At 53.1% G+C, this 115,343-nt stretch carries 105 protein-coding genes, 1 tRNA gene and 1 other annotated feature (2 of these 107 cut by a window edge); of the genes, 61 read left to right on the top strand and 45 right to left on the bottom strand.

Going from position 1 to position 115,343, the window contains the following annotated elements; genetic code table 11:
- Nucleotides 1-1,553, bottom strand: partial view of an ABC-F family ATP-binding cassette domain-containing protein gene (locus FYJ60_RS00765; RefSeq protein WP_154456683.1) — the 5' portion only. Its footprint begins 448 nt before the window's first position; only the first 1,553 of its 2,001 coding nucleotides appear in the window; its start codon is at nt 1,551-1,553; its stop codon lies beyond the left edge, outside the window.
- A gap of 216 nt (nt 1,554-1,769) precedes the next feature.
- On the opposite strand from FYJ60_RS00765, the gene FYJ60_RS00760 reads away from it, so the two are divergent.
- The 24 genes from FYJ60_RS00760 to FYJ60_RS00645 all read left to right on the top strand — a co-directional run bounded on the left by FYJ60_RS00760 (nt 1,770) and on the right by FYJ60_RS00645 (nt 29,218).
- Nucleotides 1,770-2,417, top strand: coding sequence for a redox-sensing transcriptional repressor Rex (locus FYJ60_RS00760; protein ID WP_154456682.1), 648 nt, complete (start codon nt 1,770-1,772; stop codon nt 2,415-2,417).
- A complete protein-coding gene (locus FYJ60_RS00755; protein ID WP_154456681.1) occupies nt 2,414-3,913 on the top strand; it encodes an NAD(P)H-hydrate dehydratase in 1,500 nt (499 codons plus the stop codon). The genes FYJ60_RS00760 and FYJ60_RS00755 overlap by 4 nt, the downstream gene beginning before the upstream one ends.
- 73 nt (nt 3,914-3,986) lie before the next feature.
- Complete coding sequence (locus FYJ60_RS00750) at nt 3,987-4,742, top strand: YebC/PmpR family DNA-binding transcriptional regulator (RefSeq protein WP_154456680.1); 756 nt, start codon at nt 3,987-3,989, stop codon at nt 4,740-4,742.
- A 36-nt stretch (nt 4,743-4,778) separates the two neighbouring features.
- The gene (locus FYJ60_RS00745) at nt 4,779-5,648 is read left to right on the top strand and encodes an undecaprenyl-diphosphate phosphatase (RefSeq protein ID WP_154456679.1); all 870 of its coding nucleotides are present in this window, start codon (nt 4,779-4,781) and stop codon (nt 5,646-5,648) included.
- A 12-nt stretch (nt 5,649-5,660) separates the two neighbouring features.
- Nucleotides 5,661-8,252, top strand: a complete 2,592-nt coding sequence (locus tag FYJ60_RS00740) for a DNA translocase FtsK (RefSeq protein WP_235903274.1) — start codon at nt 5,661-5,663, stop codon at nt 8,250-8,252.
- A 3-nt stretch (nt 8,253-8,255) separates the two neighbouring features.
- Nucleotides 8,256-9,623, top strand: a complete 1,368-nt coding sequence (locus FYJ60_RS00735) for a chitobiase/beta-hexosaminidase C-terminal domain-containing protein (protein ID WP_154456678.1) — start codon at nt 8,256-8,258, stop codon at nt 9,621-9,623.
- Between the two features lie 68 nt (nt 9,624-9,691).
- Nucleotides 9,692-10,579, top strand: a complete 888-nt coding sequence (locus FYJ60_RS00730; protein WP_154456677.1) for a sulfide/dihydroorotate dehydrogenase-like FAD/NAD-binding protein — start codon at nt 9,692-9,694, stop codon at nt 10,577-10,579.
- A 17-nt stretch (nt 10,580-10,596) separates the two neighbouring features.
- The gene (gene gltA / locus FYJ60_RS00725) at nt 10,597-11,982 is read left to right on the top strand and encodes an NADPH-dependent glutamate synthase (protein ID WP_235903273.1); all 1,386 of its coding nucleotides are present in this window, start codon (nt 10,597-10,599) and stop codon (nt 11,980-11,982) included.
- A 298-nt stretch (nt 11,983-12,280) separates the two neighbouring features.
- Nucleotides 12,281-12,760 carry a 23S rRNA (pseudouridine(1915)-N(3))-methyltransferase RlmH gene (gene rlmH / locus FYJ60_RS00720; RefSeq protein WP_154456675.1) on the top strand — a complete coding sequence of 160 codons (480 nt, stop codon included), beginning with the start codon at nt 12,281-12,283 and terminating at the stop codon, nt 12,758-12,760.
- Nucleotides 12,761-12,879: 119 nt separating this feature from the next.
- Nucleotides 12,880-13,422 (top strand): DUF2284 domain-containing protein, encoded by a 543-nt coding sequence (locus tag FYJ60_RS00715; RefSeq protein ID WP_154456674.1) that lies wholly within the window; start codon nt 12,880-12,882, stop codon nt 13,420-13,422.
- 15 nt (nt 13,423-13,437) lie between these two features.
- Nucleotides 13,438-14,448, top strand: a complete 1,011-nt coding sequence (locus FYJ60_RS00710) for a PhoH family protein (RefSeq protein ID WP_154456673.1) — start codon at nt 13,438-13,440, stop codon at nt 14,446-14,448.
- Between the two features lie 9 nt (nt 14,449-14,457).
- Nucleotides 14,458-14,970, top strand: a complete 513-nt coding sequence (ybeY, locus tag FYJ60_RS00705; RefSeq protein WP_154456672.1) for an rRNA maturation RNase YbeY — start codon at nt 14,458-14,460, stop codon at nt 14,968-14,970.
- A gap of 10 nt (nt 14,971-14,980) precedes the next feature.
- Nucleotides 14,981-15,841, top strand: a complete 861-nt coding sequence (proB, locus tag FYJ60_RS00700; RefSeq protein WP_154456671.1) for a glutamate 5-kinase — start codon at nt 14,981-14,983, stop codon at nt 15,839-15,841.
- Between the two features lie 132 nt (nt 15,842-15,973).
- Nucleotides 15,974-16,555 (top strand): 5-formyltetrahydrofolate cyclo-ligase, encoded by a 582-nt coding sequence (locus tag FYJ60_RS00695; RefSeq protein ID WP_154456670.1) that lies wholly within the window; start codon nt 15,974-15,976, stop codon nt 16,553-16,555.
- A gap of 13 nt (nt 16,556-16,568) precedes the next feature.
- Complete coding sequence (gene miaB / locus FYJ60_RS00690) at nt 16,569-18,014, top strand: tRNA (N6-isopentenyl adenosine(37)-C2)-methylthiotransferase MiaB (protein WP_154456669.1); 1,446 nt, start codon at nt 16,569-16,571, stop codon at nt 18,012-18,014.
- Nucleotides 18,015-18,073: 59 nt separating this feature from the next.
- Nucleotides 18,074-20,713 carry a DNA mismatch repair protein MutS gene (gene mutS, locus FYJ60_RS00685; RefSeq protein WP_154456668.1) on the top strand — a complete coding sequence of 880 codons (2,640 nt, stop codon included), beginning with the start codon at nt 18,074-18,076 and terminating at the stop codon, nt 20,711-20,713.
- Nucleotides 20,710-22,791 carry a DNA mismatch repair endonuclease MutL gene (mutL, locus tag FYJ60_RS00680; protein ID WP_330579062.1) on the top strand — a complete coding sequence of 694 codons (2,082 nt, stop codon included), beginning with the start codon at nt 20,710-20,712 and terminating at the stop codon, nt 22,789-22,791. The genes mutS and mutL overlap by 4 nt, the downstream gene beginning before the upstream one ends.
- 7 nt (nt 22,792-22,798) lie before the next feature.
- Nucleotides 22,799-23,758: a tRNA (adenosine(37)-N6)-dimethylallyltransferase MiaA gene (gene miaA, locus FYJ60_RS00675; RefSeq protein ID WP_154456666.1), complete on the top strand. Its 960-nt coding sequence runs from the start codon at nt 22,799-22,801 to the stop codon at nt 23,756-23,758.
- Between the two features lie 122 nt (nt 23,759-23,880).
- Nucleotides 23,881-25,191 carry a methionine gamma-lyase family protein gene (locus tag FYJ60_RS00670; RefSeq protein WP_154456665.1) on the top strand — a complete coding sequence of 437 codons (1,311 nt, stop codon included), beginning with the start codon at nt 23,881-23,883 and terminating at the stop codon, nt 25,189-25,191.
- Nucleotides 25,188-26,405, top strand: coding sequence for an aminoacetone oxidase family FAD-binding enzyme (locus FYJ60_RS00665; protein WP_154456664.1), 1,218 nt, complete (start codon nt 25,188-25,190; stop codon nt 26,403-26,405). The genes FYJ60_RS00670 and FYJ60_RS00665 overlap by 4 nt, the downstream gene beginning before the upstream one ends.
- 27 nt (nt 26,406-26,432) lie before the next feature.
- Nucleotides 26,433-26,570, top strand: a complete 138-nt coding sequence (locus tag FYJ60_RS00660; protein ID WP_154456663.1) for a hypothetical protein — start codon at nt 26,433-26,435, stop codon at nt 26,568-26,570.
- A 76-nt stretch (nt 26,571-26,646) separates the two neighbouring features.
- A complete protein-coding gene (locus tag FYJ60_RS00655; RefSeq protein ID WP_154456662.1) occupies nt 26,647-27,174 on the top strand; it encodes a phosphatase PAP2 family protein in 528 nt (175 codons plus the stop codon).
- 211 nt (nt 27,175-27,385) lie between these two features.
- The gene (locus FYJ60_RS00650) at nt 27,386-29,038 is read left to right on the top strand and encodes an NAD(P)/FAD-dependent oxidoreductase (RefSeq protein WP_154456661.1); all 1,653 of its coding nucleotides are present in this window, start codon (nt 27,386-27,388) and stop codon (nt 29,036-29,038) included.
- A 105-nt stretch (nt 29,039-29,143) separates the two neighbouring features.
- A tRNA-Pro gene (locus tag FYJ60_RS00645) sits at nt 29,144-29,218 on the top strand.
- A gap of 177 nt (nt 29,219-29,395) precedes the next feature.
- Here FYJ60_RS00645 and FYJ60_RS00640 read toward each other — a convergent pair.
- Complete coding sequence (locus FYJ60_RS00640) at nt 29,396-31,204, bottom strand: ABC transporter ATP-binding protein (RefSeq protein ID WP_154456660.1); 1,809 nt, start codon at nt 31,202-31,204, stop codon at nt 29,396-29,398.
- Nucleotides 31,205-31,206: 2 nt separating this feature from the next.
- Complete coding sequence (locus FYJ60_RS00635) at nt 31,207-32,958, bottom strand: ABC transporter ATP-binding protein (protein ID WP_154456659.1); 1,752 nt, start codon at nt 32,956-32,958, stop codon at nt 31,207-31,209.
- A gap of 254 nt (nt 32,959-33,212) precedes the next feature.
- On the opposite strand from FYJ60_RS00635, the gene FYJ60_RS00630 reads away from it, so the two are divergent.
- Together FYJ60_RS00630 and FYJ60_RS00625 are read left to right on the top strand one after the other, a co-directional pair.
- Entirely contained in the window at nt 33,213-34,745 is a 1,533-nt protein-coding gene (locus FYJ60_RS00630; RefSeq protein ID WP_154456658.1) for a sodium/proline symporter, read from the top strand.
- A 72-nt stretch (nt 34,746-34,817) separates the two neighbouring features.
- Nucleotides 34,818-35,076, top strand: a binding site (T-box leader).
- Nucleotides 35,077-35,143: 67 nt separating this feature from the next.
- A complete protein-coding gene (locus tag FYJ60_RS00625; RefSeq protein WP_205838911.1) occupies nt 35,144-36,805 on the top strand; it encodes a 2-isopropylmalate synthase in 1,662 nt (553 codons plus the stop codon).
- Between the two features lie 9 nt (nt 36,806-36,814).
- On the opposite strand, the gene FYJ60_RS00620 is transcribed toward FYJ60_RS00625, so the two are convergent.
- Complete coding sequence (locus FYJ60_RS00620; RefSeq protein WP_154456657.1) at nt 36,815-37,840, bottom strand: alpha/beta fold hydrolase; 1,026 nt, start codon at nt 37,838-37,840, stop codon at nt 36,815-36,817.
- 286 nt (nt 37,841-38,126) lie between these two features.
- On the opposite strand from FYJ60_RS00620, the gene FYJ60_RS00615 reads away from it, so the two are divergent.
- The 18 genes from FYJ60_RS00615 to FYJ60_RS00530 all read left to right on the top strand — a co-directional run bounded on the left by FYJ60_RS00615 (nt 38,127) and on the right by FYJ60_RS00530 (nt 57,762).
- A complete protein-coding gene (locus FYJ60_RS00615; protein WP_154456656.1) occupies nt 38,127-39,584 on the top strand; it encodes an MFS transporter in 1,458 nt (485 codons plus the stop codon).
- Between the two features lie 97 nt (nt 39,585-39,681).
- Nucleotides 39,682-41,175, top strand: coding sequence for a threonine synthase (thrC, locus tag FYJ60_RS00610; RefSeq protein WP_154456655.1), 1,494 nt, complete (start codon nt 39,682-39,684; stop codon nt 41,173-41,175).
- A gap of 103 nt (nt 41,176-41,278) precedes the next feature.
- Nucleotides 41,279-42,334 carry a nicotinate-nucleotide--dimethylbenzimidazole phosphoribosyltransferase gene (gene cobT / locus FYJ60_RS00605; protein WP_154456654.1) on the top strand — a complete coding sequence of 352 codons (1,056 nt, stop codon included), beginning with the start codon at nt 41,279-41,281 and terminating at the stop codon, nt 42,332-42,334.
- A gap of 24 nt (nt 42,335-42,358) precedes the next feature.
- Nucleotides 42,359-42,937, top strand: a complete 579-nt coding sequence (locus tag FYJ60_RS00600; RefSeq protein WP_154456653.1) for a bifunctional adenosylcobinamide kinase/adenosylcobinamide-phosphate guanylyltransferase — start codon at nt 42,359-42,361, stop codon at nt 42,935-42,937.
- On the top strand, nt 42,934-43,737 hold the full coding sequence (locus FYJ60_RS00595; protein ID WP_154456652.1) for an adenosylcobinamide-GDP ribazoletransferase: 804 nt from the start codon (nt 42,934-42,936) through the stop codon (nt 43,735-43,737). The genes FYJ60_RS00600 and FYJ60_RS00595 overlap by 4 nt, the downstream gene beginning before the upstream one ends.
- A 24-nt stretch (nt 43,738-43,761) precedes the next feature.
- Entirely contained in the window at nt 43,762-44,163 is a 402-nt protein-coding gene (locus FYJ60_RS00590) for a bifunctional adenosylcobinamide kinase/adenosylcobinamide-phosphate guanylyltransferase (RefSeq protein WP_154456651.1), read from the top strand.
- Nucleotides 44,164-44,200: 37 nt separating this feature from the next.
- The gene (locus tag FYJ60_RS00585) at nt 44,201-44,824 is read left to right on the top strand and encodes a histidine phosphatase family protein (protein WP_154456650.1); all 624 of its coding nucleotides are present in this window, start codon (nt 44,201-44,203) and stop codon (nt 44,822-44,824) included.
- A 104-nt stretch (nt 44,825-44,928) separates the two neighbouring features.
- Nucleotides 44,929-45,879 (top strand): amidohydrolase family protein, encoded by a 951-nt coding sequence (locus FYJ60_RS00580; RefSeq protein WP_235903272.1) that lies wholly within the window; start codon nt 44,929-44,931, stop codon nt 45,877-45,879.
- A gap of 169 nt (nt 45,880-46,048) precedes the next feature.
- Nucleotides 46,049-47,218, top strand: a complete 1,170-nt coding sequence (cbiD, locus tag FYJ60_RS00575) for a cobalt-precorrin-5B (C(1))-methyltransferase CbiD (protein WP_154456649.1) — start codon at nt 46,049-46,051, stop codon at nt 47,216-47,218.
- Between the two features lie 121 nt (nt 47,219-47,339).
- Complete coding sequence (cobM, locus tag FYJ60_RS00570) at nt 47,340-48,104, top strand: precorrin-4 C(11)-methyltransferase (RefSeq protein ID WP_154456648.1); 765 nt, start codon at nt 47,340-47,342, stop codon at nt 48,102-48,104.
- The gene (locus FYJ60_RS00565; protein ID WP_154456647.1) at nt 48,101-49,210 is read left to right on the top strand and encodes a cobalt-precorrin 5A hydrolase; all 1,110 of its coding nucleotides are present in this window, start codon (nt 48,101-48,103) and stop codon (nt 49,208-49,210) included. The genes cobM and FYJ60_RS00565 overlap by 4 nt, the downstream gene beginning before the upstream one ends.
- Entirely contained in the window at nt 49,207-49,938 is a 732-nt protein-coding gene (gene cobJ, locus FYJ60_RS00560) for a precorrin-3B C(17)-methyltransferase (RefSeq protein WP_154456646.1), read from the top strand. Before FYJ60_RS00565 ends, cobJ begins: the two co-directional genes overlap by 4 nt.
- Nucleotides 49,931-51,970 carry a precorrin-6A reductase gene (gene cobK, locus FYJ60_RS00555; protein WP_154456645.1) on the top strand — a complete coding sequence of 680 codons (2,040 nt, stop codon included), beginning with the start codon at nt 49,931-49,933 and terminating at the stop codon, nt 51,968-51,970. The genes cobJ and cobK overlap by 8 nt, the downstream gene beginning before the upstream one ends.
- Before the next feature lie 49 nt (nt 51,971-52,019).
- Nucleotides 52,020-53,447: a cobyrinate a,c-diamide synthase gene (locus FYJ60_RS00550; protein WP_330579061.1), complete on the top strand. Its 1,428-nt coding sequence runs from the start codon at nt 52,020-52,022 to the stop codon at nt 53,445-53,447.
- On the top strand, nt 53,444-54,439 hold the full coding sequence (gene cbiB, locus FYJ60_RS00545; RefSeq protein WP_154456644.1) for an adenosylcobinamide-phosphate synthase CbiB: 996 nt from the start codon (nt 53,444-53,446) through the stop codon (nt 54,437-54,439). Before FYJ60_RS00550 ends, cbiB begins: the two co-directional genes overlap by 4 nt.
- Nucleotides 54,440-54,463: 24 nt before the next feature.
- Nucleotides 54,464-55,516: a pyridoxal phosphate-dependent aminotransferase gene (locus FYJ60_RS00540; RefSeq protein WP_154456643.1), complete on the top strand. Its 1,053-nt coding sequence runs from the start codon at nt 54,464-54,466 to the stop codon at nt 55,514-55,516.
- Nucleotides 55,517-55,595: 79 nt separating this feature from the next.
- The gene (locus FYJ60_RS00535) at nt 55,596-57,113 is read left to right on the top strand and encodes a cobyric acid synthase (RefSeq protein ID WP_154456642.1); all 1,518 of its coding nucleotides are present in this window, start codon (nt 55,596-55,598) and stop codon (nt 57,111-57,113) included.
- A gap of 1 nt (nt 57,114) precedes the next feature.
- Complete coding sequence (locus tag FYJ60_RS00530; protein ID WP_154456641.1) at nt 57,115-57,762, top strand: precorrin-8X methylmutase; 648 nt, start codon at nt 57,115-57,117, stop codon at nt 57,760-57,762.
- A gap of 4 nt (nt 57,763-57,766) precedes the next feature.
- Here the strand turns inward: FYJ60_RS00530 and FYJ60_RS00525 are convergent, their stop codons facing one another.
- The gene (locus tag FYJ60_RS00525; RefSeq protein ID WP_154456640.1) at nt 57,767-58,045 is read right to left on the bottom strand and encodes a type II toxin-antitoxin system HicB family antitoxin; all 279 of its coding nucleotides are present in this window, start codon (nt 58,043-58,045) and stop codon (nt 57,767-57,769) included.
- A 142-nt stretch (nt 58,046-58,187) separates the two neighbouring features.
- Here FYJ60_RS00525 and FYJ60_RS00520 point away from each other — a divergent pair, with 142 nt between their 5' ends.
- The 14 genes from FYJ60_RS00520 to rsfS all read left to right on the top strand — a co-directional run bounded on the left by FYJ60_RS00520 (nt 58,188) and on the right by rsfS (nt 69,190).
- Nucleotides 58,188-60,092: a TIGR03960 family B12-binding radical SAM protein gene (locus FYJ60_RS00520; RefSeq protein ID WP_154456639.1), complete on the top strand. Its 1,905-nt coding sequence runs from the start codon at nt 58,188-58,190 to the stop codon at nt 60,090-60,092.
- A gap of 3 nt (nt 60,093-60,095) precedes the next feature.
- Entirely contained in the window at nt 60,096-60,809 is a 714-nt protein-coding gene (locus FYJ60_RS00515) for a TIGR03936 family radical SAM-associated protein (RefSeq protein WP_154456638.1), read from the top strand.
- A complete protein-coding gene (locus FYJ60_RS00510) occupies nt 60,730-62,004 on the top strand; it encodes a ribonuclease E/G (RefSeq protein ID WP_154456637.1) in 1,275 nt (424 codons plus the stop codon). Before FYJ60_RS00515 ends, FYJ60_RS00510 begins: the two co-directional genes overlap by 80 nt.
- The gene (locus FYJ60_RS00505) at nt 61,994-63,001 is read left to right on the top strand and encodes a CPBP family intramembrane glutamic endopeptidase (protein WP_154456636.1); all 1,008 of its coding nucleotides are present in this window, start codon (nt 61,994-61,996) and stop codon (nt 62,999-63,001) included. The genes FYJ60_RS00510 and FYJ60_RS00505 overlap by 11 nt, the downstream gene beginning before the upstream one ends.
- 17 nt (nt 63,002-63,018) lie before the next feature.
- Nucleotides 63,019-63,891, top strand: a complete 873-nt coding sequence (locus tag FYJ60_RS00500) for a DegV family protein (RefSeq protein WP_154456635.1) — start codon at nt 63,019-63,021, stop codon at nt 63,889-63,891.
- Between the two features lie 153 nt (nt 63,892-64,044).
- Nucleotides 64,045-64,353 (top strand): 50S ribosomal protein L21, encoded by a 309-nt coding sequence (gene rplU / locus FYJ60_RS00495; protein WP_154456634.1) that lies wholly within the window; start codon nt 64,045-64,047, stop codon nt 64,351-64,353.
- Nucleotides 64,353-64,685, top strand: a complete 333-nt coding sequence (locus FYJ60_RS00490) for a ribosomal-processing cysteine protease Prp (RefSeq protein ID WP_154456633.1) — start codon at nt 64,353-64,355, stop codon at nt 64,683-64,685. The genes rplU and FYJ60_RS00490 overlap by 1 nt, the downstream gene beginning before the upstream one ends.
- A 4-nt stretch (nt 64,686-64,689) precedes the next feature.
- Nucleotides 64,690-64,980: a 50S ribosomal protein L27 gene (gene rpmA, locus FYJ60_RS00485; protein WP_154456632.1), complete on the top strand. Its 291-nt coding sequence runs from the start codon at nt 64,690-64,692 to the stop codon at nt 64,978-64,980.
- 239 nt (nt 64,981-65,219) lie between these two features.
- The gene (gene obgE, locus FYJ60_RS00480) at nt 65,220-66,521 is read left to right on the top strand and encodes a GTPase ObgE (protein ID WP_154456631.1); all 1,302 of its coding nucleotides are present in this window, start codon (nt 65,220-65,222) and stop codon (nt 66,519-66,521) included.
- A 16-nt stretch (nt 66,522-66,537) separates the two neighbouring features.
- Nucleotides 66,538-67,140, top strand: a complete 603-nt coding sequence (locus tag FYJ60_RS00475; protein ID WP_154456630.1) for a hypothetical protein — start codon at nt 66,538-66,540, stop codon at nt 67,138-67,140.
- 5 nt (nt 67,141-67,145) lie between these two features.
- A complete protein-coding gene (gene yhbY / locus FYJ60_RS00470) occupies nt 67,146-67,460 on the top strand; it encodes a ribosome assembly RNA-binding protein YhbY (RefSeq protein WP_154457051.1) in 315 nt (104 codons plus the stop codon).
- Nucleotides 67,461-68,099 (top strand): nicotinate-nucleotide adenylyltransferase, encoded by a 639-nt coding sequence (nadD, locus tag FYJ60_RS00465; protein ID WP_154456629.1) that lies wholly within the window; start codon nt 67,461-67,463, stop codon nt 68,097-68,099.
- The gene (gene yqeK, locus FYJ60_RS00460) at nt 68,080-68,673 is read left to right on the top strand and encodes a bis(5'-nucleosyl)-tetraphosphatase (symmetrical) YqeK (RefSeq protein WP_235903271.1); all 594 of its coding nucleotides are present in this window, start codon (nt 68,080-68,082) and stop codon (nt 68,671-68,673) included. The genes nadD and yqeK overlap by 20 nt, the downstream gene beginning before the upstream one ends.
- A gap of 136 nt (nt 68,674-68,809) precedes the next feature.
- Nucleotides 68,810-69,190, top strand: coding sequence for a ribosome silencing factor (gene rsfS, locus FYJ60_RS00455; protein WP_154456627.1), 381 nt, complete (start codon nt 68,810-68,812; stop codon nt 69,188-69,190).
- Between the two features lie 145 nt (nt 69,191-69,335).
- Here the strand turns inward: rsfS and lexA are convergent, their stop codons facing one another.
- Complete coding sequence (gene lexA, locus FYJ60_RS00450) at nt 69,336-70,031, bottom strand: transcriptional repressor LexA (protein WP_154456626.1); 696 nt, start codon at nt 70,029-70,031, stop codon at nt 69,336-69,338.
- Between the two features lie 323 nt (nt 70,032-70,354).
- Here lexA and FYJ60_RS00445 point away from each other — a divergent pair, with 323 nt between their 5' ends.
- Together FYJ60_RS00445 and FYJ60_RS00440 are read left to right on the top strand one after the other, a co-directional pair.
- Complete coding sequence (locus FYJ60_RS00445) at nt 70,355-70,726, top strand: LysM peptidoglycan-binding domain-containing protein (RefSeq protein ID WP_205838910.1); 372 nt, start codon at nt 70,355-70,357, stop codon at nt 70,724-70,726.
- Between the two features lie 260 nt (nt 70,727-70,986).
- On the top strand, nt 70,987-71,754 hold the full coding sequence (locus tag FYJ60_RS00440) for a thymidylate synthase (protein ID WP_205838909.1): 768 nt from the start codon (nt 70,987-70,989) through the stop codon (nt 71,752-71,754).
- 7 nt (nt 71,755-71,761) lie between these two features.
- Here FYJ60_RS00440 and FYJ60_RS00435 read toward each other — a convergent pair whose 3' ends face one another.
- Complete coding sequence (locus FYJ60_RS00435) at nt 71,762-72,154, bottom strand: hypothetical protein (RefSeq protein WP_154456623.1); 393 nt, start codon at nt 72,152-72,154, stop codon at nt 71,762-71,764.
- Nucleotides 72,155-72,458: 304 nt separating this feature from the next.
- Between FYJ60_RS00435 and FYJ60_RS00430 the strand changes: the two genes are divergently transcribed.
- Nucleotides 72,459-73,511 carry a tyrosine-type recombinase/integrase gene (locus tag FYJ60_RS00430; RefSeq protein WP_205838908.1) on the top strand — a complete coding sequence of 351 codons (1,053 nt, stop codon included), beginning with the start codon at nt 72,459-72,461 and terminating at the stop codon, nt 73,509-73,511.
- A gap of 12 nt (nt 73,512-73,523) precedes the next feature.
- Here the strand turns inward: FYJ60_RS00430 and FYJ60_RS00425 are convergent, their stop codons facing one another.
- The 38 genes from FYJ60_RS00425 to FYJ60_RS00240 all read right to left on the bottom strand — a co-directional run.
- A complete protein-coding gene (locus tag FYJ60_RS00425) occupies nt 73,524-73,775 on the bottom strand; it encodes a putative signal transducing protein (RefSeq protein WP_154456621.1) in 252 nt (83 codons plus the stop codon).
- Between the two features lie 20 nt (nt 73,776-73,795).
- A complete protein-coding gene (locus tag FYJ60_RS00420; protein ID WP_154456620.1) occupies nt 73,796-73,999 on the bottom strand; it encodes a hypothetical protein in 204 nt (67 codons plus the stop codon).
- 340 nt (nt 74,000-74,339) lie between these two features.
- Nucleotides 74,340-74,999, bottom strand: coding sequence for a cytidylate kinase-like family protein (locus tag FYJ60_RS00415; protein ID WP_154456619.1), 660 nt, complete (start codon nt 74,997-74,999; stop codon nt 74,340-74,342).
- Between the two features lie 91 nt (nt 75,000-75,090).
- Complete coding sequence (locus FYJ60_RS00410; RefSeq protein ID WP_154456618.1) at nt 75,091-76,092, bottom strand: pseudouridine synthase; 1,002 nt, start codon at nt 76,090-76,092, stop codon at nt 75,091-75,093.
- A 4-nt stretch (nt 76,093-76,096) separates the two neighbouring features.
- Nucleotides 76,097-76,624 carry a signal peptidase II gene (gene lspA / locus FYJ60_RS00405; protein ID WP_154456617.1) on the bottom strand — a complete coding sequence of 176 codons (528 nt, stop codon included), beginning with the start codon at nt 76,622-76,624 and terminating at the stop codon, nt 76,097-76,099.
- Between the two features lie 174 nt (nt 76,625-76,798).
- The gene (aroB, locus tag FYJ60_RS00400) at nt 76,799-77,872 is read right to left on the bottom strand and encodes a 3-dehydroquinate synthase (protein ID WP_408609140.1); all 1,074 of its coding nucleotides are present in this window, start codon (nt 77,870-77,872) and stop codon (nt 76,799-76,801) included.
- Between the two features lie 131 nt (nt 77,873-78,003).
- Complete coding sequence (locus tag FYJ60_RS00395; RefSeq protein WP_154456615.1) at nt 78,004-78,594, bottom strand: cell division protein SepF; 591 nt, start codon at nt 78,592-78,594, stop codon at nt 78,004-78,006.
- Nucleotides 78,595-78,597: 3 nt separating this feature from the next.
- Complete coding sequence (locus FYJ60_RS00390; protein ID WP_154456614.1) at nt 78,598-79,296, bottom strand: YggS family pyridoxal phosphate-dependent enzyme; 699 nt, start codon at nt 79,294-79,296, stop codon at nt 78,598-78,600.
- 20 nt (nt 79,297-79,316) lie between these two features.
- Nucleotides 79,317-80,726 carry an HlyD family efflux transporter periplasmic adaptor subunit gene (locus tag FYJ60_RS00385; RefSeq protein WP_154456613.1) on the bottom strand — a complete coding sequence of 470 codons (1,410 nt, stop codon included), beginning with the start codon at nt 80,724-80,726 and terminating at the stop codon, nt 79,317-79,319.
- 172 nt (nt 80,727-80,898) lie between these two features.
- The gene (locus FYJ60_RS00380; protein WP_154456612.1) at nt 80,899-81,324 is read right to left on the bottom strand and encodes a twitching motility protein PilT; all 426 of its coding nucleotides are present in this window, start codon (nt 81,322-81,324) and stop codon (nt 80,899-80,901) included.
- Between the two features lie 138 nt (nt 81,325-81,462).
- Nucleotides 81,463-82,548 carry a D-alanyl-D-alanine carboxypeptidase family protein gene (locus FYJ60_RS00375; protein WP_205838907.1) on the bottom strand — a complete coding sequence of 362 codons (1,086 nt, stop codon included), beginning with the start codon at nt 82,546-82,548 and terminating at the stop codon, nt 81,463-81,465.
- The gene (locus FYJ60_RS00370) at nt 82,532-83,704 is read right to left on the bottom strand and encodes an FtsW/RodA/SpoVE family cell cycle protein (protein ID WP_154456610.1); all 1,173 of its coding nucleotides are present in this window, start codon (nt 83,702-83,704) and stop codon (nt 82,532-82,534) included. Before FYJ60_RS00370 ends, FYJ60_RS00375 begins: the two co-directional genes overlap by 17 nt.
- A gap of 38 nt (nt 83,705-83,742) precedes the next feature.
- A complete protein-coding gene (locus tag FYJ60_RS00365; protein ID WP_154456609.1) occupies nt 83,743-86,670 on the bottom strand; it encodes a penicillin-binding transpeptidase domain-containing protein in 2,928 nt (975 codons plus the stop codon).
- Entirely contained in the window at nt 86,655-87,179 is a 525-nt protein-coding gene (gene mreD / locus FYJ60_RS00360) for a rod shape-determining protein MreD (protein ID WP_154456608.1), read from the bottom strand. The genes FYJ60_RS00365 and mreD overlap by 16 nt, the downstream gene beginning before the upstream one ends.
- Nucleotides 87,176-88,138 (bottom strand): rod shape-determining protein MreC, encoded by a 963-nt coding sequence (gene mreC / locus FYJ60_RS00355; protein ID WP_154456607.1) that lies wholly within the window; start codon nt 88,136-88,138, stop codon nt 87,176-87,178. The genes mreD and mreC overlap by 4 nt, the downstream gene beginning before the upstream one ends.
- A gap of 31 nt (nt 88,139-88,169) precedes the next feature.
- Nucleotides 88,170-89,186 (bottom strand): rod shape-determining protein, encoded by a 1,017-nt coding sequence (locus FYJ60_RS00350; RefSeq protein ID WP_154456606.1) that lies wholly within the window; start codon nt 89,184-89,186, stop codon nt 88,170-88,172.
- Nucleotides 89,187-89,200: 14 nt separating this feature from the next.
- Nucleotides 89,201-89,929: a RadC family protein gene (gene radC / locus FYJ60_RS00345; RefSeq protein WP_154456605.1), complete on the bottom strand. Its 729-nt coding sequence runs from the start codon at nt 89,927-89,929 to the stop codon at nt 89,201-89,203.
- 136 nt (nt 89,930-90,065) lie between these two features.
- On the bottom strand, nt 90,066-91,463 hold the full coding sequence (locus FYJ60_RS00340; RefSeq protein ID WP_235903270.1) for an alpha-amylase family glycosyl hydrolase: 1,398 nt from the start codon (nt 91,461-91,463) through the stop codon (nt 90,066-90,068).
- Nucleotides 91,464-91,521: 58 nt separating this feature from the next.
- On the bottom strand, nt 91,522-92,898 hold the full coding sequence (locus FYJ60_RS00335; protein ID WP_154456604.1) for a monomethylamine:corrinoid methyltransferase: 1,377 nt from the start codon (nt 92,896-92,898) through the stop codon (nt 91,522-91,524).
- A 240-nt stretch (nt 92,899-93,138) separates the two neighbouring features.
- Complete coding sequence (locus FYJ60_RS00330) at nt 93,139-94,422, bottom strand: BMP family ABC transporter substrate-binding protein (RefSeq protein WP_154456603.1); 1,284 nt, start codon at nt 94,420-94,422, stop codon at nt 93,139-93,141.
- 62 nt (nt 94,423-94,484) lie between these two features.
- Nucleotides 94,485-95,417, bottom strand: coding sequence for an ABC transporter permease (locus FYJ60_RS00325; protein WP_154456602.1), 933 nt, complete (start codon nt 95,415-95,417; stop codon nt 94,485-94,487).
- Nucleotides 95,414-96,478, bottom strand: coding sequence for an ABC transporter permease (locus FYJ60_RS00320; protein ID WP_154456601.1), 1,065 nt, complete (start codon nt 96,476-96,478; stop codon nt 95,414-95,416). Before FYJ60_RS00320 ends, FYJ60_RS00325 begins: the two co-directional genes overlap by 4 nt.
- A complete protein-coding gene (locus FYJ60_RS00315) occupies nt 96,471-98,012 on the bottom strand; it encodes an ABC transporter ATP-binding protein (RefSeq protein ID WP_154456600.1) in 1,542 nt (513 codons plus the stop codon). Before FYJ60_RS00315 ends, FYJ60_RS00320 begins: the two co-directional genes overlap by 8 nt.
- Before the next feature lie 216 nt (nt 98,013-98,228).
- Nucleotides 98,229-98,795, bottom strand: coding sequence for a glycerol-3-phosphate responsive antiterminator (locus FYJ60_RS00310; RefSeq protein ID WP_154456599.1), 567 nt, complete (start codon nt 98,793-98,795; stop codon nt 98,229-98,231).
- Nucleotides 98,796-98,883: 88 nt separating this feature from the next.
- On the bottom strand, nt 98,884-100,812 hold the full coding sequence (locus FYJ60_RS00305) for a YgiQ family radical SAM protein (RefSeq protein WP_408609139.1): 1,929 nt from the start codon (nt 100,810-100,812) through the stop codon (nt 98,884-98,886).
- A 21-nt stretch (nt 100,813-100,833) separates the two neighbouring features.
- Nucleotides 100,834-101,322, bottom strand: a complete 489-nt coding sequence (gene leuD, locus FYJ60_RS00300; RefSeq protein WP_154456597.1) for a 3-isopropylmalate dehydratase small subunit — start codon at nt 101,320-101,322, stop codon at nt 100,834-100,836.
- 13 nt (nt 101,323-101,335) lie between these two features.
- A complete protein-coding gene (gene leuC, locus FYJ60_RS00295) occupies nt 101,336-102,601 on the bottom strand; it encodes a 3-isopropylmalate dehydratase large subunit (RefSeq protein WP_154456596.1) in 1,266 nt (421 codons plus the stop codon).
- Between the two features lie 422 nt (nt 102,602-103,023).
- Nucleotides 103,024-104,043, bottom strand: a complete 1,020-nt coding sequence (gene ilvC, locus FYJ60_RS00290) for a ketol-acid reductoisomerase (RefSeq protein ID WP_154456595.1) — start codon at nt 104,041-104,043, stop codon at nt 103,024-103,026.
- Nucleotides 104,044-104,126: 83 nt separating this feature from the next.
- Entirely contained in the window at nt 104,127-104,642 is a 516-nt protein-coding gene (gene ilvN, locus FYJ60_RS00285; protein ID WP_154456594.1) for an acetolactate synthase small subunit, read from the bottom strand.
- A 163-nt stretch (nt 104,643-104,805) separates the two neighbouring features.
- A complete protein-coding gene (locus FYJ60_RS00280) occupies nt 104,806-106,995 on the bottom strand; it encodes an RNA degradosome polyphosphate kinase (protein WP_456298078.1) in 2,190 nt (729 codons plus the stop codon).
- Nucleotides 106,996-107,027: 32 nt separating this feature from the next.
- A complete protein-coding gene (locus FYJ60_RS00275) occupies nt 107,028-108,578 on the bottom strand; it encodes a Ppx/GppA phosphatase family protein (RefSeq protein WP_154456592.1) in 1,551 nt (516 codons plus the stop codon).
- Between the two features lie 69 nt (nt 108,579-108,647).
- Complete coding sequence (gene pheA / locus FYJ60_RS00270) at nt 108,648-109,781, bottom strand: prephenate dehydratase (RefSeq protein ID WP_154456591.1); 1,134 nt, start codon at nt 109,779-109,781, stop codon at nt 108,648-108,650.
- Nucleotides 109,782-109,851: 70 nt separating this feature from the next.
- Complete coding sequence (locus FYJ60_RS00265; RefSeq protein WP_205838906.1) at nt 109,852-111,141, bottom strand: bifunctional folylpolyglutamate synthase/dihydrofolate synthase; 1,290 nt, start codon at nt 111,139-111,141, stop codon at nt 109,852-109,854.
- Between the two features lie 2 nt (nt 111,142-111,143).
- Entirely contained in the window at nt 111,144-112,457 is a 1,314-nt protein-coding gene (locus FYJ60_RS00260; protein WP_154456589.1) for an ATP-binding protein, read from the bottom strand.
- Between the two features lie 98 nt (nt 112,458-112,555).
- A complete protein-coding gene (locus FYJ60_RS00255; RefSeq protein WP_154456588.1) occupies nt 112,556-112,993 on the bottom strand; it encodes an aspartate carbamoyltransferase regulatory subunit in 438 nt (145 codons plus the stop codon).
- Complete coding sequence (pyrB, locus tag FYJ60_RS00250) at nt 112,994-113,917, bottom strand: aspartate carbamoyltransferase (RefSeq protein WP_154457049.1); 924 nt, start codon at nt 113,915-113,917, stop codon at nt 112,994-112,996.
- 134 nt (nt 113,918-114,051) lie between these two features.
- Nucleotides 114,052-114,792 (bottom strand): HdeD family acid-resistance protein, encoded by a 741-nt coding sequence (locus tag FYJ60_RS00245; RefSeq protein ID WP_154456587.1) that lies wholly within the window; start codon nt 114,790-114,792, stop codon nt 114,052-114,054.
- 12 nt (nt 114,793-114,804) lie between these two features.
- Nucleotides 114,805-115,343: the 3' portion of a Maf family protein gene (locus FYJ60_RS00240; RefSeq protein WP_154456586.1), read on the bottom strand. The gene runs 43 nt beyond the window's last position; 539 of the gene's 582 nt are visible here — the last part of the coding sequence; its start codon lies off the right edge, out of view; the stop codon is at nt 114,805-114,807.

Below are 115,343 nucleotides of genomic sequence, written 5' to 3'. Positions count from 1 at the left end.
TGCTGCCCGGTCAGTTCCAGAATCCGTGTAGCCGTCTGGTTGATAAAGTAGCGGTCATGGCTGACAAACAGAACCGTCCCTGTATAGTTGACAAGGGCATCCTCCAGGATCTCTCTGGAATCTATATCCAGATGGTTGGTCGGCTCGTCCAGAATCAGAAAGTTAGCGTTAGATAGCATAAGCTTTGCGAGGGAAACTCTGCCTCTTTCGCCACCGCTTAAGTCACCGATTTTCTTAAAGACATCGTCACCGGTAAAAAGGAAGGCTGCCAGAAGACTGCGGATCTCAGTATTGGTCATTTTCGGCCGGGCATCGGAAATTTCACCAAATACCGTGTTTTCATCATTCAGAAGCTGCTGTTCCTGATCGTAATATCCGATTTTTACTTTTGCGCCCAGCGTAACGGTTCCCTGGTCTGCCGGAATCAGATGGTTGATGATTTTGAGCAGGGTTGTTTTGCCCGTTCCGTTTTTCCCGATGACGGCGACCCGCTCTCCGCGCTTAATCTCAATATCCTGACCGGTAAACAGCGGCTGTCCCGGAAAGGCCTTGGAAAGATTCCGGATCGTCAGCACATCCTTTCCGCTCTCTGTCTGAGGGGTAAACCGGAGATGCATGTCGTTATTCAGTTCTCTGGGTTTCTCCAGCCGCACGGTTTTTTCCAGCGCCTTTTCCCGGCTTTCTGCCCGGCGGATCGATTTTTCCCTGTTAAACTGCTTCAGCCGCGCAATCACATCCTCCTGGTGACGGATTTCCGCCTGCTGTTTTTCCCAGGCATGGTACATGGCGCGCCGGAGCTCTGCCTTTTTCCGGCTGAACTCCACATAATTTCCCGGATAATCCAGCAGCTTTCCGTTTTCAATCTCCATCACCCTGGTGACAAAACGGTTCAGAAAATAGCGGTCGTGGGAGACGACCAGCACCGCACCGCTGTAATTGGTCAGGAAGGTTTCCAGCCAGGATACGGAGTCCATATCCAGATGGTTGGTCGGCTCGTCCAGAATCAGAAGGTCCGGGCGGGTAAGCAGAAGACGGCCGAGGACAATGCGGGTTTTTTGTCCGCCGGAGAGAGAACTCAGCTTTCTGTCGTAATCCTCCTCATGAAACCCCAGGCCGTTCAGGACACCGTGGATCTCGCTCTCGCAGGCATAGCCGTTGTTCAGCTCAAAGGTATGCGTCAGCGTGGTGTATTCGTTCATTTTTTCAGCCTGTTCTTCGCCGGAGGTATTTTTCATTTCGTATTCCAGCTGCCGCAGCCGGGCTTCCATGTCAAAAACCGGCTGCTTTGCCTTGCGGACGGCCTCGTAAATGGTCTCGTCTCCTTCCGCGTCCTGGTACTGTGCCAGGTAGCCGACGGAGACATCGTGTCCGATGGTAACGGTGCCGCCGTCCGGAGCAATTTCTCCGGTAATAATTTTCAGCAGCGTGGATTTTCCCGCTCCGTTTACGCCGATCAGCGCGGCCTTGTCACGGCTCTCCAGATGAAAAGAGAGATCTTGAAACAGGGTCACGGAGGGAAACGAGAGGGATATATTGCTGCAGGATAAAATCATTCGGGATTCCTTCTTTCTGTTCGCTGAAATACGCCGTCCCTCGGACGCGCATGCTTCAGTTTAACGAATCTGGGAGAAAACTGCAAGGGCGGCGGAAGATAAGTATTTGGCTGAATTTATTTTGACAATTTCTTGACAATTTTTTATAATAAAACCAGATTTGTCTGATTATCAGCTTTCCGGGCGGAGGGCATTATATAAAGGAGGCCTGTTACCTTGAGTCAGAGAAAAATTTCCAGGGCGGTCATCAAACGTCTGCCGCGATATTACCGGTATCTGGGAGACTTGCTGGATATGGGAGTGGAGAGAATATCTTCCGGAGAACTCAGCCAGCAGATGCGTGTGACGGCTTCTCAGATCCGGCAGGATCTCAATAATTTCGGCGGTTTCGGACAGCAGGGCTACGGATACAATGTCCGCTATCTCAGGGAGGAAATCGCGAAAATTCTCGGCCTGAATACGGAACATAATATGATTATCATCGGCGCCGGGCATCTGGGTACCGCGCTGGCAAATTACAATTTTGAAAAGAACGGTTTTAAGACCATCAGCCTGTTCGATATCAACCCGGATCTGATCGGCAGGACGGTGCGGGACATTCCGATACGCAGTATTGACGATCTGCCGGAATTTTTACGGGAAAATCCGGTGGATATCGCGACGCTCTGTCTTCCGAAGGCAAAGGCGAAAGATATCGCTCAGCTTCTGATCGACAACGGAATCAAGGCGATCTGGAATTTTGCGCACACGGATCTGAACCTGATCCTGCCCAAAGATGTGGTGGTGGAAAATGTCCATCTTTCCGAGAGCCTGATGCGTCTTTCCTACACGCTGAAAAGCAGACAGCAGGGGGAAGAGGAATGAGAGTGTTTTTAGATGCTGCCGCCTGCAAACAGGCGGACGAAGAGGCTATGCAGAGGGGAATCCCCTCCCCGGTCCTGATGGAGAGGGCGGCCTACTCTGTTGTGGAGGAGATCCGGAAGAGAGAGTTTGACCTTTCCTGCCCGGTTGTTCTCTGCGGGACAGGGAACAACGGAGGAGACGGGGCCGCGGCAGCCAGAATTTTAAGCGAGATGGGGTATCGCCCCAGAGTGCTGCTGTTCGGGGATCCGGAAAAATACAGCGACCAGATGAAGCTGCAGCTGCACATTCTTTCCTCCTGCCCGGCAGAAGTGATCCGCTGCAGCAAAGAGGAGGATCTGAAAGCCTGTGATTCTGCGACGGTCCTGATTGACGCCCTGTTCGGAATCGGCCTGCACCGGGATCTGACAGGCCTTTTTGCGGAAGCGGTACGCTATGTCAACCATCTGGACTGTCCGGTCATTGCGGTGGATATTCCCTCCGGCGTCAACACCGATACGGGCGTTGTCTGCGGCGCGGCCATAAAAGCCAGCCTGACCGTAACGTTTACCTGCGGAAAGCCGGGGCTTTTTCTGTTTCCGGGAACCGTTTACGCGGGAGAGGTGGTGATCCGCGAGATCGGCATACGGATTCCGGAAAATCTGGACAGAAGAAGAAAGCTATATAATGTAGAAGAGTCGGATCTGTGCGTCCTGCCGGAACGGGACGAATCCGGAAACAAGGGAACCTTCCGCAAGGTACTCTGTATCACCGGATCTCCGGACATCTGCGGCGCCGCCTTCCTGTCCGCGAAGGCCGCCCTCCGGACCGGGGTGGGCATGGTGAAAATCTACACCTCGGAGAATAACAGGATACCGCTTAACACATTGGTTCCGGAGGCGCTGCTATCTGTGTACAGTGAAAAACAGTGGGAAGAAGACCAGCTGTTGCGCGATATGGACTGGGCGGATATTATCCTGGTCGGCTGCGGGCTGGGGACAGGAAAAACAGCGCTGAAAATCCTGAAGACTTTCCTGGATCATAATCACAAGCCGGCGGTTATGGACGCGGATGCTCTGAATCTTCTGGCGGAACACAGAGAGCTGATGCGGCAGCCGGATTTCCCCTGCATTATTACTCCTCATATCGGGGAACTCAGCAGACTTCTGGAAGTGTCTGTGCAGGATCTGAAGGAAAACCTTATCAGCATTGTCTCCCGGTCCGCGGATGAAAGCGGGGTTGTGTTCCTGGCAAAAGATGCCAGAAGTGTGGTGGCAGAGCCTAACGGAAGAGTCTATCTTACGACATCCGGAAACAGCGCGCTTGCGACTGCGGGGAGCGGGGATGTCCTGGCGGGAATTACGGCGGGACTTCTTGCCCGCGTACCGGAACATCCGCTGGCGGCCGCGGCTCTGTCGGCGTTCATTCACGGCAGGTGCGGGACTCTTGCGGCAGAGGATCGGTCGGAGGCTTCCGTCAATGCGGCGGATCTTCTGGATTATATTCAGCGGTTTTCTTGACGCTTATTTTCAGGAATGTTATAGTTATACAATATGCGCAGGAAATTAAGCAGGACAGGAAGGTAGCGAAAAGATGTCAGGACATTCTAAATTTGCAAACATCAAACATAAAAAAGAAAGAAACGACGCGAAAAAAGGAAAAATCTTCACGATTATCGGAAGAGAGATTGTGATAGCGGTAAAGGAAGGCGGACCGGACCCGGACAATAACAGCAAACTCCGGGACGTAATCGCCAAGGCAAAGGCCGCCAATATGCCGAATGATACGATCGACAGGGGTATCAAGAAGGCGGCCGGCGATCAGAATGCCGACAATTACGAACACATCACCTACGAGGGCTATGGCCCCGGCGGTGTCGCTATTATTGTGCAGACGCTTACGGACAACAAGAACAGGACGGCGGCGGATGTGCGCAGCGCCTTTACAAAAGGACAGGGAAATGTAGGAACTCCGGGCTGTGTGTCCTTCATGTTCGAGGAAAAAGGCCAGATCCTTGTCGATAAAGAGGAACTGGACGACGAGAAGCCCATGGAGGCGGATGACCTGATGATGCTTGCCCTGGACGCCGGCGCGGATGATTTCCATGATGAGGATGACTGCTACGAGATCATCACCTCTCCGGATGATTTTTCCGCTGTCCGCGAGGCACTGGAAAAAGAAGGGATTCCTATGGCCCAGGCGGATGTGGTCATGCTTCCGGTTACCAAAACAGCGCTTACGGACGAGACGGCAAGAGGAAATCTCAGAAGGATTCTGGATCTTCTGGATGAGAGCGACGATGTGCAGAACGTTTACACCAATCTGGACGGGGATTTGGATGAGGATTAACGGTCTGCCCTTGTCCTTCACGGAAGGGGAACGAACATGTCTGTGATACAGGCTTTATTATCCGGGGTGCTGCAGGGTATCACCTCTTTTCTTCCGGTCAGCAGTTCGGGACACCTGGTTTTGCTCGGACATCTGTTTGGAACCGGTTCTTCCGTATCGCTGAAATATCTTTCCGCGATGCATCTGGGGACTCTGATTGCGGTTGTTTTTGTGTTCTACCGTGACCTGCTCCGGCTCTGCCGGGCGGGGGTGGATATTCTGCGGGATGCTTTTTATAATCTGGGACAGGCGGTCAGACTTGCCCGTCACCCGGACCGGATCCGTTACCGGAGCATCCTGACAACGAATTACAGAAAACTATTTGTCTGGCTGCTGGTTTCTACGATTCCGACAGCCTTTCTGAGTCTCTTGCTCAGAAAACCGGCGGAAAAGGCCGCGGGGAACCTGCTTGTCACCGGAACAGGCTTTTTTCTGACGGCACTGCTGCTTCTGGTCTCCTCCTTCATGACAGCATCCGGGAAGAGCAGAAAGGGAATCCAGATGCGAGGGGCTCTTTTGACAGGTGTCCTTCAGGGGCTCTCTGTGATACCTGGGGTCTCCCGGATGGGCATGGCTTTTGCGGGAGCGTCTTTAAGCGGATGCTCAAAAAAATTTTCCGTCCGGTACGCGTATCTTCTCTGCGTTCCGGAGATAGTCGGGGGTATGATTCTGGAGCAGGCCGGCTCCGGGGTGTCTCTGCGGGGGGACGTGGGAACGGTTCCCTGCCTGATCGGCATCGCCGCGGCGGCGCTGACAGGAGTCCTGTTTCTGCGAAGAGCTGAAGGCCTTGTTGCCACAAGGGACAGCCGGCGCTTCGCGGGATATTGTATTGCCATAGGAATCATCTGTATGGTGCTTTATTTGTAAGGGGATATTTTTTTGGCTCAGTCAAGGGGAAAAAGAAAAACATCCCGGTCGGGGAAAAAGCAGGCCGCGGTGAAGAAAAAGCGTGAGAAAGAGCTGCTTGTCATGAAAAGGGATATGGCAGTTCTCCTTATGCTTGTTTTCTGCATCCTTATTTTTATCGGCAATATCGGGCTTGGGGGCGTTGTGGGAAGAGCGGTCTCACGCCTTTTTTTCGGCCTGTTCGGAATTCCGGCCTATGTCTTTCCTTTTCTCCTGTTTTATCTGTTCCTGTTTCATCTTTCCAACGGTGCGGAGGCACAGGCGGTCAAGCGGACGGCAGGCCTGATCGGGCTGTACTGCTTTGTGAGCGCGTTTTTCCAGCTGCTTCTGTACGGAAACGAGAAAAACACGGGCATATCACAGCTCTTTCTGCAGAGCTCGCTGGATAAGTCCGGGGGCGGACTGGTAGGCGGAATCCTGGTAAAGCTGTTCGGAACTGCGTTCGGCACCATAGGCGCCTACGTCCTGATCCTGTCCGGCATGGTTCTGTTTGCGATACTGCTGACGCAGAAGCCGCTGCTGACAGCCATGCGCGAACACAGTGAAAAGGCCTATGAGAACGCCCTGCAGAGAAAAGAGGAAAAGGCTGTTTCCAGGGGCGAGTGGAAGGAAATCCGCACCAGTGAGAGGGAACAGGGTCAGGTCAGGAAAACAAGAAGGAAAAACAGCAGGGAGAGAATTGCCCGCGCGAACCGGGAGAAACGGGAGTTCGACGAAAATTTCCGCAGAAATCAGGAGGCGTTTCATTCGGATCCCCTGAAGATTGTAACACTGAACAACAGCGACGACCGGGTAACGGCCATGTCTACCGATCTTCCCAGAAAAGAGCCGGAGAGCCCGGCGGTTATTCCGGATGAGATCATCGACAACGGAAGCCGTCCGGAAACCGGTGTTTCAGCCGGAAAAACGGAAGCCCGTCTTCCCCTGGAGGGCGCCGCGGACGCCAAAAAGGGCGGCGCCGGACGGAATCGTGTGACGGAAGAGGATGCCGGAGAGGACAATAAACCCGCCGCCGAAATGAAACGCCGGAAGAAGACGCCGGCGGGAGAAATTCCGGAGTTAGAGATACCGGCGGATGCCATGGAGGAAGCGGAGAATTACGTCTTTCCGCCGATTGACCTGCTGAATCCGGCCGGCAGCGGCCAGGTGGGGGACTCCAACGAACATCTGAAGGCTACCGCCTTGAAACTTCAGGAGACGCTGCGAAGCTTCGGTGTGGAGGTTACCATCAACCATATCAGCTGCGGACCTACGGTCACCAGATATGAGCTGACTCCGCAGCAGGGCGTGAAGGTGAGCCGGATTCTGAGCCTTCAGGATGATATCAAGCTGAACCTGGCCGCCGCGGATATCCGTATTGAGGCGCCGATCCCCGGAAAAGCCGCCATCGGCATTGAGGTGCCGAACAAGACTAATCTTTCGGTTCCCCTGCGGGAGCTGCTGGAGTCCCAGGCATTCAAAAGACAGAAATCGGTTCTTGCCTTCGCGGTCGGCAAGGATATTGCCGGACAGCCGGTGGTGACGGATATCGCGAAGATGCCGCATCTGCTGATTGCGGGCGCGACAGGTTCCGGAAAATCGGTCTGTATCAATACTTTAATCATGAGCATTCTTTACAAGGCTACTCCGGATGAAGTAAAATTTATTATGATTGATCCGAAGGTGGTGGAGCTTTCCGTGTATAACGGAATCCCCCATCTGTTTATCCCGGTGGTAACGGATCCCAAAAAGGCGGCGGGCGCCTTGAACTGGGCCGTGTCGGAGATGACAGAGCGCTATCAGCGGTTCGCGGAAACCGGATCCAGGGATATTAAGAGCTACAACGCCAAAATTGACGCCATGCCGGAACCTGCGGACGGGTCAAAGAAACCCCGGAAGCTTCCGAGGATTGTCATTATTGTTGACGAGCTTGCCGACCTGATGATGGTTGCGCAGAACGAAGTGGAGGACGCCATCTGCCGTCTTGCCCAGCTGGCAAGAGCCGCCGGCATCCACCTGATCATTGCCACACAGCGGCCTTCTGTCAATGTCATCACGGGGCTGATCAAGGCAAATATGCCGTCCAGGATCGCACTTTCCGTTACATCCGGTGTGGATTCCAGAACCATTCTGGATATGGTCGGCGCGGAAAAGCTTCTGGGAAAGGGCGACATGCTCTTTTACCCGCAGGGGTACCAGAAGCCGGCCCGTGTGCAGGGCGCATTTGTTTCGGATGAGGAGATCCAGAAAGTTGTTGAGTTCCTTTCCGAGCGCCACCAGAATCATGAGTATGACAGGGAGATCGAGGAAAAGATCAGCCAGGGCGCCCTCCATACGGAGAGCAGAAACGGGACAGACGCCTCCGATCAGGATGAATATTTTGTCGATGCCGCCCGGCTGCTGATTGACAAGGACAAGGCGTCGATCGGGATGCTTCAGAGGGCATTCCGGATCGGGTTTAACCGGGCTGCCAGAATTATGGATCAGCTTTGTGAGGCAGGGGTAGTCAGTGCGGAAGAGGGAACAAAGCCCAGGAAGGTACTGATGAACCAGGAGCAGTTTGAAAATTATCTGGAGGAAAACTGACGGATGAGAACCTGCACAAATTGCGGCGCACAATTTGCAGATGACGAGCTGTTCTGTCCTGTTTGCGGACAGGAGGTGCAGCTTGTACCGGATTTTGAGACCATAGAGAGCAAAATAGCGCAGTCCGAGAAGGAAAAGGAAGAGGCTGAGCGGAAAAGAGAAGAAGAGCGGCGCTTTCAGGAGCAGCTGGAACAGCAGAAAAAAAAGCGCATGCACAAGCTTGTGCTTATGTTCGTCCTGATTGCCGCGGCAGTCATTATTGTCACGGTTTCCGTGGTGGCGGCCATTCGGAGTCGCACCGTCAATACCTTTGACTACCAGTACGCGCAGGCGCAGGAGTGCTACGAGAACAAGGATTACACCGGCGCGCTGGAGCATCTGAAAAAGGCGCTGGGCTACGAACCGGAGAATGACGACGCCAATCTGCTTCTTGCCAAAACGGAATATCAGCTGGATCAGAACGACGAGGCCGCGGAGGTCCTGGAGGCGCTTCTTGACAGAAACGGTTCTCTGGAAGAAGCCTACGAGCTTCTGTTCCAGATCTACCAGGATGACAGCCGGCCGGAGAAAATACAGGCCAGGCTGAAAAAATGCAGCCTTACGGATATTCTGGAAAAATACAGCCGCTTCAACCCGCAGCCGCCGGTCATCAGTCCGGAAGGCAACACCTACAATGATACGGTGAAGGTTGAAATTACCGCGGACGGCACGGGGGAAATCCGTTACACGACAGACGGTACGGCTCCGGAAAAGGATTCCAACCTTTATACCGGAAAGCTGGAACTCAGCCAGGAGGGCACCATCACCGTGCAGGCAATCCTGGTTACCGCGGACGGGCTGGTGAGCGACCCGGCAGAGGCGGAGTACACCATCTCCTACGATGTTCCAGACGCCCCGGTGATTTCCCCGGTTTCCGGAACCTATAAAAAAATGGAGACGGAAGAAAGCGGCTCCTATCGTTCGGAGAGTGTATCTTCCTCTTCCGGGGAAGATACCGCCCAGATGATTACCGTAAAAGTACCATCCGGTTATACCTGTTACTATTCCTGGGATTCCAAGCCGGACAAGAGCAGCAAAAAATACACGGGCCCGGTGGAGATGAAGCTGGGCGATCATGTGTTTTACGCGGTTCTCTGCAGTAAGCAGGGAAAGCTGGGAAAGGTCGCGTCCTGCACCTATATCTATACCAGGGTGACGCCGACCCCGGCAAATACCCCGACCCCGACGCCGGTCTATACCTATACCGCCCCGCAGAACGCAGAGGCAGTGGAAACCCCGACACCGGAACCGACAGAGACGGCAACACCCACCCCGACAGAGACGCCGACGCCTACCGCGGCGGCATCCGAAAGCCAGTCGGATAAATCATAGATGGTATGTTCTCACTGCGCATCCGGGCAGTGTGGCAAAACTATATACTAAAGGAGAGGAGAAGCAGCATGTACAAGATTTTGTATGCGGACAAATTGTCTGAGAACATCTACCGCATGGTGGTGGATGCTCCGATGGTCGCAAGGCACTGCGAACCGGGCCAGTTCATTATCGCGAAGGCGTATGAGGAGGGGGAAAGAATTCCTCTTACGATCTGCGATTTTGACCGGGAGAAGGGAACCGTCACGATTGTTTTTCAGCCGATCGGCGTTTCCACCATCGAAATGGCGAAACTGAAGACCGGGGATGCCTTTGAAGATTTTGTCGGCCCGCTGGGAAGGCCTTCGGATTTGATCGACACGCCGGTGGAAGAGCTGAAAAAGAAAAAAATTATTTTCATTGCCGGAGGCGTCGGCACAGCCCCTGTTTATCCGCAGGTAAAGTGGCTCCATGAGAGGGGCATCACCGCGGATGTCATTATCGGGGCAAAGACCAAAGACCTGGTCATCATGGAAAAGGAGTTCAAGGAGGTCTGCAATCTTTACATCACGACTGACGACGGCTCCTACCAGAGAAAGGGCATGGTAACGCAGTGCCTGCAGGATCTGATTGAAAAAGAAGGAAAAACCTACGATCACTGTGTGGCCATCGGACCAATGATTATGATGAAGTTTGTCGTAAAGATGACAAAGTCCTACAACATCCCGACTGTTGTCAGCATGAACCCGATTATGGTGGACGGAACCGGAATGTGCGGCGCGTGCCGTCTCCAGGTGGGAGATGAAATTAAATTTGCCTGCGTGGACGGACCGGAATTTGACGGTTTCCTGGTGGATTTCGACCAGGCAATGAAACGCATGACAATGTATAAGACAGAGGAAGGGCGTGCGCTGCTCGCGTTAAAGGAGGGCAAGACGCATCACGGCGGCTGCGGTATGTGCGGAGGTGATCAGTAATGGCGGCAGATCCTAAAATGTTAGTAAAAGTACCTGTTCGTGAGCAGGATCCGAAGGTCCGTGCCACAAATTTTGACGAGGTTTGCTACGGATACAACGCGGAAGAGGCGATGGAGGAATCCGAAAGATGCCTGCACTGCAAAAACGCGAAGTGCATCCAGGGATGTCCCGTTAGCATCAATATTCCTGAATTTATCGCAGCGATCAAGAAAAAAGACTTTAAGGAGGCTTATAACGTCATCAGTGAGTCCAGTGCGCTCCCGGCGGTGTGCGGCCGTGTATGCCCGCAGGAAAGCCAGTGCGAGGGACAGTGTATCCGTGGAATCAAGGGTGAGCCGGTATCCATCGGAAAACTGGAGCGCTTTACGGCGGACTGGGCAAGGGAACAGGGGATCCGTCCGGAACCTGCCAAGGAGAAAAACGGACACAAGGTTGCCGTGATCGGCGCCGGCCCTTCCGGCTTGACCTGTGCGGGTGACCTTGCGAGAATGGGCTATGATGTGACGATTTTTGAAGCCCTGCACAAAGCAGGCGGAGTCCTTTCCTATGGAATTCCCGAATTCCGTCTTCCGAAGTCCGCAGTTGTTGACCAGGAAGTGGAGAACGTGAAAAACCTGGGTGTAAAAATTGAGACCAATGTCATCATCGGAAAATCCATCACCGTGGATGAGCTTCTCACAAAGGAAGGGTTTGAAGCGGTATTCATCGGATCCGGCGCTGGACTTCCCATGTTTATGCATATTCCGGGAGAAAATGCCAACGGCGTATTTTCCGCCAACGAGTTTCTTACCAGGAACAACCTGATGAAGGCGTACCGGGAAGACTATGACACACCGATTCACTGCGGAAAAAAGGTAGCAGTCGTCGGAGGCGGAAATGTTGCCATGGACGCCGCCAGGACCGCCCTGCGTCTTGGCGCGGAGGTGCATATCATCTACCGCAGAAGCGAGGAAGAGCTTCCTGCCAGAAAGGAAGAAGTTCACCACGCGAAGGAAGAAGGAATCCAGTTCGACCTGCTCTGCAATCCTGTGGAAATCCATGTGGACGAGAACGGCTGGGTCAAGGGAATCCGCTGCATCCGGATGGAGCTTGGAGAGCCCGATGCATCCGGAAGAAGGCGTCCGGTACCGATCGAGGGTTCGGAATTTGACATGGATGTGGACACCGTGATTATGTCCCTGGGAACATCACCGAACCCGCTGATTTCCTCCACAACCATCGGGCTGGATGTAAACAAGCGGAAGTGCATTATCGCCAATGAAGAAGACGGACAGACATCCAAGACCGGTGTGTTTGCCGGAGGAGATGCCGTGACCGGGGCAGCTACCGTAATCCTTGCCATGGGAGCAGGAAAAGCAGCTGCGAAGGGGATTGACTCTTTTATTCGCAGCAAAGGTAACTGAGTACAGTGCTGAGAGGCTGCTGCTTTGTGCGTAATATGAATATTCTTCCGGAAACCGCTTGCGCTCTGTCCTCGCGCAGCGGTGCTAATCTCCCTGCGGCGCTCAGGCTTGCAGGGAGAAAGGACCGGCGCTGCGGATGTTTCCTTCAGAATATTCATATTTTACGCGTAGAAAGCGGCAGCCTTCTTTGTGCGTAATATGAAATATTCTTCCGGAAACCGCTTGTAGAACATTCCTATTTTACGCGTAGAAAGCGGCAGCTGTCTTTAGACCGCGGCGGAACGAGGAGAAACGGGTTATGAAAGTCACAATTCTCTGTGTGGGAAAAGTCAAGGAGCGTTATCTGACGGACGGGATCCGTGAATACGCGAAGCGTCTGTCTGCCTGGTGCACACTGGATATTGTGGAGGTTGCGGACGAGAAGACGGTCGAAGGCGCTCCGGAGGCGGAGGAGGATGCGGTCAGGCGGAAGGAGGGGCAGAGGCTTCTTGCCAAAATCCCGGACCGTGCTTTTGTCATTACGCTGGAGATTGAAGGAGAGATGCCGGATTCGGTCGCGCTGTCGAAGAAGCTGCAGAAGCTGATGACAGGCGGAGTCAGCCATTTTGTGTTTGTGATCGGTGGTTCTCTGGGACTTTCTCCGGAGGTGCGGAAGCGGTCGGATTACGCCCTCAGCTTTTCCCGGATGACTTTTCCGCATCAGCTGATGCGCCTGATTCTGCTGGAACAGATCTACAGGAGCTTTAAGATTATGAACCACGAGCCGTATCACAAGTAAATACAAATGTTCTGCGGGCGTGGAGAAACAGAGACGATGAGTTATTTACTTTTTTTCTGTTATTGTGTTATGTCTCCAGAAAATTTTCAAGAACAGCAAAAGGGCGGGAAAGTACAGAAATGGACGAACAGAAAGTAATCGAACAGCTTCTGGCTGCGTATCCGGTTTATCAGTATGGGTTTTTTCAGAGTAAGGATCTGGATATTAACAGCAGGGTGCGTGAGATCTGCCAGACAGAGTGTGAGCGGTACGGGACCTCCTGGTCCTGCCCTCCGGCGGTCGGGACGGTGGAGGAATGCAGGGAGAAAATTGAAAAATTTCCGGAGGGGCTTCTGTTTTCCACGGTTGCGGAAGTCAAAAATATTCTGGACATGCAGGAGACGCTCTCCACGCGTTTTGCCCACGAGGAGATCACGGTTTCTGTGGAGCGTGAAATGCGGAAGAATGGCCTGGATGTCCTGACGCTGTCCAGCGAATCCTGCGCCATCTGTTCTTCCTGTGCCTACCCCGGAGCGCCGTGCCGCCATCCGGACCGGATGCATCCGTGCATCGAGAGCCACGGCATTGTGGTGTCCAGCCTTGTGGAAAAGCTGAAAATGGATTATTATCTTGGAGAACAGACTCTGCTCTGGTTTTCGCTGATTCTGTTCAGAAAACGGTAGGGGAAGAACTTCGCCATGAATTCTGGAATTATTGAAGAACAGATCGAGCTGCCTGGAGAGCACGAACGAAATGTTTTCGGGCAGTTTGACCAGAACGTTAAAAAAATAGAGAGAACCCTTCAGGTTACTTTTGTCTCGCGGGACGGAAGCCTGAAAATTACAGGACCGGAGGGAAATGTCCGTCAGGCAAAGGAGTGCCTGGAACAGCTGGTCGAGCTCTCCCGCAAGGGAAATGAGATCACAGAGCAGAATGTCAACTACATCCTGTCCCTCGCCATGGAGCACAATACACAGGCAGTTGTGGAGCTGGACGGGGATTATATCTGCCATACCGTCAGCGGCCGTCCGGTCAAGCCTAAGACCCTGGGACAGAAGCGGTATGTAGACGCGATCCGACAGCACATGATTACCTTCGGCATCGGTCCCGCCGGCACGGGTAAAACCTATCTGGCCATGGCTATGGCGATTACCGCGTTCCGCAATGACGAGGTAAGCCGGATTATTCTGACCCGTCCGGCGATTGAGGCGGGGGAGAAGCTGGGCTTCCTTCCCGGTGACCTGCAGAGCAAGATAGATCCTTACCTGCGTCCTCTTTACGATGCGCTGCACCAGATTATGGGTGCAGAGGCTTTCCAGAAAAATATGGAAAAAGGACTGATTGAGGTGGCTCCCCTTGCCTATATGCGCGGGCGGACACTGGATAATGCCTACATTATTCTGGACGAGGCGCAGAACACAACGCCGGCGCAGATGAAAATGTTCTTGACTAGAATCGGCTTTGGGTCCAAGGTGATTGTGACCGGCGATATGACGCAGAAGGATCTGGGCGCGGGAACCGTCTCCGGTCTGGATGTCGCGGTCCGGGTGCTGAAGAAGGTGGAGGGCATTGCGTTCTGTGAGCTGACCAGCAGGGATGTCGTCCGTCATCCGCTGGTGCAGAAAATTGTTGAAGCCTACGAGGGGTATGAAAAAAAGGCACAGGCCCAGGCTGACAGGAAAAAGAAGCGCCGGAGAGGACGGCCCTGAGGTGATCAAATGACAGTAGAATTTAGTAACGAGCAGGCGGAAGAATTGGAGTTTGACCCCGAAGCCCTGGCGGAGCAGGTTGCCGCACAGGTCCTGGAGGATGAAAACTGTCCCTATGACGCGGTCCTCTCCCTGACGCTGGTGGACAATGAGGAAATCCGCCGTCTGAACCGCAGCTTCCGCAATCTGGACAGGGCGACCGACGTTCTTTCCTTTCCTATGGTCGGATGGGATTCCCCCTCGGACTTCTCCATGCTGGAGAACAGCCGGGAGGCGGAGGATGATTTTGACCCGGATTCCGGGCAGCTGCTTCTGGGAGACATTGTGATCTCTGTCGAACGGGCAAAGGAGCAGGCGCAGGAGTACGGCCACTCGCTGAAGAGAGAAATTGCATTTTTAATTGCGCACAGTGTCCTGCATCTCCTGGGATATGACCACATGACGGAGAAAGAAGCCTCTGTCATGGAAAAAAAGCAGGAAAATGCGCTGCAGGAACTGAATATTACCAGAGAGATGGAGTGAGGACCGCGGCATGGACGGCAGCAGACAAAGATTAAAAGACAAAAAGAAAATCGTCGTGAAGATCGGTTCCTCTTCCCTGCATCATCCGGAGACGGGCAAGCTGGATCTCCGGAAAATGGAAGTGCTGGTGCGCCAGCTCTGCGATCTGAAAAACCGCGGGAAGGATGTGATCCTTGTCTCTTCCGGAGCGATTATGGTGGGGAAAAACGCCCTGGGAATTAAAAAAAGGCTGGAGGATGTCAATGAAAAGCAGGCGTGCGCGTCTGTCGGCCAGGCCCGTCTGATGAGTATTTACCAGAAGCTTTTTTCGGAATACAATCAGATCTGCAGCCAGGTCCTTCTGACAAAAAACACCATGCTGGACGACCTGAACCGGTATAACGCGGTCAAGACCTTCCGTGAGCTTCTGGAATTCGGCGTGGTGCCGATTGTCAATGAAAATGACACGATTGCCACCTACGAGATTGATTCCATGTCGGTCTTTGGGGATAATGACCGTCTGTCTGCCGTTGTGGCCGCCCTTGTCAATGCGGACCTGCTGATCCTGATGTCGGATATCGACGGCCTTTACACAGACGATCCGCACCAGACCGACGATGCGGTTTTTATCGACTGTGTGGAGCATCTGGACCGGGAGCTGATGCAGATGGGAAAAAGCTCCACAGGCAGCAGCGTGGGAACCGGGGGAATGGCGACCAAGCTTTCCGCCGCGGATATCGCCATATCCAGCGGATGTGATATGGTGATTGCCAATGGGAATGACTTTCATAATATCGGCCGGATCTGTGACGGGGAGAAGGTAGGTACGCTTTTCCTGGCTGACCGGAAGGATGAATTCTATGTGCTGAACAAGCTGGAGCACATGGTGTAGAAAAGACCTTTCCCCGGAAGAAACAGAAAAATCCCATCGGGTGTGGAAACACTTGCTGCAGAGAGAATTTATTTTTTCCGGCATGTCCGGATGAGGTTGACACACGGGAACGCACAAAAAAGGAGAACAGCCATGTCAGAAGAAAAAAAGCAGCTCCGGAAACTGATTTTTGCCAGGCGAAAGGAAGCCTCGGACCAGGAAATTGAGGAGTGGAGCCGCATGTTATTCGGGCAGATTCGGGAGATGGATCTGTACAAAAACGCCAGGAGGGTCTTTGTCTACATGGATTACAACCACGAGGTGATGACCAGGGAATTTATCCGGGGCTGCTGGGAGGACGGAAAGGAAACCGCCGTTCCCAAGGTAAACGGAAAGGTCATCAATTTTTACAAAATTACAGACTTCCGGCAGACGGCTCCGGGCTGTATGGGGATCTATGAGCCGGCGGATAACGACGCCATCGGCTACCGGATGGCGGATCATCTGGCGGATGACTGGGAGGACGCCCTGTTTATTGTGCCGGGCGTTGCCTTTGATGTGAACAGGGACCGCTGCGGCTACGGCGGAGGCTACTATGACAAGTATCAGGAAATCCACAGGGAGCATCACACTATCGCTGTGTGCTTTGAATTCCAGATCGTTGACAGGGTGCCGGTGACAGAGTACGATATCAAGCCGAAGATGCTGGTAACCGAAAAAAGAGTGATCCGTTGACGCGAGAGGTTGTATGTTGAATTCAGAAATCAGGGAAAACAAAAATCCGGGTGCCGTTCCGGAAACAGAACCGGAACGGCAGTATTATTTTATCCGGGAATGCAGAAATATTGTAAAGAGAAAAGAAGAGGAGCTCGGACGTCCGCTGACGGCCTGCTGCGTTACGTTCGGCTGCCAGATGAATGCCAGGGACTCGGAAAAGCTCCGGGGGATTCTGGAGGAAATCGGATACCGGAACACGGACAAGGAGGAGGCCGACCTGGTTCTCTATAATACCTGCACGGTACGGGAGAATGCCAATACAAAGGTGTACGGCCGTCTGGGCTATCTGCATTCGCTGAAGGACAAAAATCCGCATATGATTATCGGCCTGTGCGGCTGCATGATGCAGGAGCAGCAGGTCGTAGACCGCCTCAGGAAGAGCTTTCGTTTTGTTGACCTGATTTTCGGAACCCACAACGTGTATAAGCTGGCGGAGCTGCTGTATCATGTCTTTGAGGATCAGGGCATGGTGGTGGATATTCTGCAGAAAACCGAGCAGGTGGTTGAAGAACTTCCCACGGACCGGAAATACTTTTTCAAATCCGGAGTCAATATCATGTACGGCTGCAATAACTTCTGCTCGTACTGCATCGTCCCCTATGTAAGAGGACGGGAGCACAGCCGGGACCCGGAGGAAATTCTCTGTGAGATCCGCAGTCTGGTCCGGGACGGTGTGCGGGAGGTTATGCTGCTGGGACAGAATGTCAATTCCTACGGGAAGGGACTTCCGGAGGACAAGTCCTGCAGTTTTGCGCGTCTCTTGGAGCAGATCGCGCAGATTGAGGGACTGGATCGTGTGCGCTTTATGACCTCGCACCCCAAGGATCTCTCGGATGATCTGATCGCCGTCATGGCAAAATACCCGAATATCTGCCGCCACCTCCACCTGCCGCTGCAGTCCGGCTCCACGGAGATCCTGAAGAAAATGAACCGCCGGTACACCAAGGACAGCTATCTTGCCCTGGTGGGCAGAATCCGGGAGGCAATGCCGGATATTTCTCTTACCACGGATATCATTGTCGGCTTTCCGGGAGAGACGGAGGAGGATTTTCAGGAAACCATGGATGTCGTGCGCCGCGTGCTGTTCGACAGTGCCTTTACGTTCCTCTATTCCAGGAGGAGCGGGACTCCGGCCGCGGATATGGAGCAGGTTCCGGAGAATGTGATGAAGGACCGGTTTGACCGGCTTCTTGCCCTGGTCCAGAAAACCGGCCGGGAGCAGACGGCGCGTTTTGAGGGAAGAACCATGGACGTGCTGGTGGAACAGGTGAATGAGCACGACACCTCCCTGGTGACCGGACGGCTGGACAACAACACGGTTGTCCATTTTCCGGGCACAGCGGATCTGATCGGGCAGATTGTTCCGGTACACCTGGATGTCTGCCAGGGATTTTATTACATGGGAACGAGAGTATGACAAAGAGTCCGGGCACGCGTGAGAGCTGCCCGGTTTTTATGAAAGAACAGGAGAGTTTTATGCCGGTTTCACCGATGATGCAGCATTACCTTGCGACAAAGGAGGAATATAAGGACTGTATTCTTTTTTACCGCCTGGGCGATTTTTACGAGATGTTTTTTGATGACGCGAAAACGGTCTCGGAGGAACTGGAGCTTACGCTTACCGGAAAAGACTGCGGGATGGAGGAGCGCGCGCCGATGTGCGGGATTCCCTATCATGCCGCGGATACCTATATTACCAGGCTGATTGAAAAGGGACACAAGGTTGCCATCTGTGAGCAGATGGAGGACCCGAAGCTGGCAAAGGGAATTGTCAAACGCGAGGTGATCCGCGTGGTAACCCCCGGAACCATTATCAGCCAGGAAGAGCTGGATGAGACAAGAAACAATTACCTGATGTGTATTGTAGACCTGTCGGACCGGTACGGGCTGTCTGTCGCGGACATTTCTACCGGACAGTGCCTGGTGTCCGAGACGGACGGAGTTCCCCGCCTGATGGATGAGATCCAGAAATTCAGGCCGTCGGAGATCATCTGCAACCAGGCGCTTCTGGTTTCCGGCCTGGATATGGACGACATACGGGGAAGGCAGCATATCGCCGTATCCGCACTGGATGATTATTATTTCGATGATGAGGCGTGCAGCAGGATTCTCACAAAGCATTTCCACACCTCTTCCCTGGCCGGGCTGGGAGTCGCGGATTTTTCCTGCGGCGTGATCGCCGCCGGGGCGCTGTTCCAGTATCTGTACGAGACGCAGAAAAACAATATGGACCAGATGACCGCGCTGACGCCTTATTTTTCCGACCGGTACATGCTGATTGACAGCTCCAGCCGCAGAAACCTGGAGCTGGTGGAAACCCTGCGGGAAAAGCAGAAAAAGGGCTCCCTTCTGGGCGTCCTGGACCGGACAAAAACAGCCATGGGAGCCAGAATGCTGCGCAGCATGATCGAGCAGCCCCTGATCCAGCCGACAGCCATCGAGGACAGGCTGACAGCCGTGGAAGAGCTGACGGAGGCACCGATGAACCGGGATGAAATCCGGGAGTACCTGCAGCCGGTCTATGACCTGGAACGACTGGCCAGCCGGATTACCTACCAGTCCGCCAATCCCAGAGATCTGATGGCGTTTAAGACCTCTCTCCAGATGCTTCCTTTTATCCGGCAGCTGCTCTCGGATTTTCAGGGAACGCTTCTGAAGAACATCAGAGAGGACATGGATCCGCTGGAGGATCTGTTTCAACTGGTGGAAGATTCCATCCAGGAGGATCCGCCTCTGGCGATGAAGGAAGGCGGGATCATCCGGGACGGCTACAACGAGATGGTGGACCAGTACCGCGCCGCTCGGAAGAACGGAAAACAGTGGCTGTCCGATCTGGAGCAGGAGGAACGCGAGAAAACAGGGATCCGCACCCTGCGGGTCAAGTACAACAAGGTTTTCGGTTACTGTATCGAGGTGACCAATTCTTTTAAGGATCAGGTTCCGAACTACTACACAAGAAGACAGACACTGGCCGGCGCGGAGAGATACACCACAGACAGGCTCAAGGAGATTGAACAGTCCATCCTGGGAGCGGAGGAGCATCTTTACGGCCTGGAGTATCAGCTGTTCAGTGAGGTGCGTGATAAAATTGCGGAAAATGTAGCGAGAATCCAGAAAACCGCACAGGCGGTTGCGGCGCTGGATGTTTTCTGCTCCCTGTCCTATGTGGCAGAGCATAACCGGTATGTCCGGCCAAAGCTGAACAGTAAGGGGAGGATCGACATTAAAGAGGGTCGTCACCCGGTTGTCGAGCAGATGATGAAAAATGACATGTTCATCTCCAACAATACCTATCTGGATCAGAAGGACAAGCGGGTGGCTATTATCACCGGGCCGAACATGGCCGGTAAATCAACCTATATGCGCCAGACCGCGCTGATTGTTCTGATGGCGCAGATCGGTTCCTTTGTCCCGGCTGAATCGGCGGACATCGGCATCGTGGACCGGATTTTTACCAGAGTAGGAGCCTCGGATGATCTGGCCAGCGGGCAGAGTACCTTTATGGTGGAGATGACTGAGGTTGCGAACATCCTCCGGAACGCCACCTCCAACAGCCTTCTGATTCTGGATGAGATCGGCAGAGGCACCAGCACTTTCGACGGGCTGGCTATTGCCTGGGCGGTCATTGAATATGTGTCCGATCCGAAAAAGCTTGGCGCAAAGACGCTGTTCGCCACCCATTACCACGAGCTGACCGAGCTGGAGGGCAAGCTTCCGGGCGTGAATAATTACTGCATTGCGGTCAAGGAAAAAGGTGACGGCATTGTATTCCTGCGCAAAATCGTCCGGGGAGGCGCGGACAAGAGCTACGGCATTCAGGTGGCGCGGCTGGCCGGCGTTCCGGAACCTGTGCTTCAGCGGGCAGATGAGCTGGTCAGACAGCTCTCCGACGCAGACATCACGGCAGCCGTGAAGAATATGACGGACAAAAAAGTGAAGAAGGAAAAGAAAAAGCTGTACGATACTGTGGATATGCAGCAGATGAGCCTGTTTGACGCCAATGACAATGAAAAAATCATCAACGAGCTGAAGGAGCTGGATATTTCCTCCATGACGCCCCTGCAGGCTCTGAATATGCTGAACCATCTGCAGAGTGAGGTGAAAAACCGCTGGTGATCGAATTACTGGATAAAACAACCATAGATAAAATTGCCGCCGGAGAGGTGGTGGAGCGCCCGGCCTCTGTGGTCAAGGAGCTTACGGAGAACGCGATTGACGCATCCTCGACGGCCATTACCATAGAAATCAAGGACGGGGGAAACAGCTTCATACGGATCACGGACAATGGCGGAGGCATCCCGGCGGACCAGGTCCGGAAGGCTTTCATGAGGCATGCCACCAGCAAAATCCGGACGGTGGATGACCTGGTGCAGATCGCCACGCTGGGGTTTCGCGGAGAAGCCCTCTCCAGCATATCCGCCGTTGCGCGTGTGGAGTGCATTACCAAGACGCCGGAGGCTTTGACAGGCGTGCGGTATTGGGTAGAGGGCGGAAAAGAAATCGAATTCGAGGAGATCGGCGCACCCTCAGGCACAACCATGATTGTCAGGAATCTTTTCTTCAACACGCCCGCCCGGGCAAAATTTTTGAAATCCGGGATGACAGAGGGAAACCATGTCGCCCATGTGGTGGAGGAACTGGCGCTTTCCCACCCGGAGATCTCTTTCAAGTTTCTCTCCAACGGCCAGAGCCGGCTGTATACCAGCGGAAACGGAAACCTGAAGGAAATCATCTATCAGATCTTCGGCAGGGACCTGACACGGGAGCTGATCCCGGTGGATAAAAAGACAGAGCTTATGTCCATTCACGGGTTTATCGGCAATCCGGGCGCGGCAAGAGCAAACCGGAATTTTGAAAACTATTTTGTAAACGGCCGTTTTGTAAAGGACAGAATTCTGGGAAAGGCCATAGAGGACGCTTATCACGGATTTCTGATGCAGCACCGTTTCCCGTTTACACTCCTGTACATCCGGATTGACGGGACAAAGGTCGATGTGAACGTCCATCCCTCCAAGATGGAGGTGCGCTTTTCCTCCCAGGAAGAAATCTACCATACCCTCTGCCTGGCGCTTCAGAACGCGCTGATGCAGAGGGAGCGGATCCCGCAGGTTCCGCTGAAGGAGGAGCATCGGACCGCAGAAAAAACGCCGGGCTTCCCGGAAAAAAAGACTCCGGAACCGGAGCCCTTCGAGCAGGTCCGCAGGACCCGGCTGGCAGCCGCTGCCGTACAAGACGGGAGGGAAAACTATCAGGGAAATCCGGAGACGGCGAAGCTTCCGGAAGCAGACAGGGAAACAGACAAGTTTGGCGGACACACCTCCGGTGTTTCCTCCGCTTTTTCGCAGAATCTTTCTGATTTGCATGCGGGATCCGAAAGGAATCCGATAACATCTGATTTTCGCGCACAGACAGAAAGAAATCCGGGAGATTCCGAGGAAGCCGTAACACAGAGCGGAAAATCCGCCTTAGCAGGAAACCTCACCCCGGAGGAAATTCTGCACTATGGGAAACGGAATCCGGCAGAATACCAGAAGAGCGGCTTTTCCGGTGGAAGTTCCGGAACTGTGGGAAAACAGCTGAGTCTTTTCCAGGAGGACAAAGTGCTGTCCGAACAGTCCAGGAAGATGTACCGCCTGATCGGGCAGGTGTTTGATACCTACTGGCTCTTTGAGTTCAAAGACGCCCTGTACATCATGGATCAGCATGCGGCTCATGAAAAAGTCATGTATGAGCGGATGATGAAAAATTACAGGGAGAAAAAAATCCAGTCGCAGATGCTGTTTCCGGCCATTGTCCTGGATCTGAGCGCCGCGGAGGCGGAGCTGCTCCGGAATCATCTGGATGCTTTTGCGGAGATGGGATTTGAGGCAGAGCCCTTCGGGGGAAACACCTTCAAAATTTCCGCGGTTCCCGCAAACCTGTATTCCGTCGCGTCCGTAGATCTTTTTACGGAAATTCTGGGACAGCTGGGAGAGGTGGGAGACCTGTCCCCCAGGCTGATTCCGGAGAAGCTGGCGTCTATGTCCTGCAAGGCTGCCGTGAAGGGCGACCATAAGCTGTCTGTCCAGGAGGCGGACGCTCTTCTGGATGAACTTCTGACACTGGAAAACCCGTACAACTGTCCGCACGGAAGGCCGACGATCATATCCATCAGCCGGTATGAGATGGATAAAAAATTCAAACGGATTATCTGAGAGAAAAATGAACGATCAAGAGAAAAAACAGCCGCTGCTGGTGCTGGCGGGTCCGACCGCGGTCGGAAAAACCGAACTGTCGCTGCGGCTGGCAGAGGAATTAAACGGTGCCGTCATTTCCGCGGATTCCATGCAGGTCTACCGGACCATGGATATCGGTTCCGCTAAAATTATGCCGGAGGAACGAAGAGGCATCCCGCATTATCTGATCGATGTTCTGGAACCGGAAGAGGATTTTAATGTTTTCCGGTTTCAGCAGATGGCAGGGGAGGCCATAGCGGAAATCCGGGAGAAGGGAATGATTCCCATTCTGACAGGAGGAACCGGCTTTTATATTCAGGCGGTTCTGAAGGATATCGACTTTACGGAAAATGAGGATCACCAGGAAATACGAAGGCAGTTGGAAGCGATGGCACAGGAACAGGGGCCGGAGGCGGTCTATCGGGAACTGCAGAAGTCAGACCCGGACGCCGCGGCGGAAATTCATCCGAACAACGTGAAGCGGGTGATACGCGCCATTGAATACTGCCGGATGACCGGGAAGCCGATCTCAAAGCACAATAAGGAACAGAGAGCCAGAAGATCCGCGTATCATTCCGCGCTCTTTGTCCTGACCGATGAACGGCAGAGGCTTTATGAACAGATCAACCGCCGCGTTGACCGGATGATGGAGAACGGCCTTGTCGAAGAAGTCCGCGGTCTGATCGGACGCGGACTTACCGAGGACCATATTTCCATGAAGGGAATCGGCTACCGGGAGCTTTTTCCGTACTTTCGCGGCGAGATCTCCATGGAACAGGCGGTCGAGAATATCAAAAAAGATACCAGGCATTTTGCCAAGCGGCAGATTACCTGGTTCAAAAGGGAAGAGGACGCCATCTGGGTAAACAAAAAGGATTTCGGATATGACGAAGAAAAAATTCTTGCTTATCTGCTGAAGACATGGAGAGAGCTTCCGGAAGACTGAACCGGGTTATGACTCCGCGCTCAACCCATGTATCGTTTCCGGAGCGAAAGCTTACAGTCTTCAGGCAGCCCGCAAGATTCTGCTCCGAACTTGGATCTATGCAATAAAAGAGGCACAAGGGAATGGAAGAAAGATCAGAAGAAATGTTGGATATGTATAAAAGTCTCGGAATTTCCGGAGACGTTTTTTCCTTCGGGGAAGATGTCGCAAAGGAGCTTGCTCCACGCTTCGCGGAAATCGACCGGGTTGCGGAATTCAACCAGTTAAAGGTAATCCGCGGGATGCAACAGAACCGTGTCAGCGAGGCATGCCTGTATCCGTCTACCGGCTACGGCTATAATGATCTGGGGCGAGATACGCTGGAGAAAGTTTACGCCACTGTTTTCGGTACGGAAGACGCGCTTGTCCGTCCGCTGATTGCCTGCGGGACACACGCGCTGGGAACAGCTCTCGCGGGGAACCTGCGCCCCGGAGACGAGCTCCTCTCCCCGGTCGGGAAACCATATGATACTCTGGAGGAAGTCATCGGCATCCGTCCGTCGCGCGGATCTCTGGCAGAGTACGGAATCAGCTACAACCAGGTGGATCTGCTTCCGGGGAGCAGATTTGACTTTGAGGGGATCCGGGAGGCACTGAGCCATAAAAATCTGAAGCTGGTGACGATCCAGCGGTCGAAAGGATACCAGACCAGGAAAACATTCTCCGTACAGGAAATCGGGGAGCTGATCCGTTTTATCAAGGGAATCCGCCCGGATGTGATCTGCATGGTGGACAACTGCTACGGAGAGTTTGTGGAAACCAGAGAGCCGTCCGAGGTCGGCGCGGATCTGATGGTCGGATCCCTGATCAAAAATCCGGGCGGCGGGCTTGCGCCGATCGGCGGATATATTGCCGGAAAAAAGGAATACGTGGAAAATGCCGCTTACCGGCTGACAACGCCGGGACTTGGAAAGGAAGTCGGCCCCTCGCTTGGCGTGAATCCGGCCTTTTACCAGGGCTTCTTCCTTGCCCCGACCGTTACCGCTTCTGCCCTGAAGGGAGCGGTCTTTGCCGCCAGCCTGTACGAAAAACTTGGCTTTGACGTTGTTCCTTCCGGATCGGAGGACCGCCACGATATTATTCAGGCAATCACCTTCGGAAAACCGGAGGGCGTCATCGCGTTCTGTCAGGGGATCCAGGCAGCGGCACCGGTAGACAGTTATGTGAAGCCGGAGCCATGGCCGATGCCCGGTTATGACTCCGATGTCATCATGGCGGCAGGCGCCTTTGTGCAGGGGTCCTCCATTGAACTTTCCGCCGACGGGCCGATCAAGCCTCCATATGCGGTTTATTTCCAGGGAGGACTTACCTGGCCCAGCGCGAAGCTTGGAATCCTGATGAGCCTGCAGAAGCTGAAGGAAGCAGGGATGGTCTCTCTGCGGGAGGTATCTTGAACAGAGTCATTATCATCGGTGCGGGGGCTTCCGGACTTATGGCCGCAATCTGCGCGGCGCGGTCGCATGCCTCTGTCACCGTTCTGGAACACAACGATAAACCCGGAAGAAAGCTGCTTGCGTCCGGGAACGGAAAGTGCAATCTGACCAATCTTCGCGTGGGAATCGAAAATTATCACACGGAAGATCCGGAATTGATCCGCAGATGCCTGAGCCGCTTTCCGGTTTCAGAAACGCTGCGTTTTTTCCGGGAACTGGGGCTGCAGTTCCGTGACCGGGACGGGTGGATCTATCCTTCGTCCGACCAGTCGTCCGCTGTTCTTCAGGTTCTTCTGATGGAGGCGCAGCACCTTCACGTGAAGATCAAGACACAGGAGGAGGTGACCGGGATTCAAAAGGAGGCGGACGGAAGCTTTCAGGTTAGTACCGAGACATGGCATTATCCGGCGGACAGAGTGATTCTCTCCTGCGGAAGCCCGGCCTCCGCCGTCCGGGGATCTTCCGATACGGCGCAGAGAATCGGCCAGTCCCTGGGGCTTGCGACGTTACCTTTTCTTCCTTCCCTGGTTCCGCTGAAAATCCGGGAGCCATTTTCTTCCAAATGGGGCGGATGCCGGGTGCATGCGGCCATTTCCCTGCTGGTTGACGGGAAAGAGGTTTCCTCCGACTGCGGAGAAATTCAGCTGACGGAGTCAGGAATTTCAGGTATCCCGGTTTTTCAGGTCAGCCATGACGCGGTTCTGGGACTTGCGAAGAAGAAAAAAACAGAGGCGGTTTTGAATTTCTGGCCGGACGGCGGGACAGAAGGACTTTTGGACACTCTGCGCGAGGTGAGGAAGAACAGCCCTTGGAAAACGGAGGAACAGCTTCTTGCCGGCCTGCTGCCGGACAAGCTGATCCCTGTTCTTACCGGAATCTGCAAAAAGAAAAGAGGAAGCTCCCCGGATCTTCTTCGCAGTCTGGCGGTCCTTGTCTGCCACTTTCCCGTGACAATCGCGGGTTCCGCGGGTATTCGCCAGGCACAGGTGTGTTCCGGCGGAATATCGACGAAGGAGTTGACGGACGATCTTATGTGCAGACGCATCCCCGGACTCTATGTAACAGGTGAAGCGCTGAACGTTGACGGGCTATGCGGGGGAAACTGTCTCCAGCTCTGTTGGAGTACGGGCTGTATTGCAGGCTGCAGCGCGGCAGCCTCTCTCCACAATTCATAACCCCACAAAAAGACATATCATAAAAATATGGAAAAAAATAAGGGAGAAGAGGATAACAATCCAGCAATCCCAATCCCTGGCCGACCTATTTTATCTGAAAGGGAGCTGATTTTTGATAAGGAAAGTGATTTTTTAGAAGTTTTACAGAATGTTTACATAAATTAACTTGCGATCTTTACCTGTTCTGGGTTATCCTTTTTCTAACCTGTAAGATTATCCGAAAGAAAGGAGTGACTCAGACATGAACAGGGAAGCCAGTATTCTCCTTTGGATACAGAATTTTTTTAGAAAAGACCGCTGGACTGCATTCTGGAAAAAGATTACGGCGCTGTGTAATTTCGGCTGGTTCTGGATAGCGGCGACTCTTTTATGCATATCTCTGCGGCAGACCCGTACAGCAGGAGTGCATGCTGCTGTCGCGCTTGGGCTGAGCTCCTTTATCGCAAATGTCATATTAAAGCCGCTGGTTCACAGACCACGTCCCTATGACGCACAGGAGGAACTGATCTCACTGCTTCCTCCACAGAAGGATCTGGCCTTTCCTTCCGGACACACCTGCGCTTCTTTTACCTGTGCTTTTATCTATCTGTGGTTTTTCCCGTTTTATATCGGGATTCCCATGATCATTCTGGCTGCGCTGATTGCTTTTTCCCGGATTTATCTGGGGGTTCATTATCCCAGTGATGTCCTGGCCGGAATTCTGATTGCATTGGGTACGGACTTGACAGTTGTAAGGCTGGTACCGGCGCTGCTGATGAGACTCCGCTGAGAACAAGATGTCGCCCGCACAGATAGAAAGCAGGCTTAACAAATTTGTGCCGGCAATCCTGTAAGGAAATTACGAGCACAAAAAATGAAGACTGCAGTACCGCTCCGCAGCAAGGTGGTATTGCAGTTTTTGTATGGAAAGACTTATAATCGTGTTCTGAGCCGGAATAGTTTATTGACAATAGCAGAACATTAGGAGAAGAACATTAAATATGATTCGGATTTCACAGATAAAAATGCCGGTCGGACACAGCAGACAGCAGTTAGAAAATAAGATTCGCCGCATTTTGTCTGTTCACGGGAATGAAGAAATCCGGTGGACAATCGTCCGAAAATCCATTGATGCCAGAAGAAAAGATCATCTGCAATATATCTACACCGTTGAAGTCCTGGTTTCTGATGAGAAAAAAACGATTGAGGGAGCAGAAAAAAGGGACAGAAACAGAAAAAGTTACGGGGTTGTTCTGTCTCTTGCCAGACCGGAGACTTATTCCTTTCCGGCACCGGGCAAAAAAGAACTCGCTCATCGCCCAGTCATTGTCGGGAGCGGACCGGCAGGACTGTTCTGTGGATGGATGCTGGCACAGCATGGTTACAGGCCCTTAATTCTGGAACAGGGAGACCGTGCAGAAAGCCGGAAAGAAAAGGTAAATCAGTTCTGGGAGAGCGGAAAGCTGGATCCGGACTGCAATGTGCAGTTCGGAGAGGGCGGCGCAGGTACTTTTTCGGATGGAAAACTGAATACAGGCGTGAAGGATAAAAATAACAGGAACCAGGAAGTCTTGAATATTTTTGTGCGCTGCGGCGGTCCGGAAGAAATCCTTTATGATGCCAGGCCGCATCTGGGCACAGATCATCTTGTGAATATTGTCAGTTCCATGCGGAAGCAGATTGAAGAATGGGGCGGTGAGGTTCGGTTCCGGGCAAGAATGACGGAGCTCCTCTGGAAAAAAAGAGAAGAAGGGTCTGTCCTGACCGGAATCAAACTGTCCGGAGGCGAAATCATCGAGACGGATCTCTGTATTCTGGCCTGCGGACACAGTGCAAGGGAGACCTTTCGAATGTTGACAGCTCTTCCGGTTCTTCTGGAACCGAAATCATTCGCGGTAGGGCTTAGAATCGAACATCCACAAAAAATGATAAATGACTGCCAGTACGGACCGGATGCGCCGGAAGAGCTTGGCGCGGCTCCCTACAAGCTGGCACAGACCCTGCCGAATGGAAGAGGTGTTTATTCTTTCTGTATGTGTCCCGGCGGGTATGTGGTCAACGCGGCATCCGAACCGGAAAAGATAGCGGTAAATGGGATGAGTTATCATGGCCGGGATTCGGAAAACGCCAACAGCGCCCTGGTGGTATCGGTTCATCCGGAGGACTTTTCCGCTTTTCATAAGGCGGGAGAACCATCTGTTCTGGACGGAATTGCCTTTCAGAGGGCGATGGAAGCAGCTGCGTTCCGGCAGGGCCAGGGGGTGGTGCCTGTCCAGCGGCTGGAGGATTTCAGGAAAAATCGCGTCGGCGGGATTGGAACCGTAAGACCTGTCCATAAAGGCGGATGGAACTGCGCAAATTTACGCCCGGTTCTTCCGGACTATCTTGCCGCTTCACTGGAAGAGGGGGTAGAGGCATTTGACCGGAAAATCCATGGGTTCTCTATGGACGACGCGCTTTTCTCCGGGGTGGAATCCAGAACCTCCTCACCCATTCGGATTACCAGGGATCCGCATAACTTCCAGAGCAGCCTGAAAGGGCTTTATCCCTGCGGAGAGGGCGCCGGATACGCAGGAGGAATTACATCCGCGGCCATGGACGGTATACGGATTGCTGAGGCCATAGCGGCAGAATACGCGCCATTTCAGAAATAACGGATGTATCCATAAAAAACAGCTTGCATTCATACCCCGTTCTATGTATAATATTCAAGTGTCCGCGAGAGAAAGTTCTCTCAGGATTAATGAATATCTTCTTATCGGGGTATGGCTCAGTTTGGCTAGAGCGCACGGCTGGGGGCCGTGAGGTCGCAAGTTCGAATCTTGTTACCCCGATTTTTTGTGCAGAAAACCTGCGTGCCGCTTTCGGGCTGCACGCAGGTTTTTCACTACCCTTTGAATGGTTCTTTTGGGCTTTTCTTGCTTCTTTCTTTACGCCCGGTTTTCTTTTACTGTCTGTATTTTTTCCCTGCTTTTTGTTTTTTCCATTTGTTTTTTCTCCCGTCAGCGGTTTCAGCTCCGCTCAAACTGTGCTGTATACAGTTTTTTGTAGAATCCGTTCTTTCTCAGCAGTTCCTCATGATTTCCCTGTTCGATGATGTGTCCGTCCCGCATGACAAGTATCTCGTCGGCCTCCCGGATGGTGGAAAGACGGTGCGCCACCACAAAGCTTGTCCTGCCTTTCATCATATCGTCAAAGGCCTTCTGAATCCGGATCTCGGTCAGTGTGTCGATGGAGGAGGTGGCCTCATCCAGAATCAGGATCGGGGGCAGATGCAGCATGACTCTGGCGATGCAGAGCAGCTGTTTCTGTCCGGCAGAGAGGTTTCCGCCGTTTTCTTCGATTTCCGTGTCATACCCCTTCGGCATACGCATGATAAAGCTGTGTGCGTATGCTTTTTTTGCGGCTGCTATAATTTCTTCGTCCGTGGCATCCGGTCTCCCGTAGGAGATATTTTCCCTAACCGTTCCGGCCTTCAGCCAGGTGTCCTGCAGCACCATTCCATAATTATCCCTGAGGCTCATTCGTTTGATATGCCGGATGTCGGTTCCGTCTACGGAAATGCTGCCGCTGTTCACATCGTAAAAGCGCATCAGAAGATTGATCAGCGTAGTTTTTCCGCAGCCGGTAGGTCCGACAATAGCGATTCGTTTTCCCGGCTGTACGCGGATGTTCAAGTTTTCAATCAGCGGCTTATCCGGTACATAGGAAAAGGCGACATGATCCAGTGTAACTTCTCCCCTGGCATGTGGGATAACGACGGCATCGCTGTCGTCGGCGGGTTCGCCGGCGGTATCAAGCAGTTCAAATACACGTGCCGCAGAGGCGACAGAGTTCTGAAATTCCGTCAGAACCCCGGTGATATCGTTAAACGGCTGGCTGTACTGCTTGACGTAGCTCAGGAAGCTGGTCAGCTCGCCGATTGTCATGACAGCTCCGCCGAAGGGAGAGAGGAAGCACAGCAGACAGCCTGCAAGCGCTACTCCGTCGTAAATCAGGGCATTCAGAAACCGGGTAGAGGGGTTGGTCAGAGAGGAGAAAAAGGTCGCCTTCAGGCTGTACCCGGAGAGCTCCCTGTTTCGTTTCGCAAATTCCTCCATAGATTCCTGTTCGTGCCCGAAGGTCTGGACAACCTTCAGGTTGCCAAGCATTTCGTTTGTCAGGTCGGTCACATCACCCCTTGCGGCTGACTGCTTTTTGAAGTAGGTAAAGGCGTGCGTAGAGACAAACCTGGCGATCAGGAAGGACAGCGGCGTGAACACCACGACAATCAGGGTTGCCAGCGGCTGGAGGGACGCCATAAAAATAATGGTGCCGATAATGGTGATGACACCGGTAAACAGCTGGGTAAAACCCAGCAGAAGTCCGTCTGAAAGCTGCTCCACATCTGTAATCACCCTGCTCAAAAGGTCTCCGGCGGAGTTCGCGTCGAGATAGGAGAGCGGTACGTCATGAATATGGTGAAAGGTCTGTACACGAAGATCCCGGACGATACGGTAGGTGATTTTATTGTTGACATGATTCATAATCCACTGCGCGGCAGCCGTCAGGCAGATGCAGAAGATAATTTTTTTCAATATCCGCAGGAGGGCGGGGAAGTCCACCTGTCCTTTGCCGACAATCACATCCACGCCGTCTCCGATATAGATCGGCACAAGCAGCTGCAGCGCCACGGAAATAACGGCCAGCGCAAGCGAGAGAATTACCATCGGAAGATACGGACGTATGCAGAGAAGAATTCTGTGTATGGTCGATTTTTTCCGCTCTTTTTTCCGGGATTCTTCGGTCTGTTTTTTTTCGATGGGATTCTGTTCTTTCATATTCAGTCATCTCCCTTCCGGTCAGCCTGGATTTCTTCCGCTGTCATCTGTGATTCACAGATTTCCTGATATTCCCTGCAGGTATTCAGAAGTTCCCGATGGGTACCATGGCCGACAAGCTTTCCGTCGTCCATCACCAGGATCTGATCCGCGCTTCGGACGGTGCTGACGCGCTGGGAAACCAGGATAACGGTTCTTTTTCCCATCTGAGAGCGGATTGCCTTTCGGAGAGCGGCATCTGTGGCAAAATCCAGGGCGGAGGCGCTGTCGTCCAGAATCAGGATATCCGGCCTTCGCACCACCGCGCGGGCAATGGTAAGCCTCTGTTTCTGGCCGCCGGAGAGGTTCCGCCCCTCCTGTTCGATCATCAGGTCCAGACCGTCCCCTTTGCTGTCTACAAATTCTTTGGCCTGCGCGATGTCTATCGCCTCATAAATCTCTTGGTCGGAAGCGTCTTTCTGTCCCCACTTCATATTTTCCCGGAGGGTGCCGTGGAACAGGACGGCTTTTTGCGGAACAACGCCGATGTGGCTTCTTAAATCCTTTTCCCTGATGGTGCGTACATCTGTACCGTTCAGGGAGACACTGCCGGAATCGGCATCGTAAAACCGGGGAATCAGATTGACAATCGTGCTTTTTCCGGATCCGGTTCCCCCGATAATGCCGAGGGTGGAACCGGCATCCGCGTGAAAGGTGATATCGCAGAGTGCGGGCTCCGCGTCTTTTTCATAGTGGAAGAGCACATGGCTGAAGTCGATGGAAGCGCCTCCTGTTTCTGATTCCGGGAAACCGGCAGTTCCATCTTTCCGGCCGTTGACGACGCGGAAAACGTCGTCCACTCTGCGGGCGGAAGCCATGGCGCGGGAGAGCAGGATGATCAGGTTGGCCAGCTTGATCAGTTCTACCAGAATCTGAGACATGTAGTTTACCTGGGCAATGATTTTTCCCTGGGTCAGAGCTCCGGCATAAACCTGCTGCCCGCCGAGCCAGAGGATGGCGACGATTCCGAGGTTGATCACCACATAGGTGAGGGGATTCAGAAGAGCGGATATTTTCCCGACAAAGATCTGTCTGTCATACAGACCGGAGGCTTCCTCATCAAAAGTCTTTTTTTCGCTTTCCTGCCGGTTAAACGCGCGGACGACGCGGACGCCCAGAAGATTTTCGCGAGTCGAGCGCATGATGGCGTCCAGCTGCTTCTGGACTTTCCGGTACAGCGGCATAGTAATCAAAAGAATGGCAAAGACGATCACAAACAGAAGAGGAATGGCGACAACAAAGGTCATGGCGGTATGCGGATCCACGGTAAAGGCCATGATCATCGCCCCGAATACAACAAAGGGAGAGCGCAGAAAGAGCCGCAGGAACATGTTGACACCGTTCTGGACTGTATTGATATCACTGGTCATCCGGGTGATCAGGGTCGAAGTTCCAAGCCCGTCGATCTGTCTCCAGGAGAGTGTCTGGATATGGGCAAACAGGTCGTCCCGCATCATCTGCGCGGTATGCGTAGCGACCTTGGCGGAAAAATACTGGGCGATAATGGAAAAAACCAGTCCGCAGGCGGCCAGCACAAGAAGCAGTATGCTCATCCGTATCAGGTAGGACACATCTTTCCCGGAAACACCCCGGTCAATCATATTGGCCACAACGATGGGGACAAACAGCTCGAAAGTTGCCTCCAGCATTTTGAACAGGGGCGCCAGAATGGATTCCAGCAGGTGGACTTTCATATAAGAAAACAGTCGTTTCATTTGAACCCTCCGGTCTGATTCAGAATTTCAGAAACCATGGACAGTTTACCTTCTTATGGAACAGGATGCAACGCTCTGTTTCGTTTTTGTTGCCCTTTCTGCTTTCCTGTGGTAAAGTACATTACATGCTGTGGTGCCGGAAAAACCGGCATAGAACAACTGTGTTTTATGATGTTGGGATGAAAAAGGACTTTTATCCTGGCATCCTTGTATGTGCCGGCAGACAGGCACGGAGCTTACTGAGGGGGAACATTATGACAAACGCACAGGTCGGGATCATGATTGCCATGATCGTCTATCTGATCGGAATGCTTCTGATCGGATTTGCAGTGTCCAAAAAAAATGAAACAGTCAGTGACTTTTATCTGGGAGGAAGGAAGCTGGGACCGTTGGTTACCGCGATGAGCGCGGAGGCCTCGGATATGAGCAGCTACCTGCTGATGGGTCTTCCTGGCCTCGCCTATCTCTCCGGCATTGCGGACTGCGGCTGGACGGAAATCGGCCTGGCGGTCGGAACGTATCTGAACTGGCTTCTGGTGGCCAGAAGAATCCGCCGGTACACGGCGCGTACAAATTCCATTACCGTGCCGGATTTTCTCTCGGACCGCTATGGGGACAGCCGCCGTGTCCTGATGCTGATCGGCGCGGTGATTATCATTGTTTTCTTTGTCCCGTATACCGGATCCGGCTTTGCCGCCTGCGGAAAGCTGTTTGCTTCTCTTTTCGGGGTGGATTATCACGCCGCCATGCTTGTCAGCGCTGCGGTGATTATCCTTTATACAACCATGGGAGGGTTCCTTGCGGCCAGCCTGACGGACTTTATCCAGTCCATAGTAATGACAGCCGCACTGGTGATTGTGCTCCTCTTCGGGATCAGCAAGGCCGGAGGAATGGATGCGGTTCTTGCGAACGCGAAACAGCTGCCGGGTTATTTCAGCATGGTGCAGAGCTACGACCCCACAACCGGCACCGCAAAGCCTTACGGATTTATCACGGTGATTTCCACGCTGGCGTGGGGGCTGGGATATTTCGGAATGCCGCACATCCTGCTGCGTTTCATGGCCATTGAGGATGACAGCAAGCTGAAAATATCCAGAAGGGTTGCCACGGTCTGGGTCGTGATTTCCATGGGAATTGCCATCCTGATCGGAATTGTCGGCCTGGGAATGACAAATGCGGGAGCCATTCCGAAGCTGGAGGGTTCTGCGTCGGAGACTGTTATTGTGGAGATTTCATCTCTGCTCAGCAAGCACGGGACAGCCGCTGCCGTGCTGGCCGGCATTGTCCTTTCGGGAATTCTGGCGGCAACCATGTCCACGGCGGATTCCCAGCTGCTGGCGGCCTCGAGCTCGGTGTCCGAAAATATCCTTCACGAATTCTTCCATCTGGATATTTCGGAGGAGAATCTGATGAAGATTGCCAGAGGCTCTCTGCTGATTATTGCTGTGATCGGCGTCGGTATCGCCTGGAATCCGAACAGCTCCGTATTTGGAATTGTTTCCTTTGCCTGGGCCGGCTTCGGCGCGACTTTCGGTCCGGTGGTTCTTCTGGCACTGTTCTGGAGAAGATCGAATAAATACGGCGCGTTTGCCGGGTTAATATCCGGAGGACTCATGATTTTTATCTGGAAGTTTGCTGTACGCCCGCTGGGAGGAATCTGGAATATCTACGAGCTTCTTCCTGCTTTCCTGGTTGCAATCCTGATCAATGTAGTGGTCAGCCTGCTGACAAAGAAGCCGGAGGACAGGATCACCAGGGTTTACGATGAGGTAAAACAGAGCATGTAACGGGAAAATCGCGGTCTTGACATTTCCGGTGCGTAATGCTATTGTTTTTTTCGTCAATCAACTTATTGCATTCTAAATACGATGACAAGGAATAGTACACCTGAGATCTGAACGCAGAGAGCTGTCGGCCGGTGTGAGACAGCAGAGGGTTTCCCGTGGAACTGACCTTCGAGTGGCTGCCCGAACTAAGAAATTACAGTAGACGCAGACGGAATCCCACCGTTACAGGGGAAAGGATATCTACCGGGAACGGCCGTATCCAAAGAGTGCACGGAATTTTCCGTGAAGAAGAGTGGTACCGCGTAAGAGCTGTCAGCCTTACGTCTCTTGCAGAACAGGCAGGAGATGTAAGGCTTTTTTGTACGTCTCCGCAGAAAAGAATCAGGGAGGAAAAGATCATGATGAATTACAAAAAGTATCAGAAACAGTATTTTATGCCGCCGGTTCCCTGCTATGACTGGGTGAAGAAGGATTCGATTGACCACGCCCCGGTCTGGTGCAGCGTCGATCTTAGGGACGGCAACCAGGCGCTGGTCATCCCCATGGATCTGGATACGAAAATTGAGTTTTTCAAACTGCTCTGCAGGGTCGGCTTTAAGGAAATCGAGGTGGGATTCCCTGCCGCCTCCGAGACGGAATATGTTTTCCTGCGCAGACTGATTGAGGAAAACCTGATTCCCGACGATGTTACCGTGCAGGTGCTGACACAGGCGCGGGAACATATCATCCGCAAGACGTTCCAGGCGCTGGAGGGATGTAAGAACGCAATCGTTCATGTGTACAACTCCACTTCCTTTGCGCAGCGGCAGCAGGTATTTAAGAAGGACCGGGAGGAAATCAAAAAAATTGCCGTCGAGGGCGCGGAGCTTCTGCAGAAGCTGACGGAGGAGGAACACGAATCCTACCGTTTTGAGTACAGCCCGGAAAGCTTTACCGGGACGGAGCCGGAATACGCGCTGGAAGTCTGCAACGCGGTTCTGGATGTCTGGAAGCCTACGGCAGACCGGAAGGCAATTATCAATCTTCCGAGCACAGTGGAACTTTCCATGCCGCATGTCTATGCCAGCCAGGTGGAGTATATGAGCAAGAACCTGAAGTACAGGGATAACGTGGTTCTTTCCCTGCATCCGCACAACGACCGTGGGTGCGGAGTCAGCGACGCGGAGCTGGGTGTTCTGGCCGGAGCGGACCGCGTAGAGGGAACCCTGTTCGGAAACGGGGAGCGGACCGGAAATGTGGATATTATCACACTTGCCATGAACCTGTATATGCAGGGCGTGAATCCGGAAATGAACTTTGACAATATGAAGGATCTGGTTGACCGGTATGAGGAATACACCGGCATGCAGGTTGGACCCAGGACACCGTACTGCGGCTCGCTTGTGTTTGCGGCATTCTCCGGTTCTCATCAGGATGCCATTGCGAAGGGAATGCACTGGAGGGAAGAGCACGATCCGGATCACTGGACCGTTCCTTACCTGCCTATCGATCCTACCGATATCGGCAGAAGCTACGACGCGGATGTCATCCGTATCAACAGCCAGTCCGGAAAGGGAGGCGTCGGCTATGTTCTGGAGACACATTACGACCTGATCCTTCCGAAGAAGATGCGGGAGGCCATGGGCTACGCGGCCAAGGATCTCTCCGATCATCTGCACAAGGAACTGAAGCCGGATGAGATTTTCAGCCTCTTCAAGCAGACCTTTGAGGATAAGGACAGTCCGCTTACAGTCAACGGCGTTCATTTCCGTCAGCTGGACAGCGGGAGAATCGAGGCGAGCGTCAACTCCAGATACGGGGACGGTGAATTTTCCGTCACAAAGGCGGAGGGCAACGGCCGTCTGGATGCCGTGAGCAATGCGCTGAAAAAAGCACATGGCCTGGACTACACGCTTACAACGTATCAGGAGCATGCGCTGACTAAGAGCTCCAGCTCCAACGCGATCGCCTATGTAGGAATTCAGGAGAAGGACGGAACCATGTCCTGGGGAGCGGCGGTAGACCCGGATATTATCCGGGCCTCCATAGACGCGCTTGTGACAGCGGTCAACAACCGATAAGCTGACGGCCTATTCCTCCAGAAACCGGAAAATCCTTGCGTAATAGTCTCTGCGGATATCTTCGGTGGCATTGAAAATTTCATGCTTGGATTTTTCGTAGCGGACGATTCGGACATCGGACGCCTTCCGCGCAAATCGCATCTGGCCGGAAGGCTCCACCAGCGGGTCATTTCCCGCCTGGAACAGCAGCACCGGTATTTTTACGTTTGCCGCCCGCTTCAGGATCTTTCCGGTCACGGACATGCCTGCCATGGCCCAGCCGTAGGACGCTCCATAGGTCTGGTAGTGATAATCCTGCAGCCTGTGCTGGAAAACATAGTCATATCTGGGGCGGGAGAGCGTGCTGCTGGTCTCGAATACCGGTACCGGGCTGAAGTGGTCCTGTCCCACGGACATCTGCTTCTGCATGTGATGAAGAGAGGCGTGAACGGCAATCAGGCTGACCAGGGCGCGGGGGTATTTCCCGGTCTTCATCTGAATCATCGGAGAGCTGAGGACTGCTTTTTGGAAGCATTCCGGATAAGTGCCAAGGAACAGCGCCCCGATGGCCCCGCCCATCGAATGGGCAAAGAGATAGCAAGGCTTCCCGCCGCTCTTTTCCCGCACAACCCTGTCAAAAAATTCTCTGGTGTCCCGGACATAATCCTCGTAGGAGCGGACATGCACCAGATCCGTCTCCGGGATCTCTCTTCCGGAATAGCCGTGTCCCCTCTGTTCCATGAAAAATACGGCATAGCCCGCCTGATAGTAATACCAGGCCATCTCGTGGTACTTCGCCCAGAATCCGCAGTAGCCGTGGATAATAACGAGATTCGCGCGCCGGTTTTTGGGAATGGCTGTGTAGTAATTGATTTCCATTCCGTCCTTTGTCGTGAATTTCCCGTTGTGTACACAGGAATCCCTCCACTGTTTATTCACTCCCTGCATGGCCTCTGCAAAGTCGTCTTCTCCAAGAAGTGTCACTGTTTCGGGAACCGGCAGACTACATCCCGGTTCCGGGGCTTCTGTCACTTTTATCTCTTCTTTTGCTGTCATGATCTGTCCTCGTTTTCTTCCTGTTTTCAGGTTTCCGGTCTTTCCTTCCAGTCTAATCCATGGGGCGGCAGAATGTAAAGCAGGATTCCGAAGACTGCCGCTCCGGCTGAAGCGGCGCTGCCGGAAAGACAAAACCGAAAGACAGAACCCTGGTTCTTTTTACTGTGCGGAAGAAAAGGGCAAAACAGCCGGACAGTTTACACGAAGTTTACAGGAATCTTTTCCCTTCCGCCGGATTTCTGCGGTATAATGCTTTTATGACTGAAACCACAGGAGGAGATTCTTTATGAGCAGCAAAAAAACACACAGTGTCGGGCTCGGCTCGCAGATGATGTACGGCATGGGCGAGTTCTTCAACGGCGGCGCCTTTGTCATTATCAATTCTTTTTTTACGGTATTTCTGATTAAGGCCATGGGGATGCCTGCCGCTCTGGCGGGAATGATTCCGCTGATCGGCCATATCTGGGACGCCGTCACCGACCCGATCATGGGGAACATTACAGACCGCACGACCTCACGCTTCGGGGCCAAGCGCTTTTATATTCTGATCGGTTCTTTTGCCACGGCGCTTACCTTTATTGTTCTTTGGATTCCTTCTCCGGTGCATTCAGGCGGAGCCATGTTTGCCTTCTATGTCCTGATGTACTGTCTGTTTTCTACCGGATCCACCATTCTGATGGTTCCCTACAACGGCCTTCTCCCGGACATGATTGATGATTACGCGCTGCGGTCCAGATTTTCCAATGTGCGGATGATCTGGTCGACGATCGGGTCTATGGTCTGCGGACTGGTTCCCACCTTTATCATCACGGATACGACGGCGGCATCGAACTATATGCGCTGCGCCGTTCTTTTCGGCCTGCTTTTCCTGATTACCACGCTGGTCACCTTTGCCGGAACCTGGGAGAACCAGAAGGAACCTGTACACACGAACCTGCGTGACAGCTTTGTACAGTCCGCCTCTGTGTTCCGCAGCCGGTCCTTCCGCCTTTTCATCGGAATATATCTGACCGGACAGTGCGGCATGGATTTTGTCTCCGGCATGGCGGTTTACTATGTCCAGGATGTCCTGAACGGCTACGACAATCACTACTTTACCTATCTGATGGCTGTCCTCCTCGTCTCGCAGCTGGCCGGCATGCTGGTCTGGGGACCGGTGATGGCCAGAACATCCAAACGGACAACGATCCTGATCGGCGCCCCGATCCGGATTATCTGCACCCTGGGGCTGATTCCGTTTTCTTATGAGGGCGCGAACATCATCCCGATCCTCGTGCTGGCGGCAGGCATCGGAATCGGCAATGCCGCGACGCTGACCAGTATTTTTGCCATCATGGCGGATATGGCCGATGTGGACGAGCTGATTACCTCCGTGCACCGTCCCGGAATTGTCTCCGGAATGGCGACCTTTGCCAGAAAGATTTCCTCTGGCCTCTCCGCGGGAGTGATCGGGCTTCTGCTCAGCCTTGTCGGCTACGATGAGAAGCTGGCCTCTGCCGGAGCCAGGCAGTCCGCGGCGACCAACACCGGCATTTCCGTCATCTTCATCCTGATGCCTGTGGTTCTGGTGGCGCTTCTGTTTCTCTTCGGTTATCTTTTCCCGATGAAACAGAAAGAATTTAATGTTATCCAGAGGGAAAACAGGAGAAGGCGGGGAGAGGACTCCTCGGTTACCACAGAGGAGGAAAAGAAAATCTGCGAAAAGGTTACGGGCATTCCCTATCAGAAGCTCTGGCACACCTGACGCGGAAAGCGGGACATCAGAAAGAAATATTTCACACTTCCGGGCCTGTGTGCTATAATGTGCGGGTACGATTTCAGCATTTTCAGGAGGTACTCAGATGCAGATTTTATATGACAGCACACGGGGCGGTGAAACAGGGATCCTCGCGTCGCAGGCGGTTCTGAACGGGCTTGCCAGAGACGGCGGTCTCTATGTCCCTTCTTCCTTTCCGAGACTGGATGTCTCCCTGGAAAGCCTTGCGGAGATGGATTACCGGGAACTGGCCTTTCAGGTCATGAAGCTGTTTCTCACAGATTATACGGAAGAAGAGCTCCGTAACTGTATCAATCATGCATATGACGATAAATTCGATGTTCCGGAAATTGCTCCTCTCCACAGGGCAGACGGTTCCTGGTTCCTGGAGCTTTTTCACGGAAAAACGATCGCCTTCAAGGATATGGCGCTGTCCATCCTGCCTTATCTCATGACGACCGCGGCGAAGAAAAATCATATCAAAAACGAGATCTGTATCCTGACCGCAACATCCGGAGATACCGGGAAGGCCGCCATGGCCGGCTTTGCGAATGTACCGGGGACGCAGATCATCGTCTTTTTCCCGAAGGACGGCGTAAGCCCCGTGCAGAAGCGCCAGATGGTCACCCAGAAGGGTGAAAATACGCATGTGGTTGCGATTAACGGAAACTTTGACGACGCGCAGACCGGCGTCAAGAAGCTGTTCGGAGACCGGGAGCTGGAAAAGGAGATGGACAGGCACGGGATTCAGTTCAGCTCCGCCAATTCCATCAATATCGGGCGTCTGGTGCCGCAGGCGGCCTATTATGTTTACGCGTATTCCCGTCTGGTAAAGGCCGGGGAGATCCAGGCAGGGGATCCCATTAATGTAACCGTACCGACCGGGAATTTCGGAAACATTCTCGCCGCTTATTACGCGAAGCAGATCGGGCTTCCGATTCATAAACTGATCTGTGCCTCCAATGAGAACAAGGTTCTGTTTGATTTCTTCTCGACAGGCGTTTACGACAGAAACCGTCCCTTTATCCTGACCAGTTCACCCTCGATGGATATTCTTGTCTCCAGCAACCTGGAGCGTCTGATCTATCTGATCGACGGATGCGACGCGGAGAAAACCGCGAAGCTCATGGCTTCCCTCTCCGGAGACGGAAAATATGAGATCTCACCGGAAATGAGAAAGAAACTGGAAGACTTTTACGGCGGGTTCGCGGACGAAAAGACGGTTGCGGAAACCATTTCCGATATCTACAGAAAGGATCAGTATGTGATTGATCCGCATACAGCCGTCGCCGCGGCGGTTGCCCGGCAGTACAGGGAAAAGACCGGGGATCACACTCCGATGGTGATCGCTTCCACGGCAAGTCCCTATAAATTTGCCAGGAGCGTCCTTCACGCCATAGACGCGGAAAAATATGATTCCATGTCCGACCTAGAGCAGTTTGATGCCCTTCATCATGTTTCCGGAGTGGAAATCCCCGAAGCGATTGAAGAGATTAAAAATGCGCCCGTCCGCCATAAAACCGTGGCGGATGTTCCGGAAATGAAAAGCACCGTTTGCAGAATGCTGGGATTACAGTAACTGAAGGAAAGGCATCTCTGAAGGAGGGAACATCCGGTGTTCTCCTGACGAGGTGCCTTCTTTTCAGTGTGCCTACCGGCGTATCAACAGAAAGGAATTCCAAATGAAAGATACACTGGAAGAAACCTTGAAAAAAATCCAACCGGTTGACCGGGCTTCCGCGGATGCCGCTATCCGCCACTGGGATTCAATCGCTCATCCCCTTCACAGCCTGGGCATGCTGGAAGATGTCATTGTCCAGATCGCTTCCATTCAGAGGACGCCGGTCATCGACATCTCGAAAAAATGTCTTATAACCATGTGCGCGGACAACGGTGTGGTGGAAGAAGGGGTGACGCAGACCGGACAGGAAGTAACGGCGCAGGTTGCGGAGAATTTTCTTCAGGAAAAGGCGACGGCCGGCATCCTGTGCCGGAAGACGGGGGCGGAGATCTTTCCCATTGATATCGGTATTTACCGGGATACCTGCATACGGAATATGAAAATTGCCTATGGAACTCAAAATATGACAAAGGGTCCGGCAATGACCAGAGAACAGGCGGTGCAGGCACTGGAAACCGGCATACAGGCCGCGGCGGAAAAAGCGGCGGAGGGCGTCCGGGTTCTGGCGACCGGGGAGATGGGAATCGGGAATACGACAACCAGCAGCGCCATGGCCTCTGTCCTTCTCCATCAGCCGGTGGAAACCATGACCGGCCGGGGCGCAGGGCTTTCCAGCGAGGGGCTGAAAAGAAAAATCAACGCGATTAAAAAGGCCATCGAAGTGAACCGTCCGAATCCGGACGACCCGGTCGATGTGCTTGCGAAAGTCGGCGGGTTTGATATCGGCGGGATGGCAGGGGTATTCCTCGGAGGAGCGGCCCTGGGCATCCCTGTCGTTACGGACGGTTTCATCTCTAATGTCGCCGCCCTGACGGCTGTCCGGATCTGCCCGGAGATCAAAAATTATATCATTGCCTCTCATGTCTCCAGGGAGCCTGCGGCGGAGCTTCTTCTGAAGGCGCTGGGGAAGAAGGCGTTCCTTACCTGTGAAATGTGTCTGGGTGAGGGAACCGGGGCGGTCATGCTGTTCCCGCTGCTGGATATGGCGGCAGAGGTCTATACGCAGATGGCCACCTTTGAGCAGAACGATATCGAAGCTTATGTACATCTGAAATAAACGGCAGCCGGACAGAGGTGAATCATGTTTCATTTGGTGACGGGCGGCTCCGGATCCGGAAAATCCGCGTTTGCGGAACAGAAGATTCTGGATCTCGGACCGGCCAGGAGAATCTATATCGCGACCATGTATCCGGGAAAAGATCCGGAAAACGCCGCCAGGATTGCCAGACACAGAAAAATGCGGGCAAAAAAGTCCTTTGAGACGGTCGAGTGCTACACCGGCCTTGCAGATCTTGCGCTGCCGGAGGGCGTCAATGTTCTTTTGGAGTGTATGTCCAACCTTGCGGCAAACGAAATGTTTTTGCCGGGAGGCGCGGGTGCGCATACCGCCGCCGCGGTCCTGGACGGGGTGCGTCATCTTCTGAAACAATGCGGGAACCTTGTCGTTGTGACAAATGAGATTTTTTCCGACGGCGGTACCTACGACGCCCTGACGGTTCAATACCTGGAAGCGCTGGGAACCGTCAACCGCAAAATGGCGGAGATGGCGGATTTTGTCACGGAGGTCGTGTACGGAATTCCACTGGCAAAAAAGGCACCCTTGCACGGTCTGTCTAGGGAAGGCGGATGGAAACCGGCGTCCGGAGGAGCAGGAAAATGAGAATCGCAAAAACATGCAGGGATCTGCGGGACAGCCTGTTCGTCGCGTTTTCCATGTATTCCAAAATACCTATGCCCAGGACAGAATGGACCGACCAATCCATGAAATATTCCATGTGCTTCTTCCCCTGGATCGGCTGGGTGATCGGCATCCTGGAGGCTCTCTGGCTCTGGCTCTCTTCTCTGGCAGGGCTGTCTGTCTTTTTCCGGGCTGCTGTTTTTACCGTCCTGCCGGTCTTGGTTACCGGAGGCATCCATCTGGACGGCTTTCTGGACACCAGTGACGCCATGAGCTCCTGGAGGGAACGGGAAAAAAGACTGGAAATCCTGAAGGACTCTCACACCGGGGCTTTTGCCATTATCAACGCAGGCATCTGGTTCATCCTGTTTTTCGGTTCGGCCGCACAGCTGACCGCCAGGCTTTCGGGAGCGGGAGAAGATCCCTGCCGGGTTCTGTTTCTTCTTCCTGTTTTGTTTGGAACCAGCCGCAGCTTTTCTGCCATCTCAGTCGTCTCTTTTCCGCATGCCAATCCCTCCGGAACGGCTGCGGCGTTCGGCGACCGCGCCGTGAAAAAGACGGTGCTGGCAGTTATGGCTGTCTATCTTGTGGCCATGACGGTTCTCTGCGGCGTATGCCTGCCCGCTGCCGGGCTGTGCATGATGGCGGCTTCGCTGGTGGCTTTCGGACTATATTACCGTCTCAGCATGAAATATTTCGGAGGCATGACGGGCGATCTGGCGGGATGCTTTGTTTCTGTCTGTGAGCTGGTTATGCTGATTTTACTGGCAGTGGTACCTTGACGCATAAACAAAGGGAGTAGAGCTATGATTCTGGTCATCGGAGGCGCTTATCAGGGAAAAAAGGAGTGGGTCAGGCGGCAGTACCGTCTGGAGGAATCCGACTGGACGGACGGTGCTTCCTGTTCCGAGGAGGAATTGTTCCGGGCACGGGCGGTGAATCATTTCCACCTGTTTGTCAGACGGTCCGTGGAAGCCGGGAGAGACCTCTCGGACTTTGCGGAGATCCTGCAGGAAAAGAATCCATCCCTGATTATCGTAAAAAATGAAATCGGCTGCGGCGTGGTTCCCATGGATCCGGCGGAGCGCAAGTACCGGGAACAGGACGGCAGGCTTTCGGAGAAACTGGCTGCCTGCGCCGGAACTGTTGTGCGTGTGCTCTGCGGCATCGGCCAGGTGATCAAGGACTCGGATGCTGCAGACAAATGACGCAGTCAGATTCTGAATAGTCCGGAGGAAAAAACGTATGGATGGATGGCTAATCCGTCACGGGGCTACATTCGGCAATACAAGGCAGAGATATATCGGAACGACAGATGAGCCGCTGACAGAGGAAGAGAACACGAGCCTCCCGGAGGTGGCAGAGAAATGGAAGAAGGGCGGCCGGATACCGGAGACGGCGGAGGCTGTCTTTGTCAGCCCCCTGCTGCGCTGCAGGCAGACGGCCGCTCTTTTTTACCCGGACGCGGAACAAAAGGTGATCCGGGATCTGCGGGAATGTGATTTCGGGGACTTTGAAAACAAAAATTACAGGGAGCTTGCCGGAAATCCGGATTATCAGAGGTGGATTGACAGCGGCGGGACGCTGCCGTTTCCGAACGGAGAGGATGCAGGGGAGTTTCGGAACCGCTGCCGGAACGCGTTTCTTGCTGTTCTGCAAGCAGCAAAGAAGCAGGACACTCAGGAAGTCCTTTTCTTTGTCCACGGAGGAACGATCATGAGCATTCTGGAGGCCTTCGGGGTTCCCGTCCGCAGCTATTATGACTGGCATGTAAAAAACGGAGAAGGCTGGCATTTTTCTGCGGGGAAGAATTTCTCTTCTAATGAAAAAATTTCTCTGCGGATCAAAGACCAGCTGCTTCGCGGCTGAACACATCGGCATTTCCCCGGCATACGGAGGCTGTCTCGTCACTGCGTTTGCTCTTAGCGCGAATAAAGCCGGCAGCTGTACAGAAGGAAAGGAAGCGTATCGCTTTGACCATCAACCATTTACAAGCGGCCTGCCCGGAAAATGGTACAGAAGTAAAAAAGAATTCGGATGAACAGGCCTCCGGCCATGCTTTCGGTGAGTGTCACGCCCACGTTTTCATGAACGGGACGGACTACCGCCTGGCTGTGTCGAGAAATGAGGGACATCCGGATATCGGATGGATCCGGCATGTGTTCGGAGAATATAAAAAGCGCGGCATCACCTTTGTCCGGGAAGGAGGAGACCATTACGGGGTCTCCCTTGCGGCTAAAAAATTAGCGCCGGAATTCGGCATTACCTACATCTCCCCGGTTTTCGGCATTTTCCGGGAGGGAGACTACGGGCGTGTCGTGGGAAATTCCTTTCGGACGATGAAGGAATACGCGGAGCTGGTTCGTCGCGTGAAAAGAGAAGGCGGTGATTTTATTAAAATTATGACCACCGGCATCATGGATTTCAAGACGGTGGGAGGCCTGACCGGAACGGCGCTCCCCAGGGCGGAGATCCGGGAGATGGTCCATATTGCCCATGAGGAAGGCTTTCGTGTGATGAGCCACACCAACGGCGCGCAGGCCGTCATAGACGCGGTGGAGGCTGGCGTGGATTCGGTGGAGCACGGCAATTTTCAGAACGAGGAAAGCCTTGCCTGTCTGGCAGAAAGTTCTGCCGTTTACGTGCCGACAGTCGTAACCGTCCGCAACCTGATCGGTGACGGCAGGTTTGACGACACCGTGATCCGAGGAATCTGGGAGGGGATTCAGGAAAACCTGCAGATCGGAAGGCGGCTTGGCGTGCAGTACGCGCTGGGAAGTGATGCGGGCGCTTACCGTGTCCTGCACGGACAGGGGGTGGAAGATGAGTTCCGGGCATTCCGCGAGGCATTTCCGGAGGATCCGGATCTGATCCGTGACCTGCAGGCAGGTGAACAGAAAATCCGGAGCTGGATCTCCGGGTGACCCAGGCAACCGCGCGGGCAACCGCCAGGGGATATGATTTTGATGCAGTGATTTTTCTGATTCACAGTCAGGAAAATCAGCGAGTTGCGAATGGTCAGGGAATTGCGGGAGTTTTATGGAAACGGAGCAATTCGCGGCATCATAAAAAAGGTCATCGGGAGGATATTATATGAAGGACAGCAGAAAGAACGGATTGGAAAACTCTTACGTCATGTTTCAGCACAAGAAACTGCGCTGCGGCTATACGACCGGCTCCTGCGCTGCGGGGGCGGCCAAGGCGGCCGCGCAGATGCTGCTGACGGGCATACCGGTGGAGGAAATTGCGCTGCAGACACCGAAGGGAATCCTTCTTCATCTGGCGGTAGAGGATATATCCATGGACGGCAAGTCTGTCACCTGCGCTGTCCGGAAGGACGGCGGGGACGATATCGACGCGACAGACGGCCTGCTGATCTATGCCACCGTTCAAAAAACGGAAGCTCCGGGTGTGCGGATCGACGGAGGACAGGGCGTCGGACGGGTGACAAAACCCGGCCTGGACCAGCCGGTCGGCAATGCCGCGATCAATTCGACGCCGCGCAGGATGATTGCGGAAGGCGTGGAAGAGGTCTGCCGGGCCTGCGGCTGCAGAAGCGGCATGTCTGTCCTGATCACCATACCGGAGGGAGAGAAAACAGCCGCAAAAACCTTCAATCCCAGACTAGGCATTACGGGCGGCATTTCCGTCCTCGGAACCAGCGGAATAGTCATGCCTATGAGCGAGACAGCCCTGCTGGACAGCATGCGCGCGGAAATGAAAATGCTGCATGCCAACGGGGGGAATTACCTGGTCATCACGCCCGGAAATTACGGGGAGACCTTTTCCAGAGAAATGCCCGGGCTGGATCTGACCTACGAGATGAAGTGCAGCAATTTTGTCGGCGAGACGATTGACATGGCAGTGGACTTGGGCGTAAAGGGAATTCTCTTTATCTCCCATATCGGAAAATTCATTAAGGTTTCCGGAGGAATCATGAATACGCACTCGCATGAGGCGGACTGCCGCGCGGAGCTTATGGCCGCTGCCGCGGTCCGGGCCGGCGCGGAACTGGAAGCAGTCAGACGGATTCTGGATACATCCACAACAGAAGACGCTCTTTCTGTGCTGGCGGAATATGGAAAAGAGCTGTATGATAGAACCATGCGGGAAATCTGCAGGAAGATTGAATTCTATCTGAATGCGCGCTGCAGGGGCAGCATGGAGCTGGGAGCCGTCATTTTTTCCTCTGTCCGGGGGAAACTGGGGCAGACCGGCGCGGTTCCGAATCTGATCGAAAAACTGAACGGTCAGAGAACATAACAGAGAAAGCGGAACTCTTCCTGTTTTCCGATGCCGGGAAAAGGAGTGCGGAGGCTCCCCTCGGCAGGCGGAAGGCCGGAAGAGATTACAGATTGATTGATCACATAAGGAGGGCAGAAAATTGATACATTTTGTCGGGGCAGGTTCGGGGGCTCCGGATCTGATTACAGTCCGGGGAGCAAAGCTGCTGAAAGAGGCTGACGTCATTATTTATGCCGGTTCGCTGGTAAATCCGCAGCTTCTGGATTACAAAAGGGAAGGATGCAGGGTCTATAACTCCGCCCGAATGACACTGGAAGAGGTTCTGGATGTCATGATGGACGCGGAAAAGAAGGGCCTCGTCACGGTTCGTCTGCACACAGGAGACCCCTGTCTGTACGGAGCTATCCGGGAACAGATGGATGTTCTGGACGAGAAGAGCATCAGCTACGATTACACGCCTGGTGTTTCCGCGTTCTGCGGAGCCGCTTCCGCGCTGAATCTGGAGTACACCCTTCCGGATGTCTCCCAGAGCGTTATTATCACGCGGATGGAAGGAAGGACGCCGGTTCCGGAAAAAGAGAGCATCCAGTCCTTTGCGGCTCATCACGCGACCATGGTGATTTTCCTGAGCACAGGAATGCTGGAAGAGTTAAGCAGGCGGCTGATCGAGGGCGGCTACACGGCAGATACGCCGGCCGCCATTGTATACAAGGCTACCTGGCCGGACGAGAAGGCGTATCTCTGCACCGTGGGCACACTGGCGGAGACGGCAGAGAAAAACAACATAACAAAGACGGCGCTGATGATTGTCGGAGATATTGTGACACACAGTCACTATGACCGGTCCAGGCTGTACGATCCGGGCTTCTCGACAGAATTTCGACAGGGGACGGATCAGCCATGAGAATATCCGGAATTTGTTTTACCCGAAGAGGCAGCCAGCTTGCGCAGAGGATTAACCGGGAACTTCTGAGGGAGGAGGCCGGGGAGCAGGTCCTGACAGACTGGTATTTCAAGGGGCAGACACTTGCGGAAGAGCTTTCCTCAGAGGACTCTGTTTTTACGCAGGTGCGGGAGCCGATGACCCAGTGGGCCAGGCAGCGCTTCCAGGACAGCGACGCGATTATTTTTGTCGGGGCGACCGGGATTGCCGTGCGCGCCATTGCTCCCCATGTACGGGACAAAAGGACAGATCCGGCCGTTATCGTCCTGGATGAACAGGGAAAATTCTGTATTTCCCTGCTTTCCGGACATATCGGCGGCGCCAATGACCTGGTGCGGAAGATTTCCGAGCCGCTCGGCTGCATTCCTGTCATTACCACGGCCACCGATGTAAACTCCCTGTTTGCCGTGGATGAGTACGCGAAAAAGAACCACATGGTCATCTCCAACATGACCTATGCCAAGGAGGTGTCCGCCGCGCTGCTGTCCGGCTATCCGGTCGGCTTTTACACGCATTTTCCGGTCAAAGGCGAGCTTCCGGAGGGACTTACCTGGTCAGAAAAGCTGGAGGAGGCAAGGAGAGACAGCGCCGAGAATGAAAACGGAGGAACCTCCCTGGGCATCTACATCAGCCCCTCCTATAACCGCGCTTATTTTGACCACACGCTCTGGCTGATTCCCCGGTGCCTGGTACTGGGAATCGGCTGCAAGAAGGGGACGCCGGCGGCAGAGGTAAAGAAGCTGGCGGAAAAGATTCTCCGGGAGCACAGCCTGTATCTGGAGGCGGTCTCCTCTGTGGCCTCTGTTGACCTGAAGGCGGACGAACCCGCTCTGGTAAGTTTTGCGAAAGAGCTGGGCGTACCCTTCCACACCTTCTCCGCGGAGCAGCTGAAATCCCTGAAGGGATCCTTTACCTCCTCGGAATTTGTGGAAAAGGTGACGGGCGTGGACAATATCTGTGAGAGGGCTGCCGTTATGGACGGCGGAGGCAGGCTGATCATCCGTAAAACAGGAGAGAACGGCGTGACCTGCGCGGTGGCGCTGCTGGAAAGGAGTATTGAATTTTGAAGCTGCTGAACGTTGTCGGGATCGGACCCGGCGCATGGAATAAAATGACAATCGAAGCCGCGGAGGCGCTGCAGTGCAGCGATACCATCATCGGCTACACCGTATATATAGACCTGGTAAAAGAACATCTTCCCGGAAAGGAATTCCTTTCTACTCCCATGAAAAAGGAAGTGGAGCGGTGCGTCATGGCATTTGAAGAGGCGGAAAAGGGAAAAACAGTCTCGATGGTCTGCAGCGGGGATGCCGGGGTTTACGGCATGTCCGGACTGATGTATGAAGTGGGAGAGCGCTACCCGGATGTAAAGCTCCGGATTATACCAGGAGTAACGGCCGCCCTGGGCGGCGGGGCTGTGCTGGGAGCGCCCCTGATTCATGATTTCTGCCTGATCTCTCTTTCCGACCTGCTGACGCCCATGGAAAAAATCGAAAAGCGTCTGCAGGCAGCCGCGGAGGCGGATTTCTGCATTGTGCTTTACAACCCCTCCAGCCACAAGAGGAAGGACTATCTTCAGAAGGCCTGTGACATCCTTCTGAAGTACAGAAAGCCGGACAATGTGTGCGGTATCGTTGAAAATATCGGAAGAGAGGGCGAGACCGCCCGCGTCATGACGCTTGGGGAACTCCGGGACACCGATGTCAATATGTTTACCACTGTGTTTATCGGAAATTCGCAGACGAAGAATCTTGACGGAAAAATGGTAACGCCGCGAGGATATAAAAATGTTTGACATACTTCTGTTTGCGGGAACCGAGGAAGGACGGACTCTGGCGGGTTTTTTGAAGAACTGCGGGCGGCAGGTGCTTGTCCTTACCGCGACCAGATACGGCGCGGACCGCATCGGGCCGGGAGCGAGCCTGACCGTGGAGGAAGGCCGCCTGGACGAGAAAGAGATGGCGGACGTCATCCGGAGCCGGGCTGCGGAGAAGGCGGTGGTGGTTGACGCCACGCACCCCTACGCGGTTCAGGCATCGGAAAACATCCGAGAAGCCTGCCGGGAAACCGGGCGCGCGTACCTGCGGATTTACCGGGAAAGCACGCTTCGCCCGGATTCCTCCGACGTGCTGGTTCACAGCACCGCAGAGGCCGCCGCGTGGCTGAAGGAACATCCGGAAGGAAAGGTGCTGCTTACGACCGGGAGCAAGGAGCTTCCGGAATTTACATCCGTTCCGGGCTTTCCGGAAAGGTTTTACGCCAGAATTCTTCCCATGAAGTCCAATCTGGAAATCTGCGAACGTCTCTCCCTTCCTCCGTCTCACCTGATCTGCATGCAGGGACCGTTTTCGGAGGAGATGAACATAGCGCTGATCCGCCAGACAGGGGCGTCTGTCCTTGTCACCAAGGATACCGGGGCTGCCGGGGGCTTTGATGAAAAAAAATCGGCGGCCGACAAATGCGGGTGCCATCTGCTGATTATCGGGCGGCCTTCACAGGAGCATGGGATGTCCGAATCGGAGTGTCTGGAAACCCTGAAGAGAAGATTCCCGGATCTTTTGCTGCCGGAGAAGGCAGGAGAAGCGGAGAACACCTCCGTCGGGGCGCCAAGAAGGATCGCTTTGGTCGGAATCGGAATGGGCAGCGCGGACTGCAGGACCATGACGCAGGAGGCGCTGGACTACTGCCGGCACGCGGACCTGCTGATCGGCGCAGGCCGCATGCTGGAGGCTGTTGCCGTCCCTGGACAGCGGACCGTGAAGGAATACCGCGCCGAAGAGGTCTCCCGGCTGATCCGGGAGGACAAGGAAAGCAGACAGATTGCCATCCTCCTGTCCGGTGATGTCGGGTTTTTCAGCGGGGCGAAAAATCTGCTCCGCGTCCTCCCGGAGAAGACAGAGGTGATGCCCGGTATCTCCTCCCTGATCTATTTCTGCGGAAGGCTGCGCCAGTCCTGGGATGACATCTGTATCACAAGCAGCCACGGAAGAACCTGCAACCTGGTCGGCGAAATCTGCCGGAACGAAAAGGTTTTCAGTATACTCGGCACAGAGGACGCTGTGCGGAATCTGTGCAGGACTCTCCTGGACTACGGCATGGCGGATCTGCAGATTGATATCGGGGAGAATCTGAGCTACCCGGAGGAGAAACTTCTGCACGGCAGTCCGGAGGATTTTGTGAATTATTCGGGGAACGCTCTCAGCGTCCTGCTTGTGCAAAATCCGAATCCGGACTTTTCGGTTGCGCCGGGAATCCCCGACGAATCCTTCGAGAGAGACAGGGTTCCCATGACCAAGGAGGAGATACGGGAGATTTCCGTCAGCAAGCTCCGCCTGACAGACCGCTCTGTTGTCTACGATGTCGGGGCCGGAAGTGGATCGGTCTCGGTGGAGACAGCGCTCCGGGCCAGGGAAGGGAAGGTTTTTGCCATAGAGAAAAACCCGGTTGCGGTTCAGCTTCTTTATCGAAACAAAAAGAAATTCCGTGCGGATAATCTTCAGATTGTGGAGGGGCTGGCGCCAGAGGCGCTGGAGGCACTGCCCGCGCCGACACATGCCTTCATAGGGGGAAGCTCCGGAAACCTGAAGGATATCCTGCGGCTTCTTTTGAAAAAGAATCCCCGTATCCGTGTTGTGATCAACTGCATTACGCTGGAAACGGTCGGAGAAGCCCTGGATGCGATGAAAACACTGCCGCTCGGCCACACGGACATTGTCTCCGTCTCCGTGGCAAGGGCAAAGAAAGCAGGCCCCTACCACATGATGATGGGGCAGAACCCCGTCTATATCCTGTCTGCCGACGGAGTGCCGGACGGACAGCAGGAGTAAGACCCGCTCCGGACACGGACAGAGTCCTTTTCCGGACAGAAAGAGATTGATGATGAAAATTAACCGTCTGATGATAGCCGCTCCGGCAAGCGGAAGCGGAAAGACCCTGCTGACCTGCGGCCTGCTGCGCCTGCTGACCCGGAAAAATATCCGCCCGGCATCCTTCAAGTGCGGACCGGATTTTATCGACCCCATGTTTCACTCGAAGGTGCTGGGAACCAGAAGCAGAAATCTGGATACTTTTTTTACAGGGGAATCCGTGACAAGGTACCTTCTGGAAAAGAATGCCGCAGACTGTGATGCCGCGGTGATGGAGGGGGTCATGGGATACTATGACGGACTGTCCATGGAGTCCTCCAGGGCAGGCGCCAGTGACCTGGCTTCTGTCACGGACACCCCTGTTTTTCTGCTGATTCCCGCTAAGGGAGCCAGCCGGTCCCTTCTTCCCATGATCAAGGGCTTTCTGGATTTCCAGAAAAAGCCCTGTATCCGCGGCATCATCCTGAACCGGGTAAACGGCATGCTCTATCCACGGCTGAAGGAGATGATCGAGAAGGAGCTTCACATTCCGGTCGTCGGGTATCTCCCCGTGGTCAAGGACTGTGTCCTGGAGAGCAGGCACCTGGGGCTGATTCTTCCCGAGGAAATCCAGTCTCTCCAGAAAAAGCTGGACAGCCTAGCGGATATTCTGGAGAAAACACTGGATCTCCGTCAGATTCTGGAGATTGCGGAAAATGCCCCGGAGCTTGACGCCGCGGCGGACGCGGAAGTCTGGAACCGGCAGAAGCAGGAGGCGCTGGCTCTGGTTCCGGAGGAAACCCTGCGCCGCCCGGACGGCGGAAAGCTGCGGATAGGCCTTGCCAGGGACGAGGCGTTCTGCTTTTTCTATGAAGACAACCTCCAGCTTTTGCGGGATCTGGGCGCGGAGCTGGAAGAATTTTCGCCGCTGCACGACAGGCATCTGCCGGACGGGCTGGACGCGCTTCTGCTGCACGGCGGATATCCGGAGCTCCACGCCGAAGAGCTGGAAGGGAACAGCTCCATGCGCCGGGACGTCCGGGAGGCGGCTGTGGACCGGAAGCTTCCGGTCATGGCCGAGTGCGGAGGCTTTCTCTACCTGCACGAATCCCTGAAGGATATGGAAGGAAAGGTGCGCAAAATGGCCGGCGTGTTCCCGGAAAGCTCCTATTACACCGGACATCTGAACCGTTTCGGCTATATGACGCTGAAGGGAGGAACGCTGTTCGGCCATCCGGTGGGCGAGATCCGCTCCCATGAATTTCATTATTACGAGTCGGAGAATCCGGGAGATACCTTCCGCGCGGAAAAGCCCTCCGGAACCAGGAGCTGGCGGTGCATCCGCAGCTCGGACTCTGTTTCTGCCGGTTTTCCGCACCTGTATTATTACGCGAATCCGGAAATACCTGTCCGTCTCCTTCAGGCTGCGGGTGTTTTTGCGGGGAGAAGAGAAACATGATCCTATTCCAATTTGACAGAATTGTTCCGGCTGTTGTCATCGGTTTTTTCCTGGACCTCCTACTGGGAGATCCCAGGTGGCTGTACCACCCGGTCCGGCTGATCGGCAGGCTGATTGAGACACTGGAAAAGGCATTCCGTAAACTGAACAGGGAGGACAAAAAGGGAGAGCAGACAGCCGGAATCCAGACCGCGGTCTGTGTTATTTTCATCAGTATGCTTGTTCCGTGGCTGATTCTCCAGCTGCTCTACCGGCTGAATTTCTGGGCAGGCTTTGCCGTGGAAACCTTCTGGTGCTATCAGCTGATTGCCACGCGTGCCCTCCGGGATGAGAGTATGAAGGTTTACGCACAGGCAAAAAAGAAGGATCTCCCTGCCGCCAGGAGGGCGGTCTCTATGATTGTGGGAAGAGATGTGGACAAGCTGGACCTGGCCGGAGTTATCCGGGCAGCGGTGGAAACCGTCGCGGAAAACGCTTCGGACGGGGTGATCGCCCCTCTGCTGTGCATGCTGGTCGGAGGTGCTGTCGGGGGATTCTTTTATAAGTCCATTAACACCATGGACTCTATGATCGGCTATAAAAATTCCAGATACCGGTATTTCGGCACCTTTGCCGCCCGCATGGACGACGTGGTGAATTTCCTTCCGGCCAGGATCTCCGGGCTGCTTTTTGTGCCTGCCGCCCGGCTCATGCACGAGGATGCCGCAAATGCCTGGAAGATCTTCAAGAGAGACCGAAAGAAGCACGACAGTCCCAATTCCGCCCATACAGAGGCTGCCATGGCAGGGGCGCTGGACATCCAGCTGGCGGGTGATGCCTGGTATTTCGGGGAGCTGCACCATAAGCAGACCCTTGGCGATCCGATCCGGCCGGTCGGGGCGGAGGATATTCCGCGGGCTAACTGCCTGGTTCTTGCTGCGGCAGTCCTTGCCCTTATTCTGGGTGCCGCCGTCCGGCTGCTGCTTCTTCTGATCCTGAGGACTGCCTTGTAACTTTTTTGCAGAAAGGGTGCTGTTATGAGTATAAAACTGGTACATGGCGGGGATGTATACCGCCATCCGAATGTATTGGATTTTTCCACAAATACGAATCCCCTGGGGACGCCGGACAGTGTCATGGAGGCGGCGGCCAGGAGCATGCAGAATATTTCCCGCTATCCGGACGTGCTGGAAGAAAAACTGATTCACAGGCTGGCGCAGTATGAACAGGTGCCGGAGGAATGGCTGATCTGTGGAAATGGCGCCGCAGAGCTTATTTTTTCCTTTGTCCTGGCCAATGAGCCGGAAAAAGCTCTGATTGCGGCCCCGACCTTTGCGGAATACGCGCAGGCCGTAGAATCCGTCAACTGCAGGATTCAGTGGTACGAGATGACAGAAGGGCAGGATTTCCGTCTGACGGAGGAATATCTGGACGCCCTCACCCCGGATCTGGATCTTGTCTGTCTGTGCAACCCGAACAACCCCACCGGAATCACCATCGATCCGGCCCTCCTGACAGAAATTCTGGAACGGTGCAGGGAAAACAGGACCTATGTTCTTCTGGATGAGTGCTTTCAGGATTTTCTGGACGAGCCGGAAAAATTTTCCAGAAAAAAAGAGCTTCCGGACTATCCCAACCTTTTTATCCTGAAAGCCTTTACCAAGAGATACGCCATGCCGGGTCTCCGCCTGGGCTACGGGATCTGCGCAAACGAAAAGATCCTGGACAGGATGCACCGTGTTGTGCAGCCGTGGAATGTGTCCGTCCCGGCCCAGGCGGCCGGCGCGGCCGCTCTGGACGAGGAGGAATACGTGCGGTGGAGCAGGAAGCTTGTCAGGGAGGAAAGAAATTTCCTGAAGGAAGGGCTGAAAAAAGCCGGATTCCGTGTCTTTGATTCCGAGGCCAATTACATTTTCTTCAAGGGACCCGAGGACCTTAAGGAGCGCGCCCTGGAGAGAAACGTTCTGATACGCAGCTGCTCCAACTATCACGGCCTCGCGGAGGGATATTTCCGGGTCGCCGTCCGGACGCATCCGGAAAACGAAAAGCTGCTAGAGGTCCTGTCGGAAGCCGCGCGCAGCCGGCAGTAGGCGGCAGAGCGCACGTTTCATACCCCCTGTCAGGTCATTCGGAAAATAAGAGAAAACATAGTGAATCGAGGAACAAATTATGGCAAAGGCGATTATGATACAGGGAACCATGTCCAATGCTGGCAAAAGCCTGCTGGCGGCGGGGCTCTGCAGAATCTTCCATCAGGACGGCTATCGGGTGGCTCCTTTTAAGGCGCAGAACATGGCACTGAATTCTTTTATTACAAGAGAAGGGCTGGAGATGGGCAGGGCTCAGGTCATGCAGGCGGAGTGCGCCGGGATAGCTCCCTCGGTCCGCATGAACCCCATCCTTCTGAAGCCGACCAACGACACGGGCTCCCAGGTCATTGTGAACGGAGAGGTTCTGGGGAACATGAGCGCCCGCGAATATTTTGCCTATAAGAAGAAACTGATCCCGGATGTAAAAAAGGCCTATGACTCTCTGGCGTCGGAGAATGATATTATTGTTATTGAGGGAGCCGGCAGCCCCGCGGAGATCAACCTGAAGGACGCGGACTGCTTTGTCAACATGGGAATGGCAAAGCTGGCAAAGGCTCCGGTCCTGCTGGTCGGCGATATTGACCGGGGCGGCGTGTTCGCACAGCTTCTGGGAACCACAGAGCTACTGGAGCCGGACGAGCGCGCCATGGTGAAGGGGCTTGTGATCAATAAGTTCCGCGGAGACAAGACCATTCTAGATCCCGGCATCACCATGCTGGAAAAACTGACGGGCATCCCTGTCGTGGGCTGCGCGCCGTACCTGTATATTGAGGTGGAGGACGAGGACAGCCTGACCGAGCGCTTCGAGCGGAAGGAAACCGCGGGACTGATTGATCTGGCCGTGATCCGTATTCCCAGAATTTCCAATTTCACCGACTTCAACCCGTTTGAGAAGATGCCGGGTGTGTCTCTGCGCTATGTAGAGCATGTTCACGACCTGAAGCATCCGGATATGATTCTTCTCCCCGGCACCAAAAACACCATGGAAGATCTGCTCTGGATGAGACAGAACGGCCTGGAGGCCGCCATCCTGAAGGAAGCGGCGGAAGGAACCGTCATCTTCGGCATATGCGGAGGATTCCAGATGCTTGGAGAGACGCTGTCCGATCCTCTCGGCGTGGAGGCTGGCGGAACCATCCGGGGCATGGGACTTCTTCCCATGAACACGGTATTCGCCGGGGAAAAGACCCGGACCAGGGTAGACGGCCGGTTCCACGGTGTACAGGGAGTGCTTTCCGGACTGGACGGCGTGGAACTGGAGGGCTATGAAATTCATATGGGCGTCAGCACCCGGAAGGACAACGCGGCGTCGCTTACGCAGATCACCGACACCAATTCCCCGGACGGGGCGTGGAAGGCGGACGGAGCCCAGTCGAAGAACGTCTACGGTTCCTATGTGCACGGCATTTTTGATAAGGAGCAGGTGGCGGACCGGATCATCCAGGGGATCGGGAAAAAGAAGGGAATTGACACTTCCGGCATGACGGGGGTGGACTACCAGACCTTCAAGGAAACCCAGTATGACATACTTGCCGCGGAACTCCGGAAAAATCTGGATCTGCCGAAAATTTACAACATTCTTCAGGAGGGAATCTGAATTGAAAATAGAACTGGAAAATATCAGGCCGATGGATATTGAAAAAAGAAGCTTTGAGATTATCACGGAAGAGCTTGGGGAAAAGAACAAAAGCCTTGTCCCCGGAACAGAGCTGATTGTAAAAAGATGCATTCACACCAGCGCGGATTTTGATTACGCGGACAACCTCTGGTTTTCCGACGGCGCGGTGGAGAAAGCAGAGCAGGCTCTCCGGGACGGCGCCTGCATCGTGACCGATACGAAAATGGCCTGGTCAGGCATCAATAAGCGGACGCTGAACCGCCTGGGCGGAGAAGCCTTCTGCTTTATTTCGGATGAAGATGTCGCGGAGGAAGCTCGGGAACGGGGCATTACCAGGGCGGCTGTCTCCATGGAGAAGGCAGCGAAGCTGGACAGAAAACTGATTTTTGCCATCGGAAACGCGCCGACCGCCCTGATCCGGCTCTACGAGCTGATACAGGACGGGACGCTCCGGCCGGAGCTGATTATCGGCGCCCCTGTGGGATTTGTAAATGTCGTGCAGTCCAAGGAGCTGATCATGCAGACGGATGTCCCGCAGATTGTCGCCAGGGGCAGGAAGGGCGGAAGCAACATCGCGGCATGTATCTGCAACGCGCTGCTGTACCAGATCAGTTCCCGAAGGGACTGAAGAACTATTCCTCCCATCCCTCGGTCATGCGGTAATTAACCAGGATTTCCCGGACCTCTTCATTGCTTTCGAGCTTCATATCCACCGGGTCGGTGGCGGGAGGAAGATCCGGCTCCTCTTCCTGAAGCTCCAGGTTAATCCAGTTCCAGGCCGCCTCTGTGGCGTTCTCCAGAACATCCTCCATGGTATCGCCGGATGCCTCGCACATTTTCAGATCCGGAAAATGCGCGGAATAGGATCCGTCGGAAAGTCTGCGGACAATGACCGGGTAATAAAATTTCATGGAGATACCTCCTCATTGAATCTCTTGGCTGATCTGTGTTAGAATAAAGCTTCGTAGCAAAGTCTAACATTCCGCGGGCGGTTCGTCCAGAGGCAAAGAAGGTCACCCGCGGCAGAAGCAAAGAATACAGGTGTAAAACAGAATGCGTAAATTGGCACTGGAGGATGAGATCCTCCTTCAACTGGATAAGCCGGAGCGATACATCGGCAACGAATGGAATTCCGTGATGAAAGATCCGTCTTCTGTGGATATCCGTTTTGCCATGTGCTTTCCGGATGTCTACGAGATCGGCATGTCCCATCTGGGAATCCAGATTCTCTATGATATGTTCAACCGGATGCCGGATGTGTGGTGCGAGAGGGTTTATTCCCCCTGGCCGGATCTGGATAAAATCATGAGGGAGCGGCACATTCCCCTGTTTCTGCTGGAATCGCAGGAGCCGGTAAAAAAAGCGGATTTTCTGGGGATCACCCTTCAGTATGAGATGTGCTATACCAATATTCTTCAGATTCTGGATCTGAGCGGCATTGCTCTTCTGGCATCTGACAGGGACCGGGACGACCCTATTGTAATCGGGGGAGGCCCCTGCACCTATAATCCGGAGCCGATTGCGGATTTCTTTGACCTTTTTTACATCGGGGAGGGGGAGACGGTTTATCCCCGGCTGCTGGACCTGTACCGGAGCTGGAAAAAGAGCGGCCGCGGCCGGGCAGATTTTCTCCGGCAGGCAGCCGCCGTTCCGGGCATTTATGTCCCCTCTCTCTACCGGGTATCCTATCAGGAGGACGGCACCCTGGCGTCCTTTGTCCCGGCCGCTGAGAATGTGCCGACAAAGGTGAAAAAACAGATTGTCATGGATTTTGACGGAATTCCTTATCCGGAAAAACCGGTGGTACCCTTTATCAAGGCTACACAGGACCGTGTCGTCATGGAAATCCAGAGAGGCTGCATCCGCGGGTGCCGGTTCTGCCAGGCGGGGATGGTCTACCGTCCGCTCCGCGAAAAAAGAGTGGAACGGCTGAAGAAGCTGGCAGCGCGCATGCTTGCCAATACCGGGTACGAGGAAATTTCCCTTACTTCCCTTTCCAGCAGTGATTATCTGGAGCTTGATGAGCTCCTGACCTATTTGATCGACATCTGCAAGCCGCGCGGAATCAACATATCGCTGCCGTCGCTCCGGATTGATTCCTTTTCTCTTTCTGTCATGTCCAAGGTGCAGGATGTCAAAAAAAGCAGTCTTACGTTTGCGCCGGAAGCCGGGACGCAGCGGATGCGTGATGTGATCAACAAAGGGCTTACCGAAGAGGACATCCGCAAGGGGGCCGGACAGGCATTCCGGGGCGGATGGAATAAGGTCAAGCTCTATTTTATGCTGGGTCTTCCCGGTGAGACAGAAGAGGACATCCGCGGAATCGCGCAGCTCTGCGAGACCCTGGCGGAAGATTATTACGATATTCCGAAGGAGGAAAGAAACGGAAGAGTGGCCATTACGGCCAGCACTTCTTTCTTTGTCCCGAAACCCTTCACCCCGTTCCAGTGGGCCTCCATGAACCGGGAGCAGGAGTTTCTGGACAAGGCGCATCTGGTCAAAGACACGGTTCGGGGCATGCTGAACCAGAAAAGTATCCGGTACACCTATCACGACGCGGGCGTATCCGTTCTGGAGGGCGTTCTTGCCAGGGGAGACCGCAGGATATCCGGCGTCATCCTTCAGGCATACAGGAACGGCGCCCTGTTTGACGCGTGGACCGAGCACTACAGGGCGGATGCCTGGGAAGAGGCCTTCCGCTACTGCGGACTGGATCCTTACTTCTATACGGCAAGGGAGCGCAGCACGGAAGAGCTTCTTCCCTGGGATTTTATTGATACCGGTGTTTCCAGAAAATTCCTGGAGCGCGAGTGGGAGAGGGCAAAAAAAGGAATCGTAACGCCAAACTGCAGACAGCAGTGCAGCGGCTGCGGGTGCACACAGTTTCAGGGAGGTGTGTGCCTGGAGGAAAAGCTGTCCGGGCGCAAAAACAGTCAGTCATCGGTTTCAGGCGGTTAAATCATGGTAAGAGTTCGTATTAAATTTGAAAAAACAGGCTGTATGAAATTCATCGGCCATCTGGATGTGATGCGGTATTTCCAGAAGGTTCTGCGCCGTGCGGATATCCCGGTTGTACTTTCCGAGGGCTTCAGCCCGCATATGCAGATGTCCTTTGCTTCTCCCCTGGGAGTCGGCAAGACCAGCTCCGGGGAATATTTCGATGTGGACCTGCAGGAACCGGTTTCCTCGGAAGAACTGGTGAGGCGGATGAATGAACAGATGGTGGATGGAATGCTTGTCCTGAGCGCGAAGCAGGTTCCCGCCGACAAGGCGAACAAATGCATGACGCTGGCCGCGGCCGCTTCCTACACGGTCTTCCTGGATCCAGACCGGATATCTGTTCCGGAAAACCTGGGTGGTCTGACGGAGGACTTTCTCTCGCAGAGGGAAATTACCGTTATGCGGAAAACTAAGAGAAAAGAGGAACTGACAGATATTCGTCCGTGGATCTTTTCCCTGGCTGCGCAGGACGCTTCTCTGGAAATGCTTCTCTCCTCCGGAAGTGTCCACAACCTGAAACCCGAACTGGTTATGGAGGCGCTTGCTTCCTACGGTTCCTTTGAGCTTCCGGAATACAGCTTCCGGATTCACCGGAATGAGCTTTACGCCGACAGGGGAACCGATGGGGAAGTCCGTCTGGTGCCGCTGGAAGAACTGGGGGAAGAGATTGTCTGATTCGCTTGTATTTGCACGCATGCCTGTCCGGAACAGGCAGACCCTTGTCAGCCTGTATCTGAAGGAACAGAAGCCGGCTGAGATCCGGATCACTCCGACAGACAGAATTCCCATCCTGGGAAATATTTACGTAGGCAGGATAGAAAACAGGAAAAAGAACATCGGCGCGGCTTTTGTCCGTTTTCAGGAAGAGCGTACCGGATTTCTTCCTCTTCCGGAAAACAGCCCGGCAAAGGAGGGCGATCTGATTCTGGTTCAGGTGGAAAAAGAAGCCATAAAGCAGAAGCTTCCCCGGCTGACACAGAATCTGACGCTGACAGGGCGGTGGCTGGTTCTCGGAACAGACCGCCCCGGCATTTATTACTCGAAAAAATTGTCCTCGGAGGATAAAAAACGGCTGCAAACAACAGCTGCGGACATCTGCGGCAGCAAGGACGCCTCCCGGTTTGGCATCGTTTTCCGCACCAACGCCCCGGAAGCGGATCCGGAAGACCTGACAGCTGAATACAGAAGCCTGCTGGCGGAGCTGGACTCCGTGCTCCGGTTCGGCATGACACGCACTCTGTATTCCTGTCTGCATCAGGCAGACGCGGATTGGATGGATCTTTTCCGGCAGTACGCGGGTCCCCGTCTGCGGCAGATCACAACCGATGACCCGGAGATCTGGCGCACGCTGGCCGGGCAGCAGAAGCCGGCGGATACCGGGGTATCTGTCCGGCTGTACGAGGATCCGATGGTAGAACTCTACCGGCTTTACAATCTTACCACGCTGCTGGAGGAACTGGGCAGCAGAACCGTCCATCTGAAATCCGGCAGTTTTCTGGTGATCGAAGAGACGGAAGCTTTTGTGGCCATTGATGTAAATACCGGCCGTGACACCGCCAGACGGTCCAGGGAGGAGACAATCCGGAGAACCAATCTGGAGGCTGTCCGCGAAATCGCCCGGCAGATCCGGCTCCGGCAGCTTTCCGGCACCATTCTTGTGGACTTTATCAACGATTCCCGCCCCGGCGCAGGAAACGAGCTGACAGAGGCCATGCAAAGCGCCGTCCGGGAGGATCCGGTTCCGGCTCATGTGATAGACATGACACCGCTGTATATCATGGAGATGACAAGAAAAAAGAGGGTTCGTTCCTGGTCGGAACAGCTCCGGCTGCTGACGGAAGGACAGAAGGACATAAAGGATGGGATATAATACAGAAAATTTCGGTCCGGTCTCCTATGAGCAGATTCAGTTTACAAGACCCTATGTGGTGCCCCGGAGAAAAAAGGAAAAGAAAAAGCTGAAGGCATGGCAGAGTATCCTGTTTGCTTTCTGCGTCATGGTCTTTTTCTACCTTGTCCTTCCCTGGCTTCTTTACCTGACAGGCATGGACGAGCTGGGCATGACGCTGGCGGAGCAGCTTTATCTGCTTGCCTGCAGCGTTGTCTTTGTGCTCCTGATGCGGGCGGATTTCCGTGAGGTATTTCCCATCCGGCGCCCGAAGGCGGGCGGATTTGCGGGAGTTGTGGTGATTTCCCTGGCAACCTGTCTGTTCAGCCTGTCCGTCTCTTATCTGATTATGTTCTTCGCGGCGGACGAGGTGACACAGTTTTCCGAATCCATGGGAGGAAGCCTTACGGGATGGAAGTCTGTGGCATTTCTGATCCTGGTCAGCATTCTGCCTCCTGTCTGCGAGGAGGCACTGAACCGGGGTGTTGTTCTGAGCGGCCTGAAAAACAGCATTCCGAATGAAACAGCCGTGGTTCTGATTTCCGGGGCCATCTTCGGGCTGTCCCATCTGTACCCCTACCGAATGATTGCCCAGACGCTGGCCGGCTGCCTGATGGCCTGGCTTGTCCTGAGGACAGGGAATATCGTTTATTCGGCGCTTTATCATTTCCTGTACAACGGCACGCTTACGCTGCTTTCCGGCCTGTCATCCCTGCTTGTCCCGGAGGATTATTCCGGTGAGGTCTACCAGACCGGTGCCTTCCAGAGTCCGGTGACGGTGGGAATCGGCGTACTGATTTACGGTCTTTTTGTCCCGCTTCTGATCTACACAGGCTGTTACCTTGTCAATAAGGCGGAAGCTCCCAGAAGGACGGCCTTTCTTCCTGACGGAACGAGGTCTCTCTTGAAAATTCTGGTTCCCACAGGTATTATCATTATTACAGGAATCGCATTTATTCTTGCAGGTATTGCAGGATGACCACAGGAGGTAGTTATATGTCCGGAATAGCCATCGTTGCAGACAGCAACAGCGGAATGACGCAGGAGAGGGCGAAAAAGCTCGGCTTCTTCATTCTTCCAATGTCGTTTATGGTCAATGATAAGGTATGCTATGAGGGAATCGACCTGACTCATGAACAGTTTTATCATGCCCTTTCCACGAACGCCCAGGTGTCCACCTCTCAGCCTACTCCCACAGAGGTTACCGACCTGTGGAACCGTGTGCTGAGAGAGTATGACCAGATCGTCTATATTCCCATGTCCAGCGGCCTGTCCGCTTCCTGCGCAACCGCAACGGCACTGGCGGAGGATTACAACGGACGTGTGGAAGTTGTTAATAACCAGAGGATCTCCGTAACCCAGTATCAGTCCATGCTGGATGCCCGCGCGCTTGCCGAAAGGGGCTTAAAAGCACGTGAGATTAAGGAAACGCTGGAAAAGGAAGCACTTAACTCATCCATTTATATTATGGTAGATACCCTGAAGTATCTGAAAAAGGGAGGGAGAATCACCTCGGCCGCAGCGGCTGTCGGAACGGTTCTTCACTTAAAACCCGTTCTTCAGATTCAGGGGGAAAAGCTGGACGCTTTTGCCAAGTGCCGCGGGGTAAAAATGGCAAAAAAGACCATGCTGGATGCCATCCACAAGGATCTGGACACACGGTTCGCCGATTTTACCAGGGAGGGAACCATGGGCATTTCCTATTCCTATTCATACATGAACAATCCGGATATCGTGAAGGAATGGGTCGGCGAAATCCAGACGGAATTTCCAGGATATAAAATTTACGGAGAACCCCTGGCGCTCTCCATCGGCTGTCATATCGGAGAGGGCGCGCTTGCGATCACCTGCCAGCATGTACTGACCTGACAAAGATTCCGTATCAGGGGGCTTCAGACAGAATTCGGGATTGACAACTTCCGGAAAAAATGATTTAATATACCAGTATGCCGCGCAGAGAGGTAGAAGTGTCGGCTTTACCGGCCACCAAATCTGGCGAGTTTTTTAATTAGGAGGTGTCCTATGTACGCAATTATTGCAACTGGCGGAAAACAGTACAAAGTAGCAGAAGGTGATGAGGTACGCGTGGAGAAGCTCGACGCGCAGGCTGGAGATACAGTTACCTTTGACCAGGTACTTGCCGTTCGCGATGATGATTCCCTGAAGGCAGGCAAAGACGCTGCCGGCGCTACTGTGACAGCTACCGTTATGGAGCAGGGAAAAGCAAAGAAAGTCATCGTTTACAAGTACAAGAGAAAAACCGGTTATCACAAGAAAAACGGTCACAGACAGCAGTACACACAGGTTAAGATTGAAAAGATTAACGCCTGATGACTAAGGTTACTTTTTTTCAGACAGAGGAAGGGATTCCGGTAGGGTTCGATATCTATGATCATTCCGGGTACGCGGAGGAGGGCAGCGATATTGTCTGCGCGGCTATCTCGGCATTGACCGCCACCACGGTTAACGCGCTGGAGCGGCTGACAGAGGATCCTGTCCAGGTAGAGCAGGATGAGAAAAACGCCAGAGTTTCCGTCCGGATTTCCAGAGACCATTCGGAAAAGGCGGACGTTCTTCTGCGCTCGCTGGCCCAGGGACTGTCTGATCTGGAAGCTGTGGAGTCCTACAGGGATTTCATTGATCTTGTATTTGAGGAGGTGTAAAGCCATGATGAACATGAATCTTCAGTTCTTCGCTCATAAAAAGGGAGTTGGTTCTACCAAAAACGGCCGTGATTCCGAGTCCAAGAGACTGGGCGCGAAAAGAGCAGACGGACAGTTTGTAAAAGCCGGGAACATCCTGTACAGACAGCGTGGAACTCACATCCATCCGGGACTGAATGTAGGTCTTGGAAAGGATGATACGCTGTACGCTACCGTGGACGGCGTGGTTCGTTTCTCCAGAAAGGGCAGAGACAGAAAAATCTGCTCCGTTATTCCGGCAGAAACAGCTGAATAATTTTTCCGGAGTTTGAAAGGGCTGTCGCTTACTGCAGTTAAGCGGCAGCCTTTTTGTCTCCCTGTCATTCTTGGATTTGTCCGGCTGCCGGGAACTGGCTGCGGAGAGTTTCTCTGCCGGCCAGGAAAAACATTCTGTGGCAGCCGTCGTGCGGATATACAGAAATTCGGGATGTATCGATGTATACACCCTGCGGTACCGGTTCCGTCGGCACCGGAGTTTTATCAGGAGGAAGAAACATGTTTGCAGATCGGGCTAAAATCATACTGCGTTCCGGCAAAGGCGGCGACGGCCATGTCAGCTTCCGGCGGGAAAAATTTGTGGCTGCGGGCGGCCCGGACGGGGGCGACGGCGGAAACGGCGGAGATGTCATTTTTGAGGTCGATCCGGGGCTGAATACGCTTGCGGATTACCGTCACAGAAGAAAGTTCTCCGCCGGAGACGGCAAGGAAGGCGATAAGAGACGCTGTCACGGGAAAGACGGAGAGGACATTGTCCTGAAGGTTCCGGAGGGAACCGTTATCTACGAGGCATCCACCGGACAAGTCATTGCGGATATGTCCGGAGAGAACCGGAGAGCTGTTATTCTGAAAGGAGGACGGGGCGGAAAGGGAAATATGAACTACGCCACCCCGACGATGCAGGTTCCCAAATACGCGCAGCCCGGCCAGCCGGCCAGAGAGCTGGAGGTCCGACTGGAGCTGAAGCTGATTGCGGATGTTGGACTGGTAGGTTTTCCCAGTGTAGGAAAATCGACCTTTCTTTCACGGGTAAGCAATGCGGATCCGAAAATCGCGGATTATCCGTTCACGACGCTGGTTCCCAACCTAGGCGTTGTGGATGTGGAGGGCTGCAGGGGATTTGTAATTGCGGATATCCCCGGTCTGATCGAGGGAGCCTCCGCCGGCGCCGGTCTCGGTTTTGAATTTCTCCGCCATATTGAACGCTGCCGTATGCTGATTCATCTGGTAGATGCGGCTTCTCTGGATGGAAGAGATCCCGTTGCCGATGTTTACGCGATTAACGAGGAACTAAAAACCTATAACGCAGACCTGGAAAATAAACCGCAGATTATCGCTGCCAATAAGACAGATGCCATTTATCTGGAAGAAGGGCAGGAGAACCCTGTAGAACGTCTGAAGCAGGAATTTGAGCCAAAGGGAATCCCCGTATTCCCGGTTTCCTGCGCGACAGGAAAGGGAATCCGCGAGCTTCTGTTTGAGGTGCAGAACCGCCTGGAACAGATTCCGAAGGACACGCAGATTTACCGGCAGGAATTTGATCCCCAGGTCATGATTCCCAATGACAGCCTGCCCTATACTGTAGTAAAATCAGAAGAGGAACCGGACACCTATGTGGTGGAGGGACCCAAAATCGAGAAAATGTTGGGCTACACCAATCTGGATTCGGAAAAGGGCTTTGCGTTTTTCCAGAAATTCCTGAAGGATTCGGGAATTCTGAAGGATCTGGAGGATGCCGGGATTAAGGACGGGGATACCGTCCGCATGTACGGCCTTCATTTTGACTATTATAAAAGCTGAAAGGGCGGACAGAACTATGGCATGGGAGACACTCTGGGCGGAGCTTCCGGAGGTATGGAAAACCGAATTTGAATACAAGGGACATAAAGATACCGATGTTCCCTACCCGGCTGCGGAAAAAAAAGCGCCATTCTCTATATACACAACATCCGCGGAGTACAGCTTTGAGGGCATCCGCTTTACCTCTGAAAAGGAATGGTTCGGGGTTCCCCGGAATGATCATCTGACCGTATTCCGCCAGACCATAGAGCCTTTCGGGAATATTGAGTTTTCCCTGAGAAGCTGGATGGACGAGCCGGATCCGGGGAAAAAATGGAACATAAAAGCTTTCCGCGAACTGGAGAACAACGCCTGCGGATGGCTTCTTTCGGGCGCGGACGGAAGAGAGGCTGTGCTCTGCGAGACAACCCAGATCCTGTCCATTTCCATGAAGGTCAGCGAGAGCAGAGAACAATGCGAACACCGGTATGCGATCACCGCATTTGAGGAATGTCCCATTAAACTGGAAAAATACATTTCCTTCCACACCTCGGAAGAGGGTCCGGATTTCGCGGAGACCGCATTTAAGGAATGCCGGCAGGCATCTATAACCGGATTTGAATTTTTGAAAGGACGTTAAGAATGATGACAAGCAAACAACGCGCGTATCTGAAAAGCCTGGCCATGACAGAAAACGCGATTCTGCAGATCGGTAAAGAGGGTGTCACCCCCGCGCTTACCCAGTCTGTCAGCGAGGCGCTGGAAGCAAGGGAGCTGATAAAGCTCAGTGTTCTCCAGAACTGCCTGGAAACTCCCTCAGATATCGCCAGAATGCTTTCAGAAAGAACGCATTCTCAGATTGTGCAGATTATCGGAAAGAAAATTGTTCTCTACAAGGAAGGAAAGGATGAGAAAAAGAAGATCCAGCTTCCTTCCGCAGGCAAAAAGGACAGGGAATAAATGAAAAAAATCGGCATTCTGGGCGGCACCTTTGACCCGATTCACATCGGGCACCTGATTCTTGGCGAAGCTGCCTACCGGCAGTTTCATCTGGATATGGTGTATATCATGCCAGCCGGAAATCCTCCGCACAAACAGAACAGAAAGGGCAGGGCCACAGACCGGCAGCGCTGCGACATGGTTCGCGCCGCCATTGACGGAAATCCTCACTTCCGGATCTCTCTTCTGGAAATGAACGAGGACGGCTATTCTTATACCTACCGTACGCTCGAAACGCTGAACGCACAGCATCCGGACACCCGGTTTTATTTTATTATCGGGGCGGATTCGCTTTTTGATTTCGACCAGTGGAAGGAACCGCAGCGGATTATGGACGCCTGTGAGCTGGTGGTTGCCACAAGGAACCAGATAGATCCGGCCGTTTTCGATGCCCTTCTGGAGACACGGAAAAAACAGTTCCGGGGCATCATCCACAAGCTGGACACGCCGAACCTGGATATTTCTTCCAGACATCTGCGGAATATGATTGCCAACCATGAATCCGTGCGCTATTATGTCACCGATTCTGTCTATGAATACATTAACAAAAACGGTTTATACAGAGGGGAGACGAACGAATTTGAAAAGCGGCAAGACTAGATGGGACACGCTGGAAGCAAAGCTGCAGAAGGCACTGACGGAGAACCGTTACCGCCACACGCTTGGGGTTACCTACACCGCCTGTGCGCTTGCCATGGTGTACGGAGAAGATCTGGATGCCGCCAGGACAGCCGGACTGCTTCATGACTGCGCAAAGTGTATCCCCAACAGCGAAAAGATCAGCATTTGCAAAAAGAAACAGCTGGATGTCACGGAATTTGAGCTGGATCATCCGGTGCTTCTTCACGCAAAACTGGGGGTTTTTGTCGCGCAGAATGAGTATGGCATTACCGATACCGGCATTCTGGACGCCATACGCTGGCACACAACCGGAAAGCCGGATATGACCCTGCTGGAAAAGATCGTTTTTATTTCGGATTATATCGAGCCAAACAGGACAAAGCAGCCGCATCTGGCGGAGATCCGGAAGACCGCATTTGCAGATATTGACCTCTGCCTGTACATGATTCTGAAAGATACCGTGGAGTATCTGAGTGAGAATCCAAAGTCCATGGACACCATGACGACAAGCGCCTATGAATACTATAAAAATGTGATCGAGAGCCGCGGTTAATCCGATATGTGCAGACAGATAATTCGCTGCAGGCAATAATAAGTACCATTCATACATTGTCGAGAAAATGACCCAAAACGGATGAATGCTGCTGAAGCATACAGGGAATACAGAAGAATTTCAGGAGAAAAAACAGATGGATCGTTCTAAAGAAATGGCCGGGCTTGCCGTCCGGGCGCTGGAGGATAAAAAAGCTATCGATGTAAAAGTGCTTGATATCGCGGAGATATCCACGCTGGCCGACTATTTTATTATAGCCAGCGGCGCAAACCGCAATCAGGTTCAGGCAATGGCAGACAACGCAGAAGAAATCCTGGGAAGAGCCGGTTATCACGCCAGAGGCGTAGAAGGCTACCGGAATGGAAACTGGATTCTTCTGGATTTCGGCGACATTGTCATACACATTTTTGATGAAGAGAACAGAGAATTCTTCTCCATTGACAGGCTTTGGAGAGACGGAAAAGAAGTAGATCCGCATGACCTGACGGATGCTGCTGCCGCGGCGGCAGAAGAGTAAAATGCCCAGATTCTTCTATAGAACAGGGGCGGAAAACGCTGAATTAATCAATCTCCTGTCATCTTTGGGGCAGGAGATTTTTCATACAGTTATTTTCATACAGCTATTCCTATACAGTTATTTTCAGATGCTTATTTTTAAGCTGTTACTTGAAAAAACGCATCACACCGATCACAAGACCCAGAATCCGCAGTTCTCCGCGGACAATAATCGGTTCCATGTAGTCATTCTGCGGCTGGAGCCGGTAATAACCATTCTCTTTGTAAAAATTCTTTACGGTGGCGGAATCATCTACAAGGGCAACGACCATATCTCCGTTGGATGCCGTGTCCGCCTGTTCCACCAGTACATAATCCCCGTCGAGAATCCCGGCATTTACCATACTCTCACCTTTGACGCGCAGCAGAAACGTCTGCTTATTAGGAAGCCTGTTCACAGGAACCGGAAAATAAGAAGTAATCTGTTCCACAGCCAGGAGGGGCTGTCCGGCCGCCACATCCCCGATAACCGGAACCATGGCAATCTCTTCGTTGTAATCTTTTTCCGGGAGAGCAGACTCTTCAGGTTCCGAAACGGCGGAAGAGGAGATTGTATCAAGACGCTCCGTCTGAAAATCCTCATCCAGAATTTCAATCGCCCTGGGTTTGCTTGCGTCCTTTCTGATATAGCCCAGCTTCTCCAGCTTTTCCAGATGCGCATGAACAGAAGAGGTGGACTTCAAATTGACGGCAATGCTGATTTCCCTGACCGAAGGAGGAAAGCCCTTTTCGATAATTTCTTTTTTCAAAAAGTCGAGAATTTCTCTCTGCTTTTTGTTTAGTGTTCCTTTTTTCTCCGCCATTCCCTAACCTCCGGTTCCCGTTTTCAAACATAGGCAAATACCCGCGCATCCGCGCAATACTCGTCCATCTGTTTTACATAATAGCATAGGGAGTGCTTAAAAGCAATCAGTTTCCGAACAAACGTTCCGAACATATGTTCTTTTTTCTCTTGACACATTTCCGGAAAGGCTGTATAGTTTAACCAGAACATATGTTCGGAACATACGTTCTGGTTTTTCCGTTTTCCGCAGTTATTTCATATCTATGTATTTGAAAAATTGGTATACCCGGAAAATAGAAGCACTCAGACAGGAGAATCCGGCGAGGGGAGGAAATGTGTATCATGGAAAAAATTCAGGATAACAATAGACAGAACACTGCAGCTGTTCATTACAGAGCTGCCTACAGAAAAGAAAAAAGAACAAACCGTCGTCTGGTACTGGCACTTATTATAATTACCTGTATTTTAGCCTTCCTGCTGATAAAGATCTCTGCCAGCTCGGCGGAAGCAGAGCGCCTGGGCAGTCAGGCTCAGAAATATTATACCAGTATAGTCGTGGAGCCGGGGGATTCTCTCTGGTCTATAGCAGAAAAGTACCGCACAGAGCAGTATTCCTCTATTTACGATTATATGCAGGAAATTATGGATATTAACCATCTGCACAGCGAAAATCTGACATCGGGAAATACAATCTGCATTCCTTATTACAAGTGATATTCTGACTCTTTTTTGGTAAGCCGTCTGTCTCCCCACAGGCGGCCTTTTTTCTCCTACATTTGTACGGTTGCGCGAACTGACACTCCGGAAGTATAATTACCACCATAAAGTCCTTTTTGGGAGCAAAAGCCGCGCAGCAGCGCGGCGGCACGTAAGTACTATTAGGATGAAAACTTTTCGTGTGAGATTTCATAGTTTCCTTAACACGTTGGAATCGGTTTTATACTGAGAGGCACTTAAAGAAACGGAGAGTAATGATGGATAACCGGATTATGCCGGAATGTGTCGTTTACGGACAGACCCTTCCGGATGCTTATCACAAGGCACTTCTTGCCCTTTCAGACCAGGGCGTGGTTACTGACTGCGCAGACTGGAACACAACACAGAAGGAAGTTTCCATGACTTTTTGTGTATCGGAACCGCTGGCGGAACCGATGATCTCAAAATGCTTCATCGGCGGACCTAAAGAGCTGGAGCAGTACCGTCAGGAAATGCTGTATGGTATTCTGGATTTTGAAGTTGAGCGGGGCAACTGGGCATACACCTATCATCAGCGTTATGCTGACCAGATCCCTTTCATTCTTGAAGAATTAAAACGCAATCCCAGCAGCCGGCGGGCAGTTATGACGATCCGCGAAAAAGAAGCAGATATGGGGAGCGATGATCCCGCATGTCTTCAGCATATACAGTATTTTATCCGTGGCGGTATGCTGTGCTGCAAGGTGCTGTTCCGGTCAAACGATGCCTGCAAGGCTGCCTATATGAATGCGTTTGCCCTGATTCAGCTGCAGAAGATGCTTGCAGACAAGCTGGGCGTAGGGATGGGTACTTATACACACCGGGCAAATTCCTTCCATTGCTATGAAAAAGATCTGCCTCTTCTGGAAGGATATGTAAATCGAATCCGGAGCGGAGAGGAAGAGGACGTAACCTTCGATTATAAAGAAGGCTGGGATGAAATGATGGAGGACGCAAAGGACGAGATCCGGAAGCAGGTAGAGATCCTGAAAAGCCAAAAAAACTAAACTTTTTTTACGCTTCTACATAAAGGCCCCAGGGGGTTATGTCGGTAATCTGCGAAAGATTAAGCTTCATAACCCTTCTGTTATCGGGCGGATAGCAAAATTCCTGGAAGAAATGGTTCATTCCGTAAAGGGCTTCCTCCTCGTTAAAATTTCCAATAATCTGCTTAATTTCTGTCAGGTTGTCATGAAGCTGTTCCGGAGACATCAGCAGAAAATCTGTGAACAGAAAATCCGCCGCAAAATATTCCATCAGCCTCCAGGGACGCCTTTTTGAGAGCGTATCTCCGCAGAAATATCCCCAGAATTTAATCCATTTGGTTCCGTTTGTATCCAGATAGACAGAAAAATAGTTTTTTTCCGAGCCTTCCTCCGGAGTTTTGAAAAGAATATCGTTTTCCAATGAAAAACCTCCTTGAAAACAGTATACGGTATCGGAATGTCCCTGTCATCATGATTTCTTTTATATTTACCGAAACTTTTTCATAATAATAAAAGGCACATTGACAACGGACGAAAGGAGCGGTATAGTTATTGGAAAAGATATCATGTCGTAAAATAATAATTTTACGACATGATACTGTATTTTCGATACCAGTTTGGTAATTATCTGACTGTCAAGCCTGATTGTCATATCCGGCATAAGCGCCGGTATGGAGGCTGCTTTTCTTTCATCATTATATCAGTTTAATTTTGAGAGGCTTCTTATGAAATATTATCAGGAACAGGATATTCTCAATATGGAAAGAATTCATGATCTGTTGGAGGCTCTTCCCGGATTTATGAGGAACTACGTCAGTTACATGGCAACCGGTTCCACATCACGGCGGACCATTATAAACTATGTGTACGATATCCGCGGCTTTCTGACCTTTCTGGCAGATTCCCGCCATATGGAGGTTTCTTCGATTACAGCGGAATATCTTTCAAAACTGAATAATTTTGATTTTGATGAATACTTTCTCCATATGGATACCTATCAGAGAAAATCCTCAAAAAACAAATCACTGGCAACAACCAACAGTGAGCCCGGAAAAGCCAGGAAATTGTCGGCGCTTAAATCTCTCTACCAGTTTCTTTTTCAGTACCAGTTAATTAGCCTGAATCCGATTGCCGGTTATAAACTGAAATTGAAAAGGAAAAAACCGGTGATTACCGCAATGAATGTAGAAGAGGTTCACTCTGTCATGAACAGTGTGGAGACAGGAGAAACCCTGAATGATCGGCAGAAAGCATTCGCCGAGAAGACAAAATACCGCGACACTGCTCTTCTGTCGCTCATGCTGAATACTGGTATCCGGGTATCGGAATGTGTCGGAATTGATATGGAGGATATTAACTGGAAAGAAAAAAAACTGAATGTTCACCGCAAGGGAGGCGGTGATGATCCGGAAGTTTATCTGAATGATCTGGCCGTTCAGTCACTGCAGGATTACATCAATATAGAACGGAAATGCGACGATCCGGACGAGCATGCGCTTTTTCTCTCCAATACCGGACACCGTATCACCGTGCGTTCTGTGGAGAGAATTGTCAAAAAATATTCACAGGGGGCTGTTCCGGGAAAACATATTACGCCGCATAAACTGCGCAGCACCTTCGGGACAAATCTTTACCAGGCAACCGGGGACATTCATCTTACCAGCAAGGCACTGAACCATTCCAGTATCGAAGTAACGGCATCTCACTATGCCGATGTAGACCGGAGGCAGCGCCAGGAAGCAGTAGAAATCATAGAAGAAAGATACGAAGGATCCTGAGCAAGACGATTGCTACGCCCCTGGAACAGTGCCATCGATGATCGATTTTGCAAGATCGTAGTCGTTTTTTCTCACATAAACATAGTACATGATTTTCTGGTTCATGTTTTCGCCAAGGCTGCCTAATAGTCCGGAACCTCTATTCGACCTCCCAAAGTCGCTACTCCTGATTTCGTATCTGATGTTGGCACTATCCAGCATTCTGATTATTTTTTGCAGCTCTATGGTATCAAAGGTTAGAAAAAGTTCTCTTTTGAAAAACATATTTTTATCTCCTTATCATGTTATTCTGCCTTTTCTTTCTGAACCATATGATGAATAACTCCTGAAATGATGCAGGATCCGGAAGTGTACAGGATAACCATCTTTCCTATTGCCCCTTGCAAAGAGGTCCCTTCAAATTGAGATATAAGGATTAAAAGAATAATTCCAAGGAAAGCCCAGATGCAAAATACAATCCTGCTTTTTTTCAAAAAAAATTTTTTCATGAAGAATCACCTCCCTCAGGAATTGATTATAAAACAAATTACAAGGATGATTTTCTCTACCCCAATACTAGCATAAAACATCGTTCCATGCATTATGCCGAATCAGGAATCCTGTTCTTAGAAAAGTTTTTTCTCACATAAAAAACAGAGCAGAGGCTCCTGCCCCTGCCCAATTATTAATGTTCAAATCATTTTATTTTCGTAATCATAATTCATATTTTTTTCTCATGCCAACAATCATATCGTCAGCATCCCGAATTCTCCCCTCATCTGCTGCTCTGTTGGACTTTGCCAGTTATTCATAAAATTGCTCTTCGTTAAGAGGTACATATAATCAGATTCAGCTGATGTCCGGATCAATCAGCGTGATCGGGTGCTTGATTCCCTCCTCCTTCAGCTTTATGGCTTCTTTGATAACCGCGATGCACCCGTCAAACCCCAGAATTCCGCTGTCCAGGCAGAGATTGTAGCTGTTTGCGGCACCCCAGTCCCGGCTTGTGTAGTAATTGTAGTAGCTGGAACGGCTCTTGTCATTTTTCCGTATCCGGTCACGCGCCTTGTTGTCACTCAGATCATACAGGCTGGAAATACGCTTTACCCGAAGCTCCGTATCCGCATGGATAAAGACGCTGAGCAGGTTCGGATCCTCCGCAAGAGCATAATCCGCGCATCTTCCGATGATGACGCAGGGACCTTCCTTCGCTATTTTTTTGATAGTGTTGTACTGCGCCAGGAACACTTTCTGGCTGAGCGGCATCTCACTTAAGGTATTGGAGGAATAGCCGAAGCTGTAGGTATCCATGACCAGGGAATACAGAAAACTGCTGGTCGGCTTTTCGTCCTGATTTTCAAAGATTTCCTTGCAGAGCCCGCTCTCTTTGGCGGCCCTTTCCAGAAGTTCTTTGTCGTAGTAGGGAATACCCAGATCAGACGCAAGCCTCTTTCCGATCTGATGTCCGCCGCTGCCAAATTCACGTCCAATCGTAATAATGGTTTTCATAGGGAACCTCCTTACCTAAAGGAAATACGATGTTCTTCTGATAAACGCATTATAACACACTTTTTGTAAGATTTGCACATAAATTATTCTGTCAGGGCAATATTTTCAGAAGTTTTTGAAAATATTCCGGCAGCTCCGCGGTGCATTCCAGATATTTTCCGGTTCCCGGATGGATAAATCCCAGCGTCATGGCATGAAGCGTCTGTCCCTCCAGTCCCTTTACCGGGCATCTGGCGGGACCGTAAACCGGATCTCCCAGTACCGGGTGGCCGATGTGCGCCATATGAACCCGAATCTGGTGCGTGCGCCCGGTCTCCAGTTCACATTCGATATAGGAATACTCCTTCATGGTCCGCAGAACCGTTACATGTGTGACTGCCGGCTTTCCGAAGGCGGCATCCACCACGGTCATTTTTTTGCGGTCATTTTTATCCCTTCCGATATTGCCGCGCACACAGAACCGCAGCTCTTTTCCGTCCTGCCCGGCACTCTCCCACTCGCAGGTAAGGAAAGGACGCTCTTTGGGGCTGACGGCCTGCGGAAGTTTGTCCTCCCGGAAGCATCCGTGTACAATGGCCCGGTATTTCCGATGAATGCTGTGGACAGCCAGCTGTTCCGCCAATGCGCGGTGGGTGCGGTCATTTTTGCATACGACAAGGGCTCCTGTCGTGTCCCGGTCAATCCGGTGGACAATACCCGGCCGGAGTACCCCGTTAATACCGGAGAGAGAGCCGCGGCAGTGATACAGAAGCGCGTTGACAAGTGTATGCTCCATGTGCCCGGGAGCCGGGTGGACAACCATTCCCTTGGGCTTGTTGACTACCAGAAGATCCTCATCCTCATATAAAATATCCAGCGGAATATTCTCCGGCTGAATATCCGGTTCCCTGTCATCCGGAAGGGAAAGGAAAACCTGGTCGTCTTCTTTCACCCGGAAGCTTGCGCGGACGGGCTTCTGCCCCACCAGAACACCTCCGTTCCTGATCAGCTTCTGCACGTACGACCGGGAGAGCTCCTCCAGATGGTCCGTAAGAAATGTATCTATTCTGCTGTTATCGTCTTCTGCCGTTACGTTCAGACTGATGGTCCGCATAGAATCAGGCCGCCTTCTTTTTCTTCAGGAAATCCAGATCATTGTCCCTGTAGTGGAACAGAATCAGGATAATCAGGGAAATCACCGACAGGGTGACGTAGATGTCCGCCACATTGAACACAGGAAAATCTATCACGACAAAGTAGATAAAATCCACCACATATTTGGAGACCACCCGGTCAATCAGATTCCCGCAGGCTCCGGCAGCCAGTACCAGCAGCGTGAGAATCAGCGGACGCATTCTTCTGGTTTTGGGAACCTTTCTCATAAAGAGAATAATCAGGATCAGAAAGACCGTTGTCAGCACATAGAAAAACCCCTGTCTGTTCTGGAGCATGCTGAAGGCCGCTCCCCGGTTCTCCAGATACTGAAGCTGCAGAATGCCCGGTATCAGGACGGCGGGAGGCTGGTTTTTCAGATAAATCACAGCAAGATGTTTGGTAAACTGGTCGATCAGGACCAGGGCAAAGACAAACAGAACCATGCCGGCGTACAGAAGCGGAGCGGAATATTTTTTTTGTTCAGAACTCATTTCCATTTTCACCCTCAAGGTATCATCCGCCGGCTTAAAAACCGGCGGTATCGCAGCCAGACGCAGAAAGAAGCAGGCTGTTATGCAAGACAACAAAGACATTGCAGGCAGACACAGAGGCCGGCTGTTACACAGCACAGTGGCGGCATTACAGTCAGACGCACAGGCCGACTGTTACCGGCAGAGGACAGCGGCGGCATCCAGCAGTTCGCTGTCCGATACATTTTTATCGATATAGGCATCTCCGATCTGATGAAGCAGAATAAACTTTATTTTTCCGCCCTCCATCTTTTTATCCGATTTGGAGGCTTCCACGATCTCTTCCGGGGTAAGGCCGCTTACCGAATCCGGAAGCCCGTAGAAAAGGCAGACCTCGCAGATCTTCCGAAACGCCTCCTCAGGTATCCCTCCGCGCCGGAGCGACAGCCAGGAAGCCCCAATCATGCCGATCCCGACGCACTGTCCGTGCAGCAGGGAAAAACCGCTGCATTTTTCCACAGCGTGGCCGAGCGTGTGACCGTAATTCAGGATTCCACGGATTCCCCTTTCGGTGGGATCCTCTTCCACAACCGCTGCCTTGACCTCGCAGCAGGCGCGTATCACATGGATCATAGCAGCGGGCTCTCTGGCCTTCACCGCGGCGCGGTTCTCATCCAGATAGCGGAAAAGCTCCGCATCCCGGATCAGAGCCGTCTTGATGACCTCCCCCATGCCGGAAACAAACTGGTTCTCCGGGAGGGTGCGCAAAACCGACATGTTCATATAGACCAGCCGCGGCTGATGAAAAGCCCCCACCATGTTTTTATACTTCTGGAAATCCACGCCCGTCTTGCCGCCGACGCTGCTGTCAACCTGCGCCAGAAGCGTGGTCGGCACCTGGATGAAGTCGATCCCCCGTAAATAGGTGGCCGCCGCAAACCCGGCCAGATCTCCGGTCACGCCTCCGCCGAGGGCGACAAGCAGATCTTTCCGGTCAAAATGCTTTGCCACCAGAACCTGATAGATGTCAGAAACAGTGGCCAGATTTTTGCTCTCTTCTCCGGCCGGAAAGACGAAGGACTCCAGGGTCGGAACCCATCCGTCCAGCGCGTCCAGAACCTCTTCCAGATACAGATCTGCCACCGTACTGTCCGCCACAACACAGACCCTGGAAGGATGCAGATCCGGTATTTCCCGCAGGGCTTTCTGCAGTCCGGCAAAGCTGTGTTCCCAGAGAATCGGATAAGAAAAACCGTCCCCCTTATTCATTCTTTTTACTGTTATAGAAGCTGTTTCCGACCGATCTGTCATTTTTATCACCTCATAAAAGAAGAGCACCAGAGAGATTTTCGGCTGTCTGATGCTCTGTTTTTCTGTTTTTATTTCCTATTATTTCATTCTCAGAAGGAGGTACGCATGGACGGAATGGCCCCGTTCAGCAGATCCTGAATGTCCCCGGTAATCTCCACATCCGCAGGCGTCAGGATGAAGATAAAGCTGGATACCTTCTGCAGGCCGCCGTTTATGGCATAGCAGGAACCGGAGGAGAAATCAATGATTCTCTGCGCCAGTTCCACATCCAGTCCCTCCAGATTCAGCACAACCGTGCAGTTGGAAAGCAGGGTGTCCGCGATTTCGCGGTAATCCTCCACCTTGGTGGGCTTGATCACACAGACCTCCATCTGGGCGGCAGGCGCGGCGGATTTTTTGCTCCGCATGGGAGTAACCTTCTGAGAGGATGTTTTCGGTTTTACATAAGTGTAGTTGGTTGTCTTCGGCTCCGGTCTGGTTTTCAGAACAGGAGCTTCCTCGTCCCTGTCAGCCGGTTCTTCTTCGGGCTCCTTTTCCTTCTGGGAAGAAGTGCGCTTAAAGAAATGCTTCTTTTCCGGTTCTTCTTCCTCGAAGTCGTCGTCATCGAAGAATTCATCCTCGTCTTCATCATACTCATCATTCAGACGTACCGCATCCAGAAACTTATCAAATAAACCCATTGTTTAATTCTCCACATTATAATTTCGCGCCCCGAAGATGCCGGTTCCGACACGGACCAGTGTAGCGCCCTCTTCGATGGCGACTTCATAGTCATTGGTCATTCCCATGCTGAGCACATTCATGTTTACATTATCAATATTTTCTCCTGCGATGTCAACACTTAATTGTCTGAGGGTACGGAACACCGGGCGGTTCTCTTCCGGATCCGGGACATAGGGAGCGACTGTCATCAGCCCTTCAACCCGCACATTCGGAAGTTCCGCGATTTTCCTTACCAGAGCCGGGGTGTCCGCAACGGTTAGCCCGAATTTGGAATCCTCTCCGGCCACATTGACCTCCAGAAGAACCGGGATCACACGATTATGCTTTGCGGCCTCCTTCTGAATGGTCTGAGCCAGCTCCCAGGTGTCTACCGAGTGGATCATGGCGACCGTTCCGGCAATATATTTCACCTTGTTGCGCTGCAGGTGGCCGATCAGGTGCCAGCGTATGTCGTCCGGGAGCTGGGGGATTTTGTCCTTCATCTCCTGTACCTTGTTTTCGCCGAAGTCTCGCTGTCCAAGGCCGTAGACCTCCCGCAGCATCTCTACCGGTTTTGTCTTGCTGACCGCGATCAGCGTGACCTCGCTTCTGCTGCGTCCTGCTTTTCTGCACGCCTTCTCAATGTTTGCCTCTACTGCTTCATAATCATCCTTAATCATTCCTGTCACTGTCCTTTCTGTCAGGCTGTCTGTCCGATGATTACCGTATTTTCCTTTATATTCTCCGCGTCCTTGATGATGTAATCGTACTGGGAAATCCCGTAATCGGTTCCTGCCGCTACCAGGCAGTATTCGTCATTCTGGTCTATGATCTGCACCTTGCGGAAATCCGCGTACCCCTTGTTGACACAGTATACGCCTTCCAGGGAAGCAGTCTCCCCGATGGTATAAGTGGCGTTAGTGTCCGGCTGGATAATGACATCTCCCTTGTTGAAATCCGCCTTGTCCACGTAGTAGCACGAGACTGTGCCGCCCGACGACGAAGAGACGGAATCGGAAGAAACACTCTCCCCTCCGGATGCGGAGGCCGAAGAGGAATCCGTGTCAATGGCTGCGTCGGCCAGCTCGTACAGCTCTGTCTCGACAAAGGTGGTGGATTTGTTTCCCTTTTCGTCCGTGGTTTCCACCAGGAATCCCTGCTCTCCGTTTTCCCCTCCGGAGGTCAGGAAGGCGGCCGGAATCAGGTAGAAGTCCTTATGGACAATGGATGTCAGCGGAAGCTTCAGCCCGCTCTGGGTGTTTGTGACCAGCTCGATATCCAGGTAACGGTCATTGGCGTAGCGGATCATTCCGCGGTAAAGAAGAACCTGGCAGTATTTCTGCCCGTCCGTCTCAAACAGATTGACGTCTCCGTTCTCCGTGTTCTCATCCTTCGCGAACCGCACCTTCACGGTGTCTAGCTGCGCCAGGGTGTCATACTGGCTGTCCGTCACCGGGAAAACCAGGGACCAGTTTTCATCGGTTACCAGACGGTAGACCCCGTCCCCCGCTTTTACCGTGTCCTCCGTGCGCAGGGATGTTTTTTTATAGGATTTGGAATCAAAACTGTCCGCGGTAATCTGGTCTACCGTCAGCCCCTCCATGCCGTCGGAGGTATAGCACACAATTCCGTCCCCGTCGGCGTATACGGGGCTTCCGCTCTTTGTGGAGGCCTGAGAATCATCCTGGGAAGCAGCCGAGTTCAGCGAATACTTAAAGTCGTAGACCGAGTGGAAATCACTTCCCGTGTAGGATCTGGAATATTTGGAGGCAAGCTCCCGCAGGGCGTCGGTATTTTGTTCGGTCACTGTTCCGGACGTTGTGCTTTCCTGTGTGTCCGTGATGCTGCAGACGGCGGCGCCTTTTTTGGCCTTCGTCAGCTCCGCGTCATAATACCTGACATATCCGTCGGCCGTGGAATTTACCACATGCTCGGTCCGGAGTGCCAGCGCGGTATAGGTCTGATTTCTGGAAAGCGTCCCGGATGTCACCAGGTACGGTGTGATCCGGTCGGATGCCAGATACAGAAAAAGGGTGATGACCAGGTACACGGCGAGCGCGCCGAAAATAACCGTCCCGATATTCAGATTAAAGCCACGGCGTTCCTTCAAAACTGCTTAACTCTCCATCTTCCGTAAAAAACGTATCAGGGCAAGGGATGTGTACCTGACACTTCCTAGCATTTTATCATTTTGCCGGTTTCTGTGCAAGGCAGGAAAAAGGAGGCCGCTGCCTTTTGTGGTAAAAAGCAGCAGCCCCCTGCCAAAGCTTTATCAGGACCTGTTACAGCGCGATCAGGACTTTTTCCTGTGCCAGAGGACTGAGTTCCTCTTTGTCCATGGACACGCTCAGGATGAAATTCACGTTAAACTGCTGGCTGATGGTCTCCAGCTGTGTCAGGCAGTCATCAATTTTATCGTGGCTGTCCTCCAGTTTTGCTACTTTCAGGAAACTGTCGAGGTACATATCTTCCAGATCATGGTCTTGCGAGAGAATCCCGCAGAGAAATCCGACAAATTCGTCACTGTTTTTCAGTGGGAACATGGATGCGTCAATCAGACGGATTTTATTGTTCAGCTCAAACATATGTTTTGAACTTTTGTCGATATAAACGATATTGCCGTTTGCTTCTTTTATGGCAGCATTGACATGATCAAGCAGAGCCTTTGTTTTGCCCTTTCCTTTTTTTCCCACAATTAACTGAACCATAGCAATTTCCCTCCTGGATGATGATATTTGAAATCCTTCCGTGTCGCGAATGTATGCCGGGGAATTTCTTCTGTTAAGAAAGATTATAGTGTAATTGCATAAAATACGCAAGGTAAAAAAAGATGCTTTTATGCAAAATCAACTGCCTATCAGAGACAGTAGGCTGATCATCTCGGTATAGAGATCTTCGGTGTTCCAGGCGCCCATCAGAATTGCCATATAGGTGCCGCCGGACTGGCTCTGGACGACCAGGGCAAGGCAGCTGCCGGCCTCGCTGGTGGTTCCGGTCTTGCTGGCAAGAATCCGGATGCCGTTTGGCAGGCCGTAAGTTCCGGTGATAAATTCATCGGTAGCGTATTCGCTGATGGTGCCGGTGGTGCCGTCGGCGTGCTGTACCTTGGTCTGATAACCGTTCATCTGGGATGCCTCGGTGTACTCGGAATGCTGATAGACCGCGTTCATCATCAGATAAACATCGTACACGGAGGTATAGTGGTTTTCGTCCTGAAGTCCGTCCGGGTTGGCAAAATGTGTCTCCGTCATTCCAAGTTCCTGCGCTCTGGTATTCATCATTTCCACAAATTTGTCCACGGAACCGCCGATGGTCCGCGCGATGGCCATGGCAGCGTCGTTGGCGGAATAGATGACCAGAAGGTGAAACAGCTGGTCCAGCGTCACCGTGTCCCCCGCCTTCAGATCGGAGACCTGCGCGTCCTCTTCCAGATCAAAGTCCGCCTCTGTCATTGTGACGGTCTGGGACAGGTCGCCATTCTCCAGACACAGAAGCGCAGTCATGATTTTGGTAATGCTGGCGGGGTAAATCTCCCGGTAAATCTCATTAGCGTACAGGGCTTCCTGCTTATCCAGGTCAAAAAGGAGAGCCTGCTCGTCGTCATGCGCCAGTTTCAGCTGGTCTGTATTGACATTGGCATCGGAAACCACCAGATTCGAGGCAAAGGGTTCCGCTTTCATCAGAGCAAAGGAATCCAGATCCTCCGCCCCGTTTTCACAGGCCAGATCATAGGCAGACGGCAGAGAGGCGGCATTTGCGCTCTTTTGCCGGACGGTAGAAAAAATACCTGCAGCAAGCAGCACGGCCGCAAGAATAGCGATCAGGATATTCCGGATGAGCCTGCGGCGTTTTCTCCGTCTTCTGTTTTTCCGGCGCACAGATGCAGACATCTCGTCCGCCACTCTTTTTGTTTTTTCAGAACTTGATGGCATGGAAAGACCTTTCATACAAATTTCCGGAAGAAAGTTTGACAGCGATTTCTTTATTTTTCTTCTGAAGTCCGACATTCAGAACGACTCCCATTCCTATATAAAGGCTGATCAGGGATGTCAGGCCATAGCTGACAAAGGGCAGCGTGGTTCCTGTGTTCGGGAGGATACCACAGGCAACGCCGATGTTGATGAAGCTCTGGAGCGCGATCAGGGCGCCCATCCCGTCGCAGAACAGCTTTCCTCCCAGATTTCTTGCCCGAGCCCCCGTCCGGAAACAGAGGATGACGATAAGCGTCAGAAGCAGGATGATGAACAGGCAGCCGACAAACCCAAGCTCCTCTCCTGCCACGGCAAAAATAAAGTCGTTCTGGGACTCCGCCACGAAATTTCCCTTGTTCACGGATGAGACATCGTTATTATTCAGACCCTTCCCGGTAATCTGGCCGGATCCGATGGCCATGACGGAATTCTCCTGCTGCATGGCGGTCTCGGAATACTGGTCATTCTCCGGCTCCAGGAAAGTCATGATCCTGCTCTTCTGATAGTCATCGACAATCGGAAGATCCGTCTTTGTAATCAGAAGGAACAGGCCCAGAGCCAGGGGAACAATAACCGCCAGGATGGTCAGGATCCTCCGATATGACAGACCCGCGGAAAAATACATGGCAATGAAAATCAGTGAGATGGTAATTGTATTTTTCAGATCCGGCTGACGTAAAATCATGACCAGAGGGACACCGGCCAGCAGAACCGCCGTGCCGATGGTTTTCCAGGTACTCAGATTTTCCTCCTTTTTCATAAAGAAATCGGCGAAAAACAGGATCAGCAGAATTTTACAGAGCTCCGTGGGCTGCAGTGTAACGCCTCCGACCTCGATCCATCGGGCCGCCCCGTGGCTGGCAATACCGATCACCAGAACCAGCAGAAGCAGCGCCAGGGTAATGCCGTACAGAGCCCAGGAAAAATGAAGAATCCAGTTGTAGTCGATCAGGGAGACAACAACCATCAGGATTGCGCCGAAAATAACACCGGCCATCTGCCTTCCCTGCAGGGAGGAATCCGCGGACCCTACCAACAGGATTCCGATCACGCTCAGCACGATCAGAGCGGCGCAAAGGATAAAATTATAGTTTTTCAGCTGATATTGATGCAGCATAGCGCTCTCACTCCTTTTGCAGCTTTTAAAGGCTCCTCTTAATCCTGGGAAATTGTCGTGTACATATCCGAGGTATCTGCCGTTCCGGTCAGGATATCCTCTGCATCTTCATATCCGAAGTAATAGTTCAGCACATCCCTCGCTATCAGGGACGCATTTCTGGATGTATACCCGTAGGGAATCCGGACCGCATAGGCTACATCCGGGTGTTCCGAATCGTTACTGTCCGTAAATCCGATTGCCAGTGCGTGGTTTGCTTTTACCATGGACTCCTCTGCGGTTCCGGTCTTTGTGTAGACCGTGCCGCCAAACCCTCTCCAGACCGTATCGGAGGTTGTGGCGTTCATCATGCCCTGGTCGATCAGATTCCAGGTGTTGGAAGAGAAATTGCAGGTGTTTTCCACGGTCGGATCACTTGCGGTTTCTTCGCCCGAACCGGAATCCACAATTTTCTGTACCAGATTCAGGTTATAGGCGGTTCCCTGGTTGGCTATCGTAGACGCGTACCGGGCCAGCTGCGTCGTGGTATACTGGTGCGTGCCCTGCCCGATGGCGGAGGGAATGGCAAGGTCATCGGAAACATTCGGCTCCGATTCGGAGAGCTGGATTCCTGTCGTCTTGTCCAGACCGAAGTAAGAAGAATACTGATGCAGATAAGAAAGCTCCTCGCTCTGCCGGTATTCATTCTTGTCATTCTTCTCTCCCAGCCAATAGCCCACCTGGCAGAAATAGACGTTGCAGGACTGTCCCATGGCGTCTACAAGATTCAGATTTCCATGCCCGGATGTGTACCAGCAGTGGACATAATCCCCCTCGTCCAGGAAGCCCTCGCCGAAAACGCCGGTGCAGTTAACCAGCGTGGAGGAGTCAATCACGCCCTCCTCCAGTCCGGCCGCCGCAACCACAGGCTTGTAGGTGGATCCGGGAGCCGTCAGCTGCTGGGTCGCCTTGTTGTAGAAAGGCGAGGATTTATCCACGGTCAGCTGATAGTAGTAATCCGTATCCATGTTATTGGAAAGCCGGTTGTTGTCGTACCCCGGATAGGTCACGCAGGCCTTTACCGCCCCGGTGTCCGGGTCGGTGACGACCATGGATCCGGAACAGGTGTCCAGTGCCAGCTGGGCCGGCGTGATTTCCAGCTCTTTGATCTTGGCAATCATAAAGTCACTGGCAGACAGATTTCCTGCCTGGAACGAAGCATAATCCTGATCATTGTCCGCGGAGAGCACGCCCTGCTCATAGAGCATCTTTACGATTGCGTCCGGGCTCAGCGTATCCTCCTGCAGAAGATATTTGTAAATCAGCTTCTGGAACCCATTGTCCGAAAGCAGATGATCCTGTATGTAATTCAGGACAGCCTGGTAGATTTCATCCGATGTCAGATATTCAGCCGAGACATTGTCCAGCTTGCCCAGGTCGATCCAGTTATTGTTCACTGCCTCGGTCAGAAGAGCCTTCAGGCTGACCGAACCGTCTGTGGTATATGCCTGGTAGACATCGTTTGCCGAGTCAATCAGAGAGGTGTTGACAATCCCCTCTTCGGAAGTCAGGAAGGTGCCGTACAGGTAGCTCATGTACTCCTGCTGCTCATCCGAAAGACCGCTCTGATTTTTAGGGCTGTCCGAAGAAAGCTCCGAAAGCATCCAGCTGATGACCTGGCTGCCCTTTTCCTGCATCTTGCTGTAGGCGTCCTTTTCCGTGTCGGTGGCGTCCGCCCCGCTGAATCTGCTGATGTCGATGACATTGTTGTCCAGAAGCGCAAAATAGACGTCATAAATCGGGATCGGGATAAACTGCGTCTGGTCCCAGTCCGTGAGATCCACGCTTTTTTCGTTTACAATGGTCAGCGCCAGAATGCCGGCAATTCTCTGTTCCAGAATTTTGTAGATCGCGGACTGAAGGTCGGAGTCGATGGTCAGATACACATCCTTCCCCTGGACGGGGTCCACCTTGGAATCGGTGTTCTCGGACAGGACACGCCCCAGGTTGTCCACGACAACCTCTTCGCTTCCGTTTGTTCCCTGCAGGACACTCTCCATGGATTTTTCAATTCCTGCCTTGCCGATCACGGAGGTGCTGGAATACTGGTCACTGGTCTTGGTAAGCTCATCCAGTTCCTCCTGGGAGGGCGCCCCGGTGTAGCCGAGGACAGGCCCCATGGATTCATCCGTCGTATAGACCCGGATATAATCTTCCGCAATATCCACGCCCGGCAGGGTGTCGCTGTTCTCCTTGACGTCGGCGACCGTTTTGTCCGATACGTCTTTGGCGACTGTTACCTGCATGTAGCGCTGGAAGCTGATCAGGCTGAGCTGGTACCGCACGATGCAGATATCCAGCGTCTCCTGCTTTGTCAGCTCTGTGGGAAGGCCGCTTTCCTGCAGCTCCTGCGCGGTGAACGGCGGGTCGTAAATAAGGCCGTAATAGTCCTCGCTGCAGAGATCAGACATGATTTTATCCGCGTCCGCGTTTCTTTCCTCCGCAGAGAGCTCATCCACCGTCTTATACCCGTAAATATCTGCGCGGAAACGGTTCAGTGTTGTGTCGTTTTTGGTATCAAACGCATAGTTTCCGTCGGCATTCAGGGTGATATGAAAATCCTGCGTCAGTGTGTCCCCGTTGTCCCGGATCATTTTTGTAAGGCGGTAGATTTCTCCGTTCAGGGCGAGATTTTTCTCCCGCATGGTGTTGTAGGATTCATTGTCCTCGATGGTCACGCAGTTTGCCAGCTTGTTGTAGGCAAGAAGCTTTCCGTTGCAGTCATAGATATTCCCCCGGCTGCTTTTCAGTGTCCTGGTTTTTGTTGTCTTTACCGTATAATTATCCGCGTAGTCGGCTCCGTTTATGACCTGCAGATTAAACAGACGCGCCACAAGAGCCGCCGACATGCTGAAGGAAATCAGCAGAAGGATCAAGGAACGTCTGGAAAAAAACTTCTGTAATGCGCGAATTACTTTCTTAGCCAAGGTGACTGTTGCTCCTCCAGTTCATGAACCGCAATTTTCCTGTTGAAGAAATAAAAAATACCGTAAAGCGGAATGGTCAGAAGCATGGTAAGCACCGTCTGCGGAAGAATGGTTCCGAACAGGCAGGAGAAAAAGCTCTCCCGGCCATGCCTCAGGGAAAACACCAGATAGTATGCCAGCCGGTAAACAAACTCTCCGGCGGCCGCCATCACCATGGGAAGCTTTACATTTTCGCTGAAAAAAACATCATAGGTTCCTCCTGCCAGATAGCCTGTCAGGGTAAACAGCAGCGCCGAAAACCCCAGAAACGGCATATAGCAGAGATCCGCCAGAATGCCGCAGATCATGCCGAACAGCATGCCTGACCTCCGGCCTCTCATAAAGGCCATGGAAACCACAAGAATCAGCAGCATATCCGGCGTATAGCCGATCCGGATGACCACCGGCCAGGTACTCTGCAGAAGAAACGTGCAGAAAATAAACAGGCCAAAGGTTAGTATCTTTCTCATGGGGTTCCCTCCGTACCGGACTGTGAGGAAACCTGGGAGTCCGCGGCCGCGCCGGATGTGCTGCTGACAGACTCCGCGGCATTTCCGGCAGCTGCCTGTCCGTCTGTACTTTCGACGTCTGCCGTCCTCTTCGTGGTCTGGATAACCAGGACGTCTGTAATATGCTGAAAGTCCACCGCCGGGATCACCGTTCCGGTTTTCTGCAGATGGTTGGCATCCTCCTCAATGGAATCGACATAACCGATCAGGATTCCCGGAAGATATTTGTCGCTGATGTAAGAAGTAACGACTTTGGAGCCGGCGACAACATCGTTGTCTGTCACAAGCTCGGAAAGCTCCATTTTATTCTGCCGGATCAGATCCAGGCTTCCGGAGACAATGCAGTTGTCCTGTGTGCTGAGGATCGTCGCGCTGACATTGTTTGAGTCGTCGATGATGCTGCGCACGGTCGCCCAGTGTCCGCCGGTTTCCGTAACAATCCCGACAAGGCCGCCGTCCGCAAGGACGTTCATCCCCGTCTCTATACCGTCGCTGCTTCCGCGGTTGATGGTAAAGGAAGAAAACCAGGATCCGGATTCGCTGGCAATGACCTGCGCGGCGACCTTGTCGTAATCCGCGTAGCTTTTGTCCAGCTTATAGAGAGCCTGAAGCTTCTCCAGTTCCTGTGTGTCTTCCGTTAAAAGCGTGTTCTGCTCCTCCAGCTGGGTAATCCTGCTCTGCAGCTGCTCGTTTTCCTGCGTCAGCTCCTCAGTGCTCTTGCGGGCGGAATGCTGTCCCGCCAGAAAGCTCCCGGCTTTGCTGATCCCGTTCTGCAGCGGGCTGACAATCGTCTGAAAGACACTCCGGACCGGCGCCACAGGAACAAAACTGGAGGCGGTGGCCGCGATCAGACAGATACAGGCAATAATCAGAACAGCGAGAACATGTTTATTTTTCATCAGATGATTCTTTTTATTCATGGAACCCTCGTACCGGTCGTTCCGGATTTTCTCATACCGTGTTTCTGGAAGGGTCAATCGCCCAGTGCCGCATTTCCGGACGGCGGATCAGAATCCGGATGCCCTGGATGGTGCTCATCCCGTAATACTGGGAAATCCTGACCGGATATTCCAGCTGGCCGCGGAAATACTGGTCGATGCCGGGTATTCTGGCGCTTCCGCCGGTCAGGATAATGCCGTCCCTCTGGATGCTTGCCTGAACCTGGGGAGGGATGCGGTCAATAAACTTCCGGATTTCATCTGCCAGCAGGAGACATTCGTGGCGGACCATCCGTGTAACCGTATGGGCGGATACGATGCCGTCCCGCGGAAGCCCGCTGCTCCGGTCCAGTCCGTAGACTTTTCTTCCCTCGCTCGGCTCCTGGCGGAAATCCGTAAGGACAAACTTCAGCCTCTGAGCCGTCCTGCTGCTGATCAGAAAATTATTTTTATGAAGAACGCCCTCGCGGACGGCCTGGTCAAACTGCATGCCGCCAATAGGAACCAGACGGTTAATGATGACCCTTTCGTCCGCCAGCACGGAAAGCTCCGTGCTCTGCGCGCCCAGGTTGATAATCATGGTCCCCTTCGTGTGGTGGAGGGGGACGCCGACCGCGATCGCATCCGCAATAGGCTTTTCCACCAGAAAAACGCGCGAGCGGCGCAGCCGTCCCTTCTGGGCGATCGAGGCATAGGCTCTTTTTTCAATTTCAGTCAGATCCATGGGAACAGAGAAATAAAGGGTCGGACGAGAACCTGTGTAGGTTGTGTTCCGGCGCAGAAGAGTGTGCAGAACCGCCTCCGTCATCAGAATGTCGTTGATCCGGCCGTTGCTGACCGGACGGATGATCCGGACGTCGGACGGTGCCTTCTCGAACATGGAGTACGCGTCGTTTCCGACGGCAAAAACCTGATTTCCATTCCGAAGAGCGATCATGGTACTTTCCTGTGTGATATGATCTGCTTTCTGGTCATAGATCTTCACCATACCGGTTCCGAGATCAATACCGTAGGAATTTTCCAAACGCATGAATGAAATACCCCTTATCTGTCAGAACATGTCCCGCACCCGCCGTCCGCGATCTCCGGCATAATGCTGACATATTCCCTGTCTCCGATCACAATGTGATCCAGAAGCGCAATGCCGAGGTTCTCCCCTTCCGCGGCAATCCGCCTGGTCACTTCGATATCCTCCCTGCTCGGCTGCGCGCTCCCGCTGGGATGATTATGCACCAGAATAATCCGGACCGCATGATACTCCAGCGCGGCGATAAACACCTCGCGGGGAGAAAGCAGGGAACAGTTCACTGTTCCTCTGCTTACTTCCACTTCTCCCAGAAGCTGGTTTCTGGAATCCAGCATCATGCACAGGACAACCTCCTGTTCCAGATGACGCATATCTTCCATATAATACTCCGCTATTGTTTTGGAATTGTGAAAATCCAGCTTCTTTTTTGCTTCTCTCCCCGAAATCCTGCGGGAGAGCTCTCCGACACACAGAATCTGAACCGCCTTGACCTCTCCGATGCCGGGAAGTTTCTTCAGCTGCTCCGGCTTCAGGTGCAGCAGTCCCGTCAGCCCGCCCTCATAGGGACAGAGGCTTAACAGCTGCCGGGCCAGCTCCACAGACGAACAGCCGCGTGTTCCGCAGCGCAGGACCACGGCCAGCAGTTCCGCGTCTGTAAGAGCCGCGGCTCCGTGCTTCAGACATTTTTCATAGGGACGCTCCTGTTCCGGAATGTCCCTGATGCTGCGCATATCCTTTTGCTCCATAGGTGCTCCTTGTCTACTCTCTTTCAGACACAGAGTACCGGGAACTCATTTTAACATAAATACCGGGGGATGTGTAGAACAACTTCTGCACTGCCCGAAAATCCCGTTCCGTGGGTCAAAGGAACCCGGAGCTCCCTCAGGTACGGATGATCACAGGTTCACCGTCCGTCATGATCACGTTTTCATAAACATCGGCATTCTTTCCGCTGTACAGGTTCCGGTATGTGCCGTCCGGAAGCTGCACCGAGACGGAGGCTGCCCCGTGAAGCGGGAAAATCCCGGTCAGTTTTTCTTCTCCGCAGACATAGGAGGCGACAATATTCTTCTCGTCCGGCGTACTGACAGAGAAGGCTCCCTCGCGGAAGACGCGGTCTTTCCTCTTGAGTCCGGAGAGCAGGCGGATCTCTTCGGTCAGGTCGGCTGTGCCTTTCCAGTCCACGGTGTCCCGGTCAAACAGCGAGGGGTGGTGTGTCACTCCCTTTTCCTGTCCGGCATACAGAAGGGTGGTTCCCTTGGCAAAATACAAAAAAGCTGTCCAGCTCCGGAGCGCCTGCTCGTTCGGAATCAGCGCGGCCGCCCGGTTCCGGTCGTGGTTTTCCAGATTGCGCAGCTTGATGTAATTCTGACCGTAGATCCATTCCTGGCGGTTCATGGCCTCCAGATAGACGGACAGCGGGGCTTTCCCCAGCATGGCATCGCTCATTTCTTTGCTGATATCATAATCGTAGCAGATGTCAAATGCCTGATACAGTTCGCTGTCGGAGGAAACCGGTATTCCCCTTTCCCGGTTCCAGAGGATAAAGCGCGGCTCCACCGATTCTGCGATCCACACCATTCCGGGATGAACCTTTTCCACCTCTTCCCTTGCCTTCAGCCAGAAGGAAAGCGGGACCATTGGCGCGACATCGCAGCGGAACCCGTCAAAATACTCCGCCCACATCTTCAATGTTTCAATCTGGTAGTCCCAGAGCTCCGGATGAGAATAATCCAGGTCCACAATATCCGACCAGTCTCCGATCCGGTTTCCCAGGCTTCCGTCCTCCTTGTGGTAAAACCATTCCGGATGCTCTGCGGCAAGTACGGAGTCCGGGGACGTGTGGTTATATACAACGTCCAGGATGCATTTCATGCCGAGCTCGTGAATGGCGTCGGTCAGCGCCCTTAAATCCTCCATGGTCCCGTACTCCGGGTTGACCGCCCGGTAGTCCCGGATCGCGTAGGGGGAGCCCAGGGTTCCCTTCCGGTTCTTCACGCCCAGGGGCTGGATCGGGAGAAGCCAGATGTAATCCACGCCCAGCGACTGAATGCGCGGCAGATCCTCCTGCAGACGGCGGAACGTCCCCTCCCTGGAATAATTGCGGACAAACACCATATACATCACACGGTTTCTTAAATCGAGATTCGTCTTTTCTGCCATGACATGCTCCCTTCTGTTCTCTTTCTGTTTCTTCTGCGTCACTGTGCCTTTTCCGGTTTCCGGGAAGGCACAGCCGCGTCCCCTATCATAAAGAACGGTTTCCGCTTCTGTCAACAAAAAACCGCTTCTTCCTCCATCCTTCACGTCTGGGGAAAAAGCGGCTCTTTCAGTCAGATCAGAATTTGATGCCCATCTGGCGAAGATCTTCCTTTACCTCGTCATACATGGCCTGCCACTCCGGAAGCGGCTCAATCGTGTCCATATTGTAGGCCTTGTCAAAGCTTACACCCGGATTTCCGTCTTTCTTGCCGAAGATGTACTCATATTTCGGAAGGAGCTTCAGGACAATGTCATTTGCCTCTTCACGGGTCATCCCCTGGCGGGCGACGGCCTTTCCTACTTCTCCCATCAGACGGCACTCCAGTCCGGTTCCGTTCGGCACACGTCCGTTTGCGGAGCCGAGTCCTTCCAGATGTCCGCCGGACACCGTTACGACAATGGAATTTGCCGCTACTTCGTACAGGAGCTCCTTGGTCATGGCTCCGCTGGCCGGCCAGATGTCGCACACGATGATGCAGGGAGCGTTCTTCGCGAAGGACTGACAAAGCACAGACTGCAGCCACAGACAGCTTCTGGCGGAAGTCGCCACATCGTTAATGTGGATCGGGTGGCAGAGATGGTAGTCCGCAATGGCAAACTGGTTGGCCGCCATCATGGAAGCCATCATAATCAGGCAGCTTCCCGGCGCGTCTCCGCCAAGTCCGCCGACCATGGTGCAGGCCAGGGAAGCGTTGCGGACTCCGTAATCAATGGAATTTGCCGCACGCACCAGGTTTCCGTCATCCATGATCAGCTCGTTGAACAGGGCAACCAGATGTGAGTCGCAGGGACGCAGATAGCGGTCTGCCGTCGCCGCGTAATCTCCGACAGCCGTAACCGCGCTCTCGGCTGCAAGAAGTCCCATGCCGGGGCGTCCGGCTTCCTCCAGGGCCTGGTGCAGATATTTCATCTCGCGGCGCACGGCCATAACCTCTGTCGGACCGCCGCTCTTAACCGGATAGCCGTCCACGTCAATCAGGGATCCGCAGGTAAGAAGATCAACCACGGGCTCTTTCGCAACGCTCTGGAGAATCGGGAGATACAGTCTTTCCGGTGTGGGGGCGCCCGGGTTTCCGGCCCACACACAGGGCTCTGCGGTATCTTCAATCTTTCTGGGACGAAGCGTGTAGGCATCCTTTCCCTCGCCCATGACAAGCTCCTGCTTCATGTTGGCGATACCCTCGTCCACTTCCTCCTCTGTCAGAGTCATGATGCGGCCGGTGGTCATATTATAGATTCCGTTTTTCAGAAGAAGCTCACGGGAAGCACGGAACAGTCTGTCCAGCAGGTCATCATCATTCGGAACAATCACCTGCTTGTCCCAGCTCAGATCATATTCGTCTACCATGTCCATGACATTTTCGACAATGTACTCCATGTCCCACTCATTCTTGGAAACCTGTTTACCGGTTGTTCCTCTCTCGTAAAGCTCAAGAAATTTTTTCGCGTCCATAATTCCTCCTGTATCTTATGTTTTTCTATTATCCGGTTCCGCCTGCTTCCGCCGCAGGACAGAAAACCGGACTTATTTCTGCCTTCTCCCATTACTCCGGACCTGCTTCCCCGCAGAGCCGGAAACGGAGCTTTCTGAAAAAAGCGGACGGCCCGTAAGGAAATCTGAGATTTCAGCCGGTTCTCCGTCCGCCTTTATTAAGCTGCAAACATTACGCTTCCTGTCTGTGCCCTCTTTCAGTTACTGCACCGTCCAGGATGTCTCTACGTTATCCACGAAGAAATTCTGCTGGATGATGTCCTCATCAGACATCACCTGTCCCTCCTGAACAAGGACATTGCCCTGGTTGTCCTTCAGCTCGCCGGCATAAACCTGCACCTCGCCGGATTCCAGCTTGCTCTTCAGGTCTGCCACCTTCTGGACAACATCCTCCGGAACGAAGTCCGCGAAATCGGAAAGCTTGGAGCAGTCCCCGCCCCAGTAATAGAAATCATCCGGGGTAGCTGTTTTTTCCGCGGTGCGTGTAATAATGCTCTTGAAGATCGGGGCAAAATTCCACTCGAAGGAAACCAGGACGGCATTGGGTGCCAGGCTGGACATATCGTTGTGATAGCCGACCACAAAGGCACCGTTCTTTTCGCAGGTCTCCGGGATCGCGGGAGAAGAAGCTTCCATACCCATGTATTTAATTCCGGAATCGATCAGAGACTGCGCGCACTGGGTCTCCTTGTCGATGTCGTACCAGGAATCCGCGGAAGCTACCTTTACCTTCGCGTCCGCGTTTGCGTATTTCGCGCCGAGCGCGTAGGCGTTGATGGCCGTGCGCACGGAAAACTCATTATAAGAAGCGGAATATCCGAGCTCCGTGTTCTGATCCTGGGAAAGAAGCTCGCAGGCATAACCGGCCAGGAACATTCCCTCATAGCTGCGGATCTCATATCCGACAAGGCCGTCCACCTTGTTGCCCCACTGTGCAAAAATGACATCCGGATTCTTTTCGGCAATTTCCGGCAGATAGGAAGAATATCCGGTGGACGCGCCGATAATCAGGTTACATCCCTGGTCTACCAGCTGTTCAGCCGCTTCCTGTACGGATGCCTGGTCGGTGTCGTCAATGCTCTCCAGTGTGATCAGATTGTCCTCCGGGATGCCCAGGTCGTTCATGGCGCTCAGAATGCTGTTGTGTGTCGCCTGGCACCATCCGCCGTCGTTCACCACATAAGATTCGATCTCACCGATCTTGAACGAGGAAAAATCAACATTTTCCGCGGAAGCTTCCTCTGTCCCCTCCGGGATCTGATTGACGCCAGACACGGAACTCCCTCCGGACGTTGCTACCGTTGACACCGCCGCGGAACCTGCGCTGACAGCATTTTCGGACGATGCCGCAGCCGCAGATGTGCTTGTACTCCCGGACGCCGCGGAGCTGTTTCCGGATACGGCAGCTTCACTGCAGCCGGCCAGGCTGAGTGCCGTCAGACCGGCAATGGCGCAGAGGCTGATCATTCTTGTCTTCATTCGCATTTTTTACCTTCCTCCTGATGTTGTAAATAAGTTTCCCCCTTCCGCAGGGGCGCAGCCTGCCTTTACCTCTTCTCACGGTCATAGGGAATGGTGAGGGCCGCGGGCGCAGCCGACCTCCGGTTTCGGAAATTCCCCGTGGTGAAAACAAGTGCGATGATCGTTGCGATATATGGCAGCGTCGCAAAAATCTGCGACGGAATCGCCGGAAACAGGGTCTGGATGTCCACGCCGATGGCGCTGATCGCGCCGAAGAGAAGCCCTCCGAACACGGCCGTCAGCGGATTCCAGGAGGAAAACACGACCAGGGCAAAGGCAATCCAGCCCTTTCCGCTGGTCATGCCATCGCTCCAGAAATTGGTGTAGGCAAGGGAGACAAAGGCGCCCCCTACCGCCGTCATGACAGAACCGAAAATCACATAGGCGTAGCGCAGGGCAAAGACATTGTAGCCCGCGCTGTCCAGGGCGGCCGGGTTTTCCCCCAGCGCACGGAGAATCATTCCCGGCCTGGTGTGATTGATGTAGAACACAGACAGGGGAATGATGAAATACATCAGGTAAACCAGTATATTCTGCTGGAACAGCACGGGTCCCAGGACCGGTATGCGGCTGAGTCCCGGAATGGCAATCGCCTCGAAAGCAAGATTGGCGTTTACCCCGCTTACGCTCTTTCCGATAAACCCGCTCATGCCCGTACTGAAGGTGAGCATGGCCATTCCCGCTACCGTCTGGTCCGCCTGCAGGGTCACGGTAAGAAACGCGAAAACGAGCCCCAGGACGGCGCCCACCAGCACGACTGTCAGCATGGCCAGGCCGAGATTTTTCTGATTGACAGCCACCAGATAGCCGGAGACGGCTCCCATCAGCATAATCCCCTCCAGGCCGAGGTTCATGACGCCTGCCTTCTCCGCGAAGATTTCCCCGACGGCCCCGTAAAGCACAGACACCGCATACAGTACCGCCATGGACAAGATAGAAATCAGTAGTGTGCTGCTCATGCCGCCTCTCCTTTCTGCACCTTCACCAGCCGGTAACGGATAAAGAATTCTCCCGCAATGACAAAGAGCATAATGCTGCCCTGAATCATGGTCGCCACCTGGGAGGGGACACCGGTAATCTGAACAGCTACCGCGCTGATCTGGAGCGCTCCCAGCAGAAACGCCACCAGAACCGTGGAGAGCGGATTCAGGTAGGCCAGAAACGCGATGACAATGCCGGTGTAGCCGGCATTATTCGGCAGATCCGCCTGAACACGGTGCAGGACGCCGTTTACCTCCGCAAACCCGGCAAGGCCGGCAATCGCCCCGCTCAGGCAGAGGGTGATCAGGATATTTTTTTTGACGGACATGCCGGCATACTCCGCAGCGCGGGGACTCCGGCGGATGACCTCCATCTGGTAGCCCCAGGTGGTTTTCTTCAGAAGGAACCAGAGCAGAAACGCGATCGCGACAGCAATCAGCAGTGCCAGGCTGATCCCGGTATTTCCGATCTCCGGAAGCCATAACGAGCTGTCGATTTCCCTGGTCTGGGCGACCATCTGGTTCAGTTCCTTCCAGGGGCCGTACATCAGATAGTTCAGGACATTCAGAAATACATAGTTCAGCATCATGGTAAGGATAGTCTCGCTGACATTCCACATTGCCCTGGGAACAGCGGCAATCAGCGCGGCCAGGGCGCCGCCCAGCATGGCGGCCACAAACATCACCAGGATTCTCAGCACGGCCGGCATGGGCGGTCCGTACAAGCCGACGCCCACACAGAAAATAGCGCCCAGCGCGTACTGTCCGTCCGCGCCGATGTTATTCAGGTTCATCCGGTAGCCGAGCGCAACGGCAAGTCCCGTAAACATCAGGGGAAGTCCCGCCTCAATGCTCCGGGTAAGGCCGCGCAGGGAAAAAATGGTGCTGATCATCTTTCCGTACACGGCAAAGGGGCTGAACCCCATGACCCCAAGAAGGAGCGCGCAGAACAGAAAAGCAAGAAGGACAAAGAATACGGGATTCAGGATTTTCCGCGCCATCGAGACGTCTGTTCGTTTTTCATAGCGGAATTTACGCATGGGAAGACGCCTCCTTTTCGCTGTCCTTTCTCTCGCCTGCCATCATCTGTCCGATCTCGTAGACATCTGTATCTGATGTGTTACGGATCCCCATCAGTTCCCCATCGCAGAGCACACCAATTCTGTCGCACATATGGAAAATTTCATCCAGCTCCTCCGAGATAAAGAGGACGGAGGTTCCCTTTTCACTCTGCTTCAGCAGAATCTGACGTATCATGTCCGCGGCACCGATATCCAGTCCCCGCACGGGATAGGCGGCGACAATCAGCTTCGGATTCCCGGAAACCTCCCTTGCCAGGAGCAGCTTCTGCTGATTTCCTCCGGACATCAGCCCGACCGGAAAATCAAATCCCCCGTGGCGAATCTCATATTCTTTTGTATAGTCCTCCGCGTCCCGGCGCATCCGGTCAAACCGCAGAAAGCCTTTCCGGCTGTATCGGGAAGAAGAATAACGAGTAAGAATAATATTCTCGGGAAAATTAAGATCAGGCACCAGTCCGGTTTCCAGACGGTCCTCCGGAATCAGGGCGATTCCCTTTTCCCGGCGTTCCCTGGCAGACGCGCGGGTAAGATCCGCTCCCTCCGCCAGAATTTTTCCTGAAGTGACGGGTCTTAGTCCGGCGATCACCTCCGAAAGCTCCCGCTGTCCGTTTCCGGCAACACCGGCAATCCCGAAGATCTCGCCTTTTCTGATTTCTAAAGATATGTCTTTCAGTTCATCCAGATTGCGGTCATTTTTCGCACAGACATGTTCCATGGAAAACACCACATCCGGACTGATCTTTTTCTGCGTCCGGAAGTGTTCTGTGTAATCCTGTTTTCCCACAACAGCCCTGGTAAGCCGGTCCAGCGTGGCGTCCTTTCGCACCATGGTGTCCTCCATGCGCCCGTCCTTCAGGACGGTAATCCGGTCCGCGTTGTTCAGGACTTCGTTCATTTTGTGGGAGATGACGATAACCGCCTTCCCGCTGTCCGCCATTTTCCGCAGGACATTAAACATATCCTGTGCTTCCTGCGGCGTCAGGACGGCGGAAGGTTCGTCCAGAATCAGGATCTCCGCCCCGTGGTACAGGAGCTTGACGATCTCCACCCGCTGCTGCTCTCCCACCGAAAGCTGCCAGACAACGGCAGCCGGATCTACCTCCAGATTAAAATTCCGGGAACACTCGGCGATCCGTTTCTGCATTTTTGCCGGATTCAGCAGAAATCCCTTTTTTTCCGTATAGAGAGAAATGTTCTCAGCAACTGTCAGTGTGGGAATCAGCCGGAAATGCTGATGAACCATTCCGATCCCCAGATCGACCGCATCCTTCGGGGAGCTGATGGTGACTTCTTTTCCATGGCAGAAAATCTGGCCGCTGTCCGGCCGGTAAATGCCGGTCAGAACATTCATCAGCGTACTTTTGCCAGCCCCGTTTTCGCCCAGCAGCGCGTGAATCTCTCCCGCGTACACCTTCAGGGAGACATCCCGGTTTGCACTGACAGAACCGAATGTCTTGGTAATATTTTTCATCTCAAGAATCAGTTCGCCCATCGTGCCCCTCTTTCCGTATCTTCTCTTTTCTGCCTTTTGCGCCGGGTTAAGAAATATTGATTCAGGTGTCAGAAATATCTTCTGACACGGTCAGTAAAACATTTACTCTGTATGATAAAAAATTTTCCCTTGAACATCAATGTTAAAACTAACTAAAGAATTCTTTTTTCCGGACCGCTGAATATAATAGGTTTACAAAATAATCCATTTCACGTTTCAGACGAACCAGAGTCCGGCCTTTGTCGTGGACACAGACACCGCTCCCGCCTGCAGCGCATTCATAATATCCTCCTTGTCGGACACCAGCCCTCCCGCAATGACCGGAACCTGTTCCTGTTCGACGATGCGGCGGATCACCTTGGGCATCAGTCCTGGAAGAACCTCAATGCAGTCCGGGCGGGCCTGGAGACACTGTCTTGAAATGTTCTCATACGCCATGGAATCCAGAAGGAAAACCCGCAGCACCGAGTACATGCCGATTTCCCCGGCGTGTCGCACCATGGACGGCTTGGTGGAGATAATGCCGTCCGCTCCGGTCTCGACCCGGAGATAATCGACCGCGCAGGTATCCTTGCCAGAAAGTCCGTTGACCAGGTCAGTGTGTACCATGGCGGTTTTCCCGGCTTCATGGACACGGCGCACGATCTCCCCGATGCCGCAGAGGTCTCCGTGAAGAATAAATATGATGCCGCTGTCTGACAAAAGGCTCTGCTGCAGCCCTTCCTCGTTTTTTACCGCGGCAATCACAGGACAGTCTTCCAGCAATTCTCTGAACGGATGCATAAGCTTGACTCCTCTTTCTGCCTTTCTTCCGGCATGAAATACTCTTTCTTTTTCTACCGGCGTTAAAGTCTCATTGCTTCTACCGGCGTTACTGCCGCTTTCCATTTCTTCCGGTTCTGCGGTTTGCGCCGGATCTGCGCCCGCCGCGTCCGTCCTGTCCCTGCGTTTTTTCCCTTTGCCGGCTCTCTCCCCGCCCTTTTCCTGACAGCCGCACAATCTTCCGCGGCGGAATCAGGCAGTGGCTGTCAAACCCAATCAGATCCCTGCGGCCGGCACGGAGAAGCGCCTCCTTTACAAGCTCGTAATTATCCGGGTCCCGGTACTGAATCAGCGCGCGCTGCATGGCCTTTTCATGCGGATTAACTGCCACGTAAACCTTTTTCATCGTCCGCGGGTCGATACCGGTATAGTACATGCAGGTAGAGACCGTTCCGGGTGTGGGATAGAAATCCTGCACCTGTTCCGGCATATAGCCCAGGTCGCGCAGATATTCCGCCAGCGCGACCGCGTCCTCCAGCGTACTTCCCGGATGGGACGACATCAGATAGGGGACAATATACTGCTTCAGACCCAGCTCCCTGTTGATCCTTTCAAATTCTTCCACAAAGGAACGGTAGACCTCTGTGCGCGGCTTACCCATTTCCTGAAGCACACGGTCGGAGATGTGTTCGGGAGCAACCCGGAGCTGCCCGCTGACATGATACTGGCAGAGCTCCTTAAGAAAGCTTTTGTCGGGATCCGCCATCAGGTAATCAAAACGAAAACCGGAGCGGACAAAGACCTTTTTTACTCCCGGAAGCATCCGCAGCTCGCGCAGCAGCTTCCGGTAATCGCTGTGATCCACAATCAGATTTTTACAGCACTCCGGAAAGAGGCACTGACGGTTCCTGCAGGCGCCTTTTGTCCGCTGCTTTTCGCAGGCAGGACCGCGGAATTCCGCCGTAGGTCCTCCCACATCGTGGATATACCCCTTAAAATCCGGATCCTTCAAAAATCCTTCTGCTTCCCGTAGAATGGACTCGTGGCTTCTGGCCTGCACAATCCTTCCCTCGTGAAAAGTGATGGCGCAGAAATTGCAGCCGCCGAAGCAGCCCCTGTTGGATGTCAGGCTGAAGCGGACTTCCTTCAGCGCGGGAATGCCTCCCATTGCGTCATACATAGGATGCGACCGGCGCATATAGGGAAGGGCAAAGATGTCGTCCATCTCTATGGTGGTAAGAGGCTTCTGCGGCGGATTCTGAACAACAAAGGTCTTCCCGCCGTAGGTCTCATACAGGCGCTTTGCCTGAAACGGATCGGTGTTGTCGTACTGCAGGCGGACACTCTGCGCGCAGCGTGTCCGGTCTGTGGAAACTTCCTCGAAGTCCGGGAGCCTTACCGCGTCATAAATGCTCTCTTCCTCCCTGGTTTTGTAAACGGTTCCGTCGATATAAGTGATGTCGTGCACCGGAATGCCGGCATCCAGCGCGTCCGCGATTTCCACAATGCTTTTCTCGCCCATGCCGTAGGAAATCAGGTCGGCGCCGGATTCCAGCAGGATGGAGCGTCGCACCTTGTCGGACCAGTAATCATAGTGGGCAAACCGCCGGAGACTTGCCTCGATTCCGCCGATAATAATCGGCGTGCGGCGGTAGATGCGGCGGATCAGGTTACAATAGACGGTCACGGCCCTGTCCGGCCGGAACCCCATCTTCCCGCCGGGGCTGTAGGCGTCGTTTTTCCGGTGTTTTTTTGCAACCGTATAGTGATTCACCATGGAATCCATATTCCCGGAGGAAACCAGGAAGCCGAGCCTGGGTTCCCCCAGGATACAGATGCTTCCGGGATCCCTCCAGTCCGGCTGGCAGATCATGCCGACCGTATAGCCGTGCGCCTGCAGGACTCTGCCGATGATGGCGCTCCCGAAGCTGGGATGATCGACGTAGGCGTCGCCGCAGACATAAACAAAATCCGGCTGACGGATTCCGTCCTCCTCCAGATCTGTTTTCGATACGGGAAGAAACCCGGTTCTGTCTATCTTCCGCAAAGCATCCTCCTGTCAGTTTTCCTCGTTAATATAGTTGACCAGTCCGCCCGCAGAGATAATTTTCTGCATAAACGGCGGGAAAGCCTGTCCCCTGTAGCTGGTGTTTCTGGTTACGTCGTAAATGGTGCCGGAATCAAAATCAACCTTTACCTCGTCGCCGGCCTGAATCTCTCTGGCAGCCTCCGGACATTCAATGATGGGAAGCCCGATGTTGATGGCATTGCGGTAGAAAATCCTGGCAAATGTCTCCGCAATCACACAGCTCACGCCGGCAGCCTTTATGGCAATGGGCGCGTGCTCCCTGGAGGACCCGCATCCGAAGTTTTTTGCGGCGACAATGATATCGCCCTTTTTCACATTCCGGATAAAGTCTTTGTCAATATCCTCCATACAGTGTGCCGCCAGATCCTTCGGATCCGAGGAATTCAGATATCTGGCAGGTATAATTACATCCGTATCTACATTATCGCCGTACTTAAAAACTTTTCCTTCTGCCTGCATGATCGGTTCCTCCTTATAATCCAAGCTCGGACGGTGCGCTGATTTTTCCGGTTACGGCGCTGGCCGCCGCGACAGCGGGGCTCGCAAGATAAATTTCGGAAGTCACATCTCCCATTCTTCCCACAAAATTCCGGTTGGTCGTGGAGACGCAGCGCTCGTGCGCGGCCAGTATGCCCATGTAACCGCCCAGGCAGGGACCGCAGGTAGGCGTGCTGACAACAGCGCCGCTCTCGATAAATGTGCGGATCAGCCCTTCCTCCAGAGCCTGAAGATAAATCTTCTGCGTGGCCGGAATGACAATGCAGCGGAGATCCTTTGCCACCTTGCGTCCCTTCAGGATTTCCGCCGCTTCCCGGAGATCCTGAATTCTCCCGTTGGTACAGGAGCCGATGACAACCTGGTCAATCGGGATCTCTCCCACTTCGTCAATCGTCTTTGTGTTTTCCGGAAGATGCGGGAACGAAACGGTCGGCTTCAGCTCCGAAAGATCAATGGTAACGGTTTTCTCATAGGACGCGTCCGCGTCCGCCTCAAAAACCTGATACGGCCGGGAGGAATGTTCCTTCAGATAAGAGACGGTTTTCTCATCCACCGGGAAAATTCCGTTCTTTCCTCCGGCTTCGATGGCCATGTTGGCAATGGTCAGGCGGTCATCCATGGAGAGACTGGCCACCCCGTCCCCGGTAAATTCCAGCGATTTATACAGCGCGCCGTCCACACCGATTTCACCGATCAGGTGAAGGATCACATCCTTGCCGCTTACCCATTTTCCGGGCTTCCCGGTCAGGACAACTTTGATAGCGGAAGGCACCTTGAACCATGCCTTGCCGGTAGCCATTCCGGCGGCCATGTCTGTGCTTCCCACCCCGGTGGAGAAGGCACCCAATGCGCCGTAGGTACAGGTATGGGAATCCGCGCCGATAACCACATCTCCTGCGACAACCAGTCCTTTTTCCGGAAGAAGGGCATGCTCGATGCCCATCTGTCCGACATCAAAATAGTTCGTGATGTCATACTTATGGGAAAACTCCCGGACCTGCTTGCAGTGCTCCGCCGATTTGATATCCTTATTCGGGATAAAGTGATCCATTACCAGGGCAATTTTGTCCCGGTCAAAGACCTGCTGCTTTTTGAACCGCTCCATCTCGTGAATGGCAACCGGTGTCGTGATATCGTTTCCCAGTACCAGATCCAGCTTTGCCTCGATCAGCTGACCGGGCTCCACGAAATCAAGACCCGCGGCATGCGCCAGGATCTTCTGAGTCATTGTCATTCCCATCCTGAAAATTCCTCCTTGAAATCTGTTTTCTTTCTATGACCTGAACACAGTGTCTAAAGTCCGACACCGCGCATGTCTGCACACCGGTGGCGGAGATACTTGCTGGCGCGCCGCGTCATGGGCGCTTTTGCGGCGCATAAGCGGCACGGGAAAACCGGATAACACTGTAGTCCTTTGGGTTCAAAATATCTTTTAACCCTGGCATCATTATATCGGCCCGCTGCCCGACGTGCAAGAGTGCCGCACGGCAGACGCCGACAGCAGCCAAAACGCCATCCCCTTCGGACAGCGGCACAATGCAGAGTGCCGGAAGCAGGCGGAAGGCCCCGCATGCCTTCCGGTGAAGCCGGGCCAGTACAGAAAAGGGAGCCCCGGTTTCCCGGAAGCCCCCTGTCAATCGCGGAACTGAGCGCGAGAAAAGCTTAGTTGTTGATAAGCTTGTCCTCTCCATTCCAGCTGTACAGTTTTCTGATTTCCTCTCCGATCTTCTCTGACGGATGCTCGGAAGCTTTCTGGCGAAGAGCTCTGAAGTGAGCCTGCCCGCCTGCGGAAGACATATCCAGAAGGAAGTCTTTCGCGAAGGTTCCGTCCTGGATGTCGGACAGAATCTGCTTCATAGCCTTTCTGGTCTCGGCGGTAACGATCTTCGGTCCGGTGATGTAATCGCCGTACTCGGCGGTATTGGAGATAGAATATCTCATGCCCTTGAAACCGGACTGATAGATCAGGTCAACAATCAGCTTCATCTCATGGATACACTCGAAGTATGCGTTTCTCGGATCGTAACCTGCCTCGCACAGAGTATCAAAGCCTGCCTGCATCAGAGCAACAACGCCGCCGCAAAGGACAGCCTGCTCACCGAACAGGTCGGTCTCTGTCTCGGTACGGAAGGTTGTCTCCAGAAGTCCGGCACGGGCGCCGCCGATGCCCAGTCCGTAAGCCAGAGCAAGATCCAGTGCCTTTCCGGTATAATCCTGATGAACAGCGACCAGACACGGAGTTCCCTTTCCTGCCTGATACTCGCTTCTTACGGTATGGCCGGGAGCTTTCGGAGCGATCATGGTAACGTCAACGTTCTTCGGCGGAATAATCTGATTGAAGTGAATATTGAAGCCGTGAGCGAACATCAGCATATCTCCCTCTTTCAGGTTAGGCTCGATGTCCTTCTTGTACATAGCCGCCTGCAGCTCATCATTAATCAGGATCATGATGATGTCTGCCTGCTTTGCCGCTTCAGCAGCAGTGTAAACTTTCAGCCCCTGTTCCTCTGCCTTTTTCCAGGATTTACTGCCTTCATACAGACCGACGATGACATCACAGCCGGAATCCTTCAGATTCAGCGCATGTGCATGTCCCTGTGAGCCGTAACCGATGATGGCGATCTTCTTGCCCTCAAGCAGAGACAGATTGCAGTCTTCCTGATAATAAATTTTTGCTGCCATTTTGAATTTCCTCCATTCAGAAAATATATTTGTTATCCTGTTTAAAGGGGTAACGCGAAAATCAAACCACCCGGCTCCGGATTTTACTTCTCCAGGTCTTCCAGGTAACGCACGTCTTCCATGCCCCTGGAAAGTCCCGTAATTCCGGTTCTGGCAAGCTCCAGGATCTCATACCCATCCAGAAGCTCAAGAAAGGCGCTCAGCTTGCTGGTTCCGCCGACAAGCTCGATGATCAGAGATTGTATTCCTACATCAATAATGTTGGCGCGGAAGACATCGGCGAGGGAAATGACGTTCTGTCTGTCCTCTGCCTCACAGCGGATCTTTATGAGCATCAGTTCCCTGTTGACGCTGTTTTTCGGATCCAGCACCTTTACATCGCGGACATCCACCTGCTTTCTGACCTGATTGGTAATCTGGTCAAGCACCAGATCGTCATCGCCGGTGGCGACAACCGTAATCCGCGTATATCTGGGATCCGCGGTCACTCCCGCGGAGATGCTGTCAATGTTATAGGCTCTTCTGCTGAACAGGCCGGAAAGCCTGGACAGAACACCGGCAGTATTGTCTACCAGGATTGATAAGGTTCTCTGTTTCATATCCTACCTCACAAGTGGGCTTGCGGGAATGCTGACTGATAAATCTTGTATACAATCCCCGAAGCTGTTACGTATTGTAAGTCATACGTTTTTCTTTGTCAATGCCGCTGCCATGAATCATTTGTGAATAAGGCTCCTCAATAATGAACAAAATTGAACATTCTCATGAGTAATATTCCGTGTCTGAGGAGACTGGTTCCGCCGGGATAAACGTCCTCATTTCCTTCTCCTCCCGGTTCTTCTTTCCCGCCTGTTCGGCCGCATATCTGCAGAAATAATCCTGTGAATTAAAAGGAATAACCTCCGGTCCTGTTTTCTTCAGATAAGTGCCGTCCGGCTGAAGCTCAGATGCTTTTACTGTGTCCGCCAGCTGCTTCTCCAGAATCAGCATCGCTTCTTTCTTAATAGAAGGATTGTACAAAGGAAATACAATTTCCACCCTCTTGTCCAGATTTCTTGGCATCCAGTCCGCGCTGCCCATGAACACCTCATCCCGGCCGCCGCTGTGGAACCAGAAAATTCTGGCATGCTCCAGGAAGTTTCCGACAATAGAACGCACCCGGATATTGTCACTGACTCCTGGAATTCCGGTTTTCAGGCAGCAGATTCCCCGGACAACCAGATCGATTTTTACACCGGCGGCGGAAGCGCTGTAAAGGGCGGCGATAATTTCCTGGTCACACAGGGAATTCATCTTCGCCTTGATAAAGGCTTCCTGCCCGTCTCTGGCATAGCGGATCTCGTTCTGGATCAGGTACAGGAACCGCTTGCGCATCCACACAGGCGCGACGACAAGACTGTTCCAGCGATCCGGCTCGGAATACCCGGAGATCATATTGAACACGGCAGTAGCGTCCTCCCCGATTCTCTCGTCACAGGTCAGGATGCCGCAGTCCGTATAGAGCTTTGCCGTGGAATCGTTGTAATTGCCGGTTCCCAGATGGACATACCGGCGGATGCCGTCTTCCTCCTGGCGCACCACCAGGGTAATCTTGCTGTGAGTCTTCAGTCCGACCAGCCCGTAGATGACGTGGCATCCGGCTTTCTCCAGTTTCTGGGCCCAGACGATGTTATGCTCCTCATCAAACCTGGCCTTCAGCTCCACCAGCGCGGTGACCTGTTTGCCGTTCTCCGCCGCCTGCGCCAGCGCGGCGATAATGGGAGAATTGCCGCTCACCCGGTAGAGCGTCTGCTTGATGGCCAGAACCTTCGGATCCTTTGCCGCGGATTTCACAAAATCCACAACCGGCTGGAAACTCATGTAGGGATGGTGCAGAAAAATATCCTCCTTCCGGATGTTGGCAAAGATGTCATCATCGTTCTGCAGGGCAGGCACCTCCGCGGGCTGGTAGGCGGGTATTTTATAATCCTCAAATCCCGGAAGTCCGTAAACTTTCATCAGGAAAGTAAGATCCACCGGACCCGGAATATAGAAAATATCATCCTCCTGGACCTGAAGCTCTTCCTTGAGGATATTCAGAAGCTCCGGGGCAATCCCGTCCTCCACCTCCAGGCGGATGACCTCTCCCCACTGTCTCTTCTTCAGCTGCTTCTTGATCTCCACCAGAAGGTCAGCAGCCTCGTCCTCATCGATTCCCAGCTCCGCGTTCCGCATAATACGGTAGGGATAGGCGCATACGACCTCATACCCCAGGAAGAGCTTTTCCATGTTTCTCTCGATGATCTGCTCCAGAAGAATCAGTGTTTTCTGTCCGCTCTCTTCCGGCAGCTCAATAAAGCGCGGAAGGACGGAAGGCACCTGGACAGTGGCAAACATCCGTTTTCTCCGGTTTGTCTCTCCCACCTTCTGGATCAGCGCGCCGATGTTCAGCGTTTTGTTCCGGATCAGCGGAAACGGCCGGGAGGAATCCATAGCCATCGGCGTCAGAACCGGGTAGATTCTCTCGTCGAAATAGGAATCCACATAGGCAGCCTGCGCCTCCGTCAACTTCTCATACCGGTGAAGAATATGGATGCCCACATTCATCAGACGGGGCAGGACAGCGTCCACATAGGTATCGTACTGCGTCTTTACCATGCGGTGCGCCGCCCTGGAGATTTCGGCAAGCTGTTCCTCCGGGGTCATGCCGGCAATATCTGTCCGTGTGTAATTCGAGTGCGTCATATCCTTCAGGGATGCGACACGGACCATGTAAAATTCATCCAGGTTCGAGGATGTGATGCTCAGGAATTTCAGCCTCTCGAAGAGGGGAACCGATTCATCCATGGCTTCATGCAGCACCCTCTCGTCAAAACGGATCCAGGAAAGCTCCCGGTTCCAGTAGTATTCCGGTTTTTCAAATAGTTTCAGGTCAGGTTTCATGGTTTGTCTCCTTTTGTCTCCCGGTTCCATGCCACAGGATATTCTAAAAACCGCGCGTTCCCTCAGCCGACGACCCGACTGACTTTAATCTCCGGGCGAAGACCGAACACATCTGTGAAAAATTCCGCTTCTTCCCCGATCAGACCCTTTTCCAGAACAAAATCCTCATTCACGGTTACCCGCAGCTGCAGGGTCTGGTCCTTCAGCTTTGCCTCCATATGCTGGATCTTCTGCATATGGCTTCTGTCCAGCGCGTTGACGTAACGGAGTATCGCGACAAAGTAGGCGACCTTCAGGTACCGCTCCCGGTTCAGGCTGGTTTCCTGCACCAGCTCCTCATACTGCGGGAAGGGAACCGTCATATACTTGGCGGAAAGGGCAATGCATTCGCGCTCCGCATGGGAAAGCCCGATAATTTCATTCGACATGATAATGTTGAACGAGCTCTCGCTGACATAGTTGAAGCTGATGTACTTCCCGACGTCGTGCAGCATGACCGCGATGCGCAGCAGCAGGCGGTCCCTGGACTTCATGCCGTGAACCGACTCGGTGGCATCAAAGAGAATCTGGGCGTTCCGGTCCATGTTGTCGATGTGCGGCTTTCCGACCGAATAGCGCTTCGCGATATTTCTGGCCGCCGTAATAATATCATTGCCGAAATTATGGGCCATTTTCAGGAGATTGTTTTCATCCGCGAATTCGTAGGCAAGGCCCCTGGTCAGGTGGGTTCCCGGAAACCAGATCAGGGATGCGTCTGTCTCCTCCACCATCTGATGATAGATGACAGCGGACGGACGGAACAGCGAGGCAAACTCCGGGGTGAGGTCGTACCGGACAGCCAGCTCCTCTTCCGACAGGCCGACAATGCTCTTGTACCAGATTTCAAAGTCCGACCGCGACAGGAGTCTCGCGGAGCGGTCCCGGTACCTGTTTCCGCTGAAAAGAATTTCCGTCAGGAAATCGCCGTTCAGGATGATGGTCTCCACCTTACGGTCCTTCAGATACATTTTTTTGAAGCTCTTCAGGTCATAGCGGATCAGCTGCCGGATCATCTTTTCATAATCCGTTGTCAGAGAGTCCAGCGTCTGAAGGCGCTCCCGGATCCGCAGACTTCCCATGCGCAGATTCTGTGTGGTAATCAGGGCGGAGTTATCAAATACAGACATCTGAACGCTTCCGCCTCCCAGATCTACGATCACCGTTCCCTTCCGGATCATGTCGTTGAACCGGGTCTCCATGGAGGCAATGGCCTTGTAGCTCAGGAAACGCTGCTCGGAATTGCTCAGGATCTGTACGGTCAGCCCGGTCGTCTGCTGAATTTTACCGAGCACAAACAGGTCATTCTGCGCTTCCCGTACGGCGCTGGTGGCAATGGTCCGTATCTCCTTTACCCGGTAGGCCGACGCCGTGTGGACAAAATCCTTCAAGACTGTGCAGAGCTCATCCAGCATATCCGGCCCGATTTTCCCGTTGGTAAAAGAATCCCTTCCCAGCTCCATGTGATGAACCACACGGTCAATGCAGTGAATGCCGGATTTTCTGGATATTTCATAAATTTCAAGCGAAACATCGTAGCTGCCGATGTGAATGGCTGCAAAATTTGTTACTGCCATCCTGCGTTCCTCCTTGTATATCGCATGGTCCGGCACACCAGCGAGTGTCTGGATGAACCGGATCTTCTGTTAATAGTTGCCGAGCAGGCGCAGATCCACCGCCTCTGCCTGAATGCCCCGGAGAGCGTTTTTGACCGCCGGATCCGCAAGATTCCCCTCGAAGTCGATAAAGAAGCGGTACTCAAAAGGCCGGTCCGGAATCGGACGGGATTCGATCTTGAACATATTCAATCCGTTAAAGATAAAATGGGACAGAATGTTGTAGAGTGTACCGCAGGCATGCGGAAGTCCGAAGCAGATGCTTATTTTTCTGGCGCCCTTGACGAAGCAGCGGCGGGCAGAGAGGATAATAAAGCGGGTGGAATTCTTTTCCGCGGACATTCCTCCCTCCTGCAGAATCTGAAGGCCGAAATACTCCGCCGCGGAGCGGCTGGCAATCGCGGCCTGATCCCTGCGTCCCTCTCTGGCCACCTTTTCCGCGGCCATAGCGGTGTTCAGGACCTGCCGGCGCGTCCACTCCGGATGGTTTTTATCCAGCCACGGGGAACACTGGGCAAGACCCTGAGGATGAGAATACACCGTTCTGATATCCTCCATCCTGGTACCGGGCAGCGCCATCAGCATATGGTCAATTTTAATGGTCTGTTCTCCCACAATATAGTTGTGGTAGTGCAGGAGAAGGTCGTAGATATCCGAAACACTTCCCGCGGTGGAATTCTCGATTGGAAGGACGCCAAAATCCATTTCATGCCGGGCAAGCAGCTCCATCGCCTCCCGCCAGGTGCTGACGTGGGCGGTTTCTATGGAGTCGTCAAAAAAGGTTTTCATTGCCTCGAAGCTGTAAGCGCCTTCCACTCCCTGGAAGACGACCCTGGCATTATGAAAATGCAGCTTTTCCGTGGAGGCATAATCGACAGGGAGCGTCACTCCATTTTCTGTCAGAAGCTGGTACTGTTTTTTCCGGCTGATGGCCATAATCTGTTCAAAAATTTCCACCACCGCCCGCTTTTCAAAATCATTTTCACAGAGTTCTCCCAGCGTCCGGATCTTCTGCTGTTCCCTCTGCGAATCGAAAACAGATTTTCCGCTTTTGATTTTATAGTCCGCCACCTTTTCCACCACCTGCATTCTTTCGTGAAAAAGGCGGACAATCTTCCGGTCAATGGCGTCAATCTGATCTCTGTATTTTTCCAGTTCTGTCATGCTTCCTGCTCCCGTACTATCCAAAGTATATCAGAAAACGGCGGAAAACTACGCTTTCCGCCTGTAAAACCTATGTAAAGTGTTTCATAAGACCGGTAATTTCACCGATGTTGGAGAGTGACCCGAAAGAAAGAATCAGGTCATCCGGGCCGGCAAGGGCAAAAGACCGCCTGACCGCGTCCGGGATACTCTTTTCCGCTAGAATCGTTTTCTCCGGAAAAATTTCCGCGGCGGCTTCGGCAAGTTTTTCCGCCGGGAGTGCCCTCTCATTGTCCGGTGTTTCCACACAGAGAAGGACATCCGCCAGATCGCAGGTCCTGCGGATCACCTCCCGGTAATCTTTATCCGCGAAAACGCCCAGAATAAAAATTCTGCGCCTTTCCGGATAGCATTCCAGGACAGACTGCCGCAGGATATCGGCCGCGCGAGGATTATGCGCACCGTCCACAACAAAATCCGGATGCTCCGCAATGCGGGTAAATCTTCCGTGCCAGTCCGCCGCGGAAATTCCCTCCAGAATTTTCTCATCCGTCAGCTCCGGTTCTTTTTTCTGCAGGATCTTCAGCGCCTCAAAGGCGGTAACCGCATTTTCCGCCTGACAGCTTCCGGCAAGGGGCGTGTGAAACAGCAGGTCTTTGTACCGGAAGGTCAGACCGTCTATGGTATTGTCCAGGACCTCCGCCTGCTCCGGATGACCGGTTACCAGAGGAACCCCAAGAGAATCACAGACAGACTGCAGCACCTCTTCCGTCTCTTTCTGCTGGCCGGAGGTTACGGCTGCCAGGCAGCCTCTTTTGATAATCCCTGCCTTTACGGACGCTATTTCCGGGAGTGTCTGTCCCAGGAATTCCGTGTGATCCATGCTGATGGAGGCAAATACAGCAAGGACCGGCGCCGGAATCACGTTGGTCGCGTCGTCCCTGCCGCCCATGCCGCACTCCAGAATGGAATAGTCGCAGTGCTGCTCCGAGAAGAACAGAATGGCGAGAACCGTCTCCAGTTCAAAATTAGAGGGACAGACAAGACCGCGCCGCTCCATCCGGGTCACGGCGCTTTTCATCTTCTCCGCCAGCTTTGTGTACTGTTCCCCGGAAATCATCTTCCCGTTTACCCGGAACTGCTCCCCATAGGTGTAGACAACCGGGGAGGTGTAGACGCCTGTGCAGAATCCCGCCCGTGTCAGGGCAGCGGAAAGATAGGCGGCAATGCTGCCCTTTCCGTTTGTCCCGGCAATGTGGATGAACCGGAGCTCCTTCTCCGGATTTCCAAGCTCATACAGAAGCGCGCGGATTCTGTCCAGCTCCAGGTGGACGCCGGAGATTTTTCCGGCGATAAATGCTCTTGCTTCCTGATAGTCCATCCCTACGCCTCTTCCGCGGCTCCGCTCAGATAGGTAATGTACTGCTGCGCGGTCCTCCCGGAGATGCCGCCGTGGCTGAGCTCCCATTGATTGGCTCCTGCCTTCAGCTCCTCCTCTGACATCCGAATGCCGGCGCGTTTTGCCAGCTGCGCCACAATCCGGAAATATTCCTGCTGCGTCGGCTTGGAGTAGCTGATCGTAACACCGAACCGATGTACCAGTGAAAGCTTTTCCTCCATGGTATCCGACTTGTGCATCCCGTTTTCATTCTTTACATCGTCCCTGTCGCTCCAGGTCTCCTTGATCAGATGTCTGCGGTTGGATGTCGCGTAGATCAGCACATTATCCGGCTTGGTCTCCACACCGCCCTCAATGACGGCCTTCAGGAATTTATACTCGATCTCAAATTCCTCGAAGGAAAGATCGTCCATGTAAATAATAAATTTATAGTTCCGGTTTTTAATCGCCGCGATCACATTAGAGAGATCCTTGAACTGATGCTTGTAGATCTCAATCATGCGCAGGCCGTCCGGATAAAATTCATTGACGATTGCCTTGATGCTGGTGGATTTTCCGGTTCCGGAATCGCCGAACAGCAGACAGTTGTTGGCCTTCTTTCCCTCCACGAACGCGCGGGTATTATCCACCAGCTTTTTTTTCTGGATCTCATACCCGACCAGATCGTCCAGCATCACCTTCTCCATGTTGTTGATGGCGTGGAACCTGATGCTTCCGTGATCATCAGAGGAAATACGGAAGGCTTTGTTCAGGCCGAACATCCCTACGCCGTAGTCTCTGTAAAAGCCCGTTACCGCATCGAAAAATTCATTTTCATCCGCGGCTTTTTCCAGCCTGCGGCTGAGCTCCTGCACCTTTTCGCTGACATTTTTGTTGTACATCAGCTCCGGCTTCACGATTGCCTTGTAGTGGAGGATCTGCGAGAAGCAGCTGATTCCCAGATAATCCTCCAGCCAGGTGAAATCATAGTGGAACAGATCCAGAAAAGCCCGGAAGTCATTTCTGGCAAAAGCATTGACGCTTCCCTCGCTTGCCCCTACCTTTTCACAGGTCAGGCTGAAAGGATTTTCATCCGTGATCATCTGAAAGGTCAGGTAATTGTGCCAGAGGTTTTCGTCAAACCCATAGTCTGTGGCGACAATGCAGATCTTTTTTACCACCCGGAAGCTTCTGGCCACAAGCTCATCCTTCGGAACTTTTTCTTCCCGCGCGTCGCGGCAGATGTTTCCCATCTGAACAAGAATCGAATCCTCCGGCAGGGAACCGTACATTAGCAGTTTTGAAATGATATGATCCATAATTTGTTCCTTCTGTTTTACTTTCTTATATGCCTTGCTTTCTTTTGTGACTTATTTTCTGGAATGTATTCACTGTTTGACACACTGTAATCCCCGTATTATTTATTATGGGTTCCGTGATACTTTTCTTCACAATATTTGCAGCGGTAGATCTCCTTCTCCGGATCAGTCAGCACAAAAACCTGATCCAGCCCCTGCTCGATCGAGGTAATGCATCTGGGATTTCTGCAGCGGATGACATTCCGGATCTCTTTCGGAAGCTCCAGCTTCTTCTTTGCGATAATCCTGCTGTTTTTGATAATATTCACGGTAATATTATGGTCAATAAAACCCACCACATCCATATTCAGCTGGTCAATCGGGCACTCCACCTTCAGAATATCCTTTTTGCCCATCTTGCTGCTTTTCGCGTTCTTGATAATCGCCACCGTGCAGTCCAGCTGGTCCAGCTTCAAATCCTTGTAAATGGTCATCGCTTTTCCCGCCTTGATGTGATCCAGAACAAAGCCTTCTTCAATCGCGCCTACATTTAACATTTACTGATCCTCCCCCAGCTCAAGAAGTGTATACATCAGTGCCTCTCTCATATACATGCCGTAATGCACCTGCTTAAAGTAGGCCGCCCTAGGATCCTTATCCACCTGGACGGAAATCTCATTGACCCGCGGAAGCGGATGCAGAACATACATCTCCGGTCCGGCCAGTTTCATTTTTTCCTCGTCCAGAATATAAAAATCCTTCATGCGGACATAATCATCCTCATTGAAGAACCGCTCCTTCTGCACGCGCGTCATGTAGAGAATATCCAGCTTCGGAATTGCGTCCTCCAGCCGGATCACCTCCTCATAGGGAGTACCCGCGGGATTCAGCACTTCCTCCTTGACATAAGAGGGTACGCGCAGCTCCTCCGGGGAGATCAGAATGAAGCGGATGCCTGTGTACCGGACCAGCGCGCTGATCAGTGAATGAACGGTGCGCCCGAATTTCAGGTCGCCGCAGATTCCCACCGTCAGGTGATCGAGTCTGCCCTTCAGCGTCCGGATGGTCATCAGGTCTGCCAACGTCTGTGTGGGATGCTGGTGCCCGCCGTCTCCCGCATTGATGACCGGGATCGGGGAAACCTCTGCCGCCACCATGGGAGCGCCCTCCTTGGGATGCCGCATGGCGCAGATATCGGCAAAACACCCTGCCACGCGGATGGTATCCGCCACGCTTTCTCCCTTTGTGGCAGAGCTGGACGAGGCGGAGTGAAAGCCGATGATGCTTCCTCCCATGTTCAGCATCGCCGACTCAAAGCTCATCCTGGTCCTGGTGCTGGGCTCGTAAAACAAGGTGGCAAGCTTCAGCCCGTCGCAGACATGCGCGTACTTCTTCGGATTAGCCTCCATATCCGCGGCCAGATCCATCAGCCTGTCCATCTCTTCTACCGTAAGATCCAGCGGTGACATAATATGACGCAGATGCTTTAATTTTCGCATTTCTTTTCTTCCTCCCTGCTTGTCTGATGTAAAGATATCGGGGTCACAGGGCCTTTTGACCCCGAAGGATGACACAAATTGCACCGTTTTTTTGAAACTTCCTCAATTCTTCTCCTTTAATACCTGTCATCGTCTTCCTCTACGACTTCTCCCTCCAGAATCTGCGGATCAGAATCGGACGCGTCGCTGTCCTTCTGGCCGTCGTCCGTAACATCCCTTGCCTCGCCGTCAATGATATCCGGATCGTCCTCCCAGAAGGACTGGCGTCCGCTTTTATCCTTACCTGCCCTGTCCGCATACCCGGCAAGCCGCACATTGGAGATGATCATGGAAACCGCCGTATAAATCATGGCGATCCCGGCGATGCGCATCACCATTTCCGCGCTTTCAATCGGCGCGAAAACAAGAACCAGTCCGAGAACCGTGGTGATGACCGCGCTGATCAGCTGTACCCACCAGCGCCCGTCCTGATAACTCCGGAACAGGCTTGTTTCAAAAAAGCTGTCAACGGCAAAGGCAAACAGAATAACGGCCAGAAGAACACTGGCAAAAGAAATAATCCCTTCCGGATGAAAAATAATCAGAAGTCCGATGACAATCAGGATGACGCCGAGAATAATCCGGTAGGGAAGCGGATTCTGCACATTCCGGCTCCGAAGCTCCGCAAAATAATTGACCGTAAGAAAAATGCCGTAGGCCAGAAGGCACAGACCGATCAGAAAGCAGATAAACCGGATGGCCGCACCGGGCCGGATAACCAGAAAAATGCCCAGAAGAAGCAGGATGACCGCAAAGCAGAAGCTCATCACCCGCAGCCTGCGGAACTGTTCTGTCAGATAGTTCCAGAATTCCCTCATAAAAGCCCCCTTTTACAAAAAACGCTTCAGGTGCCTATAAACTGCGGCAACCGGAAGTCCGACAACAGTGTAATAATCTCCTTCAATTTTTTCGACAAATCTGGCAAACGGCCCCTGGATCCCGTATGCCCCGGCTTTATCCAGAGGATCGCCGGTTTCCACGTAGGCACGTATTTCCTCCTCCGACATCGACGCGACCCAGACATCCGTGCGGCTGGAAAAGGTATCGGTTTCCCGGATGGAACCGTCCTCCACAAGAGCGATTGTCACCCCGGTAATCACCTGATGCTTTCTTCCCTGCAGCCGGCGGAGCATCCGGCAGGCGTTCTCCCGGTCCTTCGGCTTGCCCAATATCCTGTCATCCAGGACAACAATGGTATCGGAGCCCAGGACAACAGATCTTCCGGCAGCGCTTTTCTTTTTCTCCGCGACATCCAGGCACTTGATCCGGGAAAGGCCTTCTGCGGCCTTAGAAGGATCCGCTCCGGTGATCTTTTCCTCCACAGACGAAGGAACCACCTCCGGAGAAAAGCCGGCCAGGATAAGCAGCT

The organism is Bilifractor porci (genome assembly GCF_009696005.1).
GTDB classification, from domain to species: Bacteria; Bacillota; Clostridia; order Lachnospirales; family Lachnospiraceae; genus Bilifractor; species Bilifractor porci.
Note: the sequence above shows the minus strand (reverse complement) of the source record. Positions and strands in the feature narration are given on the sequence as shown.

Excerpts from the sequence above, each read along its gene's own strand:
- FYJ60_RS00325 (WP_154456602.1), bottom strand. The coding sequence starts at position 95,417 with ATGAGCAGCACACTACTGATTTCTATCTTGTCCATGGCGGTACTGTAT.
- FYJ60_RS00695 (WP_154456670.1), top strand. The coding sequence starts at position 15,974 with ATGTCAGAAGAAAAAAAGCAGCTCCGGAAACTGATTTTTGCCAGGCGA.
- FYJ60_RS00635 (WP_154456659.1), bottom strand. The coding sequence starts at position 32,958 with ATGAAACGACTGTTTTCTTATATGAAAGTCCACCTGCTGGAATCCATT.
- FYJ60_RS00490 (WP_154456633.1), top strand. The coding sequence starts at position 64,353 with ATGACTAAGGTTACTTTTTTTCAGACAGAGGAAGGGATTCCGGTAGGG.
- proB (WP_154456671.1), top strand. The coding sequence starts at position 14,981 with ATGGACGGCAGCAGACAAAGATTAAAAGACAAAAAGAAAATCGTCGTG.
- FYJ60_RS00620 (WP_154456657.1), bottom strand. The coding sequence starts at position 37,840 with ATGACAGCAAAAGAAGAGATAAAAGTGACAGAAGCCCCGGAACCGGGA.
- yhbY (WP_154457051.1), top strand. The coding sequence starts at position 67,146 with ATGACAAGCAAACAACGCGCGTATCTGAAAAGCCTGGCCATGACAGAA.
- FYJ60_RS00255 (WP_154456588.1), bottom strand. The coding sequence starts at position 112,993 with ATGTTAAATGTAGGCGCGATTGAAGAAGGCTTTGTTCTGGATCACATC.
- FYJ60_RS00420 (WP_154456620.1), bottom strand. The coding sequence starts at position 73,999 with ATGAAAAAATTTTTTTTGAAAAAAAGCAGGATTGTATTTTGCATCTGG.
- FYJ60_RS00395 (WP_154456615.1), bottom strand. The coding sequence starts at position 78,594 with ATGGGTTTATTTGATAAGTTTCTGGATGCGGTACGTCTGAATGATGAG.
- FYJ60_RS00260 (WP_154456589.1), bottom strand. The coding sequence starts at position 112,457 with ATGGATCATATCATTTCAAAACTGCTAATGTACGGTTCCCTGCCGGAG.
- mreC (WP_154456607.1), bottom strand. The coding sequence starts at position 88,138 with ATGAATAAAAAGAATCATCTGATGAAAAATAAACATGTTCTCGCTGTT.
- FYJ60_RS00280 (WP_456298078.1), bottom strand. The coding sequence starts at position 106,995 with ATGGAACCGGGAGACAAAAGGAGACAAACCATGAAACCTGACCTGAAA.
- FYJ60_RS00755 (WP_154456681.1), top strand. The coding sequence starts at position 2,414 with ATGAGAGTGTTTTTAGATGCTGCCGCCTGCAAACAGGCGGACGAAGAG.
- aroB (WP_408609140.1), bottom strand. The coding sequence starts at position 77,872 with ATGAATAAGGGGGACGGTTTTTCTTATCCGATTCTCTGGGAACACAGC.
- FYJ60_RS00745 (WP_154456679.1), top strand. The coding sequence starts at position 4,779 with ATGTCTGTGATACAGGCTTTATTATCCGGGGTGCTGCAGGGTATCACC.
- gltA (WP_235903273.1), top strand. The coding sequence starts at position 10,597 with ATGTTAGTAAAAGTACCTGTTCGTGAGCAGGATCCGAAGGTCCGTGCC.
- FYJ60_RS00670 (WP_154456665.1), top strand. The coding sequence starts at position 23,881 with ATGGAAGAAAGATCAGAAGAAATGTTGGATATGTATAAAAGTCTCGGA.
- FYJ60_RS00550 (WP_330579061.1), top strand. The coding sequence starts at position 52,020 with ATGATGAAAATTAACCGTCTGATGATAGCCGCTCCGGCAAGCGGAAGC.
- lspA (WP_154456617.1), bottom strand. The coding sequence starts at position 76,624 with ATGAGTTCTGAACAAAAAAAATATTCCGCTCCGCTTCTGTACGCCGGC.
- FYJ60_RS00505 (WP_154456636.1), top strand. The coding sequence starts at position 61,994 with ATGGGATATAATACAGAAAATTTCGGTCCGGTCTCCTATGAGCAGATT.
- pheA (WP_154456591.1), bottom strand. The coding sequence starts at position 109,781 with ATGACAGAACTGGAAAAATACAGAGATCAGATTGACGCCATTGACCGG.
- FYJ60_RS00330 (WP_154456603.1), bottom strand. The coding sequence starts at position 94,422 with ATGCGAATGAAGACAAGAATGATCAGCCTCTGCGCCATTGCCGGTCTG.
- ilvC (WP_154456595.1), bottom strand. The coding sequence starts at position 104,043 with ATGGCAGCAAAAATTTATTATCAGGAAGACTGCAATCTGTCTCTGCTT.
- ilvN (WP_154456594.1), bottom strand. The coding sequence starts at position 104,642 with ATGAAACAGAGAACCTTATCAATCCTGGTAGACAATACTGCCGGTGTT.
- FYJ60_RS00655 (WP_154456662.1), top strand. The coding sequence starts at position 26,647 with ATGAACAGGGAAGCCAGTATTCTCCTTTGGATACAGAATTTTTTTAGA.
- FYJ60_RS00430 (WP_205838908.1), top strand. The coding sequence starts at position 72,459 with ATGAAATATTATCAGGAACAGGATATTCTCAATATGGAAAGAATTCAT.
- FYJ60_RS00315 (WP_154456600.1), bottom strand. The coding sequence starts at position 98,012 with ATGGGCGAACTGATTCTTGAGATGAAAAATATTACCAAGACATTCGGT.
- FYJ60_RS00585 (WP_154456650.1), top strand. The coding sequence starts at position 44,201 with ATGGATGGATGGCTAATCCGTCACGGGGCTACATTCGGCAATACAAGG.
- FYJ60_RS00630 (WP_154456658.1), top strand. The coding sequence starts at position 33,213 with ATGACAAACGCACAGGTCGGGATCATGATTGCCATGATCGTCTATCTG.
- cobK (WP_154456645.1), top strand. The coding sequence starts at position 49,931 with ATGTTTGACATACTTCTGTTTGCGGGAACCGAGGAAGGACGGACTCTG.
- FYJ60_RS00350 (WP_154456606.1), bottom strand. The coding sequence starts at position 89,186 with ATGCGTTTGGAAAATTCCTACGGTATTGATCTCGGAACCGGTATGGTG.
- FYJ60_RS00310 (WP_154456599.1), bottom strand. The coding sequence starts at position 98,795 with ATGCATCCGTTCAGAGAATTGCTGGAAGACTGTCCTGTGATTGCCGCG.
- FYJ60_RS00715 (WP_154456674.1), top strand. The coding sequence starts at position 12,880 with ATGGACGAACAGAAAGTAATCGAACAGCTTCTGGCTGCGTATCCGGTT.
- FYJ60_RS00440 (WP_205838909.1), top strand. The coding sequence starts at position 70,987 with ATGGATAACCGGATTATGCCGGAATGTGTCGTTTACGGACAGACCCTT.
- FYJ60_RS00600 (WP_154456653.1), top strand. The coding sequence starts at position 42,359 with ATGTTTCATTTGGTGACGGGCGGCTCCGGATCCGGAAAATCCGCGTTT.
- mutS (WP_154456668.1), top strand. The coding sequence starts at position 18,074 with ATGCCGGTTTCACCGATGATGCAGCATTACCTTGCGACAAAGGAGGAA.
- FYJ60_RS00625 (WP_205838911.1), top strand. The coding sequence starts at position 35,144 with ATGATGAATTACAAAAAGTATCAGAAACAGTATTTTATGCCGCCGGTT.
- rplU (WP_154456634.1), top strand. The coding sequence starts at position 64,045 with ATGTACGCAATTATTGCAACTGGCGGAAAACAGTACAAAGTAGCAGAA.
- thrC (WP_154456655.1), top strand. The coding sequence starts at position 39,682 with ATGCAGATTTTATATGACAGCACACGGGGCGGTGAAACAGGGATCCTC.
- FYJ60_RS00265 (WP_205838906.1), bottom strand. The coding sequence starts at position 111,141 with ATGGACTATCAGGAAGCAAGAGCATTTATCGCCGGAAAAATCTCCGGC.
- rpmA (WP_154456632.1), top strand. The coding sequence starts at position 64,690 with ATGATGAACATGAATCTTCAGTTCTTCGCTCATAAAAAGGGAGTTGGT.
- cbiD (WP_154456649.1), top strand. The coding sequence starts at position 46,049 with ATGAAGGACAGCAGAAAGAACGGATTGGAAAACTCTTACGTCATGTTT.
- FYJ60_RS00500 (WP_154456635.1), top strand. The coding sequence starts at position 63,019 with ATGTCCGGAATAGCCATCGTTGCAGACAGCAACAGCGGAATGACGCAG.
- miaA (WP_154456666.1), top strand. The coding sequence starts at position 22,799 with ATGAACGATCAAGAGAAAAAACAGCCGCTGCTGGTGCTGGCGGGTCCG.
- FYJ60_RS00595 (WP_154456652.1), top strand. The coding sequence starts at position 42,934 with ATGAGAATCGCAAAAACATGCAGGGATCTGCGGGACAGCCTGTTCGTC.
- ybeY (WP_154456672.1), top strand. The coding sequence starts at position 14,458 with ATGACAGTAGAATTTAGTAACGAGCAGGCGGAAGAATTGGAGTTTGAC.
- radC (WP_154456605.1), bottom strand. The coding sequence starts at position 89,929 with ATGGAGCAAAAGGATATGCGCAGCATCAGGGACATTCCGGAACAGGAG.
- FYJ60_RS00710 (WP_154456673.1), top strand. The coding sequence starts at position 13,438 with ATGAATTCTGGAATTATTGAAGAACAGATCGAGCTGCCTGGAGAGCAC.
- rlmH (WP_154456675.1), top strand. The coding sequence starts at position 12,281 with ATGAAAGTCACAATTCTCTGTGTGGGAAAAGTCAAGGAGCGTTATCTG.
- nadD (WP_154456629.1), top strand. The coding sequence starts at position 67,461 with ATGAAAAAAATCGGCATTCTGGGCGGCACCTTTGACCCGATTCACATC.
- FYJ60_RS00445 (WP_205838910.1), top strand. The coding sequence starts at position 70,355 with ATGGAAAAAATTCAGGATAACAATAGACAGAACACTGCAGCTGTTCAT.
- FYJ60_RS00335 (WP_154456604.1), bottom strand. The coding sequence starts at position 92,898 with ATGGACGCGAAAAAATTTCTTGAGCTTTACGAGAGAGGAACAACCGGT.
- FYJ60_RS00275 (WP_154456592.1), bottom strand. The coding sequence starts at position 108,578 with ATGGCAGTAACAAATTTTGCAGCCATTCACATCGGCAGCTACGATGTT.
- obgE (WP_154456631.1), top strand. The coding sequence starts at position 65,220 with ATGTTTGCAGATCGGGCTAAAATCATACTGCGTTCCGGCAAAGGCGGC.
- FYJ60_RS00590 (WP_154456651.1), top strand. The coding sequence starts at position 43,762 with ATGATTCTGGTCATCGGAGGCGCTTATCAGGGAAAAAAGGAGTGGGTC.
- FYJ60_RS00245 (WP_154456587.1), bottom strand. The coding sequence starts at position 114,792 with ATGAGGGAATTCTGGAACTATCTGACAGAACAGTTCCGCAGGCTGCGG.
- FYJ60_RS00660 (WP_154456663.1), top strand. The coding sequence starts at position 26,433 with ATGGAAAAAAATAAGGGAGAAGAGGATAACAATCCAGCAATCCCAATC.
- FYJ60_RS00565 (WP_154456647.1), top strand. The coding sequence starts at position 48,101 with ATGAGAATATCCGGAATTTGTTTTACCCGAAGAGGCAGCCAGCTTGCG.
- rsfS (WP_154456627.1), top strand. The coding sequence starts at position 68,810 with ATGGATCGTTCTAAAGAAATGGCCGGGCTTGCCGTCCGGGCGCTGGAG.
- FYJ60_RS00730 (WP_154456677.1), top strand. The coding sequence starts at position 9,692 with ATGTACAAGATTTTGTATGCGGACAAATTGTCTGAGAACATCTACCGC.
- FYJ60_RS00525 (WP_154456640.1), bottom strand. The coding sequence starts at position 58,045 with ATGAAATTTTATTACCCGGTCATTGTCCGCAGACTTTCCGACGGATCC.
- leuC (WP_154456596.1), bottom strand. The coding sequence starts at position 102,601 with ATGGGAATGACAATGACTCAGAAGATCCTGGCGCATGCCGCGGGTCTT.
- FYJ60_RS00640 (WP_154456660.1), bottom strand. The coding sequence starts at position 31,204 with ATGAAAGAACAGAATCCCATCGAAAAAAAACAGACCGAAGAATCCCGG.
- FYJ60_RS00380 (WP_154456612.1), bottom strand. The coding sequence starts at position 81,324 with ATGGTTCAGTTAATTGTGGGAAAAAAAGGAAAGGGCAAAACAAAGGCT.
- FYJ60_RS00535 (WP_154456642.1), top strand. The coding sequence starts at position 55,596 with ATGGCAAAGGCGATTATGATACAGGGAACCATGTCCAATGCTGGCAAA.
- FYJ60_RS00320 (WP_154456601.1), bottom strand. The coding sequence starts at position 96,478 with ATGCGTAAATTCCGCTATGAAAAACGAACAGACGTCTCGATGGCGCGG.
- FYJ60_RS00515 (WP_154456638.1), top strand. The coding sequence starts at position 60,096 with ATGGTAAGAGTTCGTATTAAATTTGAAAAAACAGGCTGTATGAAATTC.
- FYJ60_RS00520 (WP_154456639.1), top strand. The coding sequence starts at position 58,188 with ATGCGTAAATTGGCACTGGAGGATGAGATCCTCCTTCAACTGGATAAG.
- FYJ60_RS00475 (WP_154456630.1), top strand. The coding sequence starts at position 66,538 with ATGGCATGGGAGACACTCTGGGCGGAGCTTCCGGAGGTATGGAAAACC.
- miaB (WP_154456669.1), top strand. The coding sequence starts at position 16,569 with ATGTTGAATTCAGAAATCAGGGAAAACAAAAATCCGGGTGCCGTTCCG.
- FYJ60_RS00750 (WP_154456680.1), top strand. The coding sequence starts at position 3,987 with ATGTCAGGACATTCTAAATTTGCAAACATCAAACATAAAAAAGAAAGA.
- FYJ60_RS00410 (WP_154456618.1), bottom strand. The coding sequence starts at position 76,092 with ATGCGGACCATCAGTCTGAACGTAACGGCAGAAGACGATAACAGCAGA.
- lexA (WP_154456626.1), bottom strand. The coding sequence starts at position 70,031 with ATGGCGGAGAAAAAAGGAACACTAAACAAAAAGCAGAGAGAAATTCTC.
- FYJ60_RS00415 (WP_154456619.1), bottom strand. The coding sequence starts at position 74,999 with ATGAAAACCATTATTACGATTGGACGTGAATTTGGCAGCGGCGGACAT.
- FYJ60_RS00615 (WP_154456656.1), top strand. The coding sequence starts at position 38,127 with ATGAGCAGCAAAAAAACACACAGTGTCGGGCTCGGCTCGCAGATGATG.
- FYJ60_RS00510 (WP_154456637.1), top strand. The coding sequence starts at position 60,730 with ATGAGCTTTACGCCGACAGGGGAACCGATGGGGAAGTCCGTCTGGTGC.
- FYJ60_RS00425 (WP_154456621.1), bottom strand. The coding sequence starts at position 73,775 with ATGTTTTTCAAAAGAGAACTTTTTCTAACCTTTGATACCATAGAGCTG.
- leuD (WP_154456597.1), bottom strand. The coding sequence starts at position 101,322 with ATGCAGGCAGAAGGAAAAGTTTTTAAGTACGGCGATAATGTAGATACG.
- FYJ60_RS00370 (WP_154456610.1), bottom strand. The coding sequence starts at position 83,704 with ATGCTGCATCAATATCAGCTGAAAAACTATAATTTTATCCTTTGCGCC.
- FYJ60_RS00735 (WP_154456678.1), top strand. The coding sequence starts at position 8,256 with ATGAGAACCTGCACAAATTGCGGCGCACAATTTGCAGATGACGAGCTG.
- cobT (WP_154456654.1), top strand. The coding sequence starts at position 41,279 with ATGAAAGATACACTGGAAGAAACCTTGAAAAAAATCCAACCGGTTGAC.
- FYJ60_RS00650 (WP_154456661.1), top strand. The coding sequence starts at position 27,386 with ATGATTCGGATTTCACAGATAAAAATGCCGGTCGGACACAGCAGACAG.
- FYJ60_RS00375 (WP_205838907.1), bottom strand. The coding sequence starts at position 82,548 with ATGCCATCAAGTTCTGAAAAAACAAAAAGAGTGGCGGACGAGATGTCT.
- mreD (WP_154456608.1), bottom strand. The coding sequence starts at position 87,179 with ATGAGAAAGATACTAACCTTTGGCCTGTTTATTTTCTGCACGTTTCTT.
- FYJ60_RS00390 (WP_154456614.1), bottom strand. The coding sequence starts at position 79,296 with ATGATTAAGGATGATTATGAAGCAGTAGAGGCAAACATTGAGAAGGCG.
- FYJ60_RS00540 (WP_154456643.1), top strand. The coding sequence starts at position 54,464 with ATGAGTATAAAACTGGTACATGGCGGGGATGTATACCGCCATCCGAAT.
- cbiB (WP_154456644.1), top strand. The coding sequence starts at position 53,444 with ATGATCCTATTCCAATTTGACAGAATTGTTCCGGCTGTTGTCATCGGT.